The organism is Microbacterium sp. LMC-P-041 (genome assembly GCF_030209555.1).
Taxonomy (GTDB): domain Bacteria; phylum Actinomycetota; class Actinomycetes; order Actinomycetales; family Microbacteriaceae; genus Microbacterium.
Map to the genome: position 1 here is coordinate 111822 of NZ_JARVRV010000001.1, position 113654 is coordinate 225475.

The 113654-nt window shown below is 66.0% G+C and carries 107 protein-coding genes and 2 tRNA genes (2 of these 109 cut by a window edge); 44 read left to right on the plus strand and 65 right to left on the minus strand.

Annotated features, from left to right (window positions below):
* From QRN21_RS00580 to QRN21_RS00590, 3 genes are all read right to left on the minus strand, one after another.
* Positions 1–1258 carry the 5' portion of an aminotransferase family protein gene (locus tag QRN21_RS00580; protein ID WP_285362896.1) on the minus strand. It extends 107 nt beyond the left edge of the window, so only the first 1258 of its 1365 coding nucleotides appear in the window; it begins with the start codon at positions 1256–1258; its stop codon lies off the left edge, out of view.
* Positions 1259–1295: 37 nt separating this feature from the next.
* Positions 1296–2480, minus strand: coding sequence for a serine hydrolase domain-containing protein (locus QRN21_RS00585; RefSeq protein WP_285362897.1), 1185 nt, complete (start codon positions 2478–2480; stop codon positions 1296–1298).
* Positions 2481–2587: 107 nt separating this feature from the next.
* Complete coding sequence (locus tag QRN21_RS00590) at positions 2588–3007, minus strand: RidA family protein (protein WP_285362898.1); 420 nt, start codon at positions 3005–3007, stop codon at positions 2588–2590.
* Between the two features lie 267 nt (positions 3008–3274).
* Here QRN21_RS00590 and QRN21_RS00595 point away from each other — a divergent pair, with 267 nt between their 5' ends.
* Positions 3275–4615: an aspartate aminotransferase family protein gene (locus QRN21_RS00595; RefSeq protein WP_285362899.1), complete on the plus strand. Its 1341-nt coding sequence runs from the start codon at positions 3275–3277 to the stop codon at positions 4613–4615.
* A 50-nt stretch (positions 4616–4665) separates the two neighbouring features.
* On the opposite strand, the gene QRN21_RS00600 is transcribed toward QRN21_RS00595, so the two are convergent.
* The 5 genes from QRN21_RS00600 to QRN21_RS00620 all read right to left on the minus strand — a co-directional run bounded on the left by QRN21_RS00600 (position 4666) and on the right by QRN21_RS00620 (position 9688).
* Positions 4666–5700 (minus strand): PDR/VanB family oxidoreductase, encoded by a 1035-nt coding sequence (locus QRN21_RS00600; RefSeq protein WP_285362900.1) that lies wholly within the window; start codon positions 5698–5700, stop codon positions 4666–4668.
* A 216-nt stretch (positions 5701–5916) separates the two neighbouring features.
* Positions 5917–6762, minus strand: coding sequence for a DJ-1/PfpI family protein (locus QRN21_RS00605; RefSeq protein WP_285362901.1), 846 nt, complete (start codon positions 6760–6762; stop codon positions 5917–5919).
* 81 nt (positions 6763–6843) lie between these two features.
* Positions 6844–7623, minus strand: coding sequence for an ABC transporter ATP-binding protein (locus tag QRN21_RS00610; RefSeq protein WP_285362902.1), 780 nt, complete (start codon positions 7621–7623; stop codon positions 6844–6846).
* Positions 7620–8579, minus strand: coding sequence for a FecCD family ABC transporter permease (locus tag QRN21_RS00615; RefSeq protein ID WP_502883079.1), 960 nt, complete (start codon positions 8577–8579; stop codon positions 7620–7622). The genes QRN21_RS00610 and QRN21_RS00615 overlap by 4 nt, the downstream gene beginning before the upstream one ends.
* 104 nt (positions 8580–8683) lie before the next feature.
* Positions 8684–9688: an ABC transporter substrate-binding protein gene (locus QRN21_RS00620; RefSeq protein ID WP_285362905.1), complete on the minus strand. Its 1005-nt coding sequence runs from the start codon at positions 9686–9688 to the stop codon at positions 8684–8686.
* A 166-nt stretch (positions 9689–9854) separates the two neighbouring features.
* Between QRN21_RS00620 and QRN21_RS00625 the strand changes: the two genes are divergently transcribed.
* Entirely contained in the window at positions 9855–10700 is an 846-nt protein-coding gene (locus tag QRN21_RS00625; protein ID WP_285362906.1) for an NmrA family NAD(P)-binding protein, read from the plus strand.
* Positions 10701–10857: 157 nt separating this feature from the next.
* Positions 10858–11490 (plus strand): isochorismatase family protein, encoded by a 633-nt coding sequence (locus QRN21_RS00630; protein WP_285362908.1) that lies wholly within the window; start codon positions 10858–10860, stop codon positions 11488–11490.
* Positions 11491–11573: 83 nt separating this feature from the next.
* On the opposite strand, the gene QRN21_RS00635 is transcribed toward QRN21_RS00630, so the two are convergent.
* Both QRN21_RS00635 and trxA read right to left on the minus strand, forming a co-directional pair.
* On the minus strand, positions 11574–11840 hold the full coding sequence (locus QRN21_RS00635) for a metal-sensitive transcriptional regulator (protein WP_285362909.1): 267 nt from the start codon (positions 11838–11840) through the stop codon (positions 11574–11576).
* A 274-nt stretch (positions 11841–12114) separates the two neighbouring features.
* The gene (trxA, locus tag QRN21_RS00640) at positions 12115–12486 is read right to left on the minus strand and encodes a thioredoxin (protein ID WP_285362910.1); all 372 of its coding nucleotides are present in this window, start codon (positions 12484–12486) and stop codon (positions 12115–12117) included.
* Positions 12487–12570: 84 nt separating this feature from the next.
* Between trxA and QRN21_RS00645 the strand changes: the two genes are divergently transcribed.
* Positions 12571–13518 carry a GlxA family transcriptional regulator gene (locus tag QRN21_RS00645; RefSeq protein ID WP_285362911.1) on the plus strand — a complete coding sequence of 316 codons (948 nt, stop codon included), beginning with the start codon at positions 12571–12573 and terminating at the stop codon, positions 13516–13518.
* A gap of 19 nt (positions 13519–13537) precedes the next feature.
* Here the strand turns inward: QRN21_RS00645 and paaK are convergent, their stop codons facing one another.
* The 4 genes from paaK to QRN21_RS00665 all read right to left on the minus strand — a co-directional run bounded on the left by paaK (position 13538) and on the right by QRN21_RS00665 (position 17715).
* Positions 13538–14842 carry a phenylacetate--CoA ligase PaaK gene (gene paaK, locus QRN21_RS00650; RefSeq protein WP_285362912.1) on the minus strand — a complete coding sequence of 435 codons (1305 nt, stop codon included), beginning with the start codon at positions 14840–14842 and terminating at the stop codon, positions 13538–13540.
* 74 nt (positions 14843–14916) lie between these two features.
* On the minus strand, positions 14917–15963 hold the full coding sequence (locus tag QRN21_RS00655) for a carbon-nitrogen hydrolase family protein (protein WP_285362913.1): 1047 nt from the start codon (positions 15961–15963) through the stop codon (positions 14917–14919).
* A gap of 148 nt (positions 15964–16111) precedes the next feature.
* Positions 16112–17023, minus strand: a complete 912-nt coding sequence (locus QRN21_RS00660) for an AraC-like ligand-binding domain-containing protein (RefSeq protein ID WP_285362914.1) — start codon at positions 17021–17023, stop codon at positions 16112–16114.
* Positions 17023–17715, minus strand: a complete 693-nt coding sequence (locus tag QRN21_RS00665; RefSeq protein WP_285362915.1) for a GntR family transcriptional regulator — start codon at positions 17713–17715, stop codon at positions 17023–17025. The genes QRN21_RS00660 and QRN21_RS00665 overlap by 1 nt, the downstream gene beginning before the upstream one ends.
* A gap of 56 nt (positions 17716–17771) precedes the next feature.
* On the opposite strand from QRN21_RS00665, the gene QRN21_RS00670 reads away from it, so the two are divergent.
* From QRN21_RS00670 to QRN21_RS00705, 9 genes are all read left to right on the plus strand, one after another.
* Positions 17772–18542, plus strand: coding sequence for a TSUP family transporter (locus tag QRN21_RS00670; protein WP_285362916.1), 771 nt, complete (start codon positions 17772–17774; stop codon positions 18540–18542).
* 1025 nt (positions 18543–19567) lie between these two features.
* Entirely contained in the window at positions 19568–19744 is a 177-nt protein-coding gene (locus QRN21_RS00675) for a hypothetical protein (protein ID WP_285362917.1), read from the plus strand.
* Between the two features lie 319 nt (positions 19745–20063).
* Complete coding sequence (locus QRN21_RS00680) at positions 20064–20270, plus strand: hypothetical protein (RefSeq protein WP_285362918.1); 207 nt, start codon at positions 20064–20066, stop codon at positions 20268–20270.
* Between the two features lie 184 nt (positions 20271–20454).
* Positions 20455–20835: a GIY-YIG nuclease family protein gene (locus tag QRN21_RS17990; protein WP_350223945.1), complete on the plus strand. Its 381-nt coding sequence runs from the start codon at positions 20455–20457 to the stop codon at positions 20833–20835.
* A 1034-nt stretch (positions 20836–21869) separates the two neighbouring features.
* Positions 21870–22907, plus strand: coding sequence for an LAGLIDADG family homing endonuclease (locus QRN21_RS00685; RefSeq protein WP_285362919.1), 1038 nt, complete (start codon positions 21870–21872; stop codon positions 22905–22907).
* Positions 22908–23712: 805 nt separating this feature from the next.
* Positions 23713–26706: an NACHT domain-containing protein gene (locus QRN21_RS00690; RefSeq protein ID WP_285362920.1), complete on the plus strand. Its 2994-nt coding sequence runs from the start codon at positions 23713–23715 to the stop codon at positions 26704–26706.
* A gap of 976 nt (positions 26707–27682) precedes the next feature.
* Positions 27683–28123, plus strand: coding sequence for a hypothetical protein (locus QRN21_RS00695; protein WP_285362921.1), 441 nt, complete (start codon positions 27683–27685; stop codon positions 28121–28123).
* Between the two features lie 897 nt (positions 28124–29020).
* Positions 29021–30052, plus strand: a complete 1032-nt coding sequence (locus tag QRN21_RS00700) for a TRAFAC clade GTPase domain-containing protein (RefSeq protein WP_285362922.1) — start codon at positions 29021–29023, stop codon at positions 30050–30052.
* Positions 30053–30434: 382 nt separating this feature from the next.
* A complete protein-coding gene (locus QRN21_RS00705; protein WP_285362923.1) occupies positions 30435–31247 on the plus strand; it encodes a hypothetical protein in 813 nt (270 codons plus the stop codon).
* A gap of 279 nt (positions 31248–31526) precedes the next feature.
* On the opposite strand, the gene QRN21_RS00710 is transcribed toward QRN21_RS00705, so the two are convergent.
* A complete protein-coding gene (locus QRN21_RS00710) occupies positions 31527–34565 on the minus strand; it encodes a hypothetical protein (RefSeq protein ID WP_285362924.1) in 3039 nt (1012 codons plus the stop codon).
* Between the two features lie 649 nt (positions 34566–35214).
* Between QRN21_RS00710 and QRN21_RS00715 the strand changes: the two genes are divergently transcribed.
* The gene (locus QRN21_RS00715; RefSeq protein WP_285362925.1) at positions 35215–35925 is read left to right on the plus strand and encodes a hypothetical protein; all 711 of its coding nucleotides are present in this window, start codon (positions 35215–35217) and stop codon (positions 35923–35925) included.
* A gap of 36 nt (positions 35926–35961) precedes the next feature.
* Here the strand turns inward: QRN21_RS00715 and QRN21_RS00720 are convergent, their stop codons facing one another.
* The 10 genes from QRN21_RS00720 to QRN21_RS00765 form a co-directional block, all read right to left on the minus strand.
* Positions 35962–37329, minus strand: coding sequence for an FRG domain-containing protein (locus QRN21_RS00720; protein WP_285362926.1), 1368 nt, complete (start codon positions 37327–37329; stop codon positions 35962–35964).
* Between the two features lie 283 nt (positions 37330–37612).
* Positions 37613–38305 carry a hypothetical protein gene (locus QRN21_RS00725; RefSeq protein WP_285362927.1) on the minus strand — a complete coding sequence of 231 codons (693 nt, stop codon included), beginning with the start codon at positions 38303–38305 and terminating at the stop codon, positions 37613–37615.
* A gap of 302 nt (positions 38306–38607) precedes the next feature.
* A complete protein-coding gene (locus QRN21_RS00730; protein ID WP_285362928.1) occupies positions 38608–39453 on the minus strand; it encodes a DNA-processing protein DprA in 846 nt (281 codons plus the stop codon).
* Positions 39450–40979, minus strand: a complete 1530-nt coding sequence (locus tag QRN21_RS00735) for a YifB family Mg chelatase-like AAA ATPase (RefSeq protein ID WP_285362929.1) — start codon at positions 40977–40979, stop codon at positions 39450–39452. The genes QRN21_RS00730 and QRN21_RS00735 overlap by 4 nt, the downstream gene beginning before the upstream one ends.
* A complete protein-coding gene (locus QRN21_RS00740; RefSeq protein WP_056278671.1) occupies positions 40976–41338 on the minus strand; it encodes a YraN family protein in 363 nt (120 codons plus the stop codon). The genes QRN21_RS00735 and QRN21_RS00740 overlap by 4 nt, the downstream gene beginning before the upstream one ends.
* Positions 41339–41439: 101 nt before the next feature.
* Positions 41440–41766 carry a DUF2469 family protein gene (locus QRN21_RS00745; protein WP_042541663.1) on the minus strand — a complete coding sequence of 109 codons (327 nt, stop codon included), beginning with the start codon at positions 41764–41766 and terminating at the stop codon, positions 41440–41442.
* A 47-nt stretch (positions 41767–41813) separates the two neighbouring features.
* Positions 41814–42473, minus strand: a complete 660-nt coding sequence (rnhB, locus tag QRN21_RS00750) for a ribonuclease HII (protein WP_053095954.1) — start codon at positions 42471–42473, stop codon at positions 41814–41816.
* Positions 42470–43204 (minus strand): signal peptidase I, encoded by a 735-nt coding sequence (lepB, locus tag QRN21_RS00755; RefSeq protein WP_053095952.1) that lies wholly within the window; start codon positions 43202–43204, stop codon positions 42470–42472. The genes rnhB and lepB overlap by 4 nt, the downstream gene beginning before the upstream one ends.
* Positions 43205–43322: 118 nt before the next feature.
* Positions 43323–43670, minus strand: a complete 348-nt coding sequence (gene rplS / locus QRN21_RS00760; protein ID WP_053099097.1) for a 50S ribosomal protein L19 — start codon at positions 43668–43670, stop codon at positions 43323–43325.
* Positions 43671–43849: 179 nt separating this feature from the next.
* The gene (locus QRN21_RS00765) at positions 43850–44338 is read right to left on the minus strand and encodes an MFS transporter permease (RefSeq protein ID WP_072591208.1); all 489 of its coding nucleotides are present in this window, start codon (positions 44336–44338) and stop codon (positions 43850–43852) included.
* 121 nt (positions 44339–44459) lie between these two features.
* Here QRN21_RS00765 and map point away from each other — a divergent pair, with 121 nt between their 5' ends.
* Entirely contained in the window at positions 44460–45242 is a 783-nt protein-coding gene (gene map / locus QRN21_RS00770; protein WP_053095949.1) for a type I methionyl aminopeptidase, read from the plus strand.
* Here the strand turns inward: map and QRN21_RS00775 are convergent.
* Positions 45222–45698, minus strand: coding sequence for a pyrimidine dimer DNA glycosylase/endonuclease V (locus QRN21_RS00775; RefSeq protein WP_053095948.1), 477 nt, complete (start codon positions 45696–45698; stop codon positions 45222–45224). The two genes, map and QRN21_RS00775, sit on opposite strands and share 21 nt — an antisense overlap.
* Positions 45695–46432, minus strand: a complete 738-nt coding sequence (locus QRN21_RS00780) for a class I SAM-dependent methyltransferase (protein ID WP_285362930.1) — start codon at positions 46430–46432, stop codon at positions 45695–45697. Before QRN21_RS00780 ends, QRN21_RS00775 begins: the two co-directional genes overlap by 4 nt.
* 88 nt (positions 46433–46520) lie before the next feature.
* Between QRN21_RS00780 and QRN21_RS00785 the strand changes: the two genes are divergently transcribed.
* The gene (locus QRN21_RS00785; protein WP_285362931.1) at positions 46521–47093 is read left to right on the plus strand and encodes a histidine phosphatase family protein; all 573 of its coding nucleotides are present in this window, start codon (positions 46521–46523) and stop codon (positions 47091–47093) included.
* Here QRN21_RS00785 and trmD read toward each other — a convergent pair.
* From trmD to rpsP, 4 genes are read right to left on the minus strand one after another with little or no spacing between them, the layout of a single operon-like run.
* Positions 47090–47800, minus strand: a complete 711-nt coding sequence (gene trmD, locus QRN21_RS00790) for a tRNA (guanosine(37)-N1)-methyltransferase TrmD (RefSeq protein WP_053095944.1) — start codon at positions 47798–47800, stop codon at positions 47090–47092. The genes QRN21_RS00785 and trmD overlap by 4 nt on opposite strands.
* Before the next feature lie 19 nt (positions 47801–47819).
* Entirely contained in the window at positions 47820–48431 is a 612-nt protein-coding gene (gene rimM, locus QRN21_RS00795) for a ribosome maturation factor RimM (protein WP_053095943.1), read from the minus strand.
* Positions 48424–48654, minus strand: a complete 231-nt coding sequence (locus QRN21_RS00800) for an RNA-binding protein (RefSeq protein WP_053095941.1) — start codon at positions 48652–48654, stop codon at positions 48424–48426. Before QRN21_RS00800 ends, rimM begins: the two co-directional genes overlap by 8 nt.
* 6 nt (positions 48655–48660) lie before the next feature.
* The gene (gene rpsP, locus QRN21_RS00805; RefSeq protein ID WP_053095939.1) at positions 48661–49095 is read right to left on the minus strand and encodes a 30S ribosomal protein S16; all 435 of its coding nucleotides are present in this window, start codon (positions 49093–49095) and stop codon (positions 48661–48663) included.
* A 209-nt stretch (positions 49096–49304) separates the two neighbouring features.
* Here rpsP and QRN21_RS00810 point away from each other — a divergent pair, with 209 nt between their 5' ends.
* Positions 49305–50456 (plus strand): glutamate--cysteine ligase, encoded by a 1152-nt coding sequence (locus QRN21_RS00810; protein ID WP_053099095.1) that lies wholly within the window; start codon positions 49305–49307, stop codon positions 50454–50456.
* Between the two features lie 2 nt (positions 50457–50458).
* On the opposite strand, the gene QRN21_RS00815 is transcribed toward QRN21_RS00810, so the two are convergent.
* On the minus strand, positions 50459–51430 hold the full coding sequence (locus QRN21_RS00815) for a sugar-binding transcriptional regulator (protein ID WP_053099094.1): 972 nt from the start codon (positions 51428–51430) through the stop codon (positions 50459–50461).
* A 100-nt stretch (positions 51431–51530) separates the two neighbouring features.
* Here QRN21_RS00815 and QRN21_RS00820 point away from each other — a divergent pair, with 100 nt between their 5' ends.
* The 3 genes from QRN21_RS00820 (at position 51531) to glpK (ending at position 55629) form a co-directional block, all read left to right on the plus strand.
* Positions 51531–53240: a glycerol-3-phosphate dehydrogenase/oxidase gene (locus QRN21_RS00820; RefSeq protein WP_285362932.1), complete on the plus strand. Its 1710-nt coding sequence runs from the start codon at positions 51531–51533 to the stop codon at positions 53238–53240.
* Positions 53241–53332: 92 nt separating this feature from the next.
* Positions 53333–54085, plus strand: a complete 753-nt coding sequence (locus QRN21_RS00825) for an MIP/aquaporin family protein (RefSeq protein WP_053095936.1) — start codon at positions 53333–53335, stop codon at positions 54083–54085.
* 29 nt (positions 54086–54114) lie between these two features.
* Positions 54115–55629: a glycerol kinase GlpK gene (glpK, locus tag QRN21_RS00830; RefSeq protein ID WP_053095934.1), complete on the plus strand. Its 1515-nt coding sequence runs from the start codon at positions 54115–54117 to the stop codon at positions 55627–55629.
* Positions 55630–55631: 2 nt separating this feature from the next.
* Here the strand turns inward: glpK and QRN21_RS00835 are convergent, their stop codons facing one another.
* The gene (locus tag QRN21_RS00835; RefSeq protein ID WP_053095933.1) at positions 55632–56567 is read right to left on the minus strand and encodes a LysR family transcriptional regulator; all 936 of its coding nucleotides are present in this window, start codon (positions 56565–56567) and stop codon (positions 55632–55634) included.
* Between the two features lie 78 nt (positions 56568–56645).
* Between QRN21_RS00835 and QRN21_RS00840 the strand changes: the two genes are divergently transcribed.
* Positions 56646–57554 carry an EamA family transporter gene (locus QRN21_RS00840; RefSeq protein WP_056278667.1) on the plus strand — a complete coding sequence of 303 codons (909 nt, stop codon included), beginning with the start codon at positions 56646–56648 and terminating at the stop codon, positions 57552–57554.
* A gap of 9 nt (positions 57555–57563) precedes the next feature.
* Here the strand turns inward: QRN21_RS00840 and ffh are convergent, their stop codons facing one another.
* Positions 57564–59117, minus strand: coding sequence for a signal recognition particle protein (gene ffh, locus QRN21_RS00845; protein ID WP_053095928.1), 1554 nt, complete (start codon positions 59115–59117; stop codon positions 57564–57566).
* Positions 59118–59130: 13 nt separating this feature from the next.
* Positions 59131–59751 carry a TetR/AcrR family transcriptional regulator gene (locus QRN21_RS00850; protein ID WP_053095926.1) on the minus strand — a complete coding sequence of 207 codons (621 nt, stop codon included), beginning with the start codon at positions 59749–59751 and terminating at the stop codon, positions 59131–59133.
* A 93-nt stretch (positions 59752–59844) separates the two neighbouring features.
* Here QRN21_RS00850 and lipB point away from each other — a divergent pair, with 93 nt between their 5' ends.
* Entirely contained in the window at positions 59845–60498 is a 654-nt protein-coding gene (gene lipB, locus QRN21_RS00855; RefSeq protein ID WP_285362933.1) for a lipoyl(octanoyl) transferase LipB, read from the plus strand.
* Positions 60495–61484, plus strand: a complete 990-nt coding sequence (lipA, locus tag QRN21_RS00860; protein WP_053095923.1) for a lipoyl synthase — start codon at positions 60495–60497, stop codon at positions 61482–61484. Before lipB ends, lipA begins: the two co-directional genes overlap by 4 nt.
* A gap of 16 nt (positions 61485–61500) precedes the next feature.
* Here the strand turns inward: lipA and QRN21_RS00865 are convergent, their stop codons facing one another.
* Genes QRN21_RS00865 through smc form a run of 3 tightly spaced genes read right to left on the minus strand, consistent with a single transcriptional unit; the run spans position 61501 to position 66482 of the window.
* Positions 61501–62001 (minus strand): DUF2004 domain-containing protein, encoded by a 501-nt coding sequence (locus QRN21_RS00865; protein ID WP_053095921.1) that lies wholly within the window; start codon positions 61999–62001, stop codon positions 61501–61503.
* A gap of 44 nt (positions 62002–62045) precedes the next feature.
* Positions 62046–62918, minus strand: a complete 873-nt coding sequence (gene ftsY / locus QRN21_RS00870; protein ID WP_053095919.1) for a signal recognition particle-docking protein FtsY — start codon at positions 62916–62918, stop codon at positions 62046–62048.
* Between the two features lie 24 nt (positions 62919–62942).
* Positions 62943–66482: a chromosome segregation protein SMC gene (smc, locus tag QRN21_RS00875; RefSeq protein ID WP_285362934.1), complete on the minus strand. Its 3540-nt coding sequence runs from the start codon at positions 66480–66482 to the stop codon at positions 62943–62945.
* A gap of 543 nt (positions 66483–67025) precedes the next feature.
* On the opposite strand from smc, the gene QRN21_RS00880 reads away from it, so the two are divergent.
* From QRN21_RS00880 to QRN21_RS00900, 5 genes are all read left to right on the plus strand, one after another.
* Entirely contained in the window at positions 67026–67304 is a 279-nt protein-coding gene (locus tag QRN21_RS00880; RefSeq protein WP_053095916.1) for a hypothetical protein, read from the plus strand.
* Between the two features lie 13 nt (positions 67305–67317).
* The gene (locus QRN21_RS00885; RefSeq protein WP_285362935.1) at positions 67318–68406 is read left to right on the plus strand and encodes a GNAT family N-acetyltransferase; all 1089 of its coding nucleotides are present in this window, start codon (positions 67318–67320) and stop codon (positions 68404–68406) included.
* A complete protein-coding gene (locus tag QRN21_RS00890) occupies positions 68403–69482 on the plus strand; it encodes a GNAT family N-acetyltransferase (RefSeq protein WP_230100546.1) in 1080 nt (359 codons plus the stop codon). The genes QRN21_RS00885 and QRN21_RS00890 overlap by 4 nt, the downstream gene beginning before the upstream one ends.
* Before the next feature lie 89 nt (positions 69483–69571).
* Complete coding sequence (locus QRN21_RS00895) at positions 69572–70267, plus strand: ABC transporter ATP-binding protein (protein WP_053099093.1); 696 nt, start codon at positions 69572–69574, stop codon at positions 70265–70267.
* Entirely contained in the window at positions 70264–71586 is a 1323-nt protein-coding gene (locus QRN21_RS00900; protein WP_285362937.1) for an FtsX-like permease family protein, read from the plus strand. Before QRN21_RS00895 ends, QRN21_RS00900 begins: the two co-directional genes overlap by 4 nt.
* 3 nt (positions 71587–71589) lie before the next feature.
* Here QRN21_RS00900 and mutM read toward each other — a convergent pair whose 3' ends face one another.
* From mutM to QRN21_RS00930, 6 genes are all read right to left on the minus strand, one after another.
* Complete coding sequence (gene mutM, locus QRN21_RS00905) at positions 71590–72453, minus strand: bifunctional DNA-formamidopyrimidine glycosylase/DNA-(apurinic or apyrimidinic site) lyase (RefSeq protein ID WP_187249565.1); 864 nt, start codon at positions 72451–72453, stop codon at positions 71590–71592.
* Positions 72446–73138: a ribonuclease III gene (gene rnc, locus QRN21_RS00910; protein WP_053095908.1), complete on the minus strand. Its 693-nt coding sequence runs from the start codon at positions 73136–73138 to the stop codon at positions 72446–72448. Before rnc ends, mutM begins: the two co-directional genes overlap by 8 nt.
* 17 nt (positions 73139–73155) lie before the next feature.
* Positions 73156–73365, minus strand: coding sequence for a 50S ribosomal protein L32 (gene rpmF / locus QRN21_RS00915; RefSeq protein WP_017830754.1), 210 nt, complete (start codon positions 73363–73365; stop codon positions 73156–73158).
* 2 nt (positions 73366–73367) lie between these two features.
* Complete coding sequence (locus QRN21_RS00920) at positions 73368–73916, minus strand: YceD family protein (RefSeq protein ID WP_285363172.1); 549 nt, start codon at positions 73914–73916, stop codon at positions 73368–73370.
* 82 nt (positions 73917–73998) lie between these two features.
* Positions 73999–74496, minus strand: coding sequence for a pantetheine-phosphate adenylyltransferase (gene coaD, locus QRN21_RS00925; RefSeq protein WP_053095905.1), 498 nt, complete (start codon positions 74494–74496; stop codon positions 73999–74001).
* A 30-nt stretch (positions 74497–74526) separates the two neighbouring features.
* Positions 74527–76701: an ATP-dependent DNA helicase RecG gene (locus QRN21_RS00930; RefSeq protein WP_285362938.1), complete on the minus strand. Its 2175-nt coding sequence runs from the start codon at positions 76699–76701 to the stop codon at positions 74527–74529.
* Positions 76702–76762: 61 nt separating this feature from the next.
* Here QRN21_RS00930 and rsmD point away from each other — a divergent pair, with 61 nt between their 5' ends.
* Entirely contained in the window at positions 76763–77365 is a 603-nt protein-coding gene (gene rsmD / locus QRN21_RS00935; protein WP_187249563.1) for a 16S rRNA (guanine(966)-N(2))-methyltransferase RsmD, read from the plus strand.
* Here the strand turns inward: rsmD and thiL are convergent.
* Positions 77335–78330, minus strand: coding sequence for a thiamine-phosphate kinase (thiL, locus tag QRN21_RS00940; protein ID WP_285362939.1), 996 nt, complete (start codon positions 78328–78330; stop codon positions 77335–77337). The genes rsmD and thiL overlap by 31 nt on opposite strands.
* Before the next feature lie 23 nt (positions 78331–78353).
* On the opposite strand from thiL, the gene QRN21_RS00945 reads away from it, so the two are divergent.
* A complete protein-coding gene (locus QRN21_RS00945; RefSeq protein WP_187249561.1) occupies positions 78354–78860 on the plus strand; it encodes a DUF3515 family protein in 507 nt (168 codons plus the stop codon).
* Between the two features lie 11 nt (positions 78861–78871).
* Here the strand turns inward: QRN21_RS00945 and QRN21_RS00950 are convergent, their stop codons facing one another.
* From QRN21_RS00950 to leuC, 6 genes are all read right to left on the minus strand, one after another.
* Positions 78872–79954: a D-alanine--D-alanine ligase family protein gene (locus QRN21_RS00950; RefSeq protein WP_285362940.1), complete on the minus strand. Its 1083-nt coding sequence runs from the start codon at positions 79952–79954 to the stop codon at positions 78872–78874.
* Positions 79860–81017 carry an NAD(P)H-dependent glycerol-3-phosphate dehydrogenase gene (locus QRN21_RS00955; RefSeq protein WP_150115057.1) on the minus strand — a complete coding sequence of 386 codons (1158 nt, stop codon included), beginning with the start codon at positions 81015–81017 and terminating at the stop codon, positions 79860–79862. The genes QRN21_RS00950 and QRN21_RS00955 overlap by 95 nt, the downstream gene beginning before the upstream one ends.
* Complete coding sequence (locus QRN21_RS00960) at positions 80983–81738, minus strand: lysophospholipid acyltransferase family protein (RefSeq protein WP_053095891.1); 756 nt, start codon at positions 81736–81738, stop codon at positions 80983–80985. Before QRN21_RS00960 ends, QRN21_RS00955 begins: the two co-directional genes overlap by 35 nt.
* Positions 81739–81743: 5 nt before the next feature.
* A complete protein-coding gene (gene murA, locus QRN21_RS00965) occupies positions 81744–83111 on the minus strand; it encodes a UDP-N-acetylglucosamine 1-carboxyvinyltransferase (RefSeq protein WP_053095889.1) in 1368 nt (455 codons plus the stop codon).
* Between the two features lie 65 nt (positions 83112–83176).
* The gene (gene leuD, locus QRN21_RS00970) at positions 83177–83776 is read right to left on the minus strand and encodes a 3-isopropylmalate dehydratase small subunit (protein WP_072591193.1); all 600 of its coding nucleotides are present in this window, start codon (positions 83774–83776) and stop codon (positions 83177–83179) included.
* Between the two features lie 2 nt (positions 83777–83778).
* Positions 83779–85230: a 3-isopropylmalate dehydratase large subunit gene (gene leuC, locus QRN21_RS00975; protein WP_056278653.1), complete on the minus strand. Its 1452-nt coding sequence runs from the start codon at positions 85228–85230 to the stop codon at positions 83779–83781.
* 187 nt (positions 85231–85417) lie between these two features.
* Between leuC and QRN21_RS00980 the strand changes: the two genes are divergently transcribed.
* Complete coding sequence (locus QRN21_RS00980; RefSeq protein ID WP_285362941.1) at positions 85418–86713, plus strand: O-acetylhomoserine aminocarboxypropyltransferase/cysteine synthase family protein; 1296 nt, start codon at positions 85418–85420, stop codon at positions 86711–86713.
* Positions 86710–88023: an LLM class flavin-dependent oxidoreductase gene (locus QRN21_RS00985; RefSeq protein ID WP_230100556.1), complete on the plus strand. Its 1314-nt coding sequence runs from the start codon at positions 86710–86712 to the stop codon at positions 88021–88023. Before QRN21_RS00980 ends, QRN21_RS00985 begins: the two co-directional genes overlap by 4 nt.
* A gap of 17 nt (positions 88024–88040) precedes the next feature.
* Here the strand turns inward: QRN21_RS00985 and QRN21_RS00990 are convergent, their stop codons facing one another.
* The gene (locus QRN21_RS00990; protein ID WP_285362942.1) at positions 88041–88538 is read right to left on the minus strand and encodes a DUF427 domain-containing protein; all 498 of its coding nucleotides are present in this window, start codon (positions 88536–88538) and stop codon (positions 88041–88043) included.
* A gap of 36 nt (positions 88539–88574) precedes the next feature.
* Between QRN21_RS00990 and QRN21_RS00995 the strand changes: the two genes are divergently transcribed.
* Entirely contained in the window at positions 88575–89168 is a 594-nt protein-coding gene (locus tag QRN21_RS00995) for an LON peptidase substrate-binding domain-containing protein (RefSeq protein ID WP_285362943.1), read from the plus strand.
* A 51-nt stretch (positions 89169–89219) separates the two neighbouring features.
* Here QRN21_RS00995 and QRN21_RS01000 read toward each other — a convergent pair whose 3' ends face one another.
* Complete coding sequence (locus tag QRN21_RS01000) at positions 89220–90224, minus strand: TerC/Alx family metal homeostasis membrane protein (protein ID WP_053095882.1); 1005 nt, start codon at positions 90222–90224, stop codon at positions 89220–89222.
* A gap of 247 nt (positions 90225–90471) precedes the next feature.
* Between QRN21_RS01000 and QRN21_RS01005 the strand changes: the two genes are divergently transcribed.
* From QRN21_RS01005 to QRN21_RS01020, 4 genes are all read left to right on the plus strand, one after another.
* Positions 90472–91029 (plus strand): RNA polymerase sigma factor, encoded by a 558-nt coding sequence (locus QRN21_RS01005; RefSeq protein WP_056278648.1) that lies wholly within the window; start codon positions 90472–90474, stop codon positions 91027–91029.
* Entirely contained in the window at positions 91026–92105 is a 1080-nt protein-coding gene (locus tag QRN21_RS01010) for a DUF4349 domain-containing protein (protein ID WP_053095880.1), read from the plus strand. The genes QRN21_RS01005 and QRN21_RS01010 overlap by 4 nt, the downstream gene beginning before the upstream one ends.
* A 79-nt stretch (positions 92106–92184) precedes the next feature.
* The gene (locus tag QRN21_RS01015) at positions 92185–92733 is read left to right on the plus strand and encodes an ArsR/SmtB family transcription factor (protein ID WP_072591187.1); all 549 of its coding nucleotides are present in this window, start codon (positions 92185–92187) and stop codon (positions 92731–92733) included.
* Complete coding sequence (locus QRN21_RS01020; protein ID WP_285362944.1) at positions 92730–93977, plus strand: MFS transporter; 1248 nt, start codon at positions 92730–92732, stop codon at positions 93975–93977. Before QRN21_RS01015 ends, QRN21_RS01020 begins: the two co-directional genes overlap by 4 nt.
* A gap of 52 nt (positions 93978–94029) precedes the next feature.
* On the opposite strand, the gene QRN21_RS01025 is transcribed toward QRN21_RS01020, so the two are convergent.
* Positions 94030–94102, minus strand: a tRNA-Glu gene (locus tag QRN21_RS01025).
* A gap of 153 nt (positions 94103–94255) precedes the next feature.
* Here QRN21_RS01025 and QRN21_RS01030 point away from each other — a divergent pair.
* Positions 94256–94894, plus strand: coding sequence for an MBL fold metallo-hydrolase (locus QRN21_RS01030; protein ID WP_053095878.1), 639 nt, complete (start codon positions 94256–94258; stop codon positions 94892–94894).
* 1 nt (position 94895) lies between these two features.
* Positions 94896–95774 (plus strand): aminoglycoside phosphotransferase family protein, encoded by an 879-nt coding sequence (locus QRN21_RS01035; protein WP_285362945.1) that lies wholly within the window; start codon positions 94896–94898, stop codon positions 95772–95774.
* On the opposite strand, the gene pepN is transcribed toward QRN21_RS01035, so the two are convergent.
* Positions 95771–98254 (minus strand): aminopeptidase N, encoded by a 2484-nt coding sequence (gene pepN, locus QRN21_RS01040; RefSeq protein WP_285362946.1) that lies wholly within the window; start codon positions 98252–98254, stop codon positions 95771–95773. The two genes, QRN21_RS01035 and pepN, sit on opposite strands and share 4 nt — an antisense overlap.
* An 82-nt stretch (positions 98255–98336) precedes the next feature.
* Here pepN and QRN21_RS01045 point away from each other — a divergent pair, with 82 nt between their 5' ends.
* Both QRN21_RS01045 and QRN21_RS01050 read left to right on the plus strand, forming a co-directional pair.
* A complete protein-coding gene (locus tag QRN21_RS01045) occupies positions 98337–98783 on the plus strand; it encodes a MarR family winged helix-turn-helix transcriptional regulator (RefSeq protein WP_056278642.1) in 447 nt (148 codons plus the stop codon).
* A 35-nt stretch (positions 98784–98818) separates the two neighbouring features.
* Complete coding sequence (locus QRN21_RS01050) at positions 98819–99676, plus strand: 3-hydroxyacyl-CoA dehydrogenase (RefSeq protein WP_285362947.1); 858 nt, start codon at positions 98819–98821, stop codon at positions 99674–99676.
* A gap of 6 nt (positions 99677–99682) precedes the next feature.
* On the opposite strand, the gene QRN21_RS01055 is transcribed toward QRN21_RS01050, so the two are convergent.
* Positions 99683–100642 carry a DNA topoisomerase IB gene (locus QRN21_RS01055; RefSeq protein WP_372983609.1) on the minus strand — a complete coding sequence of 320 codons (960 nt, stop codon included), beginning with the start codon at positions 100640–100642 and terminating at the stop codon, positions 99683–99685.
* Positions 100643–100836: 194 nt separating this feature from the next.
* Here QRN21_RS01055 and QRN21_RS01060 point away from each other — a divergent pair, with 194 nt between their 5' ends.
* Entirely contained in the window at positions 100837–101658 is an 822-nt protein-coding gene (locus QRN21_RS01060; RefSeq protein WP_072591174.1) for a hypothetical protein, read from the plus strand.
* Positions 101659–101710: 52 nt separating this feature from the next.
* Here the strand turns inward: QRN21_RS01060 and QRN21_RS01065 are convergent.
* A tRNA-Gln gene (locus QRN21_RS01065) sits at positions 101711–101782 on the minus strand.
* A 149-nt stretch (positions 101783–101931) separates the two neighbouring features.
* Positions 101932–103437, minus strand: a complete 1506-nt coding sequence (gene gltX, locus QRN21_RS01070; protein WP_056278639.1) for a glutamate--tRNA ligase — start codon at positions 103435–103437, stop codon at positions 101932–101934.
* 173 nt (positions 103438–103610) lie between these two features.
* On the opposite strand from gltX, the gene QRN21_RS01075 reads away from it, so the two are divergent.
* On the plus strand, positions 103611–104855 hold the full coding sequence (locus tag QRN21_RS01075) for an acyl-CoA dehydrogenase family protein (RefSeq protein WP_053095871.1): 1245 nt from the start codon (positions 103611–103613) through the stop codon (positions 104853–104855).
* 87 nt (positions 104856–104942) lie between these two features.
* Here the strand turns inward: QRN21_RS01075 and QRN21_RS01080 are convergent, their stop codons facing one another.
* From QRN21_RS01080 to QRN21_RS01105, 6 genes are all read right to left on the minus strand, one after another.
* Positions 104943–105707: a class I SAM-dependent methyltransferase gene (locus tag QRN21_RS01080; protein WP_285362948.1), complete on the minus strand. Its 765-nt coding sequence runs from the start codon at positions 105705–105707 to the stop codon at positions 104943–104945.
* On the minus strand, positions 105704–106960 hold the full coding sequence (locus QRN21_RS01085; RefSeq protein ID WP_187249546.1) for an MFS transporter: 1257 nt from the start codon (positions 106958–106960) through the stop codon (positions 105704–105706). The genes QRN21_RS01080 and QRN21_RS01085 overlap by 4 nt, the downstream gene beginning before the upstream one ends.
* Complete coding sequence (locus tag QRN21_RS01090; RefSeq protein ID WP_285362949.1) at positions 106957–107733, minus strand: fumarylacetoacetate hydrolase family protein; 777 nt, start codon at positions 107731–107733, stop codon at positions 106957–106959. Before QRN21_RS01090 ends, QRN21_RS01085 begins: the two co-directional genes overlap by 4 nt.
* Positions 107734–107811: 78 nt before the next feature.
* Positions 107812–108912: a branched-chain amino acid aminotransferase gene (locus QRN21_RS01095; protein WP_285362950.1), complete on the minus strand. Its 1101-nt coding sequence runs from the start codon at positions 108910–108912 to the stop codon at positions 107812–107814.
* A 60-nt stretch (positions 108913–108972) separates the two neighbouring features.
* The gene (locus QRN21_RS01100; protein WP_053095867.1) at positions 108973–110016 is read right to left on the minus strand and encodes a 3-isopropylmalate dehydrogenase; all 1044 of its coding nucleotides are present in this window, start codon (positions 110014–110016) and stop codon (positions 108973–108975) included.
* 75 nt (positions 110017–110091) lie between these two features.
* The gene (locus QRN21_RS01105) at positions 110092–111627 is read right to left on the minus strand and encodes an MFS transporter (RefSeq protein ID WP_072591168.1); all 1536 of its coding nucleotides are present in this window, start codon (positions 111625–111627) and stop codon (positions 110092–110094) included.
* 112 nt (positions 111628–111739) lie between these two features.
* On the opposite strand from QRN21_RS01105, the gene QRN21_RS01110 reads away from it, so the two are divergent.
* Entirely contained in the window at positions 111740–112285 is a 546-nt protein-coding gene (locus QRN21_RS01110; protein WP_053095865.1) for a TetR/AcrR family transcriptional regulator, read from the plus strand.
* Between the two features lie 72 nt (positions 112286–112357).
* Here QRN21_RS01110 and serA read toward each other — a convergent pair whose 3' ends face one another.
* A protein-coding gene (serA, locus tag QRN21_RS01115) for a phosphoglycerate dehydrogenase (RefSeq protein WP_053095864.1) crosses the window boundary here: on the minus strand, positions 112358–113654 show its 3' portion. 308 nt of this gene lie beyond the right edge of the window; only the last 1297 of its 1605 coding nucleotides appear in the window; the start codon falls outside the window, past its right edge — the gene reads right to left on this strand; it ends in the stop codon at positions 112358–112360.

The following is a 113654-nucleotide window of genomic DNA, read 5'->3' on the forward strand; positions in this document are numbered from 1 at the left end:
TGCTCAGCGTTCCCACACCTCGTCCGATGACGCCGTAGTCCTCGCGGAGGACATCAGTCAGCCCGCCGCCCTGGAACGTGAAGGGCGATTTGGCGACGGGGTCGGACACGAACTCGATGCCCGTGGAGAGCCCGATGCCCCGCACGTCTCCGACCAGCGGGTTCTCGAGTAGCGGTGCGAGCTGGGTACGGAACAACTCACCTTTGCGCGTCGTGTCGGTGACGAGGGACTCATTCTCGAGGATGTCGAGGGTGCCGAGCGCAACAGCGCAGGCCACCGGGTGGCCGTTGTAAGTGAACCCGTGGGCGAAGCCCTCCTCGCTGGCGACCGAGTCACCGATGTCGTCGCGCATCAGAACTGCTCCGAACGGGACGTACCCACTGGTGATCGCCTTCGCCGTGACGATGATGTCCGGCTCCATGCCTGCCACCTCGGAGGCGAACCAGGACCCGGTGCGACCGAAACCTGTCACGACCTCGTCAGCGATCATCAGAATGCCGTGACGACGCAACACGGCCCGCATTCGCGGCCAGTAGTCAGCCGGGGGGACGAGCCCGGCCTTGTGGCTGATGATCGACTCACCGATCATGGCGGCGATGTTCTCGGCGCCGATCCGAGTGATCGTGTCCTCGAGCTCGGCCACAAGATAGTCGGTGATGGGCTGGCCGTCGTACCGCTCGCTGTGGAACGGATACGGCGCAGTGAGGTGATGCACATCGGCGATGCCGCTGCCGAAAGAGGGGTGGTGGTAGTACTCCGCTCCCGTTGCGGTGAGGCCACCGTAGGCGACGCCATGGTACGAGAACTCGCGTGACAGAATCCACTTCCGCTGCGGCTCACCGCTGCGGAAGTGATGCAGCCGCGCCGCCTTGATCGCGGTCTCGACACCCTCCGAGCCACCGTTGGTGTAGAACACCTTCGAGATCCCCTCCGGGGCGAGATCGACGAGACGCTCGGCCAGTATCACGGCCTTGTCGTTGGAGAACTGCCAGAAACTGGTGAAGTACGCCAGATCCTTCATCTGCGCAGCAGCGATGTCAGCGAGTTCCTGACGACCGTGCCCTACCGTGACCACTGAGAGCCCTCCGGAGCCGTCGAGGTATTCATTGCCATTCGCGTCCCAGAGCGTACTTCCCTGGCCTCGCATCATCACGACACGGTCGGTGACGGACGAATCCAGGCACGGGTGCACCAGATGCTTGCGATCGAGGTCGGCGAAGTCCGAGGCCGACAGGGTCCGTGCGGTCTGCATGGTCATTGCAGTTGTCTCCTTCTTATGATCGTCGGGCATGTCTTCACCCACGGCAGACAGCGGCGTACAGCGCCGCGAGGAGTCCGCGAGTGCGGTCGTCGTCGGTGTCGTCGCACATCTGATTGGTGATGTAAGAGAAGCCGGTGCGGTGGCGTGGCCACATCCCGTGGATCGAACCACCGGCCCCCGTATGGCCGTATGCCGCGAGGGCAGGCCCGAACTCAGCGTTCTGGCTCTGCAGCATGAACCCGGCCCCGAAGGCCAGAGATTCGCCACTGAGAGCGTCGACGGCGCGTGTACGTTCGGTGACGAACTGCGCGATGGTCTCCGGGCTGGTCAGACGAACATCCCCGAGAGTGCCTCCGAGCGCCAGGCAGCCGTAGTAGGTCGCCATCGAACGGGCATCGATGATGGCGTTCACACCCGGGATCTCCGCCTGGTGGAACCGGGGCTGATTCCAGATCAGGGGCTCATCGAACAGTCCGGGGTTCGCATAGCGAGGTCCACCATCACCAGAGCAGATGTACTCCTTGACCGCAGTGAAGTCCTCACCGAGGCACAGCTGAGACACTCGCTCTTCGAGCTCGGGCGGCAGACCCAACCACAGGTCGACTCCGAGCGGCTCTGCGATCTCGGTGCGCACGAACTCACCGATGCTGGCACCCGTGACCCGGCGGACGATCTCGCCGCACAACCAGCCGTACGTCAGCGCGTGGTAGCTCGCCCGGGAAGCGTGGGGCCAACGGGGCTCTTGTCCCGCAAGCCGCGCAGCCATCGCCTCGGGGTCGATCAGATCGTCCTCGAAGACAGGCCCCTCGATGATGGGCAGACCTGCTCGATGGCTCAACACGTTGCCGACCGTGATATCGCCCTTGCCATGCTGGGCGAACTCTGGCCAATAGGTGGCCACCGGCTCGTCGAGCCCGAGCAGTCCGCGATCGACGAGCATGAGCAGAACACCCGCCACGATCCCTTTGGTACCCGAGAAGGTGAGTTGCATGGTGTCTTGCTTCCACGGATCCGCGGTCACACGATCGCGAGTCCCACCCCAGAGATCAACGACCATCCGCCCGTCGACCACGGCGGAAAAAGCTGCACCGACCTCTTGGCGAGCTGAGAAATTCGCCCGGAACAGTTCGGCCACGATCTCGAAGCCCTCTGCGACGAATCCGTGTGTTCCGTCGTTCTTCTCGAGGACCGGAGTCCGCTGCATTTGCTTCAAGCCCATCGTCGGGCTCCTCTCGCGTCATAAAAGGGGTGTGCTGTCGGCACCGGTGCCGACAGCGATGTCGACACCGGCACCTGCGGGCGCAACATCGTGCCCGCACCAGGGCATCAGGCGTCGATCACCTTCGCGATGGCACTGATCTCGATCTGCTGACCGGGAATGAACAAGGCACTGACGCCTGCCGCGGTCGCCGTCGGGGCTTCCTCGCCCACGAAAGCGACGAGCTGCGGCAGGATCTGCAGGTACTTGCTCCCGATCTCACCCGTCCCTTGCGGGTCCGTCAGGTAGATCGTCCAGTTGAGCATGTGTCGAGGCGAGCTGCCCGCCGTCTCCAGGATGTCCGCGAGAGTCTTCAGTGTGAACTCACACTGCGCGCTCAAGTCATCGCCACCGATGACCTCGAACTCCCGAGACAGGGGTCCCACTCCCTGCGTGAACACAATTCCGTCCGTCTTGACGGCCAGGTGAAAAGCAAACTCCGTTGTCGCAACATACTGGTCGAGCTGGGGGTGCATGCGTTCAATCATTGTTTCTCCCATGCTTGCCGAATGGAGGCCCGCGGGCCGGTGTGCGTTCAGAGTAGGAGACGGGGCCTATCGACAGTGAGTACCCATATGGGTACTTTGAGCCGCGGCGGGGGTCACGACAGTCGGCTCGGACCCGACATCGTTGCGATCTGACGACCGATCGATCGCGGTTCAGACGTTGATACGTCTGGGCGCCACACGCATCCTTGGAGAGAGATCCCTCACCCCGAGACCGCCAGCCCTCTGGCACCACCCCAGGAGACAACTGTGCTCACCCTCGAAACCGCCACCCGTCGCTTCACCGAGAAGTTCGCGCAATCCGCTCAGCTCACCGCGGTCGGAAGAAATGTGATCCCGGGCGGCTACAGCCGAACGTCGTTCAACTTCGGCCCGCACGCGGTCTTCGTGGTCGGCGGCGACGGCGCCTTCATCGAGACTGTCGAAGGTCACCGGCTGATGGATCTCAACAACAATTTCACCGTCAACATACTCGGACACGGCGACTCCGTGATCAGCGATGCCTTGATCGCCGCGATCCCGTCGGGGGCATCCTTCGGTAACCCCGTCGCCGAAGAGGCCGAGCTGGCGACGATCCTGATTGACCGGATCGCATCGATCGACATGGTGCAGTTCTCCTGCTCAGCGTCCGAGTCGATCCTGAGTGCGGTTCGAGTCGCCAGGGCGTACACCGGTCGCACCAAGATCGCGAAGTTCGAGGGCGGCTATCACGGCTTCACTGATCCGGTGAGCATCTCCGCTCACCCGCACGACGCCGAGGAGTACGGCACCGACGAGAGCCCCAGACCGGTCGCGGACAGCGCAGGCATCCCGATCGAAGTGATCGAGCAAGTCGTCGTGCTCACCCAGAACGACATGGCCGGAACCGAGCGAATTCTCCGAGAGAACGCCGATGACCTCGCATGTGTGATCCTCGAGCTCGAGAGCGGCGCCGGCGGCCACGTGGTGCTGCGGAAGGACTTCGTGCAGATGATCCGCCGCGTGACGGCCGAGCTCGGCATCCTCTTCGTCCTCGACGAGACCATGAATCTTCGCGGCGCGTATAACGGCATGCAGAGTCTCTACGGCGTCGACGGCGACCTCACCGTCATGGGCAAGATCATCGGAGGCGGACTACCCCTCGGAGCCGTGGGAGGAAAGGCCGCGATCATGCAGGTCATGGCCGACGGCACCGTACCGATCTCGGGAACGCACCACGGGCATCGCCTCGCACTGGTCGCAGGAATCGCATGCATGCGCGCTCTCGACGAGGCGGCGTACGACCGCCTCAACTCGATGGCCGAGCGGATTCTCTCTGAGATCGGCGAATGGACGGCTGCGCGCAAGAGCCCGTTCACGATCTACGGCGGCGGCTACTCGTCGCTGGCCTACGCCTACCGCACCGAGCCGGGTGTGAAAGTCGAGACCCAGCGCGACCTGTGGCGCAACGTCGACGCGGACAAGACACAGACCTTCTCGCTCGAGCTCGCGAACCGCGGCTTCTTCCCCGTCGCTCGGGGTGAGCTTTCGCTCTCGCTCGCGATGACCGACGACGACATCACCTCGTTCATCGATACCGTGAAGGAGATCGTCATCGACATGGAGAGCTGAGCGTGGTGGGTCATCTGCGGGAGCGGACGCTCCTGCAGATGACCCCTCGTCTAGACGTCGAGCTCGAGTTCCGGTGTCAGCGAGCGCGAACAGCACACGGTGATCTGCGCGTTGGATGCCCGAGCCTGCGCACTCTGCACATGGTCACGATGATCGGGTATGCCAGCCAGTACCGGTGTGATGCAGGATCCGCAAATTCCCTGTCCGCAGGAGCGGTAGGTCTCGTAGCCGTTGCGCTCCAGGACATCGGCGATCAACTCCTCCGAGCCCACCCTCATCGACTGACCGGTGGACGAGGCGATCACGGTGAAGGCGGCGTGGCCACCCACAGCGCTTGAGGGCGATGCTGATGAGAATCGCTCCGTCGCGAACTGATCGGCCCGCCACCCCGCGGCGATCGCTCGCTCTCGTGCCAGCGTGACGAATCCATCCGGTCCGCATGCGTAGATCGCTCCGTCGGCGATCGGTTCGCCGAGGCTGCGAGGCGCCGTCGCGCGGAAGGACTCGCCCTCTCCGCTGAAATGCGTGAAGACCGATGATTCATACGGACTTGATCTCAGGTGCTCAAACAGTGGGAGATCGGCAGGAGTCGTCGAATACGCGTGAAGTTCGAACGAGCGCCCCTCCCGCGCGAGGGCCGCAGCCATCGAAACCAACGGCGTGATGCCCACACCCGCGGCGAGAAGCAACGAATGCGAGGCCTCGCGCGCAAGCGGGAACGTATTGCGAGGCGGCGAGACGTGCAGCCTGTCGCCGACGCGGAGGTCATCGTGCACGCGGGCCGACCCGCCACGGCCGTCGATCTCTCGCTGGACGCAGATGGTCAAGGTCCCCGCCGGTTGCCCGGCATCCACGAGTGAGTACTGACGCGTCAGGGACCGCCCCAGATGCACATCCACGTGCGCACCGGGATCGAATGCGAATCTCTCGTCTCTGCTCGTCGCTCGAAGGCGAACGAGCACGGCCCGATTCGACACGTTCGCGCGATGTTCGACGACTACCTCGAGGAGAGGAGCCGTCGCCGGGGAGCTCTCCCTCTGGGTGCGAGGTCGCTCACGTGTGCGCCGCTGCGCGAAGAACCCCATCGGTCACGCGTTCCTTCGCACGGCTGTTGCGACGGTGAGCCTGAGTGACGACCGTGGCGCACTCTCGCATGACGAGTGAGGTGCAGGGGCACAAGAGGCATCGGGGGTGGGTGAGGACGCGTACGCCCACACCCACCCGCGCAGGAAGGAAAGCATGAGGAGCACGATTTTATTCTACGGCATGTAGATTAAATCATTCGACTCGTCGGGTCCGCCTCAGTTCGCGGAAGCGCGAAGCTCCTCTTCCAGCGGAGCGAGGAAGTCTCGAGACAGCTCCGTGAGTGCAGGACCGGCGAGTTCGGGGGTCCCAGTATGGAACGGCGGCTCCGGAGCGTACTCCGCACCCAAGACAGCGAACTTCGCCATCTCCTCACCGGAGAAATACGAGAGGAGCCGGATACCGAGATCCATGCCTGCGGTCACACCGGCCGCCGTCAGCCTGTTGCCGTCCTCGACCAGGCGCTCGTCGACCTCGATCGCCCCATAGCCACCGAGCAGATGGCGGACGGCCCAGTGCGAAGTGGCACGTCGGCCCTCGAGCAGCCCCGCGTGCGCGAGAGCGATGGAGCCGGAGCACACACTCGTCACATACTCGGCGTCCTGTCCGATGCGTTGCAGGTTGGCCATCGCCCGGGCATCCCGCAGCAGGATCCCCGTATCACCGCCGGGAACCAGAATCACCGCCGGAGGCTCCGTCACCTCATCGAGCGTCATCGCGGGCGCGAGCGCCACTCCGCTTCCGCTGACGACCGCTTCGCCGGCGGGGCCGGTGGTCACGAACTTCACCGTCGCGCCCGTCGCTGCGAGGAAGTGGAAGGGTCCCACCACATCGAGCAGTTCGAATACGGGGTGCAGGACGATCAGAATCGTCTTGTCGGTAGTGAATCGGACCCCGGGTAGCGCGATCAGGGCGCGGTGGGCTGCGATGGATCGATCGATGGCCTGCTGTTTGGCGGGGTCGTGTCCGATCACCGTGAACAGCGTGGTGGCGGACGAATCGAAGCCGGTCGGGTGACCGGGGAGACCTGCCATCTCCGGAATGTCGTGGCGGTCCTCGTTCATAGGGTTGCTCCTCATTTCTCATGGCCGACGTGCTGCCGGCGCGGGATTCAGTGGTGTCGACGTTCGTGGCACCCGTGCTGATCAGCCGTCAGCGAAGACGAGCTGAAGTCGTCCTGTGAGCGGATTGATGAGAGTGTCGGCACGGACGCCGAACACCCGCAGCAGGAGCTGTGGGGTGAACACCTCGTCAGGGAGCCCTGAGGCGACGACGTGACCGTGCTCGAGCATGACGATCTCGTCGCAGTAGGAAGCGGCCAGGCTTAGATCATGCAGAGTGACCAGGGTGGTGATCTCGAGATCACGGACCATCCTGAGCAGCTGGAGCTGATGTCGGATGTCCAGATGGTTGGTCGGTTCGTCGAGCACGAGGATCTGCGGCTCCTGGGCCAGCGCGCGTGCCAGCTGCACGCGTTGACGCTCACCGCCCGAGAGCGTGCTGACCTCGCGATCGGCGAACTCCACCACGCCCGCGGTCATCATGGCCCGTTCCACGGCTCGCCTATCTTCCCCACGGCTTGTTGCGAGGAGCCGCCCATGCGGGAGTCTTCCGGTCGCGACGCAGTCCGCCACGGTGAGTTCGAGGTCCGCAGGGCTGTCCTGCACGACCGCGGCGGTGATGCGTGCGGCATCCCGGGCACGCATCGACCAGACATCGCGGCCACCGGTGAGCACCTGCCCCTCGACGGGACGCAGCATGCGGTAGACCGTCCGCAGGAGCGTCGATTTGCCGCTGCCGTTGGGGCCGACGAGTCCGACGACGTTCGACTGAGCGCGTAACGCCACGTCTTCGATGATTCGTCGTCCGGTGATGTCGACACTGACGCTCCGAACCTCGAGCCTCGCACCCTGCGCTTCACTCATCGCTCGCTCCGACCGGAGCGGCGCAGCAGCCAGAGGAAGAACGGGGCCCCGACGACGGCGGTGAGGAGACCGACCGGCACCTCGGTCGGCGCGAGGAGCAGTCGAGCCCCGACGTCCACGATCACCAGGAGCAGCCCTCCGGCGAGCGCGGACGCAGGAAGCACCCATCGATGATCGGAGCCGATCACCATGCGGACGGCGTGCGGCACGACGAGGCCGACGAATCCGATGGACCCGCTCACCGCGACCGCGACGCCGACGAGCAGCGAGGTGATGATGAACAGCATCAGTCGCATCCGTCCGATGTCGACCCCGAGGCTCGCCGCGGTCTCGTCACCAGTGAGAAACGCGTTCAGTACGGGAGCGAGCAGCACCAGGACGATCGTCGCCAAGACCAGGACGAGCGCGGGCATACCGAGGTCCGTCCAGGTCGCTGCCGCAAGGCTCCCGGCAAGCCACGACAGCACCTGCCCGACGCCCTGATTGGCACCACTGGAGCGGAGGACGAGATAGCTCGTCACCGAACTGAGCAGGTACGACATCGCGACCCCGGCCAACACCAACCGGTTCGGCGTCACCCTTCCCGCCTGCTGCGCGAGCGCGAAGACGAGGATCGTACTGAGAAAGGCCCCGATGAACGCGGCGACCGGTGTCGACACGACGGCGAACAGGCCGCTCGTGAGCGTGAGTGCTGCGACCGCGGCGACGGATGCCCCGGAGGAGACACCGAACACGAACGGGTCCGCCAGCGGATTGCGCACGACTGCCTGCAGCACCGCACCTGCGACCGCGAGCGCCGCTCCCACGACGAAACCGACGAGGGCGCGTGGTAGACGGAACTCCCACACGATCTGGTCGTCGAGCCCGTCGGCACGGCCGCCGCCCCACGGCAGCAGGTGCGCACCGATCACCTCGAGCACGCGGCTCGGTGCGATGTTCACGCTCCCGACAGCCACGGACAGCACCACGGCAACGAGGCACCCGACGATGAGGACACCGATGACCGGTTGCGGGTGCCGCCTGCCGCGAGCGTGCGGCCGGGCATGCGCGGCCGTTCTCGTCACGAGGCGGGAACCGCGAGATCCAGGTCGTGGTGGAGCGCATTCGCGATCTTGGTCAGACCGACCATGACGGAGATCGACGAGTCTGTCTCCTGTGTCGGAATCTCGCTGATCCGACCGTTCTTCACCGCGGGCACGTCGGGGAAGGTCTCCTCAAGGAACGCCTTCTGCGTCGCGAAGTCCTGGCCGGCGAAGGTTCCCACCAGAATGACGTCGGCGTCGGACGCGGCGAACTCCTCCTTGCTGACGTAGACGGAGTCCGAAGGGAAGGCGTTCTCGCCGCCCGCCGTCTCGATCAGATCGTCGTAGATGCCTCCCGCGAGCACGATCACCGGACCGGTCCCGCCATTGAAGTACGCGGTCTTCACGGTCGGCTCATCCTTCACCGACGTTACGACCTTCTCCTTCGCGCTCTCGAGCTCCGCGACGACCTCCTCCGCCTTGGGCGAGACGTTGAAGATCGTCCCGTAGTCGCGCAGCACTTTCGAGACGGATTCGATGTTCCAGATGTCTGAACTGAGGTAGTCCGTCGCACCGCAGAGGTTGGCGCCGTAGACGGTGATCCCGCTCTCCTCCAGCTGTTCGACCGAGGCATACCCTTGCGCCGTGTCGAACGCGAACCCCTCGAGCACCTGGCTGGTCACGAGATCAGGCTGCTCGCTCAGCAGCACCTCCTTCGACGGGAATCCCATCATGCTGCCGATGGTCTTCAATCCTTCCGCGGCCTCGGCGACCGACTCAGGGTAGGGGGAGTAGTTCTCCTGCACCGCGACGATCTTGTCCCGCAGGCCGAGCGCGAGGAGCGTCTCGGTGTTCGACTGCCACAGGCTCACGACCCGCTCGGGCTCCGAGTCGACAGTGATCTCCCGACCGCAGTTCTCCAACGTCACCGGATAGCCGACGACCGTGTCGGTCGCCGAGGGCTCGATTGACGAGGGAGCGCCGGTTCCTGAGCACGCAGTCGTCAGGAGCAGGAGGGCTGCGACCGCGGTGGTGGTGGACATGGATCGTCGGACGATGGGTTGCACGGGAGCCCTCCAGGGAACGGTTGGAAATTCTACTTCTTGTAGAAGACTATCCGGCTCCCGGTCAATCATGCTCTCGGTCGATTACGCTCTCGGCCATTAGTGCACTTGACTTCACTGATGCATCGTATGCACTAATAGACTCATGAAGATCATCGTCCACGGCGCCACAGGCGCCCAAGGTGCCCCTGTCCTCGCCGCCCTGCATGCGCAGGGCCTCTCCCCCATCGCTGCGGTCCGGGACCCTTCGGCCTATACCGGCGTCGGTACGGCGACAGCCGTCGACCTGTCCTCCGTCGATTCTCTGGCGACCGCTTACACCGGCGCAGACGCGATCTTCGCCCACCTGCCGGTGGGCCCTGAAGAGGTGCAGCAGCGCCACGCCGAGGTAATCGTCGAGGCCGTCGACCGTGCGCGCCCTTTGCGCGTGGTCATCTCCACGAGCGGCTACCCGTTCGGCATTCCCGGGGAGAAGTCGCCGATCGACACCCTCGTCGACGGGCTCCGCGCGACCGGCGTCTCGCTGGCCATCGTGGCCCCGAAGCTCTTCCTCGAGAACCTGATGCTCCCGATGGTCTCGGCCGCCGTCGAATCCGAGAGCGTCCTGCGGTATCCGATCCGCGAGGACTACGCGATCTCGTGGATCTCGCATCTTGACATGGCCGACATCGTGACCAGGCTGATTCAGAGCAGCGACGCGACCGGGGTGATCGAGGCCGGTGCTTTCCCCGGCCTGCTCGGCACAGACCTCGCCGCAGGATTCTCCGCGCACCTGGGCAAGGAAGTCGTCTTCGAATCCCAGACGACCGACGCGTTCGGCGCGGAGCTTATCCCACTTTTCGGTGAGGCCGGCGCCACCCCCGTCGTCGACTCCTACCGCTGGAGGGCGACGCAACCCGATGAGGTCATCGACAACGAGAACAGTGCCCAGTCACGCCTCGCCATGCGGCCGCGATCTGTGGCCGAGTGGCTGAAGGACATGTCCGTCTGACATGACACGAAAGGGGTGGGTGCTTCTTTCGCGCACCCGCCCCTTCACGTTCGACAAACTGGCCTGATCCAATCGATCACGTGCATACGGGCCAGTTGTTCCGGGTGGCCGTCTCCAGGATGCTGGAATCCAGATTAACTTCAATCTTGGAGGACCCATGCCAGCCCCTCGCCGCGCCCTGATCGTCATCGACCCCCAGCAGGAGTACTTCAGCGGCCTCCTGCCCATTCAATACCCGCCGCGTGATGAGTCGATCCAGCGCATCGGCGATGCCATCGACGCCGCCGAGCGGGCTGGTATCCCCGTCGTAGTGGTGCAGCACACAGCCGGTGACGGTGCTCCGGTGTTCAACCCCACGACGCCGGAATTCCGGCTCCACCCCTCCCTGGAGGAGCGCGACTCGAGCGCGTGGAAACACGTCGTCAAGAACTACAGCTCGATCTTCCCCGAGACCGGAATCCACGACTGGCTCCGCGAAAACGAGATCGACACCATTGCCCTGACCGGCTACATGACCAACAACTGCATCCTTGCCAGCGCTGCAGACGCTGAGTTCCGCGGGATCGCCACCGAGGTTCTCGACGACGCCACGGGAGCGATCGACATCACCAATGACGCCGGATCCGTCGACGCCAGGACCGTGCACACCACGCTCATGGCTCTGCTGAACTCGAACTGGGCGGCTGTCGCGCCGACCGCTGCCTGGGTCGAGGCCGTCGAGGCGGGATCAGTGCTCGCCAAGGGCAATCTGGGCGAGTCTGCCGCCATGGGCGCCGCTGCACACGCTTGATCCGCATCATTCGGCCGGACGTCACGGGCACGTGCTGTCCGGCCTCCACCTTCAGCGCTTCACACGAAGAAGGTGACCGGCGATCACGCCAAGCTGAGGAAGACCTTCTCGAGCTCTTCCACGGTCGGCCCTTCGGCATCGCCTGAACGCCCGATACACTCCTCCAGTGCCGCGGCGACGACCACGAAGCCAGCCCTGTTGAGTGCATGCGTCACCGCCGCCAGCTGCGTCACGACATCACGGCACGACGCCTCGGCTTCCACTGCTGTGATCACCGCATCCAACTGCCCCCGTGCGCGACGGAGCCTGTTGAGGACCCTCCGTTGCGCCTCATGATTCGTGCTATCCATCGGTGTCGCTCGCTTTCCCTGGCGTCCGAACAAGACGATCGCCCCGCCGTGTCGACGGTTCTGCGATCGAGGCCGCGACGATGATCGCGATGACGACGGAGGAGAGTCGTCGCGGTGTCGTCGCGCGGCAGAAGATGCGCGCGGGTCGATCAGACATGGCGCGCGAATTCCGGCGTGTCGAGCATGTGACCGCCACGGTCCGCGAGCACTGCCCGCAGCGTGATCCCACCCGAAAGCGATGCGGAATCAAACCCCCCGCCGACGATGAGGGTCCTCACGCGAGCGTCTCGGACTGCGCAGCGATCTGCGCACGCACGTCGTCCATGTCGAGACCCTGCACCGCATCGACGACCTGCTGCAGACCGGCCGCGGGCAGCGCTCCCGGCTGCGAGAAGACCAGGATTCCGTCGCGGAAAACCATCAGCGTCGGAATGGAGGTGATCTGAAAGCCCGATGCGAGTTCGCGCTCGACCTCGGTGTCGACTTTGCCGAACACCATGTCGGGGTACTTCTCGGACGCGGCTTCGAAGATCGGCCCGAACATGCGACATGGCCCGCACCATTCCGCCCAGAAATCAAGCAGGACGATCCCCCCGGCAGTCAGGGTCTGATCTAAGTTGGTCGCCGTGATCTCTCGAGTTGCCATGACTTAATGGTATACCCCCCAGGGTATACTGTCGCGAACCTCTGAGCACGGACACGATAAAGACCAGCCACCGAAGGAGCGTTCATGAAGATCGCGATCTACGCCTTCCCCGGCGTGACCATGTTCCATCTGTCCGTACCGCAGATGGTGTTCGATGAGGTGTCCCGGTTGGGGCTCGCGGAGTGGTCTTCCGTCCTCTTCTCTGAGCGAGGCGGCTCCGTCCGTTCGTCCGAGGGCTACTCGATCGGCGGCGTTCACCCACTGTCCGCCGTCGTCGGTGCCGATCTCATCGTCATTCCTTCCTGGGTTGACGATGGACGGGTCCCCAGCGCCGCGCTGCGCAAGGCAGTGGTCTCCGCACATGCCGATGGCGCCGTAGTCGCGGGCCTCTGCCTCGGCGCGATCGCGGTTGCCGACATCGGGTTACTCCGAGACAGGAGTGCGGTGACGCACTGGCGGTCTCTGAGCACTCTCGCCGAGAGGCATCCGCAGACCAGCATCGAAACGGATGTGCTCTACATCGATCATGGTGACGTGCTGACCTCGGCCGGCACCGCCTCGGGCCTCGACGCGTGCCTGCATCTGGTTCGGCAGCGACTCGGCGCAGAGGCGGCGAATCGCGTTGCTCGCAGCCTCGTCGTGGCGCCTCACCGCGAGGGCGGGCAAGCCCAGTACATCGAGCGGCCCGTCGCGATTCGAGAGGCCGATGATCCGATCGCGACGGCATCCGATTGGGCACTCGCGCACCTTGATGAAGATCTCACGATCGACGCCCTCGCCCGTGCCGCCCACATGAGTCGTCGTTCATTCGTGCGAGCCTTCCATGCCTCCACCGGATCCACGCCCGCGGCCTGGGTCAGATCCCGGCGACTCGATGAGGCTCGGCGGCTGCTCGAAGTAACGAGCCTTTCGATCGATCAGATCGCGGCATCCTGCGGATTCGGCAGCCCGATCACCCTCCGTCAAAACTTCCTGCTCGCCTTCGGCAGCACGCCATCCAGCTACCGCCATCGCTTCGGCGAACGGTCCTGAACCGTCGCCAGTTGCGTCGTCATCGATGGTCGTAAACGCGTTTGTACTTTCCGTCGCTGCGAGGCAACTCCCCCGGTTCAGCAAGCCGAACCTCGACAGTGGTCCCGATGTGCACTTTGATGCGTTGCTGCAGCACAGCGGCGGCAGATTCGCAGACACCGCGTTCAAGGTCGGGATGCCGCTCGATGCGTACCGTCAGGCTGTCCATCCGCCCCTCCCTGCGCAGCTCCAGAATGAAGTGCGGGGTGAGCGTCTCGATGCCCATCACCAACTCCTCGATCTGCGTCGGGAAGAGATTCACACCGCGGAGGATGATCATGTCGTCGTTGCGTCCGGTGATTTTCTCGATCCGACGCATCGCGGGAAAAGCCGTCCCGGGAAGAAGCCGCGTGAGATCTCTCGTGCGGTAGCGGATGACGGGGAACGCCTCTTTCGTCAGCGATGTGAAGACGAGTTCTCCCCAGGCGCCATCGTGCAGGGCCGCTCCGCTCTCACCGTCGATGACCTCGGGCAAGAAGTGATCTTCCCAGACGTGCGGGCCGTCTTTCGTGCGGGCCGACTCCGTCGCTACGCCAGGCCCCATCACCTCGCTGAGCCCGTAGATGTCCACTGCATCGATTCCCCAGCGCCGCTCGATCTCGTGACGCATCTCGTTGGTCCACGGTTCAGCCCCGAGAATGGCGACTTTCAGCGACGTGGCTGACGGGTCGAAACCTTCTTTTTCCATCACATCAGCGATGGCGAGCAAGTAGCTCGGCGTGCACATGATCGCATCCGGTTCGAAATCACGGATCAGTTGCACCTGCCGCGCAGTCTGGCCTCCGGACATCGGGATCACCGTCGCGCCGAGCCTCTCTATTCCTGCATGAGCCCCGAGACCACCCGTGAACAGGCCATAGCCGTAGGCGTTGTGGACCTTCATCCCCGCTCTGACCCCGGAAGCATGGAGTGAGCGGGCGAGGAGATCGGCCCAGCGATCGAGGTCACCCCGCGTGTAGCCGACGACAGTCGGGCGCCCTGTCGTACCCGAAGAGGCATGGATGCGCGATACCTGGCTCATCGGCACCGCGAACATGCCGAAGGGATATGTCTCGCGGAGGTCGCTCTTCGTCGTGAACGGAAATCTTCTGATGTCCTCAAGCGCCCGCAGGTCCGATGGCGACACACCGACCTCGTCGAACTTCCGTCGATACAGTTCGACGTTCGCATAGGCATGGTTGATGGTCCATTGCAATCGTTGGAGCTGCAAGGCATGCAACTCACCCAGCGAGACGCCCGCAGGATCGATCTGCGCGGCTACGTGGGGTGTTGTCGATTTCGACACGGGTTCTCCGGTGGTGTCAGTGGGCGATGGGGGAGGGTGCACACAGTCAGCAGGCACCCTCCCGTCGAGTCCGGTCAGATGGCCTCGGCCACCGGCCGGCGGTGCTCATCCGGCTGCGGCGTATCCAAGTCATCCAGCGCGGCAAGCTGAGTGCCGTCATGGCGGAGCTGCCCAGAGACTCGCGTCTGCGGCGTCTGATCGAATAGCAGGCGCAGCACATCGGGACGGGAGTAGTGGCCCACCGGATCCGCGGGGTTCTTCGCCGCCAGGATCATGGAGAGATCAATATCGGCGTAGATGATCCCCTCTTCCGTCGGTGCGAGGGGTTCGGCGAGTGAACGACCATCCGGCCCGTAGATTCGGGCGTAGCCTCCACCCTTGGCGATCAGCTGACGCTTGAGATCGGTGTCAGCGAACGCCTCCCAGGCGGCGTCGCCGATGACGGCCGTCGGGGCGATCACGAACGTCTGACCCTCCACGGCGTACTGCTGAGAAGCCGCAGTGTTCACCTCCGGCCCGAGCGCGAAGACTGCGCCGGGGAAGATCGAGAAACTCGGCCACGCGGCGATGTGCACCTGCTCGTGCTGGGAGAACATCGCGTACTTCGTCAGCGGCTGCAGATGCTCCCAGCAGCAAAGCCCACCAATGCGCCCGAGACTCGTGTCATCGACCACGAGGTCAGACCCGTCCCCCTCTCCGAACAACGTGCGTTCGACATGTGTTGGCTTGAGCTTGCGTCGCGTCCTCACGACGCTGCCGTCGCTGTCGATCACGGCCTGACCCATGTACAAAGACCCGTGGTCACGTTCGCTGTAGCCGAGCGCGACGACGATGTCATGAGCGCGCGCCGCCTCGCGAATCGCCCGGAACTCGGGCCCGTCGATCTCCAGCGAGTTCTGTGGGTACCTGATCGCGAACTGGCTCTGCCACGCCACACTGTCGAGCCAGAGAAACCACGGGTATCCGGGAATCCAGGTCTCTGGAAAAGCAACGAGATCGGCTCCGTTCGCAGCCGCCTCCTTGATCAGGTGAAGAGTCTTCTCCACCGTCGCGCTCAGGTCGAACCACACAGGTTCAGCCTGAACGGCGGCGGCCTTGAAACGTGTCGAGTACTCGGTCATCATCGGCATCCTCTCTTGTTGACGGGTGCTGATGAAGCTACGCGCGGGTTGCCGTCAGAAGGTAAGCATTCTCCGCATGGCTATCGGCGATCCGCGCACAGAGAACCACAAAAACCGTGGGGGGTAAAGCCCCACGCATCCTCCGAGATCACGATGATTGGGCGCGACGCCAGGACTCTGGCGTGGTTCCCTTCTCCCGGCGAAAAGCGCGAATGAAGGTGGTGACGTCACGAAATCCCACTCGATACGCGATCGCGGCCACGGTGTCCTTCGACGGACCCCGCAGTAACCTGCACGCCTCCTGAAGGCGAATCGCTCGTACGAAGGATGCGGGCGCGGCGCCCTCACGCGCGAAGATCAGGTCGAGGTATCGGCGCGAAATGTTATGGCTGCGGGCGACATCGTCCAGAGAGAGATCCGGGTCCCTGAAGGCGCGGCGCAGGTGATCCTTGACCGATTCCAAGATCGCGTTCGACGCGAGAGAGCGCTCGTCACCGGCGGCCTCGGCCCGCAACGCACCGAGGAGGAGATCGAGTGCAGTCTCACCGAAACCCTCGCGCGCAGCAGGAGTCGTGTCGCCGGCCTTGATCACGCCAGCCAGATAATGCCTCAAGACGGTGAGCGCCGAATTCGACGGTGCCATCTCGCGGGCGGTCGCATCTCGAATCTCCGCGTCGCGAAGTCGAAGCCGGGCACGGGGGACCTGCAAGACGAGCTCACTCATCGGGGCGTCGAATTCCAGACGATACTCCCGATCCGCCTCGTAGATGGCGGCGTGACCTGGGGCCAGTCGCGCAGACCGGTCAGCTTGCTGCACAAGACCGAGACCCGAGAGCTGAATCGACAGCAGAATGTCATCCCGAGGATCTCCGGCGATGAGCTTCGCCGTCCGATCGACCGCCGACGCGCCACACCGAACTCGGGATGCACCGATGGTCCCGAGCTGAACGTGGTCTATTCGCCCTTCGAATGCACGAGGCCCCGCCGCGCGCAACGGCACGAAGCTGTCGCTGCAGATGAGCGACCACTCGTCAATACCGCTCGCGACCAGCGTCGACATCATGAAAATGTATCGCTGCGACCACGGGCATGCAAGGAGACTTTCTCGACGGCGCCCAGTTGCCGCGAAAGGTGCATGTGCAGCACATCGCTGAACGCGGCCAGGTCACTTCGTCGGATCGAGTCCTGGAGAAGCCTGTGATCCTCGATGAGGATCTCCCGCTCAGAGGCGAGAGCCTCCAATGCGTGACGACGAAGCCGGTCTTGCCTGTCGTCGAGCTGCGCGACGAAGTCCTGAAGGATGCGATTCTCCCCACACGCGACGATGAGGGCGTGGAACTTCGCGTCAGCGATGGCGAACGCCTCGGCGTCGTCGGAGAGGTGCGCAGTCCGCTGCGCGTCCAGAGAGCGACTGAGATCAGCGGCGAGTCGGCGCGCGTCGCCCAAGGCCAGAGAGCGCCTGGCCGCCAATGTCTCCAGCGCTTCCCGCACCTCGAGAATCTCACCCGCATCAGCGCTCCGGATCGGAGCAACGACCGCACCGTGTCGCGATCGCAGCTCGAGCAACCCTTCCGCAGCGAGCTGGACGAACGCGGCGTGCACAGGGGTCCTGCTCATGGCGAGCTCCCGACCAACCACGGCTTCACTGAGAAGGGCGCCCGGCTTCCACTCGCCGACGACAATCCTCCGCTTTGCAACGTCATAGGCCCTATCTTTCGCGCTCACCTCTGGCCGCCCATCGCTCGTGGTCATCTCTGCCTGCATGTTATCGTGTGCTTGTATACAAGCTCCCCGTAGGGGAAGGATGAATGACAGTGGCCTTTGAAGCGAGCGACTTCGCGCTTTTGGCCGCGGTGATCGTCGGGGGTGCGCTGCAGCGCATCGCAGGTATGGGCTTCGCGATGGTGGTCGCACCCTTCGCAGTTCTCCTGCTCTCCGGACAACAGGGAGTGGTGTTCGCGAATCTCAGCGGCGCATTCGCGGCGATGGCCTTGATCTGGCCCGCGCGCGCCGACATCGATCGCAAGCGCCTTCTCATCCTCTCCACCACCAGCATCGCTGGTGCCGCCGGGGGCGCACTGATAGTGCGATTCCTGGATATCGGCACGTTCCGCATCCTGGTCGGCGGGATACTCCTGTGCGCGATCCTTGGCTCGCTGCTCATCGCCCGGTCACGACTGGTCGTTCCCTTGACCCCGGCATCCTTCGCGGCGGGCAGCGCGACGGGCCTGCTGGTGACGATGTCCGGAATCGGCGGACCGCCCATGTCGATCTATGCCGTGCTCACACGGTGGGAGCACCGACAGTTCGCGGCGACCATGCAACCGTTCGTCCTCTTCTCCTCCCTCATCGCAGCAGGCGCCGTCCTCCTGTCCGTTCCCGACTCGGCTCCTCAACTGCCTCCGGCGAACTGGCTGATCATCGCCGGCGCCCTCGTCTCGGGGCTCGCCATCGGTCAGTTGCTGCACCGACGCATACCGCCGACCATCGGACGGATCGCCGTCATCGTGCTGGGCATCATCGGCGCCGTCACCGCGATCGTCTCCGGCGTCTCCATCGTCGTGGCCGGCAGGGGCTGATGCGCACCGAATGACGCCACGAGCAGGCCTGCACGCTCCGACGAGCAGTCGCTGCATAGTTCCTGCCTCGCCCGCAAGCGCCAGGGCTACGGCCCACGGTCAGATCAGGCCGCCTCGGGCACTCCGACTGACGTGCGCGATCCATCACGACCCACATGAATCCAGGCGCTAAAGAGCTCCGAGTCCCGGAAGCGGAACGCGAGGGTGAGCTCGGATAGAGGCAGCACCTCGGAGACGATCCCTGATACACGTGCCAGATCAGCGTGGCGACGCTGACCTCGCCTGCGGCCGTCTTGGGAAACTGCCAGTCACGCACCCACGCGCCCGATGCCCCGAGCACATGACGCAGTGCGAGTCCCGACGGAGTCAGCCGGTACTCGCTTCGGCTTCCCGGCGATCGTGCCCCTCGTGCGAAACCACACCAATCCACTCGAGGTAGCGCAGTCGCGAGGATCTCACGGACGATGAGCATCGTCCGGGGATCGGCGATCAGGTTCGCACCCAACGAGACCGGGTAGTACTCCATCGGCGGAGACCAGCCATCGGGACCGCCCTGGAACCTCGGGACAACACCACTCGTCTCATCCATTGCGATTCCTCTCTCAGTTTCGCCACGACGGCGCATCAGAACCAGAGGCGATCAGGTTCGCACCCAACGAGACCGGGTAGTACTCCATCGGCGGAGACCAGCCATCGGGACCGCCCTGGAACCTCGGGACAACACCACTCGTCTCATCCATTGCGATTCCTCTCTCAGTTTCGCCACGACGGCGCATCAGAACCAGAGGCGATCAGGAGAGATTGTCACGATCAGCGGGAGCTAGGAAGTGCATCAGGCACACTCTCGCGATGTGGCGGGTGGCGGGCGCACACATCCACGACGCCACGTCGCCGTAGATTCTCCGATGGGCCTCGATTCCGGAGGCGCTGGATCAGAAGGTGACACCGTGCCCGAAGTTGAGCGCGGAACGCTTGCCGACCGTCGGGCCGCAGGTCTCCACGTACATCGACGATCTCGCTCACGAATGCCACTCTGCCGCACGCTGTGGCGCTCGCAGACCGGGGGATGGCGCGAAGCGATGCATTTCGATGCGGCGCTCGCCAGGGGTCTCAGCACTCATGCGGGCCACCTCACGAACACCCTTGTGAGCGAGGATCTCGGAATGTCGACCGCCACGCTGGAGGCCGCCCTGGCGGTCTGAACCGTCGGCAGCACCGCCATGGCGCCCTTCGAAACCAGCTACCGCTGCGTTACCGCAGCCGCTCCTCCTGGCATGACGAAGGCCCCGCATCCCAGTGTTTCCAAGGGATTCGGGGCCTTCGTGGTGGCGGTGACGGTGGGATTTGAACGCACTGTTGCCGCGAGATCGGTGCCCGACTTTCGCGTAGGGCTCGCCAGAGGGCTTCCAGGTCCGTGAGGCCCGCAATTACCACCCTGCGGCTCGGAGTGACCGAGCTCGGTTTGAGTGCCCGGGCGGGACTACGCTCAGGGGGACTCCGATCGGCAGAAGGAAGCGGACTATGGATGGGCAACGATTTACGCCCGCGCAGGTAGAGCACGCACTCGCGGCGATCGAGAAAGGACACCAACTGGAAGGCCAGCAACCGAGCGCACGCGCCCTCGATCGCGCCCGGCGCATCCTGACCGGTGAGCTCAGCGTTGACGAGGCGGAAATCGAGATGCTAGATGCAGTCGCAGAGATCATCGACCGCCGGAGAAACCGATAGCCAGCCGCCGGAGGATTCGTCGACCAAGGCCTGAGTAGCGATAGCAACTTGCTCAAACATCCGGTCGCGTATCGCACTACTCACTGTGTCATCTCGGCTCCACACGCTGACGGCCACCGGATTGGCTAGAAGTCGACTCGAAACAGGACTCGATAGGTCGCGGCGCCTCGTCTTCGTCGTTTTAATGCGCGTGCTTTGCGAGAATCAATGTGAACCGCAGAGAAGAGAGCTGCACGTGGACTGGTGGCCTCAACAAGGGCCGATCAGCCGACTGTCATCGGATAACCGCAAGTCATATCGGATCTACGCTTGGATCGACCCTGTCACGCGACAAGCGCACTACGTGGGTCAGACCGCGAACACGCTCCACCTCCGCCGAACTGAGCATCTTCGAAGTGCAGGTCGCACGCGCAAGAATGAGTGGGTGCGGGGCATGCTTGAGTCCGGGATCGAGCCGGAGATCGTGCTACTGGAAGAGGTCATTGGACTTCGTCGGCAAGCAGCCGACCGCGAACAGCACTGGATCGGCCGGCTTCGAGCTGAGGGCCATCCACTCACAAACTGACAGGGTTCGCAGAGCACTAGTCGCGGGGCATGGTGAGCGCGCCTTCGCCGGGTGCGTCCGATGCGGTAAGTCCGCGGTCCCGTTCACCACTCGACCAAGTACGTGCGCCTTTAGCTTGTCGCCTGCGCCGGCTCTTCAGGGGGCACAGCCTCCCACGTCCCACGGTCGTCAACAATCCTGATGCGATACGCGTCGAAGCGCTGCTTGATATCCCAAAGCTCCGATCCGTCTCGATACCGAGCATGCTCACCGTCTAGGTTTCTGGCATGACAGATAGTTCCTCCGAGGGCGAGTTCGTGGAACCGGGCGGCCTGCATCCCGACACGCGTATACCGGTGCCTGATCTCGACAAGTTTCCGAGCGGATGGGCATCAGCGGGAGAGCTCGCCGTGGGAGATCGTGTGTTCACTGCTACCGGTGGCGCAGCTTCGGTTACTCGCACTTCGCGAGTTCAATGCAGAGACGTACGAGAGGTCGCGTTCTCAGACCGACAGAGGATTCGATGCGGACCCGGTCAGGAGTTCGCCGCGCAGTCTCCCGCGCAGCGCATTCGTGAAGGAAGGTCCGGCGAGGGGGGAAGAGATCGTCGGCGACGACTGGCCTACGAACGCGATGCGTTCGCGACGCTCGCGGAGCAATCGGCGCCGGGTGAAGTTGTCACCGCTTCAGACCTGCGCCGTCTGACCGGAATAGGCGTGACGCCGCTGCTCGAGACGATCTCAGCGGCGGGAGTTGCGCGAACTCGTGTGCGGCGCCGAATCTCGTCGGATCGGGTGCGACGCCGCAGCATGATGGTCAACACCTACCCCGCAGTAGCGCTCCTGACCGTAGTCGTTGGTTGCGGCTTCGGCGGATCGATTCCCCAGTCCGACTTGCCGGAGCGGATGTCAGTCCGCGAGGCGTTCGAAGCACTATACATCGAACAAAATTCGAAGGCGTTGGAATCTGTGAGGGGCGCACTAAAGCGTCGACACGTCCCCGCTGAGCGGTCTCGTCGGGCGGTCGTTGACGGCGCTCTCGGCAGGAGGGCGGACGTGTACGTGTTCAATCGGCGAGACGCCCTGCTCGCGGTCGCCTCACAACGCGACACGATGCTCGACCGACTGCCTAAACGATCAACTCGGATCACCGCGAGATCCATGGAGGCGTCTATTCGTGACCCGCAACGAGGCTCTCGCCTGACTTGGTCAGTTGAAACTCCGGAGCCGTTTGACCTGCCCGATCGTGACGTTCGCATTCCCCCTTGGCTTCTTGGCTTCTGGCTTGGCGACGGAGACCACGACAACTACCAGGTGACAGTCGGCAATGAGGATCGCGACGCCCTCGCGCCGATGATCGAGAGTGCGTGGGATGGGCCCATCTGGATTCGCGAACTCGAGGGCAAGATCAAAGTATCGTTACGTAGGCGGAACCTGGAGTCGTGTGTTCACGGCCACCCTCGTGTGGACAGCGGACCTTGCTACACGTGCCTGACACTGTACGAGTACAGAGGGCTTCGTCGACCGCGACCCGGGATCAACGCACCGTTCATCACGCTGCTCCGATATGCGCGCGTATACAAGAACAAGCACGTGCCTGCCGTCTACTTGCGAGGTTCGTCATCACAACGCTTAGCAACCCTTCAGGGTTTAATCGATTCGGATGGACACGTCGCTGACGATGGCGGCGTGGAGTTGGCTCTCAGTGATCAACGGCTCGCATCGGACTCGCTCGAGTTGATCCGCTCGCTAGGCATTCGGGCGAGTTGCACAGGTGCACCGACGCACCGAACGGCGCCTGATGGCGCACGAATTCCCGGTAAGAATAGACATCGAATCCACTTCACGACTAGGCGACGTGTAGCGAGCCTGCCTCGCAAGGCTGACCGATTACTCGCCGCCGACGCTGACTCGCCAGTGTTGCGGCGGCTCTTCATTAAATCGGTCGCCACTAAGGAAGAGGCAACGGAAATGATCGCTCTCACGATTGACGACCCCGCCGGCACGTTTCTCGTCGAGGGGTTCTTGCCCGTCCTCGACGATTCACGACGAGGGCGCCACTTCAACGTGCGTGAGACCTCTTCCGCTTTGTGACCATCCAGCTGGTCGCGAGCTCAAGGACATGGTGCTTTGGCTCCTAGGGAACAGCTTGGGCATGATGACATCCTTCCTGGGCATTCCGTCGACTGGCAGGTTTGATACCGCCTGTTCCGGCGCCAGACCCAACCCACGCGCTAATGCCCTCGTCGTCACCCATAGGCTTGCTCCGGACTGCAAGGGCTGCGGCAGATGAAGAAAGATCATCATGGCCGATCAAGAGGTCACGTACGAGTCGAAGACCGTGGGCACCATCCGGGGCACCGAAGCGCGGACCGTCGCGAAGCGGGAAAGGACGGGTAGGAGGTCGTTTCCCAGGCTCCGGGAAAGCTGCAGAGCGAGATCGTGCAGCGTAGAGCGAAGCCGAAGTCCCCAACCCCCGCGATCCCGGTCGGTCACTGCTCAAACGCCAGATACCTACTCAGCCCCATCTCACTTCAACGTCTGGCCCATTGGCCATGATAAGACCAGTTATCCCGACTATCGGCGCGAAACCTGATTCGCGACAAACCCCGGAAAGTTACCCTGCAGACAGACAGATAGACGTACAGCGCCGTCGATCTTCGCCGCAACCAATGTTCCGGCGGCGCTAACCGACTGACCGGCAGTTTCAGGAAGTTCTCATTCACATCGGAGTGGCACCGCCTCGCGACAACGCCCGCACTCGCCTTCTTCACCGCGCCTGATCATTTCTTGAACGTGACCCGACAGGCGACGCTCGAGTTTGGGGGGCGCCAGTCGTTGCCGAACGTCGACCGTCGGCTCATCGAGATGCCGCGAGGTTCTGCGTCGGGTCTACCATGTGCACAAGCGGCTGATCACGGTGGAGGCGGAGTTGGAAGTATCCCAAGAGCTTGTTGCTCTCATGGCGAACTACGTTGCAAACGTTGCTGCGGATGTTACCCGCGCCGGAGCAAACAGGCTCGCGCAAGTACTGACGTGGAATGCGACTGTCGACCCCGAACCGAGTCGAGCAGCCCTCAACACGAGCATGCAAGCGGCCCTCGCTGAGCAAGGCATCGAGAGCCGATTGGCCGAACGCGTCGCACGCTATCTCCTCTGGGAAGCGGACCTGATTCACTTTGTGAGGATAGCCACGGCCGAAGGATCCTCGGAGGACTATCGCGGCGCAACGCTGGAGGAGATCTCAGCCCACCTTCGACTCGAAATTGGCCTGGAAGGCGGTGAGCTGGACTCGGTGGCCATGGTGCTAGCCGACCTGATCACGCGGACCGGACAACCAGGCTACGCCGTCCATTCCTTTGGAAGGCCGCGCCGGAGCGGCCCGGAGACCTCTTCGCAATTTCTCCTCGGTCAGCGCGTAGCTCGTGCGCGACTATTCGAGGAACTCGGCGTTCCGAGTGCGCAACACATGAATGCATACACACAACGGTACCTGAAGTCTGCGGCCACTGACCTAAGCTACATTCGACTCCAACAACTAGGCGAACAAGGAAACGAAGTCGCATTGCACGATGTCTTCGTGCCGCCAAAGTTCTCCCCACTCCCGGAACCAGAGACCTTGATCGACAGCGACGAATTGCTAACTAGCAGTCAGCGGCTCGTGATACTCGGCCCCGCGGGTAGTGGTAAATCGACATCTGTGAGAGCGGCGGCGGGCTCGATCGCTGCTGCTAACGACTTGAGAAGCGTGCCGTTTATTCTCGAGATGCGCAAGTTTCTTGCTAAGACGACGGTCAGGTCTGAGCTGTTCGTCGAGCATCTCGAGCGACGAGTCACTGCCTCTTTGCAGGACTCACCGCCCGAGGGATGGATGCAGTACCTTCTGATGTCAGGAAGGGCGGTCGTCTTTTTCGACGGATTTGACGAGGTGCTCGACTCTGGGCGACGCAGCGAGATCCGCGATGCTGTCCGCAGCTTCTCGTCACTTTACCCATCTTGCTCGGTCGTTGTGACCTCCCGTTTTACGGGCTACGAGCTTGCACCCTTCAGCGACGCTGAATTCTCTCACGCCCAGATCTGCGAACTGTCTGAACCACAGGTGCGCACATATGCTGACAAATGGTTTGGTCTGCGTGGGATGGCTGGCACCGGGCACGAACTATCGGCGCAGCATTTTCTCGATGAAAGCGAAAAGTATGCAGACGATATCCGTCGCAATCCTCTGATGCTGGGCCTGCTCTGCAGCGTCTACTACAGCCGCGGAGATATTCCTCGCTCTTTGAGCGACCTCTATGAGCAATGCGCGAGCATGCTTTACGAGCAATGGAACACGATGCGAGGCATCGACGATCATGGCGCCTGGTCGAAGCGGCTACGGCCAGCACTCTATGAGGTTGCAAACCTCGTCCTGAACAACGAAGAATACCTCAGCGAAGGGATACCTGAGGAAGCATTGATACGGACCTTGCGCCGATTCTTCGTCAAGCGGTTGAATCTTGATGAAATTGATGCCGGTCGTTCGGCGCGCGACCTCGCTGAGGTGTGGGCTGGCCGCGCATGGGTACTGACGGCGGTTGCGTCCGACGGGATCAATCGACCCCGATACGGATTCGTTCATCAGTCATTTCTAGAGTACTTCGCTGCCGTTTACATCTTCCGCAAGGCCAAAGGTGCTGCTGACCTGCTCAGACGGCTACGTAGTCGCCTCATTTACATGAACGGATGGGCGGTGGCACTCTTGGCAGTGTCTACATTCGATAACTGGCGCAGCCCCGGTGCGACCTCCTTCGTCGACGTGCTGGTGAAAGATGCCCGGCACTCGGTCGCATCGGAGCGACTGGCACTGCTGCGCTTCGCCGCCGCTCTGAACGATGTGGTTTCGCTGACAGGGAAGACGCAGCGCCGCGTTATAACTGCAGTCCTCGAGACCTACGCTGGGGCGGTGATCGTTCCCGAGACCGCCTCGGCACTATGGGACGGGCACGATGAGACACGGTCGCGTCATGCAGCGTATCGTCGGCGCGTCGCTGACGACACCTTGGACCCCGATGACGGCGATTTCGATCTTGAAGACCTCGCTCCCGAGGATCGGCGCTACGACGGACTACTCTCCACACTCGATGCAGAATCCGTCGCGCTGGCGATCGTGGATTGGTCAAGAGCCGACCCTCGCGTCGTGACTGTAATCGCGGAGTGTCTTGTGGATGTCGAGAGATCGGCTGGGCTCGATCGAGCCGCGGCTACCGGGGCCTTTCTCGTGACAGCCCTTCGCAAGCGGAGCTTGCCAACGCTGCCACTACAATCACGTATCGAGAACCTTGTCAAATCCGCTCCCCCGGGAGATCACTGGTTTGGCGTCGCCTGCGCGTTCGCAATCGAAAGCGTGGCTGCGGCGGAAGCGTATCGGGTTCTGCCATGGCGGCTCTTGGCACTCAACGAGACCTTGGTGCAGTCGTACGCTATCGACGTGACATCGCGCGCTTCTATAAGCGGCGAGCTGATGATGCTGTTGACCAACCCCGATCAGAGACCAATGCTTGCTCAGCTCGGGAAGAAGCTTGAGAATGACAGTCACCGCGCGCCCACCGAAGAGATGAGTTTCGACACGCGTGCCCGAGACGCTCTGGCCGTGACACGGCCGCTGACGCCGATCACTAACGACGAGCCTCACACCCTCACAGAGTCGACGGTTGTTGCGAGCGTAGCGCTGGTAGCTCTCGTGCGCGAGGTTTGGGGCGAAGAGTGGCTGACTCCGCTCACAGATTTGGAAATGGACCCGGTGTGTGAAGAGGTGCTCGGTGCGGCAATTCGTCGGCAGCCCCTGCCGGAAAGGGTTCGCGGCTCTTTCACTACATCAACAATCCGCTTGTTGGAAAAATTGCTTGACTGCTAAAGCAGCTAGGAACGACCAAGGTTCAATTCCCCGAGCCGTCCTTCCTCGCGCGCAAATCGAAGCGCCGCGATGAATATCACGGCAGCGGTGGGATGGATTGTGTTCATTATTCAGCTTTGAGTCCGTGGTCCGCACGCCTCGACCTTTGATTGCGGAGACGACGTATTCGGACTATCGAAGCGATCGCGTGAAGAGTTCAAGATTCACCTATTTATTCATCCAGCAAACAGAGCGCCCCCATCGCAGGCCGCATCAGCATTCGACCGAGCTCGGGCTCACTGCACGTCGACCTCGAAGTAACCCCGCACTCGTAGTCGTCTGAGTTCGCCGCCCAGATCCACCCAGATTCCCAGCCATACATCGCCGACCGAATCGCGGACACCCGCGTGCACATCTTCCCGCGCGAGGCCGCAAACCCCACATCGCGTCCCCGGGGGATCCGGCGTCGTTCGGACAGATCCGGTCACAGTTCCGGCTGCTTCGGGCATCGCCTCGGACTCTCACACGCCGACGAGCCTCGGCCGTCGAACAGGCGGACGACTTCAGTTAGACCGGATACTAGGGTCATGTCCGCTCCGAAGAAGCATGATTTCGTTCCTCAGATGCTGCTGCGTAAATTCGCTGTGACCGACGGCGGTCTGCGCGTGTTCGAAATCGGTGAAAGCCGTGGCCGGCACCTTCAAGGTCACCCCGAGCGCAATGGCCGTCCGCGCCATCAGACTCGGCAGGCTCAGCTTCGAGGCCGCCCTCGAATCTCTCGGTGATCTCGAGACAAATTTCGAGCCCGACCCAAGTCCGGGCCTCGCAGCCAGTCAAAGCCCGTTAACGCCATCCGGAAGTACACCGGACGAGCACTCACCGCACGGATGCTCCATGCCGTCGAGGAACGACGGCTCTCGGAGCGCGAGTTCTGCCGCGTCGTCTGCCCCAAGCGGCTCTCCCCAGCCGGCCTCGGCGATCTCAAGGCGGCGCTCAGATGAACGAAGAGCTGTACCTGCTCGACAACAACGCCCTCTCTCACCTCACCCGGGTGCAGCGTGCGAGCGCGTTCTTCCACGACCGCTGCTCCCTCCCGTCCGAGATCATCCACGAGGCGGACGGCTATCCCGATGCCGCATCATTTCCAGACGTCGAGTACCCGACCACCGCGAGCGTACTCAAGCACCTCGGCGCAGTGATGGCGACTGTTCCGTGCGACGACTCCACACTCGTCAACCTCTATGCGAATAAGGGCGCCGCCGACCCGATGCTCATCGCCTGCGCCCTCGACGGCATGGAGGAAGCCAGCACGCTCCTTTGGGGGCCGACATGGGTAGTCGTCTCGAACGATAAGGAGGTTCGCGCGAAGGCCGCGGATGTCGGCGTTGCGTCGTGCACGCGGGAAGAGTTTCTCGCGAGAACCGCGGGCGATTGGTAGAAGGTCGGCGGCGACGATCGGCCAGGACATCGGCGGAACCGCACGCCCGCTGCACACCGGATGTCAATCAAGTACGAGAATCCCAAAGGACTATGGCAGTGTCGCACCAGCGTTGCGCCTGGCGGTCCCCGCTCTCCTTCGATAGGCGAGGGCGATTTCCGGGCTGGAGAGTTGTGCTTACAGAGGTTGAGGCCGGAACGCGCCCTGATTTGGCGGCGAACACCATTGGATACCCGCCAGAGCCCTAGGATGAACCGCAGTGCTCACCCCCAACGGAAGTACAGACCTCTCCGTTGGGCGGGCAAAGGTGAGGGGCTCCGCCGATGCACGCCATCCAACGAAACCGAGCCGCGACGCGACTGACCACTGCTGAGTGGATTCTTTACAACGGACTACCAGATGACGATGACTGACGATCCAGACGCAATCGATCCTCCCATCCTGCAGATCGGACCGGCGGAGCGAAGATTGCCACTTCGGTTCGATCCGGGCAAACTCACAGATCTGTTGTGGGCAGTGGCGATTGCAGCACTCCCAGTCCTGGCGGAGGTGATTACGAGGATTTTCGCGGTCGAACCGGTCCTCGCCAACTACTCGAGCATCGGTTACTCACTGTTTGCTTTGTCCGCCACCGTGATAGCTCGGCGGCCACCGCCTCACTCTCTTGTGACGATGCTCCTCGTCTTCGCGATCATCATCCAAGTGCTATGCGCGGCCCTCGCCAGCGGGCGAAGCGAAGTGCCCCTATTGGCTTGGATAGCGCTTGGTGCGTCCACAGTCATCACGGGCGCGTGCATGTTGATCTGTTGGTGGCCGTGGCGGCGAACCATGTCGAGCGAGGGATGGCACTAGATGTCTACGAGGTCTGTAGGTCGTGATGCCATCACGATCGTGGTGATGGCTGCAACTCTTCTCTCATCCGCGGCCGCCGTGGGGCTTCTAACCGTCGTGATTAGTAATCCCGGCGCGCCGGTGCCCGTGGTTATCGCAATCATTGTCTCCCTGCTCTTGACGGCAGGTGCAGCGATGAGTGCCGCCTTCGTAGCGAGGCGGGCCAATATGCGTCCGGTTTCGCTCCGGATTGCGCTGGTCGGCGCTCCTCAGGTTGGCAAGACCGTGTACGCCAACGTTTTGTATGAGCTGCTCCTGGACGCTCGGGCTCCTAGTGGTCTCCGCTTCGTGCCTGAGTCGAGCTCAGCGAAATCTGTGGTGGCCGCCATCCGGGGTCTGTCTCGCGGGAAGTGGCCGAAGGCGACGCGCTCTGACGGTGTCTACCAGTACCGAGGATCGATCGAACGAGTCGGCCCCACTCTCTTCTCTCGATTGTGGAACGGACGGCAACAGTACCGCCTGGAGATCGGTGACGCCGCTGGCGAGCTTTGGACCGAGCTGGCGGAGAGCGACGTTGAGGATCAAATCCTCGACTCGAACTTTTTCGATTACGCGGTCGAAAGCGATGTGCTGCTCCTTTTCGTCAGCGCTGAGCGAATGACCGCGGACCCCTCCCGTGTGCGACCAGATGTCGATGACATGGTTGGCATACTTCGTCTGCTCAGCGCGACGCGCGGTTCTGATAGGCCGCTACCGCCCGTAGGGATAGTGATCTCGAAGAGCGATCTGCTCGACCCGCAGCAACGAGCTTGGATTATGAGTCTTGTCGAGAACGACGTGCCACTTCCCCACGGGCAGCGGGAAGGCCGCTTCGAGGAGGCACTCGCCCAGCTGGAACGACTGCTCGGAGTTGCTACTCGCTTGTCCCCCCGAGTGGAACTCTTCGTCGTTTCTTCGCTTGACGCAGCGCTCGACACTGGGATGGCGGACGCCACGCTCTTAGGTGTGCCACCAAGGTCTGAGATTGAGAAGCTCGGCCACCGACAGGCAATCTATCCTCTTCTTTGGAGCCTGCGACAGTCACGCCGCGGGCGCTAAGAGCCGATAACTGCTCCGCCTCGCGTGCACGCGACGCGATTCATTCGTAGCTTGGCATTGCCGGGCTGCGCATGAGCGACTCAAAATCTTCTTTGGCTCACCCCGGCACAGTCCGCCCCGTGGATCTCGACACTGCGAACGGCGCACGGCTGAGTCGTAGTGGAGTCAGGACACGTGTGTCGCTCAGACCGAGCATGGCCGCAGAAGACAGCAGCGCCGTCCATCGACCCTGACGGCTGATGTTTCACTCAGCGCACGACGTCCAGACAGCGTGACCAGTTGGTGCCGGGCTCCGCGAATAGGCAATCCGCGACCCTGGCTAGGGCAGGCTTATGCTCATCCGGAAGGTGCGTCACGCGTCGGCCACTGCCAGAATTCAAATATGAATGACGCTGCTAGCAAGTTGATCGAAGCGGCCGATTACTGGATCCGCACCCGAGACGCTTTTCGGGCGCTGATCGAGGCAGGGCTACCTCCTGTCGGATCCGACCTCGATGAGGACCTGAGCAAAGTCCTGAACCGTCTCAGTACTCTCCCTCAAGCGGTCGCGATGCTCAACTACGCCTTCGACTCGGCTGACGTCCTTCATCGGCTTTGGCACGAGCCGATGTTTCACGTTCCCACGGACTACGTCTTGCTTCGAGCGATAGTAGACAACGCCGTCCGAGTGATCTGGCTTCTGGAGCCAGATGATTCCGAAGGCCGGCTCACGCGGGCGTGGCTGCTGGCGCGAGACGCTCCGGCGCGGACGAAACGCCGAATCACTGCGTCACTCAGAGAGGACTCCGCGCGCCCGAGCGCGCAAGACATGAGAGCCGCAGCCGTGAATGCCACCTCTTACATGAAGGATCTGGATCATCTGTTCGCCGAGGCTTTGCACCGGCTTCCTTCGCCACAGGTGCTAAGAGCCAGCGATTTCATCGCGGCTGCTGAACGTCACCCTCTTCATGACGGAGTTGACGGTGGCGTCACACGTCTGTGGAGTCAACTCAGTGAACTCGTTCATGGAACGATCACTGCCACTGAGCATCGCATGGTAGATGATCCTCCGATTGCTCACTCTCGTGTCACACGAGCAAACGTTGATGATCTCGCACTCACGGCGGCCCTGGTGTCCAGGATCGTCGAGGGAGCTCTCGACCTCTTCTACACACGCTTCGCACCACGCACGGCAACGTCGCAATGCGAGCAGTGAGTCGCTTGAAACTCATTCACAACCCACCCCTAGCTTGAACCATGTCCCCGCCCACGGCGGTCAGATGGCTGAGCCCGCTCGTGCGAATCTCCTCGCTTGCTCGGTCAACGCCACGAGGTCCTCAAACTGAATCTCGAGCACGCACGACATAGCCGTGTGTTGCCGGGAGGTGGCACGGCCAGAGAGCTGAGAAGCGGCCCGAGATTCACCTACTTTCCAGATGTCACCCGGTTGACCTCCTACTATTTGCAATCACCTTTGAGGCGTGACGCGCCGCACTCAGCGCGTTCCGGCCCCCTCGATTGTGCTCGTTGATGTTCTCGCAAAGGCCCGCTCGGCTCGAACGGTCAAGGCGACGAACTTGATCAGCGGATCCTCGTCGCGAGTGAGTGCGTCGAGCACCGGCATCGGAACGTCGGGGTTCAAAGCCACGAGCAGCGCAAGGTCGCTGCCGCGACCGGCGAGGTTGACCAGCGTTTCGATCGGGGTCGCTGAGTTGAATGCGACAGAGTGCTGTGTTTCGAGGTCTGTCTCATCGGCGAGTGCGCTGAGCACGTGCCCCGGTGTGTTCGGGTTCGCTGCAACGGCTCGCCTGACTCGCGAACTTCGACGCTCACCTCCGAGGAATGCGAGAATATCCGGCGTCGCGCTGGGATTGAACGCCACCCCGAGCCTCACCTCGGCGTGCGAGTGCGCGGCCTGCTGATGCAGGTCCGCGATCAATGCCGCCGTGGGTCGTGGCGCACTCTCGATTTCATCGGTGATCTCGTCAGGATCGGTTTGCTCGGCTGTGTCAGCAGCGGGGTTACGGAAGGCCGCGATCCGGACGTCGAGATCTGGGTCGAGCAGCAAAGCGGTGAGCGCGTCTTCCGGGGTGTTCGGGTTAGAAGCTGTAGACCGCCGGACCGCCGCGAGATCATCGCGCGCCAGCATCGCGAGAATACTCTCTGGTGTGCGGGGGCTTTCAGCGATCGCGCGCCGGACGTACTGGTCGCTGCTTCGAGCCAGCCGTAAGAGGGTTCTTAGGCCAGCACCGGGGTGTTCGGCGGCCTCAAGCCGAAGATCAGGATTCCGCACGCGACTCTTGGACAACCGGTCCACGGCGTCTTCGACCAGCGCCCCGGGAAGAGTCACGTCGCCTCGTTCCCCCAGCGACTCAAGCAGGTCGAGAAGCTCGAGATCGCTGGCTGAGGTCAACAGGCCTTTTGCGAGCTCCGTAGCGACTTCAGAAGGCAGGTTGCTGTTCCCGAGGACCTCGAGCCGAACGACCATCGATTTGTCGTCCGCGAGAGCCCGGAGAGCGACGGCAGGGGTAGCGTTGTTCCACGCCACCGCGCGCCTGACGTCGATGGAACGATCCTGAGCGAGGCGTACCAGCATGTCGTGGCGTACGCGATGAGATTGGGCAACGGATACTCGGGTGTCGGTGGATCGCGCTGACAGGATCTTTGATGCCAGCAGCTCTGCGCCCTCATCATCGAGTGCCGGGTTCTCCGCCAGCGCGGTCAGAACTTCCGATGCGTTCTCCTTGATCAGCTCTCTCAGCGTGTCGGGTGGCGTCGCCGGATGCGACGCCACCAGGGCGAGCACTTCCCGGTTGTACTCCGCAGACGTGTACCACCGCTCGTTGGCGGGGACTCCTTGGTCGCGGAAGGAAACGCGAACCGCACGAGAGCTGGCAAGCTCCCGCAGCACTTTGGTCATCGCATCATCCAGAACGGTCGTCGAACGCTTGAGAGCAGACCACCGGACGTCCGGGTCGTTGTCGGTGAAAAGACTGGTTCGTACGGTGACGTCGTCGATGGGAAGAGTCGTCGCGACTACTCGCCGGATGTGAGATGGCTGGTCCGTGTGCATCAGCGCGTGCTTCACCGCGTCCGGGAGCCCATTCGTCAGCGACGCAGGAACGTCTATCGTGCGATCGTCGAGGCCTGCCCAGATGCGGCTTGCGCGAGGAAGCGGGAGCCGAGCGCGCCCGTCGAGAGGCCGGCCGATGAAGAGATGAATCAACTGCTGAAGCATCCCCAGATCTGCTCTGTCCCTGTCGCGGTCCTGACGAATCTGAACAAGATCGGCAGGGAGCGCAGCGGCCTGCTCAGCGCTGGGTTGCACGAGCTCCTGGGTGATCTCGCTTAAGCCTGTCGCTGTGACGGGGGACTGCTGGAGCGCGTGAGGGCGCGTGTCGGGCTCTCTGCGAGGCGTTCGCGGGTTCGCGGCTGCTGCACGTCGTACCGTCATGCTCGTGTCTTGATCGAATGCGGACAGCATTTCCGGCGGAGTCGCGGGATTCATGGCGACACCTTTGCGCACGTGCGCGTAGTGGTCTGCGCTCAGCGTGTCGAGCGTGTTTCTGGATGTCGTGGGGTTTCGTCCCACCCTGAACCTGAGATCGGCGTCGTCTCCGAGGGCGAGAGCCAGCAGCATCGCCTGAGGAGTGTGCCGATTGTCCGCGAGCAGCTGCAGCTTGCGGCGTTCCGACACCGGAACATGGACGGCGACCTGCCGCTGGCTGGTCGCCGCGACGAACCCTTCCCGCAGACCCGGCAGCAGCTCCTCTGGATCGCCGCCGAGAAGATCCTCAAGGCTCCACGTTGGTGTGAGTCCCTGCCGAGGAAGCCACAGTCCCACCCGGCGAATAGCCAAGGCGTCATTGAGATCGAGCATCACGTAGCCCAGCAACTGGCGCAGAAAGCCTCGAAGAGTTGAAACGTTTAGCTCGGCGTAGACCTTGCAGTCGATCAACGTGTCCCCGACGAGCCAGTCACCGTCGGCTCCGCCCACCAACATTGCACCGCTGAATGCCGGGTGGGGGTCTAAGCGCGCCCCCTCGACGACGCGACCACGCCAGGCGGTGACTTGCGCGCTGTTCTTCTCACGCAGTGAGCGAATATCCGCCAGAGCTGACGGGGTGATCGCGTCGGCGAAAGAGCGGCCGTCGTTCACAGTGTCACACGCAGCACCGAGGGAGCCCGTGAAGGCTTGCATTCCCCCGTAGTACACCTGCTCCGCCGGAGCGAGCAAGATCGATGCGAGGTCCAGGTCTGCGTCGTCAGGGCCCCTGGATATCAAGCCCTTGGCGATCTGGAATGTCTCGGTCAGGATCTTCGCGCGGTGGTGACCGTTGGCTGTCTCGTCTGCGTGTAAATGGACTCGGGCGATACCTGCTGCGGACGCCGAGCCCTGTATGTCGTAGTCGCCCAACGCTATGCGCGTCCGAATATCGAAGGCCGTCCCAGATCGCCTCGTATCGACGTCGGCCGGCGCGGGAACTATCGGGTTACTGGCTGCAAGAGCGACCAGGCCAAGCGTCTCAGCCATCGCACGGGCAGCCGGAGACGTGCCGCGGGTGCGGGCCAGGCGCGGAGAAACCCCGTCGACGTACGCACGGATCGGAGACCCGGCGTCACCCAACTCACTTGTGAGGCTCACGAGACGGTCACGGCTGGGCCCAGCGGTAGCGAGCGAGCTTGAACGGCACCACTGGAGTTGCGCTGGTCAGCGGGTGAGTCGGGTGGCAGTCTCGCGTGAGAGCGTCCAACGGAGCTACTGCGCTCCGGTGGCTTTCATGACCTGGGTCGCCTGTAACCATCACAGCCACTCCTTAGCAGAGGGCGTGACCAGCGGTCGGAGCATGATCTGACTATATCGATGCGCGCCAGAAATGGGCTATCCCGCATCCGTCGCCCCCGCCTCACCCGTGCCCCTCACCTTCGCGTCGAGGCCGAAACCCTTCGCCGGGTCTCCTCCGATCCGCACCGGCCGTGAATCAGGGTTTGATGATCCCGCTCTTCACGAGGTTGAGTTGGATGCTCGCCGAGTCTTCATCCCGGGTGCGAGCACCTATTCCGGCGCCGGCCCCCGGTTCACGACGGTCGCAGCGTTTAGATACGTTGTCTCTGGCCCGCGCTACCGTGAGAGCGGAGATGATCGGAGTGTCGCGTTCGTCGCGAATAGAGGGGGGCACGAGATGACCGAGAGCGGCGCCGACACGGAGGACGGCTTCCTTGTCCCGACTGCCGAAGACAGGATTCTCACGGCGGCACGGGATGTGCTCAACGGTCTAAGCGAGATTCCATTCGTGAGCACAGGAATGGCTCTTGCTCTCGAAACACTCCCCACGGCAAACGAACGCCAGCACGCTCGCGCGCTCCGTACGCTGTGGTCCCTCATGCACGAACTTCAGGACATCGTCACCGCAGAAGACTGGCGTCGCGTATCCAGCCGTGAGGCTTTCGATGCAGCGGCCCTACGTGCGCTCCGAGCGGCAGAGGAAGCGCAAGCCGAAGAGAAGCGCGAGCTCATCTGGTTCGGCCTGATGAACGGCTGGGTGCGCCTGCACGGGGACACCGAAAGGGATCGCTTCCTGAGGATCGTATCCAAGTACGACCTGAAGCACTTTCATATCATGGAGGAGATCCAAAAGGTCAGCCCTACGAAGCCGACCTGGACCAAGATGCACTGGCTAACGGAGATGATCGGCGGGGACCGCTTCGCCGCCCGGGCTTATATCCACGAGATGCACGCCGACGGGATCGTTCAGATGTACGACCAGCCAGAGATTCGAAAGGCCGATCGTCCGTCGGTCATGACTCATGAGATTGTGCTCTGGACCGACGCCGGTGATCGGCTTCTCGAGTTTGTTAAGAGGCCCGTTGCCCCGCCGAAGGGCAAGAACTGATGAGCGACGCGGCCCGTAGTCCGGGCGCTCGACGCCTCAGGCTTTGCCGAGGCCGGTTTCAACCGCACTGACCCGGCGAAGGTAACTGACAAGACCCGCCCAATCCGGGTAGATCGAGTTTTCCGTCAGCCCTTTGGTTTCCAGGTACTTCCGAACATCGCGCTTCACGTCCGCAGCGATCCGGATGCTAAACATGGGCACTACGTTCTCGGTGTTGGGCTTGGCCTTAACGTCGTGTGCTGCAGGCAAACCGAGCACGCGGGTGCTCTGCGCAATCTCGCGGGCTCTCCATGTCTCGCCGAGATTTGTCGCGAAAAGTTCAAGGAGATCATCGTCGACGATGGGTTCGGCATCAAAGAGAAACGCTGCGCGTTGAGCCCTCATTCGCCCGTTGAGCGCGGGCGGCTGCCACGCGGGGACCGCTCGACCGGTCCCCCAGTCGTTCGTGCGTCGGCTCTCCGCATCGGACCACTGATGCCAGAAAGCGTTCGTGCCGGGAGGAGCGAAGAAGCTCGGAGGCTCGATCGTTTGGTTCCGTCGTGGTGCGGCTGACCGTCCCCACGCAACGATGCGTCCGTCAGCGGCGTCATGTTCGTCGTGGTTGAGCGAGACTGCGAACCACGCGGCGATCTCGGGATCGAGAGAGACATCGATGAGCCGCGTCGGGGCGCCCTGATGTTGGAGCTCAGCGAAGAAAGCCATCTCGCCGGCGTTCCTCACGATCCCCCATTGGTCGCCCGCTGCAAGTTGAAATCGCTCGACGGCGATGAGTCGACTTTCGTCCGAACCATGCTCAGCAGCACGTAGCGCACGAGTCAGTGAGCTGTTGACCGGCCAATCCGCGTTCTGCTGACCGCGCCACACCAGCCCCAGGGCGCTGTTCTTTTGTTGCAGTACGCTCAGCGCTCTCAGCAGTTGCTTCAACGAGGCGACCTCAACCTCGAACGATCCGAAGAAGTCGCTCGGTTTCCGATTTCGACGCGGCTTTGGTCTACGGGAACCGGCCAGCGTCTTCGACAATGCCGTTTCCCAGTCAGCGAAGCTCGGGTAGTTGAGGCCCGGCAATCTGCCGTTGACCCCTGACAAACCCGACGCGATCGTGTTGATCCCGGATCCTCCCCGTGAGAGCTCGGCGATCGACGCAATCTTGCTCAGAGCTGCTTGGTCAAGGATGGCGGCCGACGCGGCCTCGATCGCCGCTAACGTGGCTGCGGAAGGTCGCGACGCGGCCTCGGCCATGGCAATCAGTGATGCCGGCAAGGGGGGCCTCTCGATCGACGGCAAGATAGTAAGCCCCTCGCTCGCTGCCAAGGACGGTCGGGTTGCTTCCGCCATTGCCGCCACGGCCGCAGAGGACTTGAGGCTCTCCATTGCCGCGAAAGACGGACGGAGCGACTCCATCATGGCGGTCACCGTAGCGGACGGTCTCAGGCCTTCCATCGCCGCTGCCACACCTATCAGCGAACTGCGACTCGATTTCGGCGGCGTTACCGGCGTTCCCAAGCTTTCCACTCCAACCGATTCCGCAACCTCGGAACTAGTCTCATCGTGGGCATCATCTGCACTCGCGCGACCGTTTGGATTTGGTGGCACACGTGACACGACAATGCTCGTTTCCCTCGGATGAGATCAGGCTCTTCCTTAGTGAAACTATCAGCCTCCCCCGAGGTCTAAGGAGGGGGCGGTTTCAATTGAACTCGAACGTGCGGTAGGACGAACGCACGTTGAATCGGCGTCCCTCCTTCCGACGCTGAAGGAAGCCCGCGATGGTGTCCACGTCGTTCGCGCGCATGCCGAGTTCTCGACACTTCGAACGGACCTGATCGACGGTGATGGGTGCCCACCGATCCGGCCGGTTCATCATGTCGGCTTTGAGCTTGTCTTCCTCGTTCCACTTGAGCCCCGAGGAGTAGCCCGCGGCCATAGCGGCGATGTGTTCGAGGATGGCGTCGATACCGTTCGGCAAAGGCGCTGAAACAGGTTGTTGCTGAGGGTTGGGCTCGATCCTCCGCCCGGGAAGAAGCTGGATGGGATTCATGTCCTCGACCCACTCGGCGGTCTCCTCTTCCCCCCATTCGATGACGGCTATCGCGTCGGCGTTCACCCTCCAGACGTCGTTCAGGTGCTTACGATCGGGCCAGGCGTAGAGCACTCGCTGGCCGTCGAAGTGCCCACCGGAGAACCCGCGCCAGGCGTAGTGGTACACCTGAGGCTGCGCGATCAACCGCTTGATGCTCTCGCTCTCCACTGCTCGCCGCGGTGTTACAACGACTACAGACCCGCCAGGTCGGGAGAGGAGCCAGCTCACTGCGCGCGCATTCTGCGCCTCCCGCGAGTCGCCCTGGCCGAGCCGCGATACCGCGACGGGAACGTCACTCATAAGCGACCTACCTCCTTGATTCGTCAGTTGGGACTCACCGTACTGCTCGGGTCCGACATTCCTATCCCGGAATTCGGCCAGATGACAACAGCATGCAGCGCCTCAATCGCGGGAGCGTCTCCGAAGTGGTCCGAGCTGTTCCGGCCCCTTCGCGCGCACGATGGGAGCACTTTCCAACCTCAACTGGCCGAGCGATCTACGTCACTCTGGACTTCTGCCAGCACGAATGGCGACTCTTGCAGCTGAAACCGCCAGCGTACGACTGACGCAACGCCCACGTGGCATGAGCAGGACGTGCTCACTCAGCGGCAGTACAGTGACACCCTCACCGCTTGTCCTGCGGTGTTCAGTGAACCGCTCCGCCACCCTGCCTCCACCACGACCGTCGCGTCGCTGATAGCGGCGATGAGTCTGTTGCGCGAGAGGAATCGCCACTTCGTCGGCGCGGTGCCGCAGGGCACTTCGCTCACCACGGCTCCGGTCTCCACGATTCTCCGCAGCAGCTGCTGATGGCCTTGGGGATACGCGCGATCGACTCCCCCGGCGAGGAAGGCTACGGTCTTGCCGCTCACGCCGAGGGCGGCCCGATGAGCTGCCCCGTCGATGCCGTACGCTCCGCCGGATACGACGACCGTGCCGGAGGCTGCGAGCTCGCCGGCGAAGTCACCGGCGAGCATCTCTCCATAACCGCTGGCCGCCCTCGCGCCCACGATCGCGACTCGGCTCGGAGCCGTGAGCAGCGCCGGGTCTCCGCGAACCCAGAGCACTGTCGGCGCATGCACCCCGAGGTCGTCGAGAGATCTCGGCCAGAGGTCGTCGCCCGGCAGAAGCAGCCGAGCGCCGACCTCGGCTGCTGCACGGATCGCATCGAGAACGCTGCGCGCATCCGCGCGGACCATCCACCTGGCTCGTCCCTCGGCGAGAGTCCGTTCACTGACCTCCGAACTCGCCACGGCCCCTCCGCCGATCGCCAGCCCCAGTGATGCCACTGCGCCCCGCTCCGCGATGAGCGCTCCGGCGACTCCGTCCCCCGGCTCGGTGAGGACTGACCACGACACTCGTGCCAGCGCCTCGTCCAGGTCATCGACTGGTCGCACCTGTCGCAGCGATCGCCGCACCGCCGCATCGCCTCTGAGAGACTCGATCACGATAGGTATCCCCTCTTCAAGAACAGTGCCCGTCCTATTTCTTCCCGGCCTGGACTGTCGACCTGTGCGAGGTCCGCCATGGTCCAAGCCAGCCGCAGAACCCTGTCATAGCCTCGAAGAGTGAGAGCTCCCCGCTCGAGAGCCCTGTCCAGTGGCGCCTTTGCCTCTGCGGCGATCCGCAGATCGAGTTGCCTCAATCGGGCGCCCGGAACTTCGCTGTTGCGGACCCACGGTGTCCCCCGCCACCGCGAGGCCGCCCGCTCACGCGCCTGCATGACTCTCGCTCGAGCTCGCTCGCTCGTCACCTCCGTACGGTCGCCGATCATCGCCCGAGAAGCAGACACGCGCGAGACATGCAGCTCGATATCGACCCGGTCGCGAAGCGGACCGGACAGTCGGGTCGAGTATCTCCGGATCGCCAACGACGGGCAGGTGCATTCCGCACCGCGCACCCCGTAGTTGCCGCACGGGCACGGATTGAGCGCCATGACCAGTTGGAAGCGTGCGGGGAACTGTGCGGTGACGCCCGATCGACTCACCTCGATGACGCCGGACTCGAGCGGCTGCCGCAGTGCGTCGAGCGCGACTCTCGAGAACTCCGCTGCTTCGTCGAGGAAGAGCACACCTCTGTGCGCGCGAGAGATGGCGCCAGGACGAACAGACCTCGTGCCGCCTCCGACGAGCGCCGCAACCGAGGCGCTGTGGTGAGGCGACTCCATCGGCGGCGTGGCGTCGAGAGCTCGCACAGCGTCGCCGGTGAGTGAGCGGATCGAGGCCACTTCGAGAGCCTCGTCGTCGGAGAGACTCGGAAGTATGCCGGGGAGTCGCCGCGCGAGCATGGTCTTACCTGCGCCTGGCGGGCCGCTGAGCAGCATGTGATGGCCTCCTGCTGCCGCGACGATCAGAGCCTCGACCGCCTCGTCCTGGCCGACGACGTCCGCGAGGTCCAGCCTCTCGCGATGCTCCGGCGCGAGTGTCGCCGAGGCGACCGGATCGGCATCGAGCACGTCGATCTCCGCGCCGTGCCAGACGGCGACCTGCGAAAGACTCGCTGCTGCGCGAACCTCGATTCCGGGCACCAGCCTCGCCTCCGCCTCGTTGCCCCACGGCACGATCACGGTGTCGAACCCCGCACGCGCAGCGGCGAAGACGGACGGGAGCACCCCGGGCACGGGACGGAGCCGGCCGTCGAGTCCGAGTTCGCCGAGATGCACCGTTCCCGCGATGGACCGCGTGGACAGCGCTCCCCCTGCCGCGAGAGCGGCGACCGCGATGCTCACGTCGAAACCGGCTCCCTGCTTGGGGAGGCTGGCGGGCGAGAGGTTGACCGTGAGGCGGCGGCGCGGAAGATCGAGTTGCGTGTTCTTGCAGGCGTTGTGAACCCGCTGAACCGCCTCGCCGAGCGCTTTGTCCGGCAGGCCGATGATCTTGAAGTCGGGGGTCTGGTTCGAGATGTCGGCTTCGACCTCGACCATGTGCCCGTCGACCCCGGTGAGCGCGACCGCCCACGTGCGGGCCGTTTTCACGACACGTCCACGAGATGTTCGAGAGTGCTGTGCTGCGGGTCGGCTCCGATGATCCCGATCGCCTCGATCCGGATCACGAGGCCGACCGCCTGTTCGGGATGGTCGGCCGCCCACGCATGAGCCAATCGCCACAGTCGTCGGATCTTGCGGGAATCCACGGCCTCGAACGGGTGTCCATGGGAGATCGTCCGTCGTGTCTTGACCTCGACGATGGCGAGGTGGTGACCGCGACAGGCGACGATGTCGATCTCGCCCTGCGCACATCGCCAGTTGCGGTCGAGGACCACATATCCGATGCCGGTCAGATACCGAACCGCATGTTCTTCGCCGGATCTACCGAGCTCGTCTTTCGCTGCCATGAAGACAGCCTGTCGATCGGGATCGACGACCGCGCTTCAGGAGTGGGGACGTTACGGAGTGCGGGGACAGCCCATCAGAAAGCCGGACTGTGCAGAAGTGGTCACTCCCCGTCGAGCGACAGCTCCTGGGGCAGCTCGAACTCGCGGCGCTGAAGCTCTTCGACGTTGACGTCCTTGAACGTCAGCACGCGCACAGCCTTCACGAAGCGGTCGGCACGATAGATGTCCCACACCCAGACGTCACTCATCGAGATCTCGAAGTAGAAGTCGTGCTCGGTGTCACGACGCACGACGTTCACCTCGTTGGCGAGGTAGAACCGGCGTTCCGTCTCGACAACGTACTGGAACTGCGCGACGACATCGCGGTATTCGCGGAACAGCGCCAGCTCGAGCTCGCGGTCGTAGTCGTCGAAGGCTTCCTCATCCATGATCACTCCATCCTAGAGTCGGCGACGCGTCGATGCCGCACGCAGGCTCAGAACAGAGTCGGGACATCCGCGATCGCCCAGGATGATCGGTGGTGTGGAGAGAGCCCGAGGCTGCGGATCGCATCGCGATGCTCGAGGCTCGCGTATCCCTTGTTCCGGTCCCACTGGTACGCGGGGTGACCCTCGTGGAGCTCCGCCATGTAGGTGTCCCTCGCCACTTTCGCGATCACCGATGCCGCCGAGACCGATGCGCAGTCGCGGTCGCCCTTGACGACCGGTCGCACCCGTAGAGGCACCGGATGCACCCGCGAGACATAGTCGTGGTTGCCGTCGAGGAGCACCAGAGCCCCGTCGAGGCGAACTCCCGAATCGACGACGCTCTGCACGGCGCGCGACGCCGCAAGACCGAGCGCTCGCATGATGCCCACCTCGTCGACCTCGGCCGCGCTGGCCCAACCGACTCCAGAAGCCTGCACCCATGCCGCGGCTCGCGCAGCGACATCGGGCCGACGCCTCTCGGTGACCAGCTTCGAATCCCGAAGCCCTTCGGGAACGCGGCGGCGCGCCCCTGCCGCATCCATCACGGCAGCTCCGACCGCCACCGGCCCGGCAAGCGCACCGCGTCCGACCTCATCGAGGGAGATGATCAGATCGCACTCGCTCAGCAGCCTGCGCTCCAGAGTGAGCTTCGGAGCGACGACGGTCATTCCGGATCCGGGACGCCGTTGAAGCTGTCATGGTGGCCGTCGATCGTGCCCAGACGGTCGAAGGGCCACGTGGTGAAGAACGCCTTGCCCACGACGTTCTCGATCGGGACGAAGCCGCCGCTCGGAAGATCCTGATGCGCCCGCGAGTCGCGCGAGCGATCGCGGTTGTCTCCGAGGAGCCACAGCGACCCATCCGGCACGACCACGTCGAACGGATCGTTCGACGCTGCGGTGTCTCCGTCTGGCAGGTTGAGGTAGCTGAGCTCGTCGATGGGCGCTCCGTTGACCGTGATCTGTCCGAGCGCGTTGCAGCAGACGACGTGGTCACCCGGGAGACCGATCACACGCTTGACGAGGTGATCCTGCGAATCCGTGGCCGAGATCCCGACGACGTTGAGCATCCAGTCGAAAGCCTCGACGAGAGGCGGCTGCGCAGGAGTCTGCGGCTGGCCGTCGAGCCACCCGCCCGGGTCCTTGAAGACCACGACGTCGCCGCGTTCGTAGGCGGTCCACCGCGGCGTCAGCTCGTCCACGAGGATCCGATCGTTGACCAGGAGAGTTCGTTCCATCGACGCGGACGGGATGTAGAAGGAGCGGACGATGAAGGTCTTGACGACGAAGGAGACGAGCGCCGCGATGACGACGATCACGAGGACGTCGCGCAGGAACACGAGGAACCCACGACGCCGCTTCGTCGGTCGAGCGGACGCGGCGGCGGAGTCAGTCGTCATGGGGTTTCCTTCACAGTCTCGCACCGCACGGAGACGGCAGTATCAAGGGTCGCACACCCCGGGGAGAACACAGCACCCCGGGACATCGTGTCCCGGGGTGCTGTGGAGAGCCTGCGCGTCAGTTGTCGCGCTTCTCCTTGATCTTGGCCTTCTTGCCCCGCAGCTGACGGAGGTAGTAGAGCTTCGCGCGACGCACGTCACCGCGGGTGACGACCTCGATGTGGTCGATCACCGGGGAGTGCACCGGGAACGTACGCTCGACGCCCACCTGGAAGCTGATCTTGCGAACGGTGAAGGTCTCACGCACGCCGTCGCCCTGGCGGCCGATGACGACGCCCTTGAAGACCTGGATACGCGAGCGGGTGCCCTCGGTGATGTTCACGTGCACGTTGACCGTGTCACCGGGGTGGAAGACGGGAACGTCTGAACGCAGGGATGCTGCGTCGACGGCGTCGAGGATCTGCATGATCGTCTCTCTCTGCACTCGCCTCAGGTCGGTTGCATGCTGTAAGTAGGAATAAGAAGAAGTGTGTGCTGAACGGCGCCGAAGCGTCCGTGGGCTCCCCTGAGGCAGAACCGGTCACGGCACAAACACTCATTCTGCCATGGATGCCGCACACGGCCAAAACGTCGCGTGCGTTTCCGTCACTCCGGCGAGTCCTTCTCCCGGATGACGAAGACCTCTCGCACGCGGGTCTCCGGCGCGGGCTCGTCGACGCCGGGAACGGTGGACCACGAGATGGTCTCGCGGATCCGTGCTCCGCTTCCCTTCGCCTCGTTCCACAGCTGCCAGAGCTGCAGCCAGACCAGACCGATGCCGACGACGACGGCGGCGGCGAGAAGCCAGCCGAACGCGCCGTCGATGAAGCATCCGACAGCGATGGTCAGCCCGTGCCAGAGCGTGAAACCGCCGACATCCCACCACGAGACGGCCCTCTCGACCCGCACCGACGGGCGAGACCGAGTCAGGAGCGTGAGAAGAAGCTGGCCGACGAACACGGAGGGGACCGCGATGAAGAGGACCCAGAGGATGGCCCAACCGCCTTGGAATACGCCCCACCCCACGAGCAACCAGAGCGGCAGGAGGAACGCTGCCGGAATGAGCCACCGGAAGAACGCCTGACGCAACCACATGTCACAAATCGTACGACGGCGTGCGGCCGATGATCCAGGTGTTCGCTCTGAGCACGCGGCCTCGAGGCGGACGCCCGTCACCCGGAGATCGGGGAGAATGGAGAGGACGAGAGGACACCCGATGATCGAACTGCGCACCCCTGCCGAGATCGACGAGATGCGCGCCGCCGGTCGCTTCGTGGCCGAGACCCTGGCAACCCTGCGCGACGAGACGAAGGTCGGCACGAACCTGCTGTCGATCGATCGCCGAGCGCACGACATGATCCGTAAGGCCGGAGCGGAGTCCTGCTACATCGACTACCACCCGTCCTTCGGCGCCAGTCCCTTCGGCAAGGTGATCTGCACCTCGATCAACGACGCTGTACTGCACGGCCTCCCCCACGACTACACGCTGCGAGACGGCGACCTGGTGTCGCTCGACTTCGCCGTCTCCGTCGACGGATGGGTGGCCGACTCCGCGGTGTCCTTCGTCGTCGGCACTCCCCGCGACGAGGACCTCCGCATCATCGAGACGACCGAGCGCGCTCTCGCTGCGGCCATCGACGCGGCCGTGGTCGGCAACCGGATCGGCGACATCTCGGCCGCCATCGCCGCGATCTCACACGGCGAGGGGTATTCGATCAACACCGACTTCGGCGGTCACGGTGTCGGACGCATCATGCACGGCGACCCCCACGTCCCCAACGACGGTCGCGCGGGACGTGGATTCCCGTTGCGCGAGGGCCTGGTGTTCGCGCTGGAACCGTGGCTGCTCGAGACCACGGACGAACTCGTGACCGATCCCGACGGATGGACCCTGCGGAGTGTGGACGGTTCCAGGGGCGCGCATTCGGAGCACACCGTGGCCGTGACGGCCGATGGCCCGATCGTCCTCACCGACAGGTCATTCCTCGGCGTTCGCTGACCCGCGGGGCTCAGCCGGCGGCAGCGCGCGTTCCCACGCGGCGACCGGACCCTCGAGGACGTGGAACGCAGGATGCGGTTCGGGCACCGAGACCGCGGACCAGAGTCCGAGCACGTCGGGATTGCGCTCCGCGAGCTTCGCGCTGAGATGCGACCATTCCAGCGCGAGCTGGCCGGTGGTCACGGACAGGATCGACTCACCTCTCGCATCCGGTCGATCGATTCGCGATCGGTCGAAGGTGTAGCTGCGCACGTCCGCCTCGACGGCGACGCCCCGAAGGTACGCGCCGATGGCATCGAGCGGATCGGGATAGGCACGGAACCGCTCCAGTTGGGGGTGACCGGTGTAGCCACGGGTTCGCCCGGCGAGCACCGCTTGAGCGAGCAGCGCCTCCCGCCAGCAGGCCACCAGACCCTGGCGATCGAGGTACTGCGGGTGCAGTGACCAGATCCTCATGCGCGCCGATAGACGAACACGTCGGTGATGATCGGCAACTCGAGCTGTTCGCGCCCGCGTGTGTCCGGGTCCCCGTCGAGCACCGCTTCGATGGCGGTCGTCATCACCGAACGGGCATGGTCGTCGGCCACGAGGAAGGTGCTCACCGTCGACCAGCGACGGAGGTACGCCTCGCGGCTGATCTGCTCCGTCCAGTGGATCGCTTCGCTCGTCACGAACGTGAATCCGGGGAGCTCCGCCGCGGCGGTGCTGGTCGTTCCGTCCGTGTCAGCGACCGCGGGGTGCGCGATACGGTGCGCTGCTCGATCCCACGAACTCGACGGATCCGAGTGGTTCCAGACCAGCCCGAGAGTTCCGCCCGGCGTGAGGATGCGCGAGATCTCCGCACAGGCCGACTCCCGATCGAACCAATGGAACGCCTGCGCGACGGCGACGACATCCGCCGTGCCGTCCGGCAACGGAATCCGCTCGGCACTGCCGATGAGGCCTTCCACATCCGGAAGCTTGGCTCGCAGAACCGACAGCATCTGCTCGGAAGGCTCGACAGCGATCACGCGTTCCGCTCGGGCCGACAGCAGTTCCGTGAATTTCCCGGTGCCCGCGCCGAGGTCCAGCGCAGTCCCGATGCGCTGTGGTGCGATGAGCTCGACCGCCTCCACGGGGAATCCGGGACGGTAGCGGTCGTAATCCGCCCCGATCGTCTCGAACGACTTCGCCAGCACCTCATCGACCATGGTGCGACGCTATCAGCCGCCGATTCCACCGGGTACGGAGGCGACGCGGCTATGCCATCCTGAGTCCATGATTCCGGAGGATCGGCATGTGCCAGAACACCTGTTCCTGGTGCGGCACGGGCAGACCCGCTGGAACCTCGATCATCGGCTGCACGGGCAACTCGACTCGCCTCTGACCGAGGACGGCATCCTTCAGGCGCAGAGCGTCGCCGCGCGCCTCGTCGACCGAGGCATCACCACCGTGTGCTCCAGCCCGCTCGGCCGCGCGCTCCGGACCGCGGTCATCGTCGCCGATCGGATCGGCGCAGATCTCGTGGAGGTACCGGAGCTCGCCGACCTCCATCACGGTGAGATGGCCGGCCTGACCTGGTCCGAGATCGATGAACGATTCCCCACCGCCCGCGAGGACCGGGCTGAGAACCGATATGGTTGGGCATTTCCCGGAGGTGAGAGCTACGCCCAGGCGAAGGGACGTGCCCGCCGGGCACTGTCGGTGTGCGGGTGGGCTTCGTCCGGGATCCCGCTGCTGGTGAGTCACGAGATGATCGGTCGGCTGCTGCGTGCGGAGCTCCGGGGCCTGGCCCCCGCATCCGCGCTCTCGCTGCGGCACCCTCAGGGCGTGGTGTTCGAGATCGACTCGGGGATCGAACGGATCGTCTAGCGGTCGTCGTCCGGCAGCAGATCCGGGCGCCGACGTCGCGTCCGTTCGATCTGCTGATCCCGCCGCCAGGAAGCGATCACGCCGTGATTGCCGCTCAGCAGCACGTCCGGCACCGGTCGCTCTCGCCACACCGACGGCTTCGTGTAAGACGGGTACTCGAGGAGTCCGTCCTCGTGAGACTCCTCGACGAGGCTCGCCGGATTTCCCACAACACCGGGGATCAGGCGACCGATGGCCTCGATCATCGCCATCGTCGCCACTTCCCCGCCGTTGAGGACGTAATCGCCGAGACTGATGAGCCGCACCTCGCCGAGCGATGAGGCGTATTCGAACACCCGCTCGTCGATCCCCTCGTATCGACCGCATCCGAAGATGAGGTGGTCGCGAGTGCTGAGATCGCGTGCGGTGGCCTGCGTGAAGACCTCGCCTGCGGGCGAGGGGAAGATGATCGTGGGCCGACTGCCCTCTTCGGACGGAGCAGATGATGCCAGCTCGTCGAGCGCGAGCCCCCAGGGCTCCGGCTTCATCACCATCCCCGCCCCGCCCCCGTAGGGGGTGTCGTCCACGGTGCGGTGACGATCGGACGTCCACTCACGGAGGTCTCGGACACGCAGGTCGAGGATGCCGGTACTCTGCGCCTTCCCGAGCAGGGAGAGCGTCAGACCGTCGAAGTACGACGGGAAGATCGAGAGGACGTCGATGCGCACTGGCGGGCCGAACGAGGGATCAGTCAGTGGCGTCGGAGTCGGAGGACTCCCCCGCCTCCGTCGCATCGGACGCGTCAGGGAGCTCTTCGAAGAGGCCCGCAGGCGGCGTGACGATGACGCGCCCGGCGCTGATGTCGACCGTGGGAACGATCGCCTGGACGAACGGCACCATGATGTCCTGCTCGCCGGACCTGACGATGAGCAGATCCTGCGCAGGGAAATGCTCGACGCGAGCCACCTTGCCCACGACGACGCCGTCACGGACGACGTCGAGACCCACGAGCTGATGGTCGAACCACGCGTTGTCCTCGACCTCGTCGTTGTCCTGATCGATCCAGAGGATGGCTCGGACGAGAGTCTCTGCGCCCTCGCGATCGTCGACATCCTTGAGGAAGACGACGGGGTTGCCGTTCATCACGCGGTATTCGCGAACGACGACGGTCTTGCCGTGCCACGGAGATGCCTCAGGCACCTGCAACGTGAACTCGGCTCCTGGAGTGAATCGGCGTTCCGGGTTGTCGGTGTACAGCTCGAGCTTGAGAGCGCCCTTGAGGCCGTGGGCCTTGACGAGGCGCCCCACCCGCAGCTGGTTCTTGCCCTGGTTGCGGTCCTTGGACACCACGTCAGTCATCCGCGACGTCGACCCGGACACGCCGCCCATCCGCGAGAGCGGCGATGAGCGTGCGCAGTGCTTTTGCGGTGCGGCCGCCGCGCCCGATCACTCGACCACGGTCGTCGGGGTGCACACGCACCTCGAGCAGGTCGCCTCTCGGCGTCGTGGAAGCGTTGATGCGGACATCTTCAGGGTGATCGACGATCCCCTTGACGATGTGTTCGAGCGCGGCGGCGAGCACGACGAATTACTCTGCGTCGGCGGCGGGAGCCTCTGCGGCCTCCGCGTCGGCCTTGGCGGGAGCCTCCTCAGCGGGGGCCTCCACCTTCTTCTCGGCCTTGGGCTTGACGACGGACTTCTTGGACGCGTCGATCTCGAACGGAACCTTGGGCTCCTTGACCTTCAGCGTGGACTTCGCGTCCTTGTCGCCCTTGAACTTGCCCCAGTCGCCCGTGATCTTGAGCAGAGCAGCGACCTGCTCGGTCGGCTGAGCGCCGACGGAGAGCCAGTACTGCGCACGGTCGGAGTCGATCTCGATGAACGAGGGCTCCTCGGTGGGGTGGTACTTGCCGATCTCCTCGATCACGCGACCATCGCGCTTGGTCTTCGAGTCGGCGACGACGATGCGGTAGTACGGCGCACGGATCTTGCCCAGGCGCTTGAGACGAATCTTGACAGCCACGATTCTCCTGAATTGTGTGGAAGGTAACGAACCGATCGCCTGGAGAGTGGGGTGCACACCCGGCGGAAGCTCAAATAGGGAGGACGAGTGCTGGATAGAGGGTCGAGCACGTCGTCCGACCTTCTATTCTGCCAGATCCGCGGCCCAGGAGCGAAACGCGGCGACACGACGGTTGCCGTGTCGCCGACAGCGCGTGTCAGACTGTGCTCGTGAAGCTCGATTTCGCGCCATCGGCCCGGTCCACCGTCGGTCTCGAGTGGGAGATCATGCTCGCCGATCCGGTGAGCGGTGATCTCGTCGGCCGCGCCCCCGAGCTGCTGTCGGCACTCGAGGATGAGAGTGCAGAAGAACGGCATACCGTGACGGGCGAGCTCCTTACCAACACGATCGAGGTCACCAGCGGCATCGGCGATTCCGTGGCCCATGCCGTGGACGACATCGCCAACGCGATCACCGCTGTTCGTGCGGCGACGGATCCGGCCGGCATCGAGCTGCTCTCGGCCGGCAGTCACCCGTTCGCGCAGTGGTACCACCAGGAAGTGACCGACAAGACGCGCTACCACACCCTGATCGAGCGCACCCAGTGGTGGGGTCGGAACATGATGATCTGGGGGATCCACGTCCACATCGGCGTGGAGGATCAGCGCAAGGTCATCCCGATCATCAACGCCCTCGCCGCTTATCTCCCGCATCTGCAGGCTCTCTCCGCCTCGAGTCCGTTCTGGGCCGGTGAGCGCACCGGATACGCCTCGAACCGTGCTCTGGTGTTCCAGCAGCTGCCCACTGCGGGGCTCCCGTGGCCGCTGCAGGACTGGTCGGAGTACGAGGCCTACCTCGACGACATGGTGCGCACCGGTGTGATGGCGGACGCCACCGAAGTGCGCTGGGACATCCGGCCCGCACCGCGGTGGGGGACGATCGAGGTGCGGGCATGCGACGGGCTCTCCACGCTGCCGGAGCTCGCGGCAGTGGCCGCGCTCGTGCAGGTCCTGGTCGAGCATCTCTCGCGTCAGATGGACGAGGGACTCCCCCTCGCGCAGATGCCCGCCTGGTACCACCGGGAGAACAAGTGGCGCGCCGCGCGCTACGGCTTGGACGCGCGGGTGATCGTCGACGCCGCCGGAACCCAGCGTCCCGTGCGGGAGCATCTTGCGGAGGTGCTCGAGGAGCTCGCCCCGGTCGCGGTCGAACTCGGCTGCGTGCGTGAGTTCGGCAGCATCGAGACGATCCTCACGGACGGCGCGAGCTACGAGCGTCAGCTGACGATCGCGAACGCGACGGGCGGCGACCTCGGTGCAGTCGTCCAGCATCTGATCCGAGAGTTCCGCTCCGGCCCGGAATCCTCGACCGACGAGCCGTAGGGTCAGTCCTCGACGAGCCTGCGCGCGAGTCCTTCATCGAGCACCACGTCCGTGATGAGGTCGGCGGCGATGGCGGCGCGGAGGCTGGCGAGCTTCGGAACACCGGACACCACGCACACGCGTCGGGGCACCCGCCGCAGCCGGTCGAGACCCGGACCCGTCGCCCGTGCGTTGACACGGATGTCCCTCCAGGATCCGTCCGCGCGGAAGAAGACCGTGGCCACGTCGCCGATCGCATGGTCCTCCCGGAGGCTCCGGTAGTCATCGCGACCGAGATAGCCGCCGACGTACACGCGACTGGGGACCTCCGCGGCCGGAGAGCCGAGACTGAACACGGCGATGTCCATCTTCGACTGCAGGTCGAGCACCCGCAGAGTGCTCCGCTCTCGCCACATCGCCTCGCGCGTCGAGGGATCGTCGAAGAACGCGGGCACGGGGAACTGCTGCACCTGCGCACCGAACGCGCTGCCGAAGCGCTGGAGGATGTCGCTCGAGTACTCGACCCCGCTGGTCTGCGTGTTCCCGGCACCGTTCAACTGCACGAACGTCGTGTTGTGCGTCTCCTTCTGCGTGAGACCACGACTGACCGCGCTGATCGTGGATCCCCACGCGACACCCACGATCATGTTCGAGTCGACGAACTGCGACAGCAGTCGCCCTGCGGTCAGGGCCACCCGCTCGAGCCTCTCGACCTCGCTGACGATCTCGGGGATGGGCACGACGTGGGCCACGAGGCGATGCCTGTCCCGGATGCGCTGCTCCAGCATGCCGAGTCGCTCGAGAGGCGAATTGATGCGGATGTCCACGAGTCCGCTCTCGCGGGCGAAGCTGAGCAGGCGAGACACCGATGATCGCGAGGTCTTCAGCTCCTGCGCGATCACCTCCATGGTCTTGTCCTGCATGTAGTAGAGCTGTGCCGCGGTGAGCGCGGCGATCAGCTTGGAATCGCGCGATCCCGCGTCAGACTGGCGCATGACGACCTCCTCGAGTCGATCTTTGCACATATGTGCAACGGGCTTGCGCGTGGTGGGCGATCAGGTCGAAGCTGGGAGCACGCACAGAGAAGGGTCGAAGATGATCGAGTCGACACACTCATCACCGGAACGCGCGGCAGTCCGCGCCGTCCGTGAGTCCGGACGCACGAGCGTCCTTGTCATCGGAGCCGGGATCAACGGGATCTCCGCGTTCCGTGATCTGGCGCTGCAGGGCGTCGACGTACTGCTCGTCGAGCGAGGCGACTTCGCCTCCGGCGCGTCGGCGGCGTCGAGCCACATGATCCACGGCGGCATCCGCTATCTCGAGAACGGCGAGTTCCGACTCGTGCGCGAATCGGTCGAAGAGCGCAACGGTCTGCTGAAGATCGCCCCGCACTACGTCAAGCCGCTCGAGACGACGATCCCCATCTACTCGACCTTCTCCGGCATCCTGTCCGCTCCCCTGCGCTTCCTCACGCACAAGAGCGGCAAGCCCCAGGAGCGTGGAGCGTTCCTGATCAAGGTCGGACTGACGATCTACGACACGTTCTCCCGCGACGGCGGCATGGTGCCCCGTCACCGGTTCCTGGGTCGCAAGCGCTCGCTCGCCGAGCTCCCCTCGCTCGACCCGAACATCAAGTACACGGCCACCTACTACGACGCGTCTATGCACGACCCGGAGCGCCTCGCGCTCGACGTCCTGCAGGACGGACGCGCCGCACACCCCGGCGCCGTCGCACTGAACTACGTCGAGGCGATCGCGCGGGACGGCGAGAAGGTCGTCCTCCGCGATCGTGAGAGCGGGACCGAGTTCACCGTCACCGCCGATGTCGTCGTGAACGCATCCGGTCCGTGGACCGATCTCACCAACGACGCGCTGGGCAACGACACGCGTTTCATGGGCGGCACCAAGGGATCCCACATCGTCCTCGACCACCCCGAGCTCCTCGAGGCGACGCGCGGACGCGAGATCTTCTTCGAGCACTCCGACGGTCGCATCGTCCTGATCTACCCGCTCAAGGGTCGCGTTCTCGTGGGAACGACCGACATCGATGCAGACCCCCGCGAGGTCCCGGTGTGCACCGAGGAGGAGATCGACTACTTCTTCGACCTCATCCACCACGTCTTCCCGACGATCGACGTGACCCGCGAGCAGATCGTCTTCAACTTCTCGGGGATCCGTCCGCTCCCCCGGCACGAGGACACCGCGCCGGGATTCGTCTCTCGCGACTATCGCATCGAAGTCGACGAGAAGGGTGCCGCCCCTCTCGTGAGTCTCGTCGGAGGCAAGTGGACCACCTTCCGAGCCCTCGGCGAATCGCTCTCCGATGTGGTGCTCGGTCTGATCGGTCGCCCCCGCACCGTGTCCACCGCCGGACGCGCCATCGGCGGAGGCCGTGACTTCCCGCGCACCGAGAAGGCACGTCGCATCTGGATCCAAGAGAACCTGCCCGGAGCCGGCGATCGCGCCGAGCGTCTTCTCGCCCGATACGGAACCCGCGCCGCGCAGGTCTGGGAGTTCATCGAGCAGGGAGACGACGCGCCTCTGGTCGGCGGCGACCTCTCGACGCGCGAGCTGGCATGGATGGTCGAGAACGAGATGGTCGCGCGACTGCAGGACGTCGTTCTGCGCCGCACCAGCATCGCTTTCACCGGCAACGCCGACGCGGATGTGCTCGAAGTGCTTGCAGACGCGCTGTCTCCTCTGCTCGACTGGGATCGCGCACGGCACGATGCCGAACTCGAGCAGACGCGGGCGCTGCTGAACGAACGCCATGGACTCCAGATCTCGTCACGCGCACGCGGCTGACGAGACATCCGAACACCGCCCTCCACGCGGTGTAATTCCCAACAAGTGCCAGGGCTAAGGGGCCCTGGCACTCAAGAAAGGTCAATGAAGACATGACTGAAGTGAATCTCGGTCTCTACTTCCTCTCGGAGTTCGTCGGCACAGCGCTGCTGATCCTCCTCGGATGTGGTGTGGTCGCCAACGTCGCGCTAGCCAAGAACAAGGGCTTCGGCGGCGGTTTCCTGATGGTCAACTGGGGATGGGGTCTCGCGGTCTTCGTGGGTGTCCTCGCCTCCGCCTACTCCGGCGCCATCCTGAACCCTGCTGTCGGCATCGGCCTTCTCGTCGCAGGCAAGATCGACTTCTCTCAGTTCGCGGTCGCGACCGGTGCTGAGCTGCTCGGCGCGATCGTCGGTGCGATCCTCACCTGGCTGGCCTACAAGCAGCACTTCGACGAGGAGCCCGACCCCGCCAACAAGCTCGGCGTCTTCTCGACCGGTCCCGCGATCCGCTCGTACGGCTGGAACCTCGTCACCGAGGTCATCGGCACGTTCGTCCTCGTGTTCGCGGTCTTCGCGTTCGCTGACTACGGCGACATCGAGATCGGCGTCCCCGGAGGCCTCGGCCCGCTCAGCGCCCTTCCCGTCGCACTCGTCGTGGTCGCCATCGGTGCATCGCTCGGTGGACCGACCGGATACGCGATCAACCCGGCACGTGACCTCGGCCCCCGCATCGCCCACGCCATCCTCCCGATCAAGGGCAAGGGTTCCAGCGACTGGTCCTACTCGTGGGTCCCGGTCGTCGGTCCGCTCATCGGTGGTGTCCTCGCCGCCGTCGCTGCGCCGGTACTGCTCAACCTCGCCTGAACCCGAACCTGACTTCAAAGGAGAACACAATGGCCGACTACATCATCGCCATCGATCAGGGCACCACCTCCAGCCGCGCGATCATCTTCGACAAGAAGGGCAGCATCGTCGCGACCGGTCAGAAGGAGCACGAGCAGATCCTGCCCAAGGCAGGCTGGGTCGAGCACGACCCCGCTGAGATCTGGCGCAACGTGCAGGAGGTCATCGGACTCGCACTGAGTCGCGCCGACCTGACGCGCCACGACATCGCCGCGGTCGGAATCACGAACCAGCGCGAGACCGCTGTGGTCTGGGACAAGACCACCGGCAAGGCCGTCTACAACGCCATCGTCTGGCAGGACACCCGTACGCAGGAGATCGTCGACCGCCTCGCGGCCGACGGCGGGGTCGAGCGGTTCAAGCCCATCGTGGGCCTCCCCCTCGCCACCTACTTCTCCGGCACCAAGATCGCCTGGATCCTCGAGAACGTCGAGGGCGCTCGCGAGAAGGCGGATGCCGGCGACCTCGTCTTCGGCACGACGGACAGCTGGGTGCTCTGGAACCTCACCGGCGGTGTCGACGGCGGCGTTCACGTGACGGACGTCACCAACGCCTCGCGCACGATGTTCATGGATCTCGAGACGCTCGAGTGGCGCGACGACATCCTCGAGGCGTTCGGCGTTCCCCGCTCGATGATGCCCGAGATCCGCTCCTCCTCCGAGGTCTACGGCGCAGCCGAGGACTCGTCACTGCTGCGCGAGACGCCGATCGCCGGCATCCTCGGCGACCAGCAGGCCGCGACCTTCGGCCAGGCCGCATTCAACACGGGCGAGAGCAAGAACACCTACGGCACCGGGTGCTTCCTGATCTTCAACACGGGTGAGGAGATCGTCCACTCGAAGAACGGCCTGCTCACCACTGTCGGCTACAAGCTCGGCGACGGACCGACGCACTACGCGCTCGAGGGCTCGATCGCCGTCACCGGATCCCTGATCCAGTGGCTGCGCGACCAGCTCGGCATCATCGGCTCCGCTCCCGAGGTCGAAGAACTCGCGAAGCAGGTCGACGACAACGGCGGCGTGTACATCGTCCCGGCGTTCTCCGGTCTGTTCGCGCCCTACTGGCGTCCGGACGCCCGCGGCGCCATCGTGGGCCTCACCCGCTACGCGAACAAGAATCACATCGCTCGCGCAGCGCTCGAGGCGGTCGCATTCCAGACCCGCGACGTGCTCGACGCCGTCAACGCGGATGCCGGAGTCGACCTCACGGAACTCAAGGTCGACGGCGGGATGGTCGCGAACGACGCGCTCATGCAGTTCCAGGCCGATGTGCTCGGTGTGCCGGTCGTTCGCCCCGTCGTGGCGGAGACGACAGCGCTCGGCGCCGCTTACGCGGCCGGTCTCGCCGTCGGATTCTGGAACGGACTCGACGATCTCTCCGCCAACTGGCAGGAGGACCGCCGTTGGGAGCCCTCCATGGAAGACGGAGAGCGCGATCGCCAGCTGCGTCTGTGGCGCAAGGCCGTCAGCAAGTCGATGGACTGGGTCGACGAAGACGTGAAGTGACCTCAGATACCTGAGTGGGCGGGCCCGGAGGATTCCTCCGGGCCCGCTTCATCATTCCGGCGCGACGTCATCGACTCGACGACGCGGAGGAAGGCGGACGTGACGTTGCGCGGGGCGCGATCGTCCCAGGCGACGTACTGAACCCGTACGGGACCATCGACGAGATCGACCGCCGCGACGTCGAAGGACGACGTAGCGATCACCCCCGGTGCCAGCAGTGAGATCGCGAGCCCCTGGGAGACGAGACCCAATATCAGCTCAGACGAGTCCGCTTGGAAGGGCACGTCACGTGTGATGCCGGCTGCCGCGAAGGCAGCGTCCGCCTGGGCGCGGCCAGATGTGCCCGCGGGAAAGTCCGCGAAGACCTCATCCGCGAGGTCGGCGAGGCTGACGCCGACATGCCCGGAGATGCGGTGAGCAGGGGATGCCGCGACGACAAGGCGTTCGCGGGCGAGTGCACGAAATGCCACGCTCCGAGGCTCGACGCCCTCTCGCAGTCCCAGCAGAGCGACATCGAGGTCGCCGCGCCGAACGGCCTCCACCAGCGTGTCGCTGTTGCCGACCGTGAGCTCGACCGCGGCATCCGGATGAGCGGCGCGGAACCGTGCGATCGCTTGCGGGACAGGGACGGCGCTGCCCGTGGGGATGACACCGAGATGAAGGGTGCCCACGACGCGGCCGGCCGTGGCAGCCGCAGCGTCACGCGCATCGTGCGCTGCTCTGACCGCCCGATTCGCATGGACGAGGAATGCCTCACCCGCCTCGGTGGTGCGTACGCTGCGGCTCGATCGGACGAACAGCCGCTGCCCGAGTTCCCGCTCGAGAGCAGCTATCTGGTGGCTCAGCGCCGACTGCGTCACGAAGCAGCGCTCGGCGGCGCGCGTGAAACTGGCGGACGACGCGACTTCGACGACGTATCTCAACTGCTGCAGATCCATGCATTCATGATCGCAGTTCATGTGTCAGGTGATAACCATGCGTTGGACTCATGGCTAATGGGCATTCAGGCTGAAGGAATGAACCGCCTCGCCCTGCTGCTGCTCACCGCGCTGGCCCCTCTGTCGTGGGGCACCACCTACCTCGTGACGACGGAGTTGCTCCCGACCGGTCATCCCCTCTTCGCAGGACTCCTCCGCGCGCTTCCTGCGGGACTCGTCGCACTGGCGATCGGTCGCGCTCTGCCGCGCGGAGCCTGGTGGCTGAGATCTCTCGCACTCGGAACCCTCAACATCGGCGCATTCTTCCCGCTCCTGTTCATCGCCGCGGAAAGGCTGCCCGGCGGAGTCGCCGCCGCCGTCGCGGGTGTCCAACCGCTGACCATCCTCGGACTGAGTGCTCTGCTGCTCGGAGACCGCATCCGCCCTGTCACGGCAATCGCTGCCGCCGTGGGTGCCGGAGGCGTCGCTCTCGTCGTGCTCGGACCAGCAGCCCAGCTCGATGCCCTCGGCATCCTGGCGGCACTCGGCGGGGTGACTGCGACCTCGGTGGGCATGATCCTCACCAAGCGCTGGGGGCGCCCGGCAGGCGTGGGGGCCGTCGCCTACGCGGGGTGGCAGCTGACTGCGGGCGGGCTGGTCCTGCTGCCCCTCGCCCTGTTGTTCGAAGGCACTCCCCCGACCGTCGACGGCGGAGCAGCGCTCGGGTACGTCTGGCTCGGATCGGTGGGAGGCCTGCTCGCCTACATACTGTGGTTTCGAGGCATCCAGCAGCTGCCGGTGATCGCACCCGGGCTGCTCGCTCTGCTCTCCCCCGTCGTGGCGACTCTGCTGGGCGCACTCGTCGCCGGCGAGAGGTTCACGACGGCTCAGGTCGTCGGTGTCGTTCTCGTCCTGGTCGCCCTCGTCGGAGGACAGCTGACCGCGCTCCGGCGACCACGCCGGTCGTCACGTGTTCCCGAACCGGCGCTGCCCGCGCGCCGACTCTGAAGGGACGCCTCAGCTCTTGCCGAAGAGCTTCTGGATCTCCGCGAGGTCGGCTTCGCTCGGCGCCTTCGCGCCCCCGAGACCGAAACCCGAACCCGTCGGAGTCGACGTCGGAGCGAGGCCGGCGTTCTCGGCGGCGCGCTTGGCGGGGTTGCCCGAACGTGAACCGCCGGAGGACTTGCCCTTCTTGCCGCGCTTCGACGACGCGCCGGGCTTGCCCATGCCGGGCATCGACCCCATGCCGGGGATGTTCGGGGTGCCACCGCGCGCGACGGTCTTCATCATCTTCGCGGCCTGATCGAAGCGCTGGACGAGCTGGTTGACATCCGTGACCGTCATTCCCGAACCGCGGGCGATACGCAGGCGACGCGAGCCGTTGAGGACCTTCGGATTGCGGCGCTCACCGGGAGTCATGGAGCGGATGATCGCCTCGGTGCGATCGATCTCGCGCTCGTCGAAGTCCTCGAGCTGCTGCTTCATCTGCCCCATGCCGGGAAGCATTCCCAGCATCTTCTTCATCGATCCCATCTTCTTCATCTGCTGAAGCTGGTCGAGGAAGTCTTCGAGTGTGAACTGCTCGGTCGCGAGCTTCTCGGCCATCTTGACGGCCTCTTCCTCATCGAAGGCCTGCTGGGCCTGCTCGATGAGGGTGAGGATGTCGCCGAGATCCAGGATCCGGCTGGCCATGCGATCGGGGTGGAACGGCTCGAGGTCTTCGAGGCGCTCACCGGTCGATGCGAAGATGATCGGGCGTCCGGTCACGGAGGCGACGGACAGCGCCGCACCACCGCGGGCATCTCCGTCGAGCTTCGACAGCACGACGCCGGTGAAGTCGACACCCTCCTGGAACGCACGAGCGGTGTTCACCGCATCCTGGCCGATCATGGCGTCGATGACGAAGAGAACCTCGTCGGGGTCGGTGGCCTTGCGGATGTCGGATGCCTGCTTCATGAGCTCGGCATCCACGCCCAGGCGTCCGGCGGTGTCGATGATGACCACGTCGTGCTGGTGACGTCGCGCATGCTCGACACCGTCACGCGAGACCTTGACCGGGTCGCCCACGCCGTTGCCCGGCTCGGGTGCGTAGACGGTGGCACCGGCCTGCTCGGCGACCACCTGGAGCTGGTTCACGGCGTTCGGGCGCTGGAGGTCCGCCGCGACGAGCAGAGGAGTGTGTCCCTCCCCCTCGAGCTGCTTCGCGAGCTTGCCCGCGAACGTCGTCTTACCCGAACCCTGGAGTCCTGCGAGCATGATGACCGTCGGCGCGGTCTTGGCGAACTGGAGACGACGCTGCTCGCCTCCGAGGATCTGCACGAGCTCCTCGTTGACGATCTGCACGACCTGCTGGGCCGGGTTCAGTGCCTTGTTGACCTCGTCGCCGAGGGCACGTTCGCGCACCTTCGCGGTGAAGTCCTTGACGACCGTGAGCGCGACGTCGGCGTCGAGCAGCGCACGCCGGATCTCGCGCACTGTGCCGTCGACGTCGGCCGCAGTGAGCTTTCCCTTCGTGCGAAGGTTGCGGAAGGTCTCGGTGAGCCGATCGGAGAGCGTGCCAAAGGTAGCCATGGTGACACCGAGTTTACGCGAATCCTGACCCGTTCTCCGCGCTCGCTGCCGCGGTCCACGGCAACCGCGCGATCGCGCGCACAGCGTCGGCGAATCGATCGCTGACCGAACCGCGACCTGCGCCGCTCTCGGCCCAGGCTCGCACCGCAGCGAGAACCGCGGCGGCCCACGTCGCTGCCGCGATGTCGGCGGTGAGCGCGGGGACGCCGGAGCGCCGGGCGAGATCGGCGAGGGTCGCAGCCAGGCGCGCCTGTCGCCGTGCGGCGTCCTGCTCGAGTTCGTCGTCGAGCCCCATCGCGGACGAGTTGTTGATCGCGAGTGCGAGGCTGTCGGGTGCGAAGTCGTCGACGAGAGCCGAGAGGATGCGTCTGACGTGCGCGCCGTCGCGATCTTCGTGCACCGCGACCAGATCTTCGACCGCACGACCGATGCGGTCGTCGAGACCGGACCAGAGCACGTCGCTCTTCGACGAGAAGTAGTTGAAGAAGCTCGAGCGGCTCACTCCGGCTCGCTGGGTGATGTCGGCGACCGAGGTGGCGTCGTACCCCTGCTCCAGGAACAGCTCGCAGGCAGCCTCGGCGAGAGTCTCCCGCGAAGACGCCTTCGGCCGCCCTGCTCGGCTCGTGCTGCTCATGTCAACACGCTACCGCGCGTCGCTGCGGCGCGCCGCCGTCAGTGCGGAGGAGTATTCTTAGACGCAATCCATCTATTGACGAGAGTGGTCTCCATGCTCGAGATACTGACGGCGGGTCTCGCCCCGGCGTACGTCCCCTACACCGTGGGCTGGGATCTGCAGCGCAGCATCCATGCCGACGTCGTGTCCGGCACCCGTCCGGACACGCTCATCCTCCTCGAGCATGAGGCCGTGTACACCGCCGGCAAGCGGACCGAGCCGCAGGAGCGCCCCCACGACGGCACTCCGGTGATCGACGTCGACCGCGGCGGGAAGATCACCTGGCATGGCCCCGGCCAGCTCGTGGGATACCCGATCGTCCGACTGCCCGAGCCGATGGACGTCGTCGCTCACGTCCGCCGCCTCGAGCGCATCCTGATCGACGTGCTCCGTCCGCTCGGCGTCGACGGGTACCAGGTCGAGGGACGCAGCGGCGTATGGGTCCGCCGCCCGCTCTCGGAGGACAAGGTCGCGGCGATCGGGGTGCGTGTGCAGCAGGGCGTCACGATGCACGGCTTCGCGATCAACTGCGACAACACTCTCGCGGGCTTCGGCGGCATCATCCCGTGCGGGATCACCGACGCGGGCGTGACGACGGTGAGCGAGGTCGTCGGTGCTGACGTCTCCCCCGCCGACATCAGCGCCTCCGTGTCCGCCGCCTTCCTCGCCGATTACTCGACCGCCGACCGTGTAGGAGCCTCCAGATGACCGCCGCACCCGAGGGACGCAAGCTCCTCCGCCTCGAGATCCGCAACGCCGAGACGCCCATCGAGCGCAAGCCGGAATGGATCAAGACGAAGGCGAAGATGGGGCCCGAGTACACCGCGCTCCACTCGCTGGTGAAAAGCGAGGACCTCCACACCGTGTGCCAGGAGGCGGGGTGTCCGAACATCTTCGAATGCTGGGAGGATCGAGAGGCGACCTTCCTCATCGGCGGGTCGCAGTGCACCCGTCGGTGCGACTTCTGCCAGATCGACACCGGCAAGCCCGACGCCTACGACACGGATGAGCCGCGCCGGGTCGCCGAGAGCGTCGTGCGGATGAACCTCCGCTATGCGACGGTCACCAGCGTCGCCCGCGACGACCTCCCGGACACCGGAGCCTGGCTGAATGCCGAGACCGTCCGGAAGATCCACGAGCTCAACCCGAACACCGGAGTAGAGCTGCTCGCCAACGAGCACAACGCCGATCCGGCCTTCCTCGGCCAGATCTTCGACGCACGCCCCGAGGTCTTCGCCCACAACGTCGAGACCGTGCCGCGCATCTTCAAGCGCATCCGCCCTGCATTCCGGTACGAGCGCTCGCTCGATGTGATCACCCAGGCACGCAACGCGGGACTGATCACCAAGTCCAACCTCATCCTCGGAATGGGCGAGGAACCGGAGGAGGTCGTCCAGGCGCTGAACGACCTGCACGACGCCGGCTGCGACATCATCACCATCACGCAGTATCTGCGGCCGTCTCCTCGTCACCTGCCTGTCGCACGGTGGGTCAAGCCGACCGAGTTCGTGGAGTTCAAGGAGGAGGCCGAGCGGATCGGCTTCCTCGGCGTGCTCGCAGGCCCCCTCGTGCGCTCGTCCTACCGCGCTGGCCGGCTGTGGGCGCAGTCGATGGTGTCGAAAGGACGCGAGATCCCGCCGCACCTGGCGCACATCGCCGAGAGTGCAGACCTCGGCTTCGCCCAAGCCGTCTGAACTGAGGCGGGAACGGTCAGTCCGCGCTCATCACGGATTGCACGCTGCCGTCGGAGCCGAGGTTCACGAGCAGGACGTCGTCGGTGGTGGTGGCGTCAAGCGCGTACTCCAACACGGCGAAGGGCTCGGACCCACCGTGCTCGTCGGCGAGGATCGTCATGCTCATGAGCCGGAGCGATCGGATGATGTCGACGGCGGCGTCACCGCTCACGTCGACGAGGACGTCTTCGAGCTCGTCACCATACGCCTCCTGCTGCTGAAGGATGTACTCGGTGACCTCGCTCGTGCGATCGTCGACCTCGGCGAGCATGCCCCGCCGCGAGACCGCGTCGACGTTCTCGATCCCCGCGATGAGCGAAGCGGCGATGTCGAGCGCGTCGGCAGAGACATCGTCCTGGTCGGGAGCCGTGAGGTCGACGGTGACGCTCTGGTCACCGAGCTCCACCGTCTCGGACCAGAAGATCGAGCCGTCGGGCCCTGAGGACAGGAGTCCGAAGTAGTCGTGTTCGATCGCCATAACGCTATGAAACCAGCCTCGTGCTCGCGGCGGTAGTCCCGTCGTCAGCCGACGAGCGACTTGACGAAGACATGGGGGGTGAATCCGGTCAGATCATCGATACCCTCGCCCTGCCCGAGGAGCTTGACGGGGATGCCGGTGCGCTCCTGCACGGCGAGGACGAAACCGCCCTTCGCCGATCCGTCGAGCTTGGTCAGGACGAGACCGGTGACGCCGGCATGCTGGAGGAAGGCCTCGGCCTGCATCACTCCGTTCTGCCCGGTCGTCGCGTCGAGCACGAGAAGGACCTCGCTGATCGGCGCCTGCTTCTCGATCACGCGACGGATCTTTCCCAGCTCATCCATCAGCCCGCCCTTGGTGTGCAGACGACCGGCCGTGTCGATGATCGCGATCTCGATGCCCTCACGCTGGGCGAACTCGATCGTCTGGTAGGCGACGGATGCCGGATCCTGGCCCTCCTGCTGGGGACGGACGATCGCCGCTCCCCCGCGCTGCGCCCAGGTGGCGAGCTGATCGACGGCCGCCGCACGGAACGTGTCGGCTGCGCCGACCACCACGCTGCGCTGGAACCCGCGGAGGAACTTGGTGAACTTGCCGATCGTCGTGGTCTTGCCGACGCCGTTGACGCCCACGACGAGCACGACCGCCGGTCGCTCGGTGAGCTTCAGGGTGGTGTCGAACTTCGCGAAGTGCTCCTCGAGCGTCTCGCGCAGCATCCGCTGGAGATCCTGCGGATCGGTCGTGCGGTAGCGCTCGACCTTCTCTCGAAGCTCCTCGACGACCCTCTCGCTGATGTCGGGACCGAAGTCAGCCGTGATGAGGGCGGTCTCGAGGTCCTCCCACGTCGTCTCGTCGATAGTGGGCTTGACGAACATCCCGCGCAGCGCGCGAGTGAGGGACCACGACTTCTCCGCCATGACTCCAGCCTACGGGTAGCGCCGTCAGACGGCGGCCGCGCGGTCGCCCACGCGCTGCCCGACGACCGCAGAGACGCCGTCCTGACGCATCGACACACCGTAGAGAGCGTCCGCGATCTCCATGGTTCGCTTCTGGTGGGTGATGACGAGCAGCTGCGAGCTCTCGCGAAGCTGCTCGAACACAGTGAGCAGGCGGCCGAGATTGGCGTCGTCGAGCGCCGCCTCGACCTCGTCGAGGATGTAGAAGGGGCTCGGGCGCGCCTTGAAGATGGCGACGAGCAGCGCGACCGCGGCGAGGGAGCGTTCACCTCCCGAGAGCAGGGAGAGCCGCTCGATCTTCTTGCCGACCGGACGCACCGACACCTCGATGCCCGTGGTGAGCATGTTCTCGGGATCTGTGAGCGAGATGCTTCCGGATCCGCCGGGGAACAGCAGCGGGAAGACCTCTCCGAACGCGACCCTCGTGTCTTCGAACGCGCTCGCGAAGATCGTCTGCATCCGCTCGTCGAGATCGGCGATGATCGTGAGCAGATCCTGACGGGTCTGGGTCAGGTCGGCGAGCTGTTCGGTGAGGAATGCATGGCGCTGCTCGAGTGCCGCGAACTCCTCCAGCGCGAGCGGGTTCACGCGTCCGAGTTGAGCGAGCTTGCGCTCCGCATCAGCCAGTCGACGCTGCTGAATCCGTCGATCGAACGGGATCGCCGTGTCGAGCTGCTCGTCATCGGCGGGCTCCGCAGCGGGGTCCCGCGGAACGAGCTGGTCGGGACCATATTCCGCAACGAGAATATCTTCGTCGAGCGCGAGCTCCGAGGCCACCCGCTCCAGGAGGCTGTTGAGGTGCAGCTTCTTCTCATGGATCTGCAGCTCGAGACCGTGGACGCTCTCGGTGAGGCCGGCCAACCTCTCCCGGAGCGAGGTCTCCTGCGCGCGCAGAGCCGTCAACTCCTGGTTCTGCGCCGATCGCGCCGACTCCGCCTCGGCCAGCGCGACGCGTGCCTCGGTGACGGACCGATCGATCGAATCGAGGATGCGCGGGAGCTCTAGCGCGACGCCGGATGCCGCCTCGCGCTGCGCACGGCGGATGACGGCCCGGCGCGCTGCCTCGGCAGCCGCGTCCCGCTCCTGCTCGCGCTGCCGCTCGAGACCGACGACCCGGGACTGGGCAGCGCGCACGCGCTCACGCAGCGTCTCGATCTCCAGGCGAGCCCTGACCTCACCCTCGCGTGCGATCTCGAGCGCTTCGAGCAGTCCGTCACGCGCTGAGGCGTCGAGCACGGGCCGCGGCGCCGCGACAGCGGCGTCCCACTCGGCCTTGGCTGCCTCCGACGCGGCCTCGGCCTCCTGCACCGCGCTCTGCGCCTGCGCGAGCCCGTTCTCGAGTCGCTCGCACTCGGCGACCGCCGACTCGTGGGTGACCGTGATGCGGTTGACCTGCTCGGCGTGCGTCGCCAGCGCGGCATCGTGCTCGCGGAGCGCCCGGAGCGCGTCCTTCGCCAGACGACGGGATGTCTCGACGGACTCGTTCGCGTCCTCACGCGCCTCCCGCAGCGAGTCGACGATGACCTGCACTTCGGCCAGGCGGTCGTTCGCCGCGTCTCGTTCGGCGGCGAGTTCGAGGCGCGAGCGTTCGCCGCCGGAACCCGTGCGCAGAGTCTGAGCGGTGACGACGTCGCCGGCGGTGGTCACGATCGTGGTGGTGGTGTCGCCGGCGAGATCGAGTGACAGTCGCGCGGCACGCGCTGCGTCGAGGCTGTCTGCGATGACGACGTGCGACAGGATGCCGAGGACGCCGTCCGGCGCCGTGACCGTGTCGACCGCGCGGGTCACCCCATCGATGGCGGGCAGCTCGATCGACGGACGCGCGGAGTCGGCGATCACGAAATCGACCACTCCCCGTCGCTGCTCCGACGCGTCGCCGGCGAGGTCGAACGCATCGTCCGCGCCGTCGACGAGGACGCCTTCGGCGAGGGGACCCAGCACCGCCGCGACGGCAGCTTCGAATCCGCTCCTGACCTGCACCGAGTCGCCCACGAGTCCGCGTATCCCCGGACCGCCGGTCTTCACGATCTCCGCGGCTCCTCCGGAGATCGCGAGCGCGCTCCCGAGCGCCGCCGACTTCGCGGTGAGCGCGTCGACCTCGCGTTCCGCCGCGTGCAGCCGCTCACGGAGTGTCTCCCGCTCGGCTTCGGCCGCCGTCGCAGCCCGCTGCGCGCTCTCGTACGTTGCGGAATGCTCGGCTGCCGTGCCCTCAGGCGCCTCTGCATCGGCGATCGCCTCGAGGGCTTCCGCTGCGTCACGACGGCGCGCGTTCGCCGCCTCGAGAGCGTTCTCCTGTCGAAGAACCGCGCCCCGCACGGCAGCGAGAGCGGACGCGGCCGCATCGGCTGTGCCACGCAGCGAACTGATGCGCATGTCGTACTCCGACACCAGCGCGCTCTGTTCGGCGATGTCGACGTCGAGAGTGTCGAGTTCGGCGCGCGCGAGCATCACCTCGCGGCTCGCCACGGTCGCCGCTTCCTGGGCGTCACCGAGGCCAGCGGAGATCACGGTGATCTCATCCTTCGCCTCGTCGATCGTGCTCTGCGTGACCGTGACGGCGGTCACGGCCGCGTCATCGTCGTCCGAGCCGAGCAGCGCGAGCCGCTGATTGGCCAGAGTGTAAAGCCCGCGCATCCGCTCCTGCACCTGTTCGAGACCGAAGGCGACGCTGCGCGCCTGATCCACCGCGGCCGAGTTCTGATCCTGCTCGAGCCGTGCGATGTTCGCCCGCACCGCCTCCGCCTGATCGGACAGCACCAGTCGTTCGGTATGTCTCTCGTTCTCCGTGCGCGTGTGATCGGCCAGGGCGGTGCGCAGCGCCACGACGTCGTCGGCGAAGATCCGGGCCTTGGCATCGCGGACGACCGCGGCGATCGTCTGCGCCTCTCGCGCGATCTCGGCCTGGCGTCCCAGCGGCTTCAGTTGACGGCGGATCTCACCCGCGAGGTCGCTCAATCGCGTGAGGTTGGTCTCCATCGCATCGAGCTTGCGAAGGGTCTTCTCCTTGCGCCGCCGATGCTTGAGGATGCCCGCGGCCTCTTCGATGAAGCCACGACGATCTTCCGGCGATGCCTGGAGCACTGTGTCCAGCCGGCCCTGTCCGACGATGACGTGCATCTCGCGTCCCAGCCCCGAGTCGCTGAGGAGCTCCTGCAGATCGAGCAGGCGGCAGTTCTCTCCGTTGATCGCGTACTCGCTCGATCCGTTGCGGAACAGAGTCCGGCTGATCGTGACCTCGGCGAACTCGATCGGCAGTGCTCCGTCGCTGTTGTCGATCGTCAGCTGCACCTCGGCGCGGCCCAGCGGCCCCCGGGTCGAGGTGCCTGCGAAGATGACGTCTTCCATCTTGCCGCCGCGCAGCGTCTTGGCCCCTTGTTCGCCCATGACCCACGCGAGGGCGTCCACCACGTTGGACTTGCCTGACCCGTTGGGTCCGACGATGCAGGTGACACCCGGCTCGAAGACGAAGCTGGTCGGCTGCGCGAAGGACTTGAACCCCTTGAGGGTCAGGCTCTTCAGATGCATGCGCGTACCGCGTCTCGGGGGTGAATCACGCCCATACGCTACCGGAATGACGGCTCAGAACGGGCATCCCGCGCGGGTTCGCAGTGAACCGGAATTCCGCGCGACACGCCGATCCACGCCGGTCATGCTTGACGGACACGCCCGGGTTTCGCTACCGTAACCTCCGGATCGCCACACGAAAGGAGGTTACCGATGATCACTCAGCTCACTGCTCAGGCCACTGGCCTCGCCGCGCCATTCGCGCCGCGCTCTGCGCACTCGGTAACCGCCGGCGTCCGTCGAAGCGCTCTCTCGTAGAACCGCAGCCCGAGAACTCTGCCCCGAACCATCCACCGGTCTCCGACCTGTGACGGGGCTTCTCGCCCGCTCTACTCCGCGCTCCGCCCTCTGATCCTCTCCGGATCACGGCTCTCCGCCGATCCCGGCGCTCGCCTTCGGGCGCACCGGGCTCTCGACTCTCACCGCGCACCGCCGCCCTTCACCGAAGGCCCGGCGGCCGCGTTCGCCGCACCCATCACCACCATTCATCTCGAAGGAATCATCGTGAACACCACGCTGTACCGCAGCATCCCCCACCCTCCGGATACCGAGGACCAGCAGGTCCTCCACATCCCCGCACCCGATGAGCTGCGGCGCCTCGCGCTGGCAGATCGTCTCTCTCTCCGGATCGGCCTCTGGCTGCTCCAGAGGGCACAGCGCCCTCGCCCGGTACGTCGTATCGCCGCCGCCGAAGCGGATGCGCTGCGTCTCGATCGACGTGATCGCACGCCGGGCGAGACCTACGCCCTGCTCACCTACGACCTGCAGCGTCAGCTGCGCTGACCTGGAGATCACCATGAGCATTCCGCTCACCCCTGATGCGTCGCTGCATCCGCTCGTGCTGCCGGCACGAGCGGATGCGGCTGACGCCGCCGAATTCCGTGAGCTCGCCCGTGTTCGCAACGCCGTCTACCGAGAACTCACCGGACGCACCGAGCAGGATCTGACGCCAGAGGCGCTGCTTCCGATCCTGCGCTCTCGCAAAGAGCGCACGACTGCCGTGTGGGCGGTGCGCGTCGGAGGCGAGATCGTCGGGCGCACAGTCATCGACATTCCTCATGAGGAGGGGTCGCGTGTGGCGATCGCCGCGATCGAGATCCACCCCCGTGTCTGGGGTCAGGGGATCGGAACCGCGATCCTGCCGCACGTCGAGGCCTTCGCCCGTCTCCACGGCCGCGCGGTCATTCAGAACTGGACGGAGCAGCCGGCCAGCGACGGACCCAGGCTGCAGGCGAAGACGGGCTTCGGCAGCGTTCCGGACGATCACGTCGCACGATTCCTCATCCGCCATGGATTCACCCTCGAGCAGGTCTATCGGGTGAGCCGCCTCGCGGTCACCCAGGAGACGGTTCAGCGTGCCGAGGAGCTGCGGGAGGACGCGCGAGCGCTCTCACAGGACTATCGCGTGCTCCAGTGGATGCTTCCGACGCCACCGGAGCACGTCGACGGCTACGCATGGCTCAAGTCGCGCATGTCGACCGACGCCCCCTCGGCCGATCTCGAGACCGACGAGGAGGCCTGGGACGCAGAGCGTCTGGTCGCCACGGAGAAGAGAGTCGCGGAGATGGGCCAGATCATGCAGGTGACTGTCGCGCAGCACATCCCGACAGGCGAGCTCACCGCATTCACCGAACTCGGAATCGGTCCGGATCCCACCGCCACCACACACCAGCACGACACCCTGGTGCTCACCGAGCACCGCGGCCATCGTCTGGGGCAACTCGTGAAGTGCGAAGCGTTCCTGTCGTGGACAGGCATCGCTCCCGCGTCACGCGACGTGATCACTTACAACGCCGAGGAGAACCGGCCGATGCTCGCCATCAACGAGGCGATGGGATTCACGGCCATCGCCTACGAAGGCGCGTGGAAGAAGGAGCTGTCATGAACACAAGCACACTGACGATCACACCTCTGGCCGTCCCCCGCGCGCTGGACGCCGAGGATGCCGCGGACTTCCGCGCATACGGAGAGCTCAACAGGCAGATCTGCGAGGAGCTGGTCGGTCTGCCCGACATCGCCCCCGATGCCGCGCAGATGCTCGCATCGTGGCAGGATCCCAGCGATACCCTGCAGACCGGGTTCGTCGCCAGGCTCGGAACCGAGATCGTCGGCATGATCACTCTCTCCTACGCTCAGGAGGCGGACGCGAACGCCGCAGAGGCGGACCTCCTCGTGCCGGAGAAGCACTGGGGACGCGGTGTCGAAGACGCTCTCCTGTCGCTCGCCGAGTCGGAGGCGCGCGCACACGGCCGCTCTCTGGTGCAGACCTGGACGCTGCACAGGCCCATGGAGTCGGACCGGATGATCACACCGCGAACAGGGTGGGGTCGCATTCCGGCGATTCCGCTGTCGGACGCTCTCGTCGCCCGCGGATACGAGTTCGAACAGGTCGAACGCAACAGCGAGCTCGATCTGCGCTCCGACCCCGCCCCGCTGCGGGCCGCTCTGGAATCGGCGAAGACCGCCGCCGGCGACGATTACCGGGTGCTCCAGTGGATGGCGCCGACACCGCCTGAGTTCCGCGACGGGTACGCGGCGATCCTCGCTCGCCTGTCTACCGACGCCCCGAGCGGCGACATGGACTTCGTCGCCGAGGAGTGGGATGCGGAACGTGTCGTGCGACGTGAGCGACGGCTCACGGGGGCCGGTCAGGCTCTGTCGATCGTCGCGGTGCAGCATGTGCCCAGTGGCGACATGGTGGCCTACAACGAGCTGCTCGTCGGGGCGGACCGCGCAGGAGTGACCCACCAGCTCGGCACTCTGGTGTCTCGCGAGCACCGCGGGCACCGTCTCGGCACGATCGTCAAGTGCGCGAATCTCCTCCGTTGGAGAGAGCTCATGCCGCTCACCCCGACGGTCTCGACGTTCAACGCAGAGGAGAACCGTCCCATGTTGAGCATCAACGAGGCGATCGGTTTCGCGCCTGTCTCCTATGCGGGAGCGTGGCAGAAGCGGATCTGATCGAGATCATCCGAGCGGTGTACACGGCCGGCCACGGATCATCCGCCCGGCCGACGCAGCGGTCTCCGTATGGCCGCGAGGCTGGATGCATGAACACGACGGTCCTCGACGCACGCTCTCTGACCAAGTCCTACGGAACGACCCGCGCACTCGCCGGGGTGGATCTCACCATCCACCGCGGCGAGTCGGTCGCCATCATGGGTGCCTCCGGGTCGGGCAAGACCACTCTCCTCCATGTCCTCGCCGGCATCATCAGTCCGGACTCGGGCACCGTGTCGTTCCAGCCCTCGGTCGGTCAGGCGGTGGAACTCGCCGGACTCGGAGAATCCGCTCGTTCCCGGCTGCGGAGAGAGCGGTTCGGGTTCGTCTTCCAGCAGGGTCTGCTCATTCCGGAGCTCACGGCGGTCGAGAACGTGGCGCTCGCATCGATGATCAACGGAGTGAAGAGAGCACAGGCCACCGCTCACGCGGCGTCCTGGCTCGCCGCGCTCGGGCTGGCCGGGATGGAGGACCGCCGAATCGGCGAGCTGTCCGGCGGGCAGGCGCAGCGCGTCGCGATCGCACGGGCTCAGGCGACGGGTGCGGAACTCGTGTTCGCCGACGAGCCGACCGGCGCCCTCGACTCGCACACGTCGCAGGACGTGATGAATGCGCTGCTGTGGTCGACGACGGGCCAAGGGCGCACGCTGCTCGTCGTGACACACGATGCAGACGTGGCGGCGCGCTGCTCGCGGATCGTCTCCGTGCGCGACGGCCAGATCATCTCGTCGGCGGTGACGGCATGAACGCCCGCGTCCTGGCTGTGCTTCTTCGTGCCGGGACGGGAGAGAAAGCGGTGCTCGCGCTTCCGCTCATCGCTTTCGGCATCGTCACCGCCCTCGTGCTGACCGTCGTGGGCGGGGCTCAGTCGTTCTGGACCTGGACCGATGAGTACGCGCCGGTGTACCAGGCGTTGGCCGCGATCGCGCTCGTGCTCCTCATCGTCCCGCTGATGAATCTCGGCGGGGCGGCCGCCCGTCTCTCAGCCCGCCGTCGTGACGAGCGTCTCTCGACCCTGCGGCTTCTCGGCGTGACGCCTCTGGGCGTCGGCGTCGCTACGGTCATCGAATCCATGATCGTCGCGGCCGCCGGTGCCGTCGCCGGAGTCGTCGTCCATCTCGCCCTCACCCCTCTCGTCGGACTCATCCCGTTCCGTGGCACGGCTCTCGGCGTCGAGGCGATCATGCTCTCGCCCTTCAGCGTTCTCGCCGTCGTGGGAGGCGTCCTTCTCGTGGCGGCAGCGAGTGCTGTGCTGGGGCTCCGGCGCGTGATCATCTCGCCCCTCGGCGTGCGCCTGCGGACGACCGTCTCCACCGCGCACTGGTTCCGCGCGATCATCGCAGTCTCCGTTCTTGCGCTCGTGTTCGTCCTTGTCACGGTCTTCCCGTCCGTCGCAGGACTCGCGGCGACCATCACCGTCCTCGCCCTGTTGTTCGCCGTCTCCCTGGCGGTGCTCAACGTGATCGGACCATGGGCCCTGAAGGTCGCCGCCGGCCGTCAGCTGCGCAAGGCCGAGCACGCAGATCGGCTGCTCGCCGCCCGTCTGGTGCTGGACTCCCCCAAAGCCGCGTGGCGTCAGGTGAGCGGCATCGCGATGGCGAGCTTCATGGCCGTGTTCGCAGGAACCGGAGTCTCCCTGATGAATGTGATGAACAGCGGCGACGCGACGTCCGCGGATGCGGCCCTCGCCGCGGACATGCGCACCGGCCTCGTCATCACCCTCGTCGCTTCATTCCTGATGGTCGCGGCGTCCGTGGGGGTCAATCAAGCCGCGGCCGTTCTCGATCAGGAGGAACTCCACCGGAGTCTGCACCGGCTGGGCGTGCCGCTCGCGATCGTCGACAGCGCACGCCGCCGGGCGATCATGTCTCCACTCCTCGTGACCGCGATCGGCTCGGCGACCTGTGCCGGCGTGCTGGTCTTCCCGCTGCTGGGGATCGCCCTGGTCACGGCACCCGAGTCTCTCCTCACGATCGCGCTCGTCCTGGCCGTGGGGATCGGAATCGTCTGGATGAGCACTCGAGCGACGCGGCCCCTGCTCGCCCGGTCGTTCGAGATGGTGTGAGTCTCAGCGACGCCGCTGGCAGCGCGGACAGTAATGACTCGAGCGGTTCATGAAAGCCTCCCGGCGGATCAGAATGCCGCAGCGCGGGCACGGCTGTCCGCCTCGACCGTACGCGTTGAGCGAGTGGGCGAAGTAGCCTGCCTGACCGTTCACATTGACGTACTGGGAGTCGAAGCTCGTGCCGCCCTCGGCAAGGGCCTTCACGAGCACCACTCTGATCTCGGCGAGGAGTCGCCTGCTCGCTTGCGTCGACAGCGCACTCGCGAGAGTCGCCGGGTGGATGCGCGCAGCCCACAGCGCCTCATCCGCATAGATGTTGCCCACGCCGCTGATCGTCTGCTGATCGAGCAGCACTCGCTTGATCGCACTGCCGCGTGTGCGGAGTGCACGCAGGAAGCGATCGTCGTCGAACAGCGGGTCTATCGGATCACGGGCGATGTGCACGACCTGAGTCGGGATCCACGTCGGTCCGTCCGGCACCAGACCATCGACCGCCAACGACCCGAAAGTCCTCTGGTCGGCGAAGACGATCGCGAGCTCGCCATGCCGAGGATGCTCGATGCTGATCCGGATGCGCTCGTGGCGTTCCGCCTCGGCGTCCGGCGCGCGCAGCAGCATCTGTCCGCTCATTCCGAGGTGCGCGATCAACGCGGAATCAGCGGTGTCCAGCGGCAGCCAGAGGAACTTGCCCCGTCGGTCGGCTGCAGTGACTCTGCGTCCCTCCAGGCGCGCGACGAAGTCGGACGGCCCGGCCGCATGCCGTGTGAGAGCTCGTTCATCGAACACGCTCACGGCCGTGATGAGCGAGCCGATCACCGCGGGAGCGAGACCCGCCCGGACGACCTCGACCTCGGGAAGCTCAGGCACGCTCGTTGAGCAGTCGCCACGCGCTGAGCGCGGCGGCCATCTCTGCCGTCTTCTTGCTGCTGCCCTTGCCGGTCATCGCCAGATCGCCGACGACCACGGTTGCGAGGAATCGACGATCGTGGTCGGGGCCGCTCGCCTCCACCGAGTACTGGGGCGGAGTCGCACCGACTCGCGCAGCCAGCTCCTGCAGGCTCGTCTTCGGATCCATCGCCGCGCCGTAGCGCTCGGGGTCGGCGAGGAGCGGCGCGGTCAGCCGGAGCACGAGCTCGGTCGCCGCCTCAGGACCCGCTGACAGATACGTCGCGCCGATCACGGCTTCCATCGTGTCGGCGAGGATCGAGTCCTTGTCGCGACCGCCCGTCTGTTCCTCACCGCGTCCCAGCAGCAGATGGCTGCCGAGATCGATCGCTCTCGCGACCTCGGCGAGAGCGACCGTCGAGACGACGCTCGCGCGCCGCTTGGCCAACTCCCCCTCATCCAGCCCCGGATGGGTCGTGAAGAGCATCACCGTCACGGCTTGTCCGAGAACGGAGTCGCCGAGGAACTCGAGACGTTCGTTATGGGGGATGCCGCCGTGCTCGTAGGCATAGGAGCGATGGGTGAGCGCCAACTCCAGAAGCTCCGCGTCGATATCGACGCGGAGCTTCTCTGGGAGCGGTCTCGTCCCCCCAGGGACCTCAGTCACAATCGTGAAGTCGCGACTCAGACGTCGGCGACCTTGCGACCCTTGTACTCGAGGAAGAGCTCGGTGCCCTGCGAGTCGGTGACGACCTTGGCCTGGTGAGGACGGCTGTAGACGACCTGACCGTTCTCGATGGTCTTGACGAGTGCGACGGGCGCCGCCTTCCACTGCGCGCGGCGCGAGCGGGTGTTCGAACGGGATACCTTGCGCTTCGGGGGGTTACCAGCCATGACTAGCTCTCTTCTTTCTCGGCGGCTCGGCTCTGTGCCTCACCGTCTTGGTCTGTGATCTGCTGGAGCGCGCTCCACCGAGGATCGATGGGAGCCACCTGCTCCGTCCCGGTGCTCTCGGTCAGCCTCTCGCCCGTCTCCGGGTCGAGCCCGGGGCAATCCGGCTGACACACCGGCTGAAATGGAAGCGCCAATACGGCCGCATCCCTGACTAGAGTTTCAAGATCCACGTGGTCGTCTTGAACCTCGAAGTCAGTTTCTTCCTCACCAGGATACGCGAAAAGCTCCTGGAACTCGACTTCGACGGGCCGGGTGATGTCGATCAGGCATCTTCCGCATACGCCGGAGTACTCAGCATCGGCGGTTCCGGAGACCAGGATGCCCTCGTGAACCGACTCGAGACGCACGTCCAGGTCGAGCGCAGAACCGGCTTCATACGCGACGATTCCCTCTCCCCAGCCTTCGCCGAGGGTCACCGAGAACTCGTGCTCGCGCATCTCGCCCGGCTTGCGGACGATGTCACGGACGGGCAGGACGAAGGGACCATTCATTCGGGAACGCACCCGGCAATGGTACCGGCTCCTGCGGGATGGAGGCTGGTTCCGCGCTGTGTGGAGACGGCGCCTCCGGAAATCAGATCCCGCGTGATCCGGTGTCGAGGAAGGAGGCGACCGCCGGCGGCACGAACGGCGACACGTCACCGCCGAGGCCCGCCACCTGGCGGACCAGGGAGCTGGAGACCAGGGCATGCGCGGGGTCGGGCAGGAGGAAGACCGTCTCGATGTCGGCGAGGTGACGGTTGACGATCGCCATCGGGGATTCGTACGCGACGTCGATCTGCGAACGGATCCCCTTCACGAGAACTCCCGCACCGACGTCGCGGGCGTAGTCCACGAGCAGCCCCATGCTCCAGGAGCCCACGACGACGTTGTCGCCGATCCCGTCCTCAGCGATCGACTGCTCGAGCAGCGACATCCGCTGAGCGATCGGGAGCAGCGCCTCTTTGCCGGGGTTGTGCACCACGAGCACGTGGAGTTCGTCGTACAGCTTGGCTGCGCGACGGATCACGTCGAGATGACCCAGGGTCGGCGGATCGAACGATCCAGGGACGACGGCGATCCGGCTGCTCATGCCCCCAGCCTAAAGCACGCGATGCCGCGGTCAGTTCTTCGCGAGTGCCGCCCGGTCGTCGTCGCTCACGCGTCGCTCGATCGCCGAGCGGAGTCCGGGATTCGCCCGCAGATCCGGGTCCTCGGAGAGGATGCCCTCCGCGAGCTCCCGGGCTCGGACGATCAGGCCCGAGTCCTTGACGACCCGCAGCAGCTTCAGGGAGGACCGAGCTCCAGCCTGTGCGGCACCGAGCACGTCACCTTCACCGCGGAGCTCGAGATCGACCTCCGCGAGAGCGAATCCGTCGAGAGTCGCTGCCACCGCGTCCACGCGTTCGCGCGCCACTGACCCTTCTTCGGCTTCGGTGACCAACAGGCAGAGCCCTGGAACGCCTCCTCGACCGACACGGCCCCTCAGCTGGTGCAGCTGCGACACCCCGAACCGATCGGCGTCGAGAACGATCATGGTCGAGGCGTTCGGGACGTCGACGCCGACCTCGATCACGGTCGTCGCCACCAGCAGGTCGATCTCACCGCGCGCGAAGGACTGCATGACGGCGTCCTTCTCGTCGGACGGCATGCGACCGTGCAGCACGGCCCGTCGGACGTTCCCGAGCCGGGGGTGCGTCGCCAGGGCCTCATCGAGCTGCACCACGCCCCAGCGAGGACCCGACGCACCCTCGGGCGGGATCAGGGGCTGCTCCCCCGCTTCCGCCGTCTTCTTGGTCGTGTCGATCGCCGCGCATACCGCGAACACCTGTCGGCCCTGAGAGATCTCCTCGGCGGCGCGCTCCCAGACTCGATTGAACCAGCCGGGATGCTCTGCGAGCGGAGCGACGAAGGACTCGATCCCGGCTCGTCCCTTGGGCATCGTGCGGATCACGGAGGTATCGAGATCGCCGAACACCGTCATCGCGACCGTCCGCGGGATCGGGGTCGCGGTGAGAACCAGCGCGTGCGGGCTGGACCCCTTCGCGCGGAGCGCCTCTCGTTGCTCGACTCCGAACCGGTGCTGCTCGTCGACGACGACGAGACCGAGATCAGCGAAGGTCGTCTTCTCGCCGAGGAGCGCGTGCGTGCCCACGACGATCAGAGCCTGTCCGGAGGCGACGCGGAGCGCAGCCTTGCGGCGCTCGGCGGCCGGCATCTGACCGGTGAGCAGGGTGGGCATCACGAGCGGCGACATCTGCGGCCCGAGCATCTTCGCGATCGATCGCAGGTGCTGCCCTGCGAGCACCTCGGTCGGGGCGATCAGCGCCGCCTGACCGCCGGACTCGGCCACCTGGAGCATCGCGCGCAGCGCGACGAGGGTCTTCCCGGACCCGACCTCGCCCTGCACGAGACGATTCATCGGCCAGGCGGCGACGAGGTCGCTCGCCACCTGCTCGCCGACCGTCTTCTGGTCGGGCGTGAGGTCGTACGGCAGCGAGGCGTCGAAGCGCTCGAGCAGCCCACCGGGCTTCGACGGACGCGCAGTCGCCGACAGCGATCGCACCGCATCCCGCTGCTGCAGGAGGGCGGTCTGGAGAGTGAGCGCCTCGTGCATCCGCAGGGTGCGGACCGCAGGATCGATGTCGTTGCGGGTCTTCGGGCGGTGAATCTGCTCGAGCGCCTCTCGGGCGGTCAGAAGTTCCTCCCGCGCGCGGACATCTGGGGCGAGAGGCTCCGGCACGTCGCCGAGGCCGTCGAGCGCCCGCGTGATGAACTTCGCGATCTGCCACGTCTGCAGCGTCGACGTCGCGGGATAGATGGGAATCAGCACGGCAGCGCGCGCGTCCGCCCGGCGTCTGGCCGCATCCTCGTCGTCGAACAGCTCGTACTCGGGATGCGCGAACTGCGTCATGCCGTTGAACTCGCCGACCTTGCCCGAGAAGACACCTCGACGTCCGACCGCGAGGTCCTCGGAGCGCCACTTGGCCGCGCCCAGGTTCTTCGCGAAGAACGTCAGAGACATCTTGCCGATGCCGTCGCCGATCACGACGTCGACCATCGCACCGCGACGGTTGCGCATCGCCCTGGCGCTGGAGGACAGCACCTCGGCGACGATCGTCACCGTCTCACCCAGAGGGAGTTCACGGATCGGGGTCAGCTCGCCCGGATCCGCGTACCGTCGGGGATAGTGCGACACGAGATCGCCGACCGTCTTCATGCTGAAGGCTCTGTCGAGAGACTTCGCCGGCGTGGCGCCCAGCGCCTCCTCGAGCGACGAATCCAGCGTGAGCGACATGATCCGAGTCTAGGAGTCCGCACGGACACGACGTGCGCCGCAGCTGTCGTATCGTGAACGGGTGACGAGGATCATCGCCGGAACAGCGCGCGGCGCGCGGCTCGACGTGCCCCGCGCGGGAACGAGACCCACCAGCGACCGCGTGCGGGAGTCGCTCTTCGGAGCGCTGGAGTCGGCGGACGCCATCGTCGGCGCGCGGGTGCTCGACCTCTATGCCGGCTCGGGTGCGCTGGGACTGGAGACCCTCAGCCGCGGCGCGACGAGCGCGGATCTCGTCGAGCACGGCCGAGAGGCGGCGTCGGTGGTCCGCCGCAACGCCGCCACCGTCGCGAAGGCCGGAGCGCCGAGCGCGAGGGTGCACCAGAGCACCGTCCGATCGTTCCTGCTGCGCGCCTCCGGCCCGTACGACCTCGTGTTCTCGGATCCCCCGTACGACCTCGACGACGAGGCGATGACGGCGGACCTCGTCACGCTCGCGCCGCTTCTCGCTCCCGACGCCCTCGTGATCATCGAGCGCGCCCGGCGATCGACCCCTCCCGACCTCGCTGCGGCCGGACTGGAGCTGATCCGCGAGAAGGCCTACGGCGACACCGCGCTCTGGTGGGCCGAGCCCACTCCCGCGACGGAGTCGTCTCAGCCCGAGGCCGAGTCCCAGTCGCGATAGGGATCCCAGCCGCTGACGTCCGCGGGTGCGCCGTCGACCAGCAGCTCGTGCTCGCCCCGGGGCATGACAGTGCCGATGACGCGGAAGCCCGCCGGCACGATCCCCGGCGGGAAGCAGGCGAGCAGGGCGTGATCCTCGCCACCGGCGAGAGCTCGCTGGGGGCTGTCGCCGAGGGCTGCGCTGTCGAGTGCGATGGTGACCTCGGAGGCCGCTGCCATCCGTCGCGCGTCGAGCGCGAGCCCGTCCGAGATGTCCATCATCGCGGTCGCGCCCGCGGTGGCAGCGAAAGGGCCGAGACCGATCGGCGGCGATGGACGGAGCTGTGCCGCCAGAGCAGCGCTCTCACCCGGGGCGAGCAGGGACGCATCGACGGGGACCGGCGCCTCCCCCGCGCGGAACCTTCCGAAGAGCACCGAGAGTCCGTGAGCGGCGTGCCCCAGTTCGCCTGCGACCGCGACCACGTCACCGACCCGTGCGCCCGACCGGGTTACAGGCGGCCGGCCCTCGAGATCGCCGAGCGCGGTGACGGCCACGGTCAGGACGTCCGAGACCGTGAGATCGCCGCCGACCACCGCGCATCCCGGTGCGAGTGCGGCGCAGGCTTCTCGGAAGCCGTCTGCGAGGCGCTCGATGAACGACAGTCGAAGGTCGCGGGGAACGGCCAGCGCCACCAGGAGCGCCGTCGGCCGCGCGCCCATGGCCGCCACGTCGGCGAGGTTGACGGCGGCGGCCTTCCAACCGAGGTCGTACCCCGACGACCACGCGAGCCGGAAGTCCGGGCCGTGCACGAGAGTGTCCGTCGTGGCGACCACCGAACCCGAGGGAGCGGCGATCACCGCCGCATCGTCGCCGGGTCCGACGAGCGTGTGAGAGGCCCGCGCCGTCCTCGCCAGGATCGCTCTGAGGATCTCCCCCTCCGACAGTTCGCCGAGGGTCGGATCATCGTCGCGAGGTCGGGAGGACATGCAGTCAAAGGTAGCCTGGATGCATGCCCCGCTCTCGCCGTCTCGCCGTCGTCGCGGGCTCGCTGGTCCTCCTCGCCGCACTGTCCGGCTGCTCGACGACGATCCACCTCGAACCCGCTGAGGACGCCAACGATCCGGCCTGCGCCGAGGTGTCCGTGCTCCTCCCCGACGCCGTCGGCGATCTCGATCGGGTGTGGACCGATGCTCAGGCGACCGGAGCCTGGGGCGACCCGACCGTCGTGCTGCGCTGCGGCGTCGAACCGCCGGCGCCATCGACAGAGGTGTGCACGACCATCGGCAGCGTCGACTGGCTCGTTCTCGATCAGGAGGAAGACCGGCAGCGCCTCGTGACGTACGGTCGCGAGCCCGCCATCGAGGTGATCATCCGACGTGGCGAGGAGATCGACTTCCGTACGGTCGTCGAGAGCCTCTCCACGAGCATCCAGTCGGGCCTCGCGCCCGCCACGGCACGCTGCACCGACCGGGTGCCCACCGACGAGAACCCGGACGACGGATCGACCGAAGGCTGACCCGTCGAGGGTCAGCGGCGCAGGCCCGCCTCGATCAACTCGGAGATCAGGTCACCGTAGCTGAGTCCGGAGGCCACCCAGCACTTCGGGAACATCGAGATCGGAGTGAATCCCGGCATCGTGTTCAGCTCGTTGACCACCAGCTCTCCCGTAGGAGTGAGGAACATGTCGACGCGCGCAAGACCCCGCCCGTCCACCGCCTCGAACGCACGGACTGCCGCATCCTGAATGGCCGCGACCTCGGAATCCTCGAGCTCCGCCGGGCACACGACGTCGACGCCGTCGCCGCCGAGGTACTTTCCCTCGAAGTCGTAGAACCCTCGAGTCGTCAGCACGATCTCGCCAGGAAGCGACGCTCGGACGCCGTCGGCACCTTCGAGCACGGCGACCTCGATCTCGCGGCCGACCACGCCCGCCTCGATCAGGACCTTGTCGTCTTCTGCGAACGCGATCGCCAGCGCCGCATCGAGCTCGTCGGCGCTCTCGACCTTCGAGACGCCCACGCTGGATCCCGCGCGAGCCGGCTTCACGAAGAGCGGCAGGCCGAGCGCCGCCGCCGAGTCGCGGATCGCGACGACATCCTGTTCCCACTGGCGCGCGCGCACCGTCAGCCCGGCCGCCACCGCGATACCGGCGGCCCGCAGCGCGATCTTCATGAAGTGCTTGTCCATGCACAGTGCGGAGTCGAGCACCCCGCCGCCGGCATAGGGGACCTCGAGGGTGTCGAAGTACCCCTGGATGGTGCCGTCCTCGCCGTGCGGGCCATGGAGGATCGGCAGCACGATATCGATCTCGCCGAGGGATTCGGTGGTGCCGTCGGTGCGCACGACGCGCAGGCTGCGGTCTCCGCCGGGTTCCGGCCACAGCACCCGTGTGCCGTTGTCGGCAACCTCGGGCAGGTGAGCGGCATCCAGCGGGAACTTCGCCGGGTCGTCGTCCTCGAGGACGAAGGCGCCGTCGCGGGTGATCCCGACCGGGATCACGGCGTACCGATCGCGATCAATCGCGCCCAGCACTCCGCCCGCCGTTGCGGAACTGATCGAATGCTCGCTGGAGCGCCCTCCGAAGAGCACCACCACCGTCTGCTTGTCCATGGTTGGTCCTCTCACCCTGCGGGGTGTCGTCGTCCGTCGTCAGGTGGGGTGCGATGTCGCGGGGGTTCATCTTGCCGTCGAGCACCATCTTCACCTGCTCGACGATGGGCATGTGCACGTCGGACTCTCGGGCGAGTTGCAGCACCGGCGCCACGGACGCGAGGCCCTCAGCGGTCTGCTGCATCTGCTTCACGACGTCCTGGAAGCTGTATCCCTGGCCGAGCAGGCGCCCGGCCGTGTTGTTGCGGCTCAGCGGGGACTGACATGTCGCGATGAGGTCGCCCAGGCCCGCGAGTCCCTGCAGGGTCTCGGGGTGAGCGCCGTTGGCGACGGCGAAATCGGTCATCTCCACGAGCCCGCGGGTGATGATCGACGCCTTGGTGTTCTCGCCGTACCCGACGCCGTCGACGATGCCGATGGCCACCGCGATGAGGTTCTTCAGCACTCCCCCGAACTCCGTGCCGATCACGTCGGTGTTCACGAACGTCCGGAAGTAGCTGTTACGTGCCGCGCGCGCGACCTCCTCGGCGGTCTCCCGACTGCGTGAGGAGATCACGGCGGCCGTGGGCTGCTCGCGAGCGATCTCGAGCGCGAGGTTCGGCCCGGAGGCGACCGCGATACGGTCGGGATCGCAGCGCAGCTCCTGCTCGATGACCTGGCTCATCCGGAGCCCCGTCGTGCGCTCGACGCCCTTCATCAGGCTGACGATCTTGGCGTCGTTGTCGGCGAGCAGCGGCCGAAGCGCCTTGAGATTCTCCCGCAGCGACTGACTCGGCACCGAGAGGTACACCTGGTCGACATCGCGGAGCGCGATCGCCAGCTCGTGCGTCGCGGACATCGTGCGCGGCAGGTTGATGCCGGGCAGATAGCGGGAGTTGCGCTTGGCCTCGTCGATCTCGTGGGCGAGTTCGGCTCGGCGCGCCCACATCGTGACCTGCGCCCCGCCGTCGGCGAGGATCTTTCCGAACGTGGTGCCCCAGCTTCCGGCACCGATCACCGCGACGCGTGGTCCTGCGGGAGCGTTGCGCTTAGGAGTCAAGGCGACCCGTCTCCTTCTGTCCATGGGCGGACGGGTTCCAGCGCTCGGCCGGAGCCTTCTCGTCACGCAGGTCCTCGAGCAGCGCCGTGATGGCCTGCATCAGTCGTTCGGTGGCTTCGTTCAGCGCAGATGCCTCGCCTGCACGACCACGGAGGTCCGACAGATCGACGGGATCGCCGATGACGACGTCCACGGGCTTGCGCAGCGGCCAGAGGCTGAGCCCCTTCTGGTAACGCCCCATGATCCGCTGGGTGCCCCAGTGGGCCATCGGGATGAGTGGGATGCCGTCGGTCAGCGCGAGCCGGACAGCCCCGGACTTTCCGCGCATCGGCCACATGTCGGGGTCGCGGGTCAGCGTGCCCTCCGGATAGACGATCACACCGCGACCGTGCTCGACGAGCTCGGCCGACTGCTTGAGCGTCTGCTTCGCCGCGGATGCCGACGAGGCGCGTGCCACGGGGACCATTCCTGTCGCGCGGAGCACGGCTCCGAGCACAGGAACCTTGAAGAGACTCTCCTTCGCCATGAAGCGCGGAGCTCGACCGATGCGCCACACCGCGAGTGCGACCACGAGCGGATCGAACTCGGAGTAGTGGTTCGGGGCGAGAACGTACGCTCCCTCACGCGGGAGCTTCTCGCTTCCCGTGATGCGGAGCTTCGCGACGAGCGAGATCAGCGGCACGGCGATCGCCGCGACCGGCCAGAACGCACTCGGTCGCGTGGTCTCCGTCGAGCGGGAACCCATCGGGGTCACCGGATGACGTCGAAGTCGGCGCCCACGGCATCGAGCTTGGCGAGGAACTTCTCGTAGCCGCGGCTGAGGATGTCCACTCCGGACACCCTCGACTCGCCTTCGGCGGTCAGCGCCGCGATGACGTGGCTGTATCCGCCGCGAAGATCGGGAACGACGATGTCTGCGGCGTGCAGCGGCGTCGGGCCGGTGATGACGGCGGCCTGCTCGAGGTCCCGGCGCGGGACACGACGGGCTCCGTCCTGCAGTCCGCGGGGGTGCACGACGATGTCGGCGCCCATCTTGACGAGCGCCTCGGTGAAGCCCAGACGGTTCTCGTAGACCGTCTCGTGCACGACCGAGCGGCCCTTGGCCTGAGTGAGCGCCACGACGAGAGGCTGCTGCCAGTCGGTCATGAATCCGGGGTGCACGTCGGTCTCGACGATGACCGGCTTGAGCTCGCCGTCGCGACGGAACAGGATCCCGTCCTCCTTGATGTCGAACCATCCGCCGGCCTTGCGGAACACGTTGAGGAACGTGAGCATCTCCTGCTGCTTCGCGCCGCCCACGAAGATCTCGCCGTCGGTGGCGAGTGCGGCGGACGCCCAGGATGCGGCTTCGTTGCGGTCGAAGATCGAGCGGTGGTCGTACCCCCGAAGCGTCTCGACACCCTCGATGAGGATGACGCGGTTCGGCTCGTAGGAGATGATCGCGCCCATCTTCTGCAGCACCGCGATCAGATCCATGATCTCGGGCTCGATGGCGGCGTTGCGAAGCTCCGTGGTGCCCTCGGCGCGAACGGCCGTGAGCAGCACCTGCTCGGTCGCTCCGACACTCGGGTACGGGAGGTGGATGTTCGCACCGTGCAGGCGCGCACCACCCGTCGACAGGCGGATGCCGCTCGGCAGCTTCTCGACGATGGCGCCGAACTTGCGGAGCGCGTCCAGATGGAAGTCGATCGGGCGGTCGCCGATGCGGCAGCCGCCCAGGTCGGGGATGAAGGCCTGACCGAGACGGTGCAGCAGCGGGCCGCAGAAGAGGATCGGGATGCGCGAGGCACCCGCGTGAGCGTCGATCTCCTCGAAGTGGGCCGACTCGACGTCGCTGGGGTCGAAGACGAGAGCTCCGGGCTCATCGCCGTCGGAGACCCGCACGCCATGGACCTCGAGAAGCGAGCGGACGACCGCGACGTCGCTGATGGCCGGCACGTCGCGCAGCACGCTGACGGTCTCTCCGAGCAGGGACGCGACCATCGCCTTGGTCGCGAGGTTCTTCGCGCCCTTGACGTCGACGCGGCCGCGCAGCGGGCGCCCTCCGCGAATGGCGAGGACGTCTCCGGTGAGTGGGGGGACTCCGTCCGGAAGAGCGTCGCGCACAGGTGTCGTCATTCGGAGCCTCACTTCATTCAACGGAATTCGGGGCGGGGTCGCCCTCGGCTCCCCCGCCCCGCCGTTCACTGCTGAACGGGAAGGGTCCGGGGCCGCCACGACTCGCGACGGGCCTCGAACTGCGCGATCTTGTCTTCGTTGCGCAGAGTGAGCCCGATGTCATCGAGCCCTTCGAGGAGCCGCCATCTAGTGTAATCGTCGATCCCGAGGTCAGCCTGGATCTCACCGATCGATGCGACTCGCGCCTCGAGGTCGACCGTGATCGAAGCCCCGGGATTCCGGTCGATCTCGGCCCAGATCCGCTCGAGATCCTCTTCGGAGATGGTGGCGGCGAGGAGCCCCTGCTTGCCCGAGTTGCCCCGGAAGATGTCGGCGAAGCGCGGGCTCAGGACCACCGCGAAGCCGAAGTCGCGCAGCGCCCAGACGGCGTGCTCGCGGCTGGATCCGGTGCCGAAGTCGGGGCCGGCGACGAGCACCGATGCGCCCTGGAAAGCCGGCTGGTTGAGCACGAACTCGGGATCCTGACGCCAGCCGTGGAACAGTGCGTCCTCGAAGCCGGTCTTCGTGACCCGCTTGAGGAACACGGCGGGGATGATCTGGTCCGTGTCGACGTTCGAGCGCTTCAGCGGGGCGGCGATGCCGGTGTGGGTGGTGAACTTCTCCATGGTCAGACCTCCGCCATCTCGTTCAGGTCGCTCGGACTCGACAGCGTGCCGCGGATCGCGGTCGCGGCGGCGACGAGCGGCGACACCAGGTGCGTGCGTCCACCCTTGCCCTGCCGGCCCTCGAAGTTGCGGTTGGAGGTCGACGCGCAGCGCTCCCCCGGCGCGAGCTGATCGGGGTTCATCCCGAGGCACATCGAGCACCCCGCGAATCGCCACTCGGCTCCGAAGTCCTTGATGATCTTGTCGAGTCCTTCGGCCTCCGCCTCCAGCCGCACCCGGGCAGAGCCGGGAACGACCATGACGCGGACGCCGTCGGCCTTCTTCTTGCCTTCGACGATCGACGCGAACGCGCGGAGATCCTCGATGCGGCTGTTCGTGCACGACCCCATGAAGACAGCGTCGACCGGCACCTCCTTGAGAGGCGTGCCAGGCGTCAGATCCATGTACTCGAGGGCCCGCTCGGCTGCGGCACGCTCATTGGCATCGGCGATCTCTGCCGGGTCGGGAACCGCCGCCGACAGCGAGCTGCCCTGACCGGGGTTGGTGCCCCACGTCACGAACGGCTCGAGCTCATCGGCATCGATGAAGACCTCGGCGTCGAACGTCGCCCCCTCATCCGTCGGCAGCGTTCGCCAGTACGCGACGGCGTCGTCCCAGTCCTGCCCCTTCGGTGCGTGCGGGCGACCCTTCAGGTACTCGAAGGTCGTCTCGTCGGGCGCGACCATGCCGGCACGAGCGCCGGCCTCGATCGACATGTTGCAGATCGTCATCCGGCCCTCCATCGACAACGCCCGGATCGCGCTGCCGCGGAACTCCAGGACGTAGCCCTGACCGCCGCCGGTGGTGATCTTCGCGATCACCGCGAGGATGATGTCCTTCGCGGTGACGCCGGGCCTCAGCGTGCCCTCGACGTTGATCGCCATGGTCTTGAACGGCTTCAGCGGCAGCGTCTGCGTCGCCATGACATGCTCGACCTCGCTCGTGCCGATGCCGAAGGCCATGGCGCCGAACGCGCCGTGCGTCGATGTGTGCGAGTCGCCGCAGACCACCGTGATGCCGGGCATGGTGAGACCGAGCTGCGGCCCCACGACGTGGACGATGCCCTGTTCGGCGTCGCCGAGCGAGTGCAGACGCACGCCGAACTCCGCGGCGTTGCGGCGCAGCGTCTCGATCTGCGTGCGGCTCGTGAGGTCGGCGATGGGCTTGTCGATGTCCCAGGTCGGCGTGTTGTGGTCCTCGGTGGCGATCGTCAGGTCGAGGCGCCGCAACGGTCGCCCCTCCGATCGCAGTCCGTCGAACGCCTGCGGGCTCGTCACCTCATGCACCAGGTGCAGATCGATGTAGATGAGGTCCGGCTCGCCGTTCTCGCCCTTGACGACGAGATGGTCGTCCCAGACCTTCTCGGCGAGGGTCCTGGGACGGACGGGAGCAGTGTCTGCTGCGGGGGTGTTCATTGCGTGTCTCCTGAAGCTGGCGGTTCGGCCCACGATGGACTCCGCGACGAGGAGGGGCTCAGAACGAGGTCTCGTCGCGGCCGCTAAGAAGGAGCACGATCCGCATGACGTCAGATTACCACCGCTTCAGCGCCCGGAGTCTCCGCGTGACACGCTACTGTCACCCACACCTTCGAGAGGCACCCGCATGACCGACGACAGCACCGGATTCGCCACGAGAGCGGTCCACGCGGCCCGGAATCAGGGGCCCGCATCGTCGAGGGCGACGCCGATCTACCTGACGGCGGGCTTCGAGTTCGACGACTTCGACCACGCCGCCGACCACTTCGGCACCGGCGCGGGGTTCGGATACACGCGCACGGGGAATCCGACGGTGCACGCCGTCGAGCGCCAGCTCGCCGCACTCGAATCCGCCGCAGAGGCCGTGCTCGTCGCCAGCGGCCAGGCCGCGGTCGTCACCGCACTGCTGACCGTCGCCGGAGCGGGCGATCACATCGTCTCCTCGACGCACATCTACGAAGGCACGCGAGGGCTTCTGCTCGACAACCTCGCTCGCCTCGGCATCGCGACGACGTTCATCGACGACATCGCCGACCCCGGCGCCTGGCGGGGTGCGATCCGCCCGACCACCCGGGCGCTGTTCGGCGAATCCATCGCGAACGCGCGCAACGACATCCTCGACATCTCCGCGGTGAGCGCGGTCGCCGACGAGTTCGCCATCCCGCTCATCGTCGACAACACCCTCGCGACGCCGTTCCTGCTCCGGCCGCTCGAGCACGGCGCCGCCATGGTGGTGCACTCCGCCTCGAAGTTCCTCGCCGGTCACGGGTCGGTGCTCGGAGGCGTGATCCTCGACGACGGTCGCTTCGACCCGGCGAAGGCGGGGCACAACGCTCCGCATCTCGTTCTTCCGGGGCGCGGCGGGTTCCCGAGCGTGGCTTCGCGTCATGGCGGCAACGCGCGCATCGCCTACGCGCGCGAGTCCGTCGCTCCGCGATTCGGCGCGTCCCCGTCGCCGCTCAACGCGTTCCTGATCGGACAGGGCGCCGAGACCCTCGGTCTGCGGGTCGAGCGGCAGTCCCGGAACGCCCTCGAGATCGCCCGCTGGCTCGCCGCGCAGGAAGCGGTCGAGAGCGTCGACTACGTCGGCCTCGACACGCATCCCGACCACGGCCTCGCCGAGAGGTACCTCTCGGGAGGGTACGGCTCGATCTTCACCTTCACTCTCCGCGGGGGCCTCGACGCCGCACGCGACTTCGTCGAGAGCGTCGACGTGTTCACGCACATGACCCACATCGGCGACGTGCGCTCGCTGGTGCTGCACCCCGCGACCACCAGCCACTCGCATCGCACGCCCGAGGAGCGAGACGTCCTCGGAGTGCAGCCGGGAACCCTGCGGCTGTCGGTCGGCATCGAAGACGTCGCCGACCTCCTCGGCGACCTGGCCCGAGTCCTGGAACCCGCACGAGAGGCCGTCTCATGACCAGGCCCCAGCACTTCGGGTGGTTCCTGGCACGCGGCTTCGGCCCGCAGGGGTGGGGCTATCCGTCGCTGGACTGGGACTACGACTGGACCCGTCCGGAGATCTACCAGGAGGCGGCTCGCACGCTCGAGCAGGCAGGCTTCGACCTCCTCATCATCGAGGACGCGCCGTCGCTCGGCTCTCCCGACACGATCGACCTCCGGGTGCGCCATGCCTTCGGCGGCCCCAAGCACGACCCGCTGCTGCTCGCTCCCTACCTCTTCCAGGCGACACGGCATCTCGGGGTCGTGCCCACCGTGAACCCGGCGGCGTACCTGCCGTATACCGCGGCTCGGCAGTTCTCCACGCTTCAGCACCTCAGTGGCCACCGCCTCGGACTCAACGTGGTGACCGACACCGGCAGTGCGCGACATTTCTCCGCCGCGGAACAGCTCGGGCACGATGCGGCATACGACCGCGCCGAAGAATGGCTCGCCGGCATCCGCTCGCTCTGGCGCAGCTGGGACGACGGTGCGCTGGTCCGCGATCGCGAGACCGACGTGTTCGCCGACGGATCGACGCTGCGCTCCGTGCAGCACCGCGGAACGCACTTCGACTTCGACGGCCCGTTGAACGCCGTGCCGTTCACCGACGGGGAGCCGTCGATCGTCTCCCCCGGCGGCTCCGGCCGCGGCCTCGGATTCGCCGGCGCCAACTCCGATGTGCAGCTCGCCCTCGCGCCGCTGGACGAAGCCTCGGTGCGTGCCTATCGAGCGAAGATCCACGATGCGGCGATCGCCGCCGGACGCTCGCCGGACGACATCAAGATCCTGTTCGCGATCCAGCCGGTGATCACATCATCCGCCGAGGAGGCCGACCGAATCGTCGCCGCCTCCGCGCATCCCGACGACGCGACCCTCGTGCAGATCGCACGCAAGCAGTCCAGCGACCTCGAGACGGATCTGACCTCGCTCGATCTCGACAGACCACTCGACCTCGAGATCTTCGGCGAGCACGTCTCGCGCGGGAGCATCCAGCGCCTGATCGGCGACCGCGGAGACGATGCTCCTCTACGAGTCCATCTCGCCGCGCTCGCTCGGACGGGCCGCATCTCCGATCGCTCGGGTTTCGTCGGCACTGCCGAGGAGTTCGCAGATCTGATCGAAGAGCTCGGCGAGTGGGGCAACGACGGCGTCCTGCTGTGGGGCGACTTCCACCCCGTCACGCTGCATCGGACGCTGGATGAACTCGTGCCCGTTCTTCGACGCCGGGGCATCCTGCGCCGGGACTACGTCGACGGAGGGCTGCAGGCGAACCTCCGCGCGTTCTGACGCGTAGGCGAGCAGGGTCACCAGCCCAGGGTGCCGGGTGCACCCTTGAAGGGGCCGACGACCGTCGACGTGACCCACCCGCCGTAGAACCCGCCCGGCTGCGGTGTGACGACCTCGTCCCCCACCGTGCACTCGTCCATCGGACCCGCATAGACGGCGACCCGGTCTGCCAGCATCTCGAAACCTCGAGAGGGATTCGGGTAGTTCCAGGCGGCCCCGGCCGCCGTCTGCGCTCCACCTCGCACGTCGAGGTAGCGTGCGGCTCCCTTGAACTCGCAGAACGAGGTGCCCGGCGCGTCAGAGAGCGAGCCCGCGGTGAAGTCGGCGATCGGCAGGTAGTACACGGGAGGATGGCTCGTCTCGAGGACTCGCACCGCGTCGCGCGTGTCGGCGATGAGCTGGCCGCCGAGGCGGACGGTGATGCGCGCAGCCACGGGCTCGATCTTCGGCGGTCGAGGATAGTCCCAGACGGATTCCTGACCGGGCGAGGGCACGAGAGGGCGGGGTCTGCGCATCTGTTCACTGTACGTCGCACGGTGTTGACTGGGGCCATGTCAGAAATACCGATGTTCCCGCTGGGGTCGGTGCTCTTCCCGTACACCCCGCTCCCGCTCCGCGTGTTCGAGCCGCGGTACCTCACCATGATCGGGCAGCTGCTCGACGAGGACGACCCTCAGTTCGGCGTCGTGCTCATCGAGCGCGGACATGAGGTCGGCGGTGGCGATCGCCGGAGTGGATTCGGCACGATGGCGCGCCTGGTGAGCGTGGCGGCCGATGCCCAGGTGCTGCACACCCTGGCGGTCGGCACGGCACGCTTCACCGTCGAGCAGTGGCTGGACGACGCTCCTTACCCGCGCGCAGAGGTGACCCCGCTGCCCGAGCTGACCTGGAACGATGCCCTCACCCCCCTGCGCACCGAAGCCGAGGCGATCGTGCGCCGGGTGCTGGCACGCACCGACTCGCCCTGGGACGCCGACACCGAGCTGTCGGAAGAACCGCTCGCGGCCGCCTGGCAGCTCGCCGCCATCGCGCCGCTGGGCGAATACGACCAGTACACGCTGCTGCAGTCCACCACGGTGGGCGCTCTGCTGCGTCAGGTGATCGATCTCACGCTCGACGCCGAGGCGCTCTGGACAGCGGAGTGACACGTCTCCTGCTCGTCGCGGGAATCGCGGGCGTCGCGGAGAGCGACCGCCTCACTCGACCGTCGGGCTGACCCGCTGCGCCCGCTTCTCCCGAGACGAGGCGATGAGGCTGGCGACGGTGGCCACGGTCATCGCCACGACGATGACGCCCAGCGACACCATGTTGTCGATGTCGGGAACCCACTCGACATGCTGACCGCCGTTGATGAACGGCAGCTCGTTCTCGTGCAGCGCGTGAAGGATCAGCTTGATGCCGATGAATCCGAGGATGACCGCGATCCCGTAGTGGAGGTAGCGCAGACGATCGAGCAGATCACCGAGCAGGAAGTAGAGCTGGCGCAGACCCATGAGCGCGAAGATGTTCGCGGCGAAGACGAGGAACCCGTTGGTGGTGATCTCGAAGATCGCCGGGATCGAGTCGATCGCGAAGATCAGGTCGGTGACGCCGATCGTGATGAACACGATGACCATCGGCGTCCACATGCGCTTGCCGTCGACGGTCGTGCGCAGCTTCGAGCCGTCGTACTCCTCGCTGATGTCGATGCGGCGCCGCAGCAGGCGCACGATGAAGTTCTCCTTCTTCACATCGTCTTCGTGCTCGCCCTCGGGCATCGCCTGCTTGATCGCGGTGTAGATGAGGAAGGCACCGAAGATGTAGAAGATCGGCGAGAAGTGCTCGACTATCGTGACGCCGACGAGGATGAACGCTCCGCGGAGGACGAGGGCGATGATGATGCCGACCATCAGCACCTGCTGCTGCAAGCGTCGCGGCACCGCGAACTGCGCCATGATCAGCACGAAGACGAAGAGGTTGTCGATCGAGAGGCTGTATTCGAGCGCCCAGCCGGTGATGAAGTCGCCGGCGTTCCGCCAGCCTGCGACGTTTCCGAGAAGAACCGCGAAGAGCAGCGCGAGTCCGACGTAGAACACCACCCACAGGGTCGACTCCTTGGTCGAGGGGATGTGGGGACGAAGTCGGATCAGAAGCAGGTCGCCGATCAGGATGATCGTGAGGACGATCATCGAGGTGATCTCGAACCAGACAGGGATTTCCAAGGGCGTACAGCACCTTTCGGGAGGGTCGGAAAAACGCCGAAAGTCTCTCCCACGCACAGAGTGCGTCGCACGACCGGAGCAGCGATGTCGGTGCTCGTGATGACGGTGGATGCGCTTGCGGGATACTCCCTCTCGCCTCAGCAATGGTAGCGGAGTCGAAGACGCTTGCGGATGCCGCCGGCACCGATCTGAGACGATGGGGCGTCGACCGACACTTCCTGGGTGAGAGACACCGAACGGAATCGGGATGCCAGTGCAGACGAGTGACCAGAGAGTGGCGGCGCGGGCCGCGGCAGGTGACGAGAGCGCCTTCCGCGAGCTGTACCGCGCGTACGCCCGCCCGGTCTACTGGATCGCACACGGGATCGTCGGCGCCGCCGCGGATGCCGAGGACGTGACTCAGGAGACCTTCGTCACGGCGTGGCGGAAGCTGCCGGGGTTCGAGCTGCAGGGAGACTCCATCCTCCCGTGGCTCGCGACGATCTGCCGCTTCCAGGCCGCGAACCGCCTGCGCCAGCGCAGACGCGACCAGGCCAACACCGCGGATGCGGTCGATGAGACCCTCCCCTCGACGGTCAGCGTGGAGGAGCAGGTGATCACCGCGGACCTCGCAGAGCGGATCGCGGCCGAGGTCGGCACCCTCAGCGACCTCGATCGCGCGATCTTCCGCCTCTGCGCCGCGGAAGGCTACGCCTACCAGGCTGCGGCCGAGGAGCTCGGCGTGAGCCACGCCATCGTCCGGAACCGTCTCTCCCGAGTCCGCACCCGACTGCGTGGTGCCGTGAAGGAAGCGAGCGACGCATGAACGACACCTCCACCGAGCCACTGCCCGAGCTCACCGATGCCGCAGTGGAGCGCATCGAGAGAGCCGTGTTCGAGGACATCGCCGCCGAGCTGCCGCGGCAGTCGCCTGCAGAGAAGCGCGGTCGCGTTCGTCGTCGTCGGTGGCTCACCGGCACCGGCATCGCCGCGGCGTTCGTCATCGGCGTCCTCATCACCCCGCCCATCCTCACCGCGGTCGGCGGTTCGGCGACGAGCTCGGCCGACGGCGGGGGCGTGACTGTCGTCGAGGACGCTCGCTCGGGCGCCGTCGACCAGAGCGCGCCCTCGGCTCTGACCGAGTCAGCCGAGTCGGGCGCGGTCGCCGGAGATGTCGCAGCGGGTGATCGTGAGATCATCGCCACGGCCAACGCCACGGTGGAGGTGAAGGACGTCTCGGACGCCGCGGTCGCCATCGGGGCACTCGCAGAGTCGCATGGCGGCTACGTCGAGAGCACCGAGATCGGCGGGACCCCTGCCGTGGACGCCTCCTCCGATCCTGTCGCCGCGGACTCGGAGTACGGCTGGATCAGCATCCGCGTGCCGTCGGCGGATCTTCCCGCCGTCATCGATGAGCTCACCGAATCCGGCGAGGTGCTCTCCTCCTCCATCGCGCAGCAGGATGTGACCTCGACCGCGATCGATCTGCGAGCGCGCATCGATGCGACCAGGGCATCCGTCCAGCGACTCAGCGAGCTCATGTCCCAGACCGGCACCGTCGCGGAGCTCATCGAGGCGGAGGTGGCGCTGACCGATCGTCAGGCGCAGCTCGAGTCGTACGAGCAGCAGCTCGCCTCGCTCGAGGACCAGGTCGCGATGTCGAGTCTCTCGGTGCAGCTGACCCGCACCGCCGCGCCGACGACGGCCGATCCCGCAGGATTCTCCGATGGGCTCGTCGCGGGATGGAACGGGCTCGTGGTCTCGCTGAACGCCCTGGTGGTCTCTGTCGGATTCCTGCTTCCGTGGCTCGCCGTGGCCGGGCTGGTCGTGCTGATCATATGGGGCGTCCGCCGAGCACGCCGCGGTCGTCGAGGCTCCGACGCGGCGGATACCGACAGCTGAGATCACCCGTTAAATCTCGAATTTCCGGGGTATACAAGAACTCTTGTGAGAATCGGGAACCGGTTCTAACGTGACGTTCATGGAAGACATCTCGGTCGTCACCGCCGTGCACCACCCGCTGCGCCGACGCATCTACGACTACCTGCTGCTGTACGGCACATCGCAGGTGACGGCACTCGCCCGGTCGCTCGATGCGCAGGTCGGCAGCATCAGCCATCATCTGCGCATGCTGGAGCGGGCGGGCCTCGTCGAGCGCGCCGAGGACCCGTCGGGCGACCGGCGCACGAGCTGGTGGAAGATCGCCCGTCGCGGCCTGACCTGGTCGGCGGAAGACTTCGCTGATTCCCCCGCCGACGCGCTTCTGGCGCGCGAAGCGCAACGGCAGAGCATCCGGATGCAGATCGAGCGCCTCCAACGCTGGCAGCGCCGGCACGATGATCCGGCCGTCGCCGGCTATGACGCCTCGAACACCGAGACCACGGCCTGGGCGACGCCGGACGAGCTGCGCGACCTCAGCTCGAGGCTGTCGGCGACGCTGAAGGACTGGCGCGACTCGGTCGACCTCGAAGACGGGCAGCAGCGGACACCGATCTTCTTCTTCGCGCACGCCTTCCCGACGACACCATGACCGCCGCAGACCCTGTGCAGCTCGTCGAGCCGCCGGCGTTCCGACGAGACCATCGAGTGCATGCGTGGATCCTCGTCAAGGCGCTCTCGGACGCGGGCGACGCCCTGTGGACGATCGCGTTGGCGTGGACCGCCGTGCAGACGGCCTCGCCTGCGGTCGCAGGACTCATCGTCGCCGCCGGCACTCTGCCTCGTGCGGTCGTCCTGCTGTTCGGCGGCATGATCGCCGACCGCGCGGACGCGCGCCGAGTGATGATGCTGTTCAACGCCGTCCGGGTGGGCGTTCTCGTGACGGTGGCGCTCTGGGTGCTCTCCGCGCCGCCCACCGTGGGTGTGCTCCTCCTCGCCGCCATCGCATTCGGCGTCTGCGACGCCTTCTACGAGCCCTCGGCGGGCACCGTCGCCCGCCAGCTCGTGCGAGCCGCTGACCTGCCGTCCTACGGCGCTCTCTCGCAGACCGCATCGCGACTCGGAACGATGGCCGGCGCGGCCGTCGGCGGTGTGATCGTCGCGTCCGCGGGCCTCGTCGGAAGCGCGGCGGTGAACGCGGTGACTTTCACCGTCGTCATCGCGTTCATCGCCATCTGGCTCAGACCGCGGTTCCTGCTCGCACGGGCAGACCGACAGTCCGCTCTTCGCGACATCGCGGGTGGATTCGCCCACCTCGGCGCACATCCGACCACCCGCACGCTCGTCATCGCCCTCTCGGGGCTCAACCTCGCGGTCGGTCCGGCCGTCGGGATCGGCCTCGCGCTCCGAGCACACGAAGAAGGCTGGGGCGCGCCGGCTGTAGGGCTGTTCGAAGCTCTGTTGGGACTCGGCGCGGCGATCGGCGCCGTGTCCGTCGCCAGGTGGCGGCCTCGGCGCGAGGCACGCGCGGGATTCCGTGCTCTGATGCTGCAGGGAATGGCCATCGTCGCACTCGGCTGGGGTCCCGCGTGGAGTGTCGGAGTCGCTGCCTTCGTCATCGGTGCGACCGCCGGCTACGCATCGGTGCTGCTCAGCGCCACGTTCTCGGCAACCGTCGACACCGCGTACCTCGGCCGCATGAGCTCCATCACCCGGTTGGGCGACGACTGCCTGATGCCGCTCGCGATGGCCGCGTTCGGTCTGCTCGCGTCGACCACCGCGCTCTGGGTTCCCTTCGCCCTCTTCGGTGGAGCGATGACGGCATCGATGGTGGCGCCGTTGGCCAACCCCGCGTTCCGGAGCATGTCGCTGCGTACAGCCGTCGGATCCACATGATGGATGCGGAGACGACGAAAGCCCTCGGAGAACCGAGGGCTTTCGCTTGTTGTGACCCCAGCGGGATTCGAACCCGCGTTACCGCCGTGAGAGGGCAGCGTACTAGGCCGCTATACGATGGGGCCGTCTGGCGGAACGTTTCCGTGCCGCGACAACTGTTCAAGTATGCCACGACGATTCTCACGTCGCCAAATCGAGCGGGGCGGTCTTCAGATCCCGGGCGTGGCGCACCTGCCGAGGGGTTTGCCACGGCGCCCCTGAAGGAGTTGACTCATCTCATGCGCGTCACCAAATTCGAACATGCCGCTCTTCGCATCCAGCAGGGCGATGACGTCCTTCTCCTCGACCCGGGCTCGTTCACCTCTCCCCTGAACGATCTCTCGGGTCTCGTCGCTGTCGTGATCACTCACGAGCACCCCGACCATTGGACCCCCGAGCACCTGGATCGGATCCTGCGCGCAGCCCCCGGCACCCCGATCTACGCCCCGGCGGGCGTCGCGCGCGCCGCCGACGGCTATGACATCTCCGTGGTCGCTCCGGGCGAGACGGTGGAGGTCGGTGCGTTCACGCTCCGCTTCTTCGGCGGCACGCATGAGGTGATCCACTCGTCACTGCCGGTGGTCGAGAACGTCGGCGTGCTGATCAACGATGTCTTCTACTATCCGGGCGACTCGTACGCGATCCCCGAGGGCGTCGAGGTCGGCACTCTCGCGGCACCGCTCGGCGCGCCGTGGCTGAAGATCGGCGAGGCCATGGACTACGTCCTGGCCGTGAAACCACGGCGGGCGTTCGGCACTCACGACATGACGCTGTCCGTCGCGGGCAAGACGATGCACCGGCAGCGGCTGCAGTGGGCGACCGAGCAGGGCGGCGGCGAGTTCTCGATACTCGAACCGGGCGACTCGCTCGACATCTGACGTGGCGGACTCCCCCTCTGTCGAGTACTCGCTCAACGAGGGCGGCGTACGAGATCTCCTCCGAAGCACGGACCCCGCCCTCGCCAAGCTTCCGCTGAGGCTGTTCGCCGACGGCTGGGACAACTCGATGTGGCGCCTCGGCTCCGAACTCGCCGTGCGGCTGCCTCGACGCGATCTCTCGGTGCCGCTCATCACCCACGAGCAGCGTGCCCTGCGCACGATCGGGCCGGCTCTCGCCGCCGTCGGCATCCGTGCGCCCGTCCCCGTGATCGTGGGCGAGCCGAGCGCGCACTTTCCGCGACCCTGGTCCGTTCTGCCCTGGATCCCCGGAACGACGGCGCTCGCCTCCTCCCGCCCGGACAACGCGACCTGGGCGCCCCGACTCGCGGACGCCCTGCGCGCGCTGCACGTGGCCGCGCCGGTCGATGCTCCCCGCAACCCGGTGCGCGGACGCGCCCTGTCCACTCGAGACGCCGCCATTCGGCCACGTCTGGACGCGTTCGACCGCCGGACGGCACTGCGCGACGCCTGGGCCGCGGCACTCGCAGCGCCGCCCGCATCGGAGGAGGTCTGGATCCATGGCGATCTGCACCCGGGCAACGTGCTCGTCGCCGACGGCACGCTCACCGCGCTCATCGACTTCGGCGATGTCACGGTCGGCGACCCCGCCTACGACCTCGCCTCGGCCTGGATGCTCTTCGACGCCTGCGGCCGAGAGGCATTCCGGCGAGCGACGAGGGAGCGTTACGACGACGCCACCTGGACCCGCGCGAGAGGCTGGGCGGCGTACATCGCCCTCGTCCTGATGACTCAGAGCGATGACAGGCCCGAGTACTTCGCCGTCGGAGCGAGCACGGCCGACGCGCTCGAAGAGGACTAGCTCTGCGCGGCTCGAACGCGCAGAGCTCGAGCCAGGTGGTCGCGCTGTTCGATGACGATTCGGCGCAGAGCGGCGGGCGCCGTGTCGTTGTCCGCGAGCCACGCATCCACGGCATCGAGTGTGGGCGAGGCGGGGAAGAGTCCGACCACGAGGCGTTGCGCCAGCTCGATGCTCCGTGTCGCCCACGCATCGCCGATCCGCCCGAAGTACTCGGCATCGAACCTCTCGATGAGATCGCGGCGTCCTCCGGCTCGGAACCCGCCGATCACCGCGTCGAGATGATCGTTGCTGAGCGATCCGTCGTTCCACGCCGCGTCCCAGGCGGCAGCCCGGACGTCAAGTTCGGGACGCGAGGCCAGGGCCCTGCGGGCAGCGGTGCGTCCGCTGCCCGTGTCGTCGGACTCCAGCTCCGCGGCCACCGCATCGGCATCCGCGTGTCCCGTGGTGACGAGGGCGGTGAGGAGCTGCCACCGCAGATCCGGGTCGATCGTGAGCCCGTCGGGGGCATCGCCATGCAGGATCGCGCGGATGTCGTCTGCACGCACATCGTCGAAAGCTGATGCCGATGCGAGCGCACGCGCCCAGGAGAGCTGTGCATCGCTGCCGGCATCGGACGTCTGGAGCGCAGTCCACGCGGTCTCGACCCATGCTGTCAACTCACGCTGTCGCGCGTCATCGCTCGCGTAGTTGCGGATCGCGAAGAGCGTATTCGCGAGGATGCCGGCGAGAAGGCCGATGTTCGACTCCCGCGGAGCGTGGGCACGAACGATCTCGGCGTAACGAGCGGCCGCGAGCTCGCCGTCGCGGGTGGCGTTCCAGAGCGATGACCAGATGACAGCCCTGGCGAGAGGATCGTCGAGCGAAGACAGTGATTCCCGCACCGTCGCCAGAGAGGCGTCATCGAGACGCACCTTGGCATAGGTGAGGTCGTCATCATTGAGGAGCACGAGATCCGCAGCCGGAATGACCACCGGTGTCCGCTCGTCGTCGATGTCGAGCGCGATCTGATCGCGACGGACGACCCTCCCGTCGACACGATCGTAGAGACCGATACGCAGGCGGTGCGGCCGCGGGTCGCTCTGCATGACGGCGGCGCCGCCGTCGGCATCCCGCTCCACCCACAGCGTCGAGACCCCGGTGGTCTGCAACCAGGCACGCGACCAATCGGTCATGTCCCGCCCGGAGACCGCGCTCAACTGCACGAGGAAGTCCTCGAGGGTCGTGTTGCCGAAGGCGTTCGCCGCGAAGTACCGCCGCGCGCCCTCGAAGAACGCCTCGTCGCCGACGAACGCGACGAGCTGCTTGAGCACGGCGGCACCCTTGGCGTAGGTGATGCCGTCGAAGTTCAGCTTCGCCGCCTCGAGATCGGGGATGTCCGCGACGATCGGGTGCGTCGTGGGCAACTGGTCCTGCTGGTACGCCCACGCTTTGCGGTTCGCAGCGAATTTCACCCAGGCGTCGTGGAAGCGCGTCGCCACCGCCGAGGCGTGCGAACCCATGTAGTCGGCGAACGACTCCTTGAGCCACAGGTCGTCCCACCACTTCATCGTGACCAGGTCGCCGAACCACATGTGCGCCATCTCATGCAGGATCGTGTTCGCGCGAGCGGCACGCTGGGCATCCGTAGCGGCCCCTCGCGACAGGTAGGACTCTGTGAATGTCACGAGGCCGGGGTTCTCCATCGCGCCGAGGTTGTATTCGGGCACGAAGATCTGGTCGTACTTGCCCCACGGATAGGGGTAGGCGAACGCGTCGGTGAAGAAATCGAGACCCTGGCGGGTGATCTCGAGGATCTCGTCCGACTCCAGGTACTGCGCGAGGGACTGTCGCGCGAACAGGCCCAGCGCGATGCGCTGATCGTCGCGCTGCCACTCGCCGTCGACTCGAGCGTAGGGTCCCGCCGCGATGGACGTGATGTAGCTGGAGATCGGAAGAGTAGGAGCGAACTCGACACGTTGCACGCCGACGCCGGCGTCGACGCTGACCGCCGCCTGGTTCGACAGCACCTGCCAACCCGCCGGAGCATCGATCACGAACGCGTAGGGCGCCTTGATGTCGGGCTGCTCGAAGCAGGCCATCACCCGTCGCGCGTCGGCGGGCTCGTACTGCGTGTAGAGGTAGGTGCGGTCGTCGACCGGGTCGTGGAACCGGTGCAGGCCTTCGCCGGATCGGCTGTAGCTCGCGACAGCTTCGACACGGACGACGTTCTCGGTCCCGAGGCCGCTCAGCTCGATGCGCGACCCGTCGTAGACGACATCGCGGTCGACGCCGTTGACGACGACCCTCTCGACGCTCTCTCCGATGAAGTCCACCCAGGTCGAGTCCGCCGTCGCGGTGAAATCCAGGGTCGTGGTCGTGGAGAACCCGCTGCGTGCCCGCTCCGGCGCACCCGTGAGGTCGAGTTCTACGCGGATGCTGCGCACGGAGACGGCGGCGGATCGCGCCGCGGTCTCCTCTCGGGAGAGATTGGCTGTGTCCATGCCTCCATCCTTTCATCCGCGTTCCCGCCCTGCCGAACCTACGTACGTTGCCTCACGCAACAGAAGAGCGTAGAGTTGCGCTATGCAACATGAAACTGGGTCAGACGAACGCCGAACCGACAGCGCCGCCGTCCTGAAGTCGCTCGTCGCCATCACGCGGCGCGGCCTGGTCGACGCCCGCGCGGGAGAGCCGACGCTCTCGATGACCGACCAGTCCATCGTCATGGCGATCGCCGACCAGCCCGGGATCCGGTCGACGGACATCGCCCGGATGTTCCGACTGAACCGCTCGACCGTTTCACGTCAGCTGTCCGCACTCATGTCTCTCGGCCTCGTGCAGGAGGCCCCTTCGAACTCCGGACGCGGCCGACCGCTCGAGCTGACCGCCGAGGGCGAAGAGGCATTCCGCGGCACACTGCGATCGCTGCAGGACGTCATCGACGCCCATCTCGCGCAGTGGACGGATGACGAGGTGCAGCGCTTCGCGCATGATCTCCGGCGTTTCGACAGCGGCGACGAACAAGCCTGACCACGGCCCACAAGGCCACCAGAGGAAGAAGAGAAATGAAGAACATCACTGTTCTCGGCACCGGCGTGCTCGGATCGCAGATCGCGTTCCAGACCGCCTTCCACGGTTTCGACGTCGTCGCATACGACATCGATCAGTCCGCGCTCGATCGCGCGGCCGAACGACTCGAAGATCTCGCCTCGCGCTACATCGCAGACGGCGTGGAGAATGCCGCTGACGGCGGCGCGAAAGCAGCGATCGACCGCATCCGGCTCACCTCCGACCTCGCGGATGCAGCCGCTGCAGCTGACCTCATCATCGAGGCGGTGCCCGAGAACCTCGAACTCAAGCAGAGCATCTACCGGACCCTCGCCGACGCCGCACCGGCGACCACGATCTTCGCGACCAACTCCTCGACCCTCCTGCCGAGCGCGCTCGCGGAATCGACGGGTCGCCCCGACCGGTTCCTCGCCCTCCACTTCGCGAACGAGATCTGGTCGCGCAACACCGCCGAGGTCATGGGAACCCCCGCAACCGACCCCACCGTCTACGAGACGGTCGTCGAGTTCGCGATGCAGATCGGGATGGTCCCCATCCAGATCAAGAAGGAGAAGGCGGGCTACCTGCTGAACTCGCTGCTCGTGCCCTTCCTCCAGGCCGGGGCCGAGCTGCTCGTCGACGGCATCGCCGAGCCCGCGGACATCGACGCGACCTGGCGGATCGGCACGGGCGCGCCGGCAGGCCCCTTCGAGATCTACGACATCGTCGGCCTGACGACCGCCTACAACATCTCGCGCATGGGCGGCGAGAAGCAGCAGCGCTTCGCAGACCTGCTCAAGGAGCAGTACATCGACCACGGCAAGCTGGGGGTCGCGACGGGCGAGGGGTTCTACACCTACCCTCGCGAGAGCTGACGCCCCTCACCGCCCGAGGAGCTTGCGGATGGCAGTCTCCGGCGACACCGACAGGTCGAGAGTGCGACCGCGCGCGTAGAGCCGGAAGACCCGCGGGTCGATATAGCTCCCTCGGGCGACCGCGAGAGTGTTGCCGAGCGCCGACGCCGTGGCCTGCACAGCGAGGCGCTCGGCGCGCCGTCGATCGGTCTTCGTCTCGAGTCGGCCGATCCGCGCCAGCGCGTCCGCCGCGAGGATCGTACCGTGCAGCGTGCGGAAGTCCTTCGCGGTGAACGACGATCCCGCCACCTGCCGCAGATAGTCGTTGACCTCGCTCGAGGTGAGTCGCACCCGGCGACGGCCCTTGCGATAGGCGAGCAGCGGAGCCTTCGGCGAACCGACGGCGAACTCCGACAGCGCCTCGGCGAGCGGCGCATCGGTGATCTCGATCGAGGCGAGCTGCTTGCTCTTCGCAGGGAAGCTGAGCGCGACCGTACTCCCGTCGATCCGCACGTCCCGTCGCCGAAGCGTGCTCAGGCCGCGACTGCCGTGTTTCACCAGGTAACGCTCCGAGCCGATGCGCAGTGCAGCGTCGTCCAGCAGCCGGAAGGAGACGGCGAGGGCGCGTTCACGTGTCAGTCCCGGTTCACCGATGGCACGGGTGACCTTCGCCCTGGCGGCGGGCAGCGCCTCGGCCAGTTTGAGCGCCCGGGCGAACTTGCGCTGATCTCTGCCGGTGCGCCAGAGGGGATGGTAGAGATACTGACGTCTGCCCGCATCGTCTGTGCCGACCGCCTGAATGTGAGCGAGGGGGTCGGCGGCGATCCACACGTCTTTCCACGCGGGAGGTATCGCGAGGTCCCGGATGCGCTCTCGATCGGCCTCGGCCACGGGCGTGTTACCGGCATCGACGTATCGGAAGCCGGAGCCCGATCGCACGCGTCGAATTCCCGGCGTCTCGCCGGGGACGACTCTCGTGAGTGCCATTGGCATCCTCCCTGTCATGCCGCGTCGGGCATCTGCGATCACGATGCCCGGCCCGGCGACGGCAGTGAAGGGCATGGCGCGACACGGGCGCGCTCTGCTAGGCGATATCTCCCTCCGGACGGCATGCTCCGTCGGCAGCGGCATCGCGCCGATCGGATTGTCCGGGCACCCGATGGTCTGCCATCCTCGTGACTATGGCGATGTCATTCGAGGAGTTCCGTGCGTCCCTGACCCGTGCAGATCTGCGCGCCCCACTCGGGTTGCAGCTCACCGACCTCGAAGCCCGACAGGTGGCCGACGATACCGCGTCCGCTCAGAGCTGGTACGCCTACTGGGTGTCGACCCAGCCGACCGCTCCCCCGCCGCCCACGGGCCCCGCATACGACGCACCTCCTCCGGCGTACGACGCACCTCCTCCCGCATACGACACGGCGCCCGTGTACGCCACGCAGGCCCCGGCGCCAGCAGGCCCGCCGGTGTACCCGGGATACACGGCCGCGCCCGACGGCCCTCCGGGTCAGAAGAGGCGTGTCGGTCTCTGGGTGGCGCTCTCGATCGTGGGCGCGCTCCTTCTCATCGCCGCGATCGTCGTGATCTTCGCCTTCGCCACGGCGCGACACTGGACCAAGACCGATGTACCCGAGCAGCCAGAGACCTTCCGCAGCGAGGAGTACGAGACCGGGCGCTACGACGTCACGATGGACGACGTGAACCCCTGCAGCGTGAACCAGGACTGGACGGACTGCACGAACCTCATGGTCGCGACCTACACGGCAGCCTGCGTCGATGTCGAGCTCACCGAGAGCGCGACCCGCCTGTGCGCCGAGTACAGCGCGGCGATAGACGAGATGAAGGCGCAGGACGGCGACGGCTACTTCGTGGCCACGCTCGGCAGCTATGGCAGCCTTCACCGGACGCCTGAGATCGATACCCGTCAGGTGTCGAACGACGACTACGAGCCGGCCGTCACGCACGAAGCGGTGTGCTACCTCGGGTTCATCGGAGAGTGCGAGTAGGCACGCATCCAGTAACGACAAAACCCCCGCCTGAGCGGGGGTTTTTGTCTTGCTGGGGTACCTGGACTCGAACCAAGAACAACGGAACCAGAAACCGCCGTGTTGCCAATTACACCATACCCCAAGGGCGAAACCGGAGTCTCGCACCGAGAGTCAAGCTTACCCGAGCCGCGGCCCTAATGCCAAAACGCCGCCGTTCGTCCGGGCGCGTCGCGGGCGGGGATGACGAGGGAGAGCACTCATCGGCGACTCTCCCTCGTCGACCAGGCCGTCTCAGCCGGCCAGGAACTCCGACAGCAACCGGAGCCGTCGCAGCGACTCGTCCTTGCCCAGGAGCTCCATGGATTCGAACAGCGGCGGCGAGATGCGGCGTCCCGTGATCGCGACACGCGGAGGACCGTAGGCGACACGCGGCTTGAGCTCGAGGCTCTCGACGAGCGCCGCTGCGAGAGCCTCCTGAATCTTCTCGGGCGTGAAGTCGGTCACCGGCTCGAGAGCCACCACGCACGCGTCGAGCACCTCGCCGGCGTTCGCAGGGAGCCCCTTGAGCGCGTCGGCGTCATACGAGACGTCGTCGGAGAAGAGGAAGCCGACCATGCCGGGCACGTCGCCGAGCAACTGCACGCGCTCCTGCACGAGCGGGGCGACCCGGAAGGCGAGCACGAGCTCTTCGTGAGTCGGCTCGTCGAAGAGGCCGGCGGCCGCGAGGTACGGGATCGTCCTCTCGGCGAAGTCCTTCTCGTCGAGCTTGCGGATGTGGTCGCCGTTGATCGACTCGGCCTTCTTCTGGTCGAACCGAGCCGGGTTCGGGTTGACGTCCACGATGTCGAACGCCTCGGTGAACTCCTCGAGCGTGAAGACATCGCGGTCGTGACCGATGGACCAGCCGAGCAGCGCCAGATAGTTCAGGAGACCCTCGTGGATGAATCCGCGATCCCGGTGCAGGAAAAGATCCGCCTGAGGGTCGCGCTTGGAGAGCTTCTTGTTGCCCGTCTCGCCGAGCACGAGCGGCATGTGAGCGAACCGCGGGACGAACGTGGTGACGCCGGCGTCGATCAGGGCCGCGTACAGCGCGAGCTGACGAGCCGTGGAGGGCATCAGGTCTTCGCCGCGCAGAACGTGCGTGATGCCCATGAGCGCGTCGTCGACGGGATTCACGAACGTGTAGAGCGGGATCCCGTTCGGACGCACCACCACGAAGTCCGGGAAGGAACCGGCGGGGAAGGTCACCTCACCGCGGATCAGATCGACGTAGGTGAGGTCCTCGTCAGGCACGCGCAGTCGGAGTGCCGGCTGACGACCCTCCGCGCGGAACGCGTCCTTCTGCTCGGTCGTGAGATCCCGGTCGTGATTGTCGTAGCCGAGCTGCTTCGCGCGTCCGGCCGCCTCGTTGCGGGCGTCGATCTCCTCCGCCGTGGAGAAGCTCTCGTACAGGGCGCCGGAGGCGAGGAGCTTGTCGATCACGCCGCGATAGATGTCGTGACGCTCGGACTGGCGGTACGGGGCATGCGGCCCACCGACCTCGACGCCCTCATCCCAGTCGATCTTGAGCCAGGTCAGAGCGTCGACGAGCTGGCGGAAGCTCTCCTCACTGTCGCGCGCGGCGTCGGTGTCCTCGATGCGGAACACCATCTTCCCGCCGTTGTGGCGGGCGTACGCCCAGTTGAAGAGGGCCGTGCGGACCATGCCGACGTGCGGCAGTCCGGTGGGCGAGGGGCAGAAGCGGACGCGTACGTCGGAGCCGCTGGCGGTCGTGGTGAGGGGGTGCGGGGTAGCCATATCCCCTCGATTCTAGTTGCCGGGTGGCGTCTCGACCTCCCCGATCGCCAGCGGTCGCGGGCCGCTCAGGAGGGGTCACCGTGGGTAACAGTCCCTCACCCTGGGTAACAACCCGCATTCGACGCCGACGCGCTCCTATCGTTGCCGCATCGACCAACCGGAAGGGTGACACCATGACAATCACGGATGCAGTGACGACAGGCCTCAGCGATCGCTGGCGCGGCACGCCAAGACCTCAGACCAGCCTCGAGTGGATCGACCGCGCCGAGGAGGTGGCCGACATCCTCGCGGTGGATGCCGTCGAGCGGGACCGCGCGAATGCGACCCCTCGGGCCGAGGTCCAGCTGCTCAAGGACTCGGGGCTGGTCACCCTGCTCGGCCCTCGCGCCCACGGCGGCGCCGGTGAGAGCTGGGACACCGCCTACAAGGTGATCAGGGCGGTGGCCCGCGGCGACGGGTCGATCGGACAGGTCCTCGGGTATCACTACCTCTGGGCGTGGGCGGCCCGTCTCGTCGGAACCGAAGAGCAGATCGCCGCGGTCGAGGAGCTGTACACCGCGAACGACTTCGTCTTCGGCGGCGCGGTCAACCCGCGCGACTCCGACTTGGTGATCCGCGAAGACGGCGATGATCTCGTGTTCTCCGGGCGCAAGTCCTTCTCGACGGGCGGCCAGATCTCGGACCTGACCGTCCTCGAAGGCGTCCTCGAAGGCACCGAGACGCACATCTTCGCGATCGTCCCCACGGCTCAGGAGGGGATCGTCTTCGGAGACGACTGGGACAACCTGGGGCAGCGACTCACCGAATCGGGCTCGGTCGAGATCCGCGACGTCCGAGTCCCCTGGTCGGCGGCAGCCGGCTTCGTCGACCGGGTGTTCCGCCCCTTGACCTACAACACTCTGAACGTGCCGACCATCCAGCTCGTCTTCGCGAACTTCTACCTCGGCATCGCACAGGGTGCCCTCCAGACGGCATCCGCCTACACGCGATCTGTGACACGCCCGTGGCCGTACGGCGGCGATGACAAGCAGCACGCGACAGACGAGTGGTATCTGCTCGAAGGCTATGGCGAGCTGGCATCGAAGCTGTGGGCCGACGAAGCGCTGCTCGATGCCGTGGGCGCCGAGATCAGTGCGGTGCTGCATGCCCCGCGCGAAGAACTCACTGCACGTCGACGTGGCGAGATCGCCGTGCGCATCGCGGCGGGGAAGCTGCGCATCGTCGACGACGGCCTGGAGGTCGCCACGAAGATCTACGAGCTCACCGGCGCCAGGGCCTCGGCCAATTCGGTCGGCCTCGACATCTTCTGGCGCAACCTGCGCACGCACAGCCTGCACGACCCGATCGCGTACAAGAAGCGGGAGGTCGGCGACTACGTGCTGCGCAACGAGGTGCCTGAGCCGACCTGGTACACCTGATCGCCGCGATTCAGGTGCTCCTCGGTGCCGCGCTCACGGAGGCGGTCGCGGCACCGAGGAGCCCTGGGCATTCTGCCCTGGGCGGTCTCAGCCTCGCGGCGCGACGGCGACCGCCGCAGAGTGCGCCAGCGGCAGGCGTCCGGCGATCGACCGCTCGGCGCACACGAGCTCGAAGGCCGCGCGGAACGAGCGCCGATCGGTGTCGTCGAGCGCACGGTAGAACTGACCGGCTCCCCCGACGCCTCCCTCGGCGGACGCCCACAGCGCAGTCGCATCGGCCGACCACGTCCAGGTGATCTCAGACACCTGCGGGCGCGGCCAGCCCGCGTCGTCGAGCATCCTCGCGAAGCCGTCGACGGTGCGCTCGAAGTCCTTCTCCGGCGGCAGTCGCTCCCCCGTCGCAGGAATGAGTGCCGCACGCTCGCACACCTCCCGCCAGAGCCAGGTGGGCGAGTTCGTCCAGATCGTCGCCGACACCAGATCTGCGGAGACGCGGAGGAGCTCCGCCGCGGATGCTCGGGGGTCGGCGACGTGGTTCAGCACGAAGTTCGCCACGACGACGTCGAACTGGCCGTCCTCGAAAGGCAGGTCAGGCAGCGTTCCGTCGTGCACCGGAATCTCGGGATGCTCGCGCAGCGCGACGTCTCGCATCGTCGGCTCGGGCTCGCATCCGGTCGCATCCCAGCCGGCATCGGCGAATGCGGCCGTGAGCATTCCCGTGCCCGACCCCACGTCGAGCAGCGTCCGCTCCCCAGGGGTTCCGAACGCTCCGAGCAGGGCCTCCGCGGTCCCGACGCAGAGCGACGCGTAGGAGTCGGCGTATGCGCGCCCGGTGCCCGCCCAGTCCTTCATCCGCGCGAGCGGCCGAGCGGCGACAGCGCGACGATGGCGATGACGATCACCGATGCCGCGATCCCGAGCCCTGCGTACTGGAAGTTCGCGAGCACCACACCCGCGAGCACAGCGCCTGCTGCGGCCGAGAGGCTCATCAGCGAATCGCTGCGGCCCTGCCTACGCGTGCGGATCTCGGGGGCACTCGACTCGGTCAGCAGCGCGGCCCCTGCCACCGTCGCCGCGCTCCATCCGAGTCCCAGCAGGATGAGAGCGACGATCACGCCCCACTCGCGATCGTTCGCGAAGACGGCGAAGGCGAGCGCCCCACCGAGAAGGATCTGCCCCAGCAGAACCACGCGCAGCCGGCCCCATCTGTCGGCGAGGATGCCGAAGACGGGCGACAGCGCGTACATGCCTCCGACGTGCAGGGCGATCGTGATGCCCACGAGAGCCGAGACATCGGCCGGGGTGGGCGCCATGCCGTGAGCACCGTGCGCCATGTGGGCGAGGTGGACAGGGGTCATCGCCATGACGGAGGCCATCACCACGTGCGAACCGGCCACCGCGAACATCGCGTAGCGCGCGACCACAGGTCGGTCGGCGACGACGGCGCCCGTCGCCTTCGCGGCCGCCGAGGCGAGCCGCTGCGCTGCCAGAAGCGGGTCGGGGCGGAGCGCCACGAGGTACAGGACGAGCGCGACGCACTGAGCGACGAACGAGAAGGCGTAGGAACCGGTCTGTGGCGGCATGCCGATCGCCGCCCCGACGATCTCCCCCGGCCCCAGCAGCAACGGCCCAGCGACACCGCCGATGGTGGTCGCCCAGACCACGATCGAGAGATCCCTTCCGCGATGCTGTGGTGCGGCGAGGTCGGTCGCGGCGAACCGCGACTGCAGATTGCCCGCATTGCCGGCGCCGATCATCAGGATGCCGACGAGCAGCAGCGGGAACACCCGCACCGACGCCGCGAGGATCACCACCGCGATGCCGACGAGTGCGAAGAGGTTTCCCAAGGTGAGGGCTCGGCGTCGGCCCACCTTGGCAGCCAGGCGCGCGAGCGGGATGGCGCACAGCGCGGCGCCGAGGGTGACCGACGCCGTCGCGAGCCCCGAGAGGGCGTCGCTGCCCGAGATGTCGGCCGCAAGCAGAGCGCCGAGAGACACCGTCGCCCCGAAGGCGATCCCGCCCAGTACCTGCCCTGTGGAGAGAACCAGCACGGTTCGCCGCTGCACCGCCGCCTGCTGAGCAGCCGTGAGGGCGACGCCGGTCATGATGCGCGCACGGCGTCGCGCACGGTGTTGCGCAGGATACCCAGTCCGGTGATCTCGACCTCGACGGTGTCCCCGGCGACGAACTCCCCCACACCTGCCGGCGTACCCGTGAGGATGACGTCGCCGGGGAGCAGCGTGAAGGCCGCCGAGGCATGCTCGATGATCGCCTCGACCGAGTGGATCATGTCGGTGAGCGGGGCCTTCTGCCGCACCTCGCCGTTGATGCGGGTCTCGATCGTCGCGACCGAGGGGTCGAAGTCGGTGCTGATGGTCGGGCCGAGAGGGCAGAAGGTGTCGAAGCCCTTCGCCCGAGCCGACTGACCGTCCTTGCGCTGGAGGTCACGCGCGGTGACGTCGTTGGCGATCGTGTAGCCGAGCACGTGATCGAGGGCATCCGCGGCCTTCACGTTCTTCGCGACCCTGCCGATCACGACAGCGAGCTCACCCTCGTACTCGGTCTGCTCCGAGATCGAGGGGCGCACGATGGCGTCTCCCGGGCCGATGACGGCGGTGTTGGGCTTGAGGAACAGCAGCGGCTCCTCGGGGGCGACTCCGCCCATCTCGGCGGCGTGATCGTGGTAGTTCTTGCCGACGCAGACGATCTTGGAGCGCGGGATCACCGGAGCGAGGATCACCGCGTCCGCGATCGGCACCCGGTCACCCGTGGGCTCGTAGCCCGCGAAGAGCGGATCGCCGGAGAGGACGACGAGGTCGGTGTCATCGACGATCCCGAAGAGGATGGCGTCGTCATGGCTGAATCGGGCGATCTTCATGCCACCAGCCTATCCAGCGTGATGCACGACGAGACCCCGCTGCACGGAAGCGCAGCGGGGTCTCGAGAGTACGAAGGCTCAGGCGTCGAGCCGCAGAAGCCAGCCGTGCTTGTCCTCACGGCGGCCGTACTGGATGTCGGTGAGCTCTTCGCGCAGCGACAGGGCCAGTTCGCCGAGCGGCTGCGGCTCATCGAAGCCCTCGCCGACGAGAGCACCGATGGGAGTCACGACGGCGGCGGTGCCGCAGGCGAAGACCTCGACGATATCGCCTGAGGCCACACCCTCGCGCCACTCGTCGATGGAGATCGGACGCTTCTCGACCGCGTAGCCGCGGTCTTCGGCGAGCTGCAGCAGCGAATCGCGTGTGATCCCCTCGAGGATGCTGTCGGACTCGGGCGTCACGACGCGGCCGTCTTTGAAGACGAACACGACGTTCATGCCGCCGAGCTCCTCGACGTTGCGCTGCTCGTTGAGGAACACGACCTGGTCGCAGCCCTTCGCGCTCGCCTCACTCTGCGCGAGCAGGCTCGAGGCGTAGTTGCCGCCGGTCTTCGCCTTGCCGGTGCCGCCCTTGCCGGCACGGGCGTAGTCCTCGGAGAGCCAGATCCGCACGGGCTTCACTCCCCCGGTGAAGTACGCTCCGGCTGGGCTGGCGATCACGTAGTACGCGACCTTCTGAGCCGCGCGAACACCGAGGAAGGCCTCCTTGGCGAACATGAACGGACGCAGGTACAGGCTCTGGTCGGCACCTGAGGGAACCCAGCGACCGTCGACCGCGATGATCTCGCGCAGCGACTGGATGAAGTACTCGGTGGGCAGCTCCGGGAGCGCGAGTCGACGCGCGCTGGCCTGCAGTCGTGCCGCGTTGCGGTCGGGGCGGAACGTGTGGATCGAGCCGTCGGCGTGACGATAGGCCTTGATTCCCTCGAAGATCTCCTGGGCGTAGTGCAGCACGGACGCGGCCGGGTCGAGCGGGATGGGTCCGTAGGGCTGCACGCGCGGCCGGTGCCATCCGCCCTTGACGGACCAGCAGATGTCGACCATGTGGTCGGTGAACACGACACCGAACCCCGGGTTCTCGTGAACCTCGGCGACCCGACCGGGCGTCGCGGCGGTCAGGTTCTTGGTCACAGCGAAATCCAGCGGAGCCACGGTGGTCTCGGCGTCGATGGTCGTCATCTCGTCATCCATTCCTCATGCGGCGCGCATCCTCGCGCCGTCTCAGCCTACGCCTGTCGGTCAGAGCAGAGCAGCGATCGCGGAGCCGATCTCCGCGGTCGTGCGCGCACCCGTGCGGGTCGCGATGTCGGATTCGACGGCGGCACTCACTCGAGCGGCCTCCGCTCCGAGTCCGAGGTGATCGAGCAGCAGCGCGACCGACAGGATCGCCGCGGTGGGGTCGGCCTTCTGCTGCCCCGCGATGTCGGGAGCCGAGCCGTGCACCGGCTCGAACATCGACGGGAAGGTGCCGTCGGGGTTGATGTTGCCCGATGCGGCGAGTCCGATGCCGCCGGTGACAGCGCCTGCGAGATCGGTGAGGATGTCGCCGAAGAGGTTGTCGGTGACGATCACGTCGAAGCGCGAGGGATCGGTGACGAGGAAGATCGTCGCGGCATCGACGTGCAGGTAGTCGACGGACACGTCGGGATGCTCGGACGCGACCTCGTCGACGACGCGCTGCCAGATGGCGCCGGCGTGCACGAGCACGTTCGTCTTATGCACGAGGGTGATCTTCTTGCTGCGACGTTCGGCGAGATCGAACGCGTATCGCACGACCCGCTCGACACCGAATGCCGTGTTCACGGACGTCTCGTTGGCGACCTCGTGCGGTGTGCCCTTGCGGATCGCGCCGCCGTTGCCGACGTACGGCCCCTCAGTGCCCTCGCGGACGACGACGAAGTCGATCTCGCCGGGGTTCGCGAGCGGACCCGAGGCACCGGCGAAGAGCTTGGACGGACGCAGATTGACGTAATGATCCAGCGTGAAGCGGAGTTTCAGCAGCAGGCCGCGCTCGATGTTCGCGTCCTTCAGGCGCGGGTCTCCTGGCGTGCCGCCGACCGCGCCGAGCAGGATCGCGTCGTGTTCGGAGATCGACTGCAGATCATCGTCGGTGAGAGTGTCGCCCGTCTCGAGGAAACGGGCGGCGCCGAGCGAGAAGCGCGTCTTGTCGAACGTCACATCGCTCGATGCGGTGACCGCGTCGAGGACCTTCTCGGCCTCGGCGACGACCTCTGGGCCGATTCCGTCACCGGGGATGACGGCCAGCTTCACGACACGCGACATGACACTCCTTGCATCGGGATGGACCGGCCGACGCTCGGATGCATGCCGAGCGGGCCGGTCCTCCCAGCGTACTGGTCAGTGCGAGGGCGCCTTGCGCAGTGTGACGGCGGCGATCACCCCGGCCACGATCACCAGGCCCGCGCCGATCAGCGAGGTCACCAGGACACCCGATCCGAAGGCGGCGGCAGCCGCATCCCACAGCGCGTCTCCGAGCTGCGCGGGCAGATCCTTCGCGGCAGTGTAGGCGCCGGCCAGCGTCTCCGTCGCGGCGTGCGCCGCCTCCGCTGGGATGCCGGAGGGAATCACCAGCGCCCCGCGGTAGAACGCGGTGATCAGGCCGCCGAGGACGGCGGTGCCGAGCACCGCTCCCAGCTCGTAGGCGGTCTCGGAGACGGCGCTGGCCGCGCCCGCCTTCTCGGCCGGAGCACTGGACAGGATCAGCTCATTCGAGATCGTCTCCGCCGCCCCGATGCCGATGCCCAGCACCACGAAGGCGATGATCAGCGGAGCGACGCCGTGATCCGCCGTCGTGAACGCGACCAGGAGGTAGCCGGCCACAGAGAACGCGAGACCGGCGGGCACGAGCACGTGCGGTGGCACTCGCCGTGAGATCGGCACGACCGAGAGGCCGGCGACGATCATCGCGGCCATTCCGGGCACGAGCGCTGCGCCGGCCGTCATCGGCGAGAGACCGAGGACGAGCTGCAGGTGCTGCGACACGAAGTAGAGGAAGCCCACGAGCGCCACGACGCTCAGGAGGTTCACGAGGATCGCCCCCGAGAAGGAGCCCCGGCGGAACAGCTGCATGTCGAGCATCGGGACCTCGGCAGCGAGCTGACGCCGCACGAAGAGATACCCCATCACGATGCCGAGCAGCGCCCACGCCCCCGCAGTGAGGCTGGGGCCGTCGACGGCGAGCGACTTGATCGCGTAGACGACCGGGATCATCGCTGCCATCGAGAGCATGATGCTGACGATGTCGATGCGTCCGGGGTGCGGGTCGCGGCTTTCGGGAACGAGCAGCGGCGCCGCGATGAGGAGCGGGATCAGCACGGGCACGGCGATCAGGAAGACCGAGCCCCAGTCGAAGTGCTCGAGCAGGAAGCCGCCGACGATCGGGCCGAGGGCCGAGCCCGCGGAGAACGCCGACGCCCAGACCGCGATGGCGAGTCGCCGCTGATCGCGGTTCGTGAAGATCGAGCGCAGCAGCGAGAGGGTCGACGGCATCAGCATCGCACCGAAGAAGCCGAGCAGCGCTCGCGCGGCGATGAGAAGACCTGCCGTGGGGGCGAACGCAGCGAGTGCCGACACGGCCGCGAAGCCGGTCGCGCCGATCAGCAGCATCCGACGACGCCCGAAGCGGTCTCCGAGTGTGCCCATGGTCACGAGCAGCCCGGCGAGCACGAGCGGATACACATCGATGATCCACAGCTGCTCCGCTCCGGTGGGCGCGAGCGCGATGGAGATCTCGGGCAGTGCGAAGCTCAGCACCGTGTTGTCCACCGACACCAGGAGCACCGGCAGCATGAGCACGACGAGTGCCGCCCAGCCACGGGCGCCGACGCGGGGAGCATCCGTCTCTGTCGTCGGGATCGACGCAGTACGGGTCATGGAACACCTCTCAGGATTACGACGGCATCGTTACTGAACCGTCCAGATGGTATAGTAACAGAATCGTCATACGGCCGCGCTACTGTGAATCGAGACGAACAGAGGATCCCCGATGCCCCGACCTCCCCTCGCCCGCGAACGCGTCCTGGACGCCTTCGAATCGATCGTCATCGAAGACGGTGAGCGGGCGGCCACGTTGGATGCGACAGCGAAGGCCGCCGGCGTGTCGAAGGGCGGCCTCCTCTATCACTTCGGCTCGAAGGACGAGCTGGCAGCGGGCCTCATCGAGCGCCTCGATGCGCTCACCACTCTGGATCTCGAGCGGATGACCTCGGCCGAAGAGGGCCCCGTCGCGTACTACGTGCGCACCTCCGTAATGGAGGACGACGCGCTGGACCGCGTCCTCATCGCCGCCACCCGCCTGGCCCAAGGCGGCTCGGCACCCGCTGCCGACGCGCTGCGACGCAACCGCGACCGCTGGGAGGACACGATCCGTCCTCATGTGCGGGATGCCGCGAGCCTCGATCTCGTGATGCTGCTCAGCGACGGTCTGTATTTCAACAACTCGCTCGATGTGCACGGTCCCGAGCGCCTGGTGCCGAGAAGTGACGAGCTGTCCGACCTGATCGCGCTCGTGCTGCGCGCCACCGCTCCCTGAGGCCGGGAACGACAGAGCGGGAGGAGCGACCTCCCGGTCGCTCCTCCCGCTCTGTCGGAGTCTCCCCTGCGATCAGACCTCGGTGATCTCGATCTGACGGAACAGGTCTGCGTCGATCTCGTTGCGCAGGTCGTCGAGCAGATCGTCCGAGACCGGCGAGTCGAGGGTGAGAACGCTGAGCGCCTGATCGCCCGCCCCCAGGCGCGAGATCTGCATGCCTGCGATGTTGATACCGGCCTCGCCGAACTTCTGACCGTAGACCGCGACGATGCCGGGACGGTCGGTGTAGAGCATCACGACGTGGTGCTTCTCGATCGGCAGCTCGAGGGCGTGGTCATTGATGGCGACCAGCTTCTCTGCCTGCTTGGGACCCGTGAGGGTCCCCGACACCGACAGCTGCGTGCCGTCGGAGAGCGCTCCGGCCAGAGTGATGACGTTGCGGTACTCGTCGCTCACGTCGTCCTTGAGCAGACGGACCGCGATACCGCGCTGGTCGGCGAGCAGCGGTGCGTTGACGTACGACACGGTCTCGCTGACGATGTTCGTGAAGACGCCCTTGAGCGCGGCGAGCTTCAGCACGCTCACGTCGTAGTCGTTGAGCTCGCCGTGCACCTCGACATCGAGGCTCGTGAGAGGCGACGTCGCGAGCGCCGCAAAGATCTGGCCGAGCTTCTCGACGAGCGAGATGCCGGGGCGCACATACGGGTCGATGACTCCCCCGGCCACGTTGACCGCATCGGGAACGAGGTCGCCGCCCAGCGCGAGGCGCACGGAACGCGCGACCGAGACCCCGGCCTTCTCCTGCGCCTCCTCCGTGCTGGCACCCAGGTGCGGAGTGACGACGACGTTCGGGAGGTCGAGCAGCGGACGAGCAGTTCCGCCCTCGGCCGGGGGCTCGGAGGTGAAGACGTCGAGACCCGCACCCGCGATCTCACCGGCGACGAGGGCCGCGTGCAGCGCTTCCTCGTCGATGAGGCCACCGCGGGCGACGTTGACGACGAAGGCCGTGGGCTTCATGGCCGTGAACTGCTCGGCACCGATCATGCCGGTCGTCTCCGGCGTCTTCGGCATGTGGATCGTGAGGAAGTCCGCCTCTGCGACGAGCTCGTCGAGCGAGAGGAGCTGGACACCGAGCTGCTGCGCGCGGGCCGAGGTGACGTAGGGGTCGTAAGCGACGACGCGCATGTCGAACGCGGCGAGGCGCGCGGCGACGAGAGCTCCGATGCGTCCGAGGCCGACGATGCCGACCGTCTTCTCGAAGAGCTCGGCTCCCGTGAACGAGCTGCGCTTCCACTGACCGGCCGCGAGCGATGCGTGTGCGGCGGGGATGCGACGGGCGAGGCTGAGGATGTGGCCGACCGTCAGCTCG

Bases quoted from the DNA above. Each gene is read 5' to 3' on its own strand.
- QRN21_RS00585 (WP_285362897.1), bottom strand. From the start codon at position 2,480: ATGGGCTTGAAGCAAATGCAGCGGACTCCGGTCCTCGAGAAGAACGAC.
- QRN21_RS00590 (WP_285362898.1), bottom strand. From the start codon at position 3,007: ATGATTGAACGCATGCACCCCCAGCTCGACCAGTATGTTGCGACAACG.
- QRN21_RS00600 (WP_285362900.1), bottom strand. From the start codon at position 5,700: ATGGGGTTCTTCGCGCAGCGGCGCACACGTGAGCGACCTCGCACCCAG.
- QRN21_RS00605 (WP_285362901.1), bottom strand. From the start codon at position 6,762: ATGAACGAGGACCGCCACGACATTCCGGAGATGGCAGGTCTCCCCGGT.
- QRN21_RS00610 (WP_285362902.1), bottom strand. From the start codon at position 7,623: ATGAGTGAAGCGCAGGGTGCGAGGCTCGAGGTTCGGAGCGTCAGTGTC.
- QRN21_RS00620 (WP_285362905.1), bottom strand. From the start codon at position 9,688: ATGTCCACCACCACCGCGGTCGCAGCCCTCCTGCTCCTGACGACTGCG.
- QRN21_RS00625 (WP_285362906.1), top strand. From the start codon at position 9,855: ATGAAGATCATCGTCCACGGCGCCACAGGCGCCCAAGGTGCCCCTGTC.
- QRN21_RS00630 (WP_285362908.1), top strand. From the start codon at position 10,858: ATGCCAGCCCCTCGCCGCGCCCTGATCGTCATCGACCCCCAGCAGGAG.
- QRN21_RS00635 (WP_285362909.1), bottom strand. From the start codon at position 11,840: ATGGATAGCACGAATCATGAGGCGCAACGGAGGGTCCTCAACAGGCTC.
- trxA (WP_285362910.1), bottom strand. From the start codon at position 12,486: ATGGCAACTCGAGAGATCACGGCGACCAACTTAGATCAGACCCTGACT.
- QRN21_RS00645 (WP_285362911.1), top strand. From the start codon at position 12,571: ATGAAGATCGCGATCTACGCCTTCCCCGGCGTGACCATGTTCCATCTG.
- QRN21_RS00655 (WP_285362913.1), bottom strand. From the start codon at position 15,963: ATGACCGAGTACTCGACACGTTTCAAGGCCGCCGCCGTTCAGGCTGAA.
- QRN21_RS00660 (WP_285362914.1), bottom strand. From the start codon at position 17,023: ATGTCGACGCTGGTCGCGAGCGGTATTGACGAGTGGTCGCTCATCTGC.
- QRN21_RS00665 (WP_285362915.1), bottom strand. From the start codon at position 17,715: ATGACCACGAGCGATGGGCGGCCAGAGGTGAGCGCGAAAGATAGGGCC.
- QRN21_RS00670 (WP_285362916.1), top strand. From the start codon at position 17,772: ATGACAGTGGCCTTTGAAGCGAGCGACTTCGCGCTTTTGGCCGCGGTG.
- QRN21_RS00675 (WP_285362917.1), top strand. From the start codon at position 19,568: ATGCCACTCTGCCGCACGCTGTGGCGCTCGCAGACCGGGGGATGGCGC.
- QRN21_RS00680 (WP_285362918.1), top strand. From the start codon at position 20,064: ATGGATGGGCAACGATTTACGCCCGCGCAGGTAGAGCACGCACTCGCG.
- QRN21_RS17990 (WP_350223945.1), top strand. From the start codon at position 20,455: ATGCGCGTGCTTTGCGAGAATCAATGTGAACCGCAGAGAAGAGAGCTG.
- QRN21_RS00695 (WP_285362921.1), top strand. From the start codon at position 27,683: ATGAACGAAGAGCTGTACCTGCTCGACAACAACGCCCTCTCTCACCTC.
- QRN21_RS00700 (WP_285362922.1), top strand. From the start codon at position 29,021: ATGGCTGCAACTCTTCTCTCATCCGCGGCCGCCGTGGGGCTTCTAACC.
- QRN21_RS00705 (WP_285362923.1), top strand. From the start codon at position 30,435: ATGAATGACGCTGCTAGCAAGTTGATCGAAGCGGCCGATTACTGGATC.
- QRN21_RS00710 (WP_285362924.1), bottom strand. From the start codon at position 34,565: ATGGCTGAGACGCTTGGCCTGGTCGCTCTTGCAGCCAGTAACCCGATA.
- QRN21_RS00715 (WP_285362925.1), top strand. From the start codon at position 35,215: ATGACCGAGAGCGGCGCCGACACGGAGGACGGCTTCCTTGTCCCGACT.
- QRN21_RS00720 (WP_285362926.1), bottom strand. From the start codon at position 37,329: ATGATGGAGTCGCTCCGTCCGTCTTTCGCGGCAATGGAGAGCCTCAAG.
- QRN21_RS00725 (WP_285362927.1), bottom strand. From the start codon at position 38,305: ATGAGTGACGTTCCCGTCGCGGTATCGCGGCTCGGCCAGGGCGACTCG.
- QRN21_RS00740 (WP_056278671.1), bottom strand. From the start codon at position 41,338: ATGGCAGCGAAAGACGAGCTCGGTAGATCCGGCGAAGAACATGCGGTT.
- QRN21_RS00745 (WP_042541663.1), bottom strand. From the start codon at position 41,766: ATGGATGAGGAAGCCTTCGACGACTACGACCGCGAGCTCGAGCTGGCG.
- rnhB (WP_053095954.1), bottom strand. From the start codon at position 42,473: ATGACCGTCGTCGCTCCGAAGCTCACTCTGGAGCGCAGGCTGCTGAGC.
- lepB (WP_053095952.1), bottom strand. From the start codon at position 43,204: ATGACGACTGACTCCGCCGCCGCGTCCGCTCGACCGACGAAGCGGCGT.
- rplS (WP_053099097.1), bottom strand. From the start codon at position 43,670: ATGCAGATCCTCGACGCCGTCGACGCAGCATCCCTGCGTTCAGACGTT.
- QRN21_RS00765 (WP_072591208.1), bottom strand. From the start codon at position 44,338: ATGTGGTTGCGTCAGGCGTTCTTCCGGTGGCTCATTCCGGCAGCGTTC.
- map (WP_053095949.1), top strand. From the start codon at position 44,460: ATGATCGAACTGCGCACCCCTGCCGAGATCGACGAGATGCGCGCCGCC.
- QRN21_RS00775 (WP_053095948.1), bottom strand. From the start codon at position 45,698: ATGAGGATCTGGTCACTGCACCCGCAGTACCTCGATCGCCAGGGTCTG.
- QRN21_RS00780 (WP_285362930.1), bottom strand. From the start codon at position 46,432: ATGGTCGATGAGGTGCTGGCGAAGTCGTTCGAGACGATCGGGGCGGAT.
- rimM (WP_053095943.1), bottom strand. From the start codon at position 48,431: ATGACTGACGTGGTGTCCAAGGACCGCAACCAGGGCAAGAACCAGCTG.
- QRN21_RS00815 (WP_053099094.1), bottom strand. From the start codon at position 51,430: ATGCGCCAGTCTGACGCGGGATCGCGCGATTCCAAGCTGATCGCCGCG.
- QRN21_RS00820 (WP_285362932.1), top strand. From the start codon at position 51,531: ATGATCGAGTCGACACACTCATCACCGGAACGCGCGGCAGTCCGCGCC.
- QRN21_RS00825 (WP_053095936.1), top strand. From the start codon at position 53,333: ATGACTGAAGTGAATCTCGGTCTCTACTTCCTCTCGGAGTTCGTCGGC.
- glpK (WP_053095934.1), top strand. From the start codon at position 54,115: ATGGCCGACTACATCATCGCCATCGATCAGGGCACCACCTCCAGCCGC.
- QRN21_RS00835 (WP_053095933.1), bottom strand. From the start codon at position 56,567: ATGGATCTGCAGCAGTTGAGATACGTCGTCGAAGTCGCGTCGTCCGCC.
- QRN21_RS00840 (WP_056278667.1), top strand. From the start codon at position 56,646: ATGAACCGCCTCGCCCTGCTGCTGCTCACCGCGCTGGCCCCTCTGTCG.
- ffh (WP_053095928.1), bottom strand. From the start codon at position 59,117: ATGGCTACCTTTGGCACGCTCTCCGATCGGCTCACCGAGACCTTCCGC.
- QRN21_RS00850 (WP_053095926.1), bottom strand. From the start codon at position 59,751: ATGAGCAGCACGAGCCGAGCAGGGCGGCCGAAGGCGTCTTCGCGGGAG.
- lipB (WP_285362933.1), top strand. From the start codon at position 59,845: ATGCTCGAGATACTGACGGCGGGTCTCGCCCCGGCGTACGTCCCCTAC.
- lipA (WP_053095923.1), top strand. From the start codon at position 60,495: ATGACCGCCGCACCCGAGGGACGCAAGCTCCTCCGCCTCGAGATCCGC.
- QRN21_RS00865 (WP_053095921.1), bottom strand. From the start codon at position 62,001: ATGGCGATCGAACACGACTACTTCGGACTCCTGTCCTCAGGGCCCGAC.
- ftsY (WP_053095919.1), bottom strand. From the start codon at position 62,918: ATGGCGGAGAAGTCGTGGTCCCTCACTCGCGCGCTGCGCGGGATGTTC.
- smc (WP_285362934.1), bottom strand. From the start codon at position 66,482: ATGCATCTGAAGAGCCTGACCCTCAAGGGGTTCAAGTCCTTCGCGCAG.
- QRN21_RS00885 (WP_285362935.1), top strand. From the start codon at position 67,318: ATGAGCATTCCGCTCACCCCTGATGCGTCGCTGCATCCGCTCGTGCTG.
- QRN21_RS00890 (WP_230100546.1), top strand. From the start codon at position 68,403: ATGAACACAAGCACACTGACGATCACACCTCTGGCCGTCCCCCGCGCG.
- QRN21_RS00895 (WP_053099093.1), top strand. From the start codon at position 69,572: ATGAACACGACGGTCCTCGACGCACGCTCTCTGACCAAGTCCTACGGA.
- QRN21_RS00900 (WP_285362937.1), top strand. From the start codon at position 70,264: ATGAACGCCCGCGTCCTGGCTGTGCTTCTTCGTGCCGGGACGGGAGAG.
- rpmF (WP_017830754.1), bottom strand. From the start codon at position 73,365: ATGGCTGGTAACCCCCCGAAGCGCAAGGTATCCCGTTCGAACACCCGC.
- QRN21_RS00920 (WP_285363172.1), bottom strand. From the start codon at position 73,916: ATGAATGGTCCCTTCGTCCTGCCCGTCCGTGACATCGTCCGCAAGCCG.
- coaD (WP_053095905.1), bottom strand. From the start codon at position 74,496: ATGAGCAGCCGGATCGCCGTCGTCCCTGGATCGTTCGATCCGCCGACC.
- QRN21_RS00930 (WP_285362938.1), bottom strand. From the start codon at position 76,701: ATGTCGCTCACGCTGGATTCGTCGCTCGAGGAGGCGCTGGGCGCCACG.
- thiL (WP_285362939.1), bottom strand. From the start codon at position 78,330: ATGTCCTCCCGACCTCGCGACGATGATCCGACCCTCGGCGAACTGTCG.
- QRN21_RS00945 (WP_187249561.1), top strand. From the start codon at position 78,354: ATGCCCCGCTCTCGCCGTCTCGCCGTCGTCGCGGGCTCGCTGGTCCTC.
- QRN21_RS00950 (WP_285362940.1), bottom strand. From the start codon at position 79,954: ATGGACAAGCAGACGGTGGTGGTGCTCTTCGGAGGGCGCTCCAGCGAG.
- QRN21_RS00955 (WP_150115057.1), bottom strand. From the start codon at position 81,017: ATGGACAGAAGGAGACGGGTCGCCTTGACTCCTAAGCGCAACGCTCCC.
- QRN21_RS00960 (WP_053095891.1), bottom strand. From the start codon at position 81,738: ATGGGTTCCCGCTCGACGGAGACCACGCGACCGAGTGCGTTCTGGCCG.
- murA (WP_053095889.1), bottom strand. From the start codon at position 83,111: ATGACGACACCTGTGCGCGACGCTCTTCCGGACGGAGTCCCCCCACTC.
- leuD (WP_072591193.1), bottom strand. From the start codon at position 83,776: ATGGAGAAGTTCACCACCCACACCGGCATCGCCGCCCCGCTGAAGCGC.
- leuC (WP_056278653.1), bottom strand. From the start codon at position 85,230: ATGAACACCCCCGCAGCAGACACTGCTCCCGTCCGTCCCAGGACCCTC.
- QRN21_RS00980 (WP_285362941.1), top strand. From the start codon at position 85,418: ATGACCGACGACAGCACCGGATTCGCCACGAGAGCGGTCCACGCGGCC.
- QRN21_RS00985 (WP_230100556.1), top strand. From the start codon at position 86,710: ATGACCAGGCCCCAGCACTTCGGGTGGTTCCTGGCACGCGGCTTCGGC.
- QRN21_RS00990 (WP_285362942.1), bottom strand. From the start codon at position 88,538: ATGCGCAGACCCCGCCCTCTCGTGCCCTCGCCCGGTCAGGAATCCGTC.
- QRN21_RS00995 (WP_285362943.1), top strand. From the start codon at position 88,575: ATGTCAGAAATACCGATGTTCCCGCTGGGGTCGGTGCTCTTCCCGTAC.
- QRN21_RS01005 (WP_056278648.1), top strand. From the start codon at position 90,472: ATGCCAGTGCAGACGAGTGACCAGAGAGTGGCGGCGCGGGCCGCGGCA.
- QRN21_RS01010 (WP_053095880.1), top strand. From the start codon at position 91,026: ATGAACGACACCTCCACCGAGCCACTGCCCGAGCTCACCGATGCCGCA.
- QRN21_RS01015 (WP_072591187.1), top strand. From the start codon at position 92,185: ATGGAAGACATCTCGGTCGTCACCGCCGTGCACCACCCGCTGCGCCGA.
- QRN21_RS01020 (WP_285362944.1), top strand. From the start codon at position 92,730: ATGACCGCCGCAGACCCTGTGCAGCTCGTCGAGCCGCCGGCGTTCCGA.
- QRN21_RS01030 (WP_053095878.1), top strand. From the start codon at position 94,256: ATGCGCGTCACCAAATTCGAACATGCCGCTCTTCGCATCCAGCAGGGC.
- pepN (WP_285362946.1), bottom strand. From the start codon at position 98,254: ATGGACACAGCCAATCTCTCCCGAGAGGAGACCGCGGCGCGATCCGCC.
- QRN21_RS01045 (WP_056278642.1), top strand. From the start codon at position 98,337: ATGCAACATGAAACTGGGTCAGACGAACGCCGAACCGACAGCGCCGCC.
- QRN21_RS01050 (WP_285362947.1), top strand. From the start codon at position 98,819: ATGAAGAACATCACTGTTCTCGGCACCGGCGTGCTCGGATCGCAGATC.
- QRN21_RS01055 (WP_372983609.1), bottom strand. From the start codon at position 100,642: ATGGCACTCACGAGAGTCGTCCCCGGCGAGACGCCGGGAATTCGACGC.
- QRN21_RS01060 (WP_072591174.1), top strand. From the start codon at position 100,837: ATGGCGATGTCATTCGAGGAGTTCCGTGCGTCCCTGACCCGTGCAGAT.
- gltX (WP_056278639.1), bottom strand. From the start codon at position 103,437: ATGGCTACCCCGCACCCCCTCACCACGACCGCCAGCGGCTCCGACGTA.
- QRN21_RS01075 (WP_053095871.1), top strand. From the start codon at position 103,611: ATGACAATCACGGATGCAGTGACGACAGGCCTCAGCGATCGCTGGCGC.
- QRN21_RS01080 (WP_285362948.1), bottom strand. From the start codon at position 105,707: ATGAAGGACTGGGCGGGCACCGGGCGCGCATACGCCGACTCCTACGCG.
- QRN21_RS01085 (WP_187249546.1), bottom strand. From the start codon at position 106,960: ATGACCGGCGTCGCCCTCACGGCTGCTCAGCAGGCGGCGGTGCAGCGG.
- QRN21_RS01090 (WP_285362949.1), bottom strand. From the start codon at position 107,733: ATGAAGATCGCCCGATTCAGCCATGACGACGCCATCCTCTTCGGGATC.
- QRN21_RS01095 (WP_285362950.1), bottom strand. From the start codon at position 108,912: ATGACGACCATCGACGCCGAGACCACCGTGGCTCCGCTGGATTTCGCT.
- QRN21_RS01100 (WP_053095867.1), bottom strand. From the start codon at position 110,016: ATGTCGCGTGTCGTGAAGCTGGCCGTCATCCCCGGTGACGGAATCGGC.
- QRN21_RS01105 (WP_072591168.1), bottom strand. From the start codon at position 111,627: ATGACCCGTACTGCGTCGATCCCGACGACAGAGACGGATGCTCCCCGC.
- QRN21_RS01110 (WP_053095865.1), top strand. From the start codon at position 111,740: ATGCCCCGACCTCCCCTCGCCCGCGAACGCGTCCTGGACGCCTTCGAA.